At 36.0% G+C, this 107,133-nt stretch carries 88 protein-coding genes; 55 read left to right on the top strand and 33 right to left on the bottom strand.

Going from position 1 to position 107,133, the window contains the following annotated elements; all coding sequences use genetic code 11:
• Both ACSHWW_RS10900 and ACSHWW_RS10895 read right to left on the bottom strand, forming a co-directional pair.
• Positions 1-474, bottom strand: a 474-nt coding sequence (locus ACSHWW_RS10900; RefSeq protein ID WP_435682488.1) for a hypothetical protein, incomplete at its 3' end; no start/stop codon positions are given.
• 3 nt (positions 475-477) lie between these two features.
• Positions 478-1,695: a tyrosine-type recombinase/integrase gene (locus tag ACSHWW_RS10895; RefSeq protein ID WP_435682487.1), complete on the bottom strand. Its 1,218-nt coding sequence runs from the start codon at positions 1,693-1,695 to the stop codon at positions 478-480.
• Positions 1,696-2,076: 381 nt separating this feature from the next.
• Between ACSHWW_RS10895 and ACSHWW_RS10890 the strand changes: the two genes are divergently transcribed.
• Positions 2,077-2,616 (top strand): hypothetical protein, encoded by a 540-nt coding sequence (locus tag ACSHWW_RS10890; protein ID WP_435682486.1) that lies wholly within the window; start codon positions 2,077-2,079, stop codon positions 2,614-2,616.
• A 203-nt stretch (positions 2,617-2,819) separates the two neighbouring features.
• Here the strand turns inward: ACSHWW_RS10890 and ACSHWW_RS10885 are convergent, their stop codons facing one another.
• Positions 2,820-5,675, bottom strand: coding sequence for a gliding motility-associated C-terminal domain-containing protein (locus tag ACSHWW_RS10885; RefSeq protein ID WP_435682485.1), 2,856 nt, complete (start codon positions 5,673-5,675; stop codon positions 2,820-2,822).
• A 135-nt stretch (positions 5,676-5,810) separates the two neighbouring features.
• A complete protein-coding gene (locus ACSHWW_RS10880) occupies positions 5,811-9,959 on the bottom strand; it encodes a T9SS type B sorting domain-containing protein (protein ID WP_435682484.1) in 4,149 nt (1,382 codons plus the stop codon).
• A gap of 615 nt (positions 9,960-10,574) precedes the next feature.
• On the opposite strand from ACSHWW_RS10880, the gene ACSHWW_RS10875 reads away from it, so the two are divergent.
• Positions 10,575-11,045 carry a hypothetical protein gene (locus ACSHWW_RS10875; protein ID WP_435682483.1) on the top strand — a complete coding sequence of 157 codons (471 nt, stop codon included), beginning with the start codon at positions 10,575-10,577 and terminating at the stop codon, positions 11,043-11,045.
• A gap of 42 nt (positions 11,046-11,087) precedes the next feature.
• Positions 11,088-11,429: a hypothetical protein gene (locus tag ACSHWW_RS10870; RefSeq protein ID WP_435682482.1), complete on the top strand. Its 342-nt coding sequence runs from the start codon at positions 11,088-11,090 to the stop codon at positions 11,427-11,429.
• A 74-nt stretch (positions 11,430-11,503) separates the two neighbouring features.
• Here the strand turns inward: ACSHWW_RS10870 and ACSHWW_RS10865 are convergent, their stop codons facing one another.
• From ACSHWW_RS10865 to ACSHWW_RS10855, 3 genes are all read right to left on the bottom strand, one after another.
• On the bottom strand, positions 11,504-12,571 hold the full coding sequence (locus ACSHWW_RS10865) for a methyltransferase (protein WP_435682481.1): 1,068 nt from the start codon (positions 12,569-12,571) through the stop codon (positions 11,504-11,506).
• 300 nt (positions 12,572-12,871) lie between these two features.
• Positions 12,872-13,618 (bottom strand): hypothetical protein, encoded by a 747-nt coding sequence (locus ACSHWW_RS10860; protein ID WP_435682480.1) that lies wholly within the window; start codon positions 13,616-13,618, stop codon positions 12,872-12,874.
• 600 nt (positions 13,619-14,218) lie between these two features.
• Positions 14,219-14,965, bottom strand: a complete 747-nt coding sequence (locus ACSHWW_RS10855) for a hypothetical protein (RefSeq protein ID WP_435682479.1) — start codon at positions 14,963-14,965, stop codon at positions 14,219-14,221.
• Between the two features lie 470 nt (positions 14,966-15,435).
• Between ACSHWW_RS10855 and ACSHWW_RS10850 the strand changes: the two genes are divergently transcribed.
• The 4 genes from ACSHWW_RS10850 to ACSHWW_RS10835 all read left to right on the top strand — a co-directional run bounded on the left by ACSHWW_RS10850 (position 15,436) and on the right by ACSHWW_RS10835 (position 19,860).
• Complete coding sequence (locus ACSHWW_RS10850) at positions 15,436-15,951, top strand: RNA polymerase sigma factor (RefSeq protein WP_435682478.1); 516 nt, start codon at positions 15,436-15,438, stop codon at positions 15,949-15,951.
• Between the two features lie 166 nt (positions 15,952-16,117).
• Positions 16,118-17,029, top strand: coding sequence for a FecR family protein (locus ACSHWW_RS10845; RefSeq protein WP_435682477.1), 912 nt, complete (start codon positions 16,118-16,120; stop codon positions 17,027-17,029).
• An 80-nt stretch (positions 17,030-17,109) separates the two neighbouring features.
• Positions 17,110-19,290: a TonB-dependent receptor plug domain-containing protein gene (locus ACSHWW_RS10840; RefSeq protein WP_435682476.1), complete on the top strand. Its 2,181-nt coding sequence runs from the start codon at positions 17,110-17,112 to the stop codon at positions 19,288-19,290.
• A 39-nt stretch (positions 19,291-19,329) separates the two neighbouring features.
• Positions 19,330-19,860 carry a DUF4377 domain-containing protein gene (locus ACSHWW_RS10835; protein ID WP_435682475.1) on the top strand — a complete coding sequence of 177 codons (531 nt, stop codon included), beginning with the start codon at positions 19,330-19,332 and terminating at the stop codon, positions 19,858-19,860.
• A 112-nt stretch (positions 19,861-19,972) separates the two neighbouring features.
• Here the strand turns inward: ACSHWW_RS10835 and ACSHWW_RS10830 are convergent, their stop codons facing one another.
• The gene (locus ACSHWW_RS10830; protein WP_036580578.1) at positions 19,973-20,224 is read right to left on the bottom strand and encodes a type B 50S ribosomal protein L31; all 252 of its coding nucleotides are present in this window, start codon (positions 20,222-20,224) and stop codon (positions 19,973-19,975) included.
• Positions 20,225-20,368: 144 nt separating this feature from the next.
• Between ACSHWW_RS10830 and ACSHWW_RS10825 the strand changes: the two genes are divergently transcribed.
• The 9 genes from ACSHWW_RS10825 to ACSHWW_RS10785 all read left to right on the top strand — a co-directional run bounded on the left by ACSHWW_RS10825 (position 20,369) and on the right by ACSHWW_RS10785 (position 32,562).
• Positions 20,369-20,866, top strand: coding sequence for a DUF4199 domain-containing protein (locus ACSHWW_RS10825; protein WP_435682474.1), 498 nt, complete (start codon positions 20,369-20,371; stop codon positions 20,864-20,866).
• Positions 20,867-20,868: 2 nt separating this feature from the next.
• Positions 20,869-21,429: a DUF4199 domain-containing protein gene (locus tag ACSHWW_RS10820; RefSeq protein WP_435682473.1), complete on the top strand. Its 561-nt coding sequence runs from the start codon at positions 20,869-20,871 to the stop codon at positions 21,427-21,429.
• Positions 21,429-22,379 carry a glycosyltransferase family 2 protein gene (locus ACSHWW_RS10815; protein WP_435682472.1) on the top strand — a complete coding sequence of 317 codons (951 nt, stop codon included), beginning with the start codon at positions 21,429-21,431 and terminating at the stop codon, positions 22,377-22,379. The genes ACSHWW_RS10820 and ACSHWW_RS10815 overlap by 1 nt, the downstream gene beginning before the upstream one ends.
• 245 nt (positions 22,380-22,624) lie before the next feature.
• Positions 22,625-24,337 (top strand): phospho-sugar mutase, encoded by a 1,713-nt coding sequence (locus ACSHWW_RS10810; RefSeq protein WP_435682471.1) that lies wholly within the window; start codon positions 22,625-22,627, stop codon positions 24,335-24,337.
• A gap of 3 nt (positions 24,338-24,340) precedes the next feature.
• Positions 24,341-26,161, top strand: coding sequence for an ABC transporter ATP-binding protein (locus ACSHWW_RS10805; RefSeq protein WP_435682470.1), 1,821 nt, complete (start codon positions 24,341-24,343; stop codon positions 26,159-26,161).
• The gene (locus ACSHWW_RS10800; RefSeq protein WP_435682469.1) at positions 26,161-27,846 is read left to right on the top strand and encodes a pseudouridine synthase; all 1,686 of its coding nucleotides are present in this window, start codon (positions 26,161-26,163) and stop codon (positions 27,844-27,846) included. The genes ACSHWW_RS10805 and ACSHWW_RS10800 overlap by 1 nt, the downstream gene beginning before the upstream one ends.
• A 2-nt stretch (positions 27,847-27,848) precedes the next feature.
• Complete coding sequence (locus ACSHWW_RS10795) at positions 27,849-28,799, top strand: tRNA dihydrouridine synthase (protein WP_435682468.1); 951 nt, start codon at positions 27,849-27,851, stop codon at positions 28,797-28,799.
• Between the two features lie 64 nt (positions 28,800-28,863).
• Positions 28,864-31,056: a B12-binding domain-containing radical SAM protein gene (locus ACSHWW_RS10790; protein ID WP_435682467.1), complete on the top strand. Its 2,193-nt coding sequence runs from the start codon at positions 28,864-28,866 to the stop codon at positions 31,054-31,056.
• A gap of 69 nt (positions 31,057-31,125) precedes the next feature.
• The gene (locus ACSHWW_RS10785) at positions 31,126-32,562 is read left to right on the top strand and encodes a DUF6794 domain-containing protein (RefSeq protein ID WP_435682466.1); all 1,437 of its coding nucleotides are present in this window, start codon (positions 31,126-31,128) and stop codon (positions 32,560-32,562) included.
• A gap of 280 nt (positions 32,563-32,842) precedes the next feature.
• Here ACSHWW_RS10785 and ACSHWW_RS10780 read toward each other — a convergent pair whose 3' ends face one another.
• A complete protein-coding gene (locus tag ACSHWW_RS10780; RefSeq protein ID WP_435682465.1) occupies positions 32,843-33,919 on the bottom strand; it encodes a WD40/YVTN/BNR-like repeat-containing protein in 1,077 nt (358 codons plus the stop codon).
• 140 nt (positions 33,920-34,059) lie between these two features.
• Between ACSHWW_RS10780 and ACSHWW_RS10775 the strand changes: the two genes are divergently transcribed.
• Positions 34,060-35,268: an RsmB/NOP family class I SAM-dependent RNA methyltransferase gene (locus ACSHWW_RS10775; protein WP_435682464.1), complete on the top strand. Its 1,209-nt coding sequence runs from the start codon at positions 34,060-34,062 to the stop codon at positions 35,266-35,268.
• A gap of 56 nt (positions 35,269-35,324) precedes the next feature.
• The gene (locus ACSHWW_RS10770) at positions 35,325-37,346 is read left to right on the top strand and encodes an endonuclease (RefSeq protein WP_435682463.1); all 2,022 of its coding nucleotides are present in this window, start codon (positions 35,325-35,327) and stop codon (positions 37,344-37,346) included.
• A 132-nt stretch (positions 37,347-37,478) separates the two neighbouring features.
• Here the strand turns inward: ACSHWW_RS10770 and ACSHWW_RS10765 are convergent, their stop codons facing one another.
• Positions 37,479-38,480, bottom strand: a complete 1,002-nt coding sequence (locus ACSHWW_RS10765; protein WP_435682462.1) for a hypothetical protein — start codon at positions 38,478-38,480, stop codon at positions 37,479-37,481.
• A 171-nt stretch (positions 38,481-38,651) separates the two neighbouring features.
• Between ACSHWW_RS10765 and purL the strand changes: the two genes are divergently transcribed.
• Together purL and ACSHWW_RS10755 are read left to right on the top strand one after the other, a co-directional pair.
• Complete coding sequence (gene purL, locus ACSHWW_RS10760; RefSeq protein ID WP_435682461.1) at positions 38,652-42,329, top strand: phosphoribosylformylglycinamidine synthase; 3,678 nt, start codon at positions 38,652-38,654, stop codon at positions 42,327-42,329.
• Between the two features lie 6 nt (positions 42,330-42,335).
• Positions 42,336-42,875: a hypothetical protein gene (locus tag ACSHWW_RS10755; protein ID WP_435682460.1), complete on the top strand. Its 540-nt coding sequence runs from the start codon at positions 42,336-42,338 to the stop codon at positions 42,873-42,875.
• Positions 42,876-43,049: 174 nt separating this feature from the next.
• On the opposite strand, the gene ACSHWW_RS10750 is transcribed toward ACSHWW_RS10755, so the two are convergent.
• Both ACSHWW_RS10750 and ACSHWW_RS10745 read right to left on the bottom strand, forming a co-directional pair.
• On the bottom strand, positions 43,050-44,429 hold the full coding sequence (locus ACSHWW_RS10750) for an NAD-dependent succinate-semialdehyde dehydrogenase (protein WP_435682459.1): 1,380 nt from the start codon (positions 44,427-44,429) through the stop codon (positions 43,050-43,052).
• Positions 44,430-44,595: 166 nt separating this feature from the next.
• Entirely contained in the window at positions 44,596-45,465 is an 870-nt protein-coding gene (locus ACSHWW_RS10745) for a helix-turn-helix domain-containing protein (protein WP_435682458.1), read from the bottom strand.
• A 203-nt stretch (positions 45,466-45,668) separates the two neighbouring features.
• Between ACSHWW_RS10745 and ACSHWW_RS10740 the strand changes: the two genes are divergently transcribed.
• The 3 genes from ACSHWW_RS10740 (at position 45,669) to ACSHWW_RS10730 (ending at position 47,509) form a co-directional block, all read left to right on the top strand.
• Positions 45,669-46,229: a hypothetical protein gene (locus tag ACSHWW_RS10740; protein WP_435682457.1), complete on the top strand. Its 561-nt coding sequence runs from the start codon at positions 45,669-45,671 to the stop codon at positions 46,227-46,229.
• A gap of 98 nt (positions 46,230-46,327) precedes the next feature.
• A complete protein-coding gene (locus ACSHWW_RS10735; RefSeq protein WP_435682456.1) occupies positions 46,328-47,050 on the top strand; it encodes a phosphodiester glycosidase family protein in 723 nt (240 codons plus the stop codon).
• Positions 47,051-47,509, top strand: coding sequence for a hypothetical protein (locus tag ACSHWW_RS10730; RefSeq protein ID WP_435682455.1), 459 nt, complete (start codon positions 47,051-47,053; stop codon positions 47,507-47,509).
• On the opposite strand, the gene ACSHWW_RS10725 is transcribed toward ACSHWW_RS10730, so the two are convergent.
• Positions 47,506-48,258, bottom strand: coding sequence for a helix-turn-helix transcriptional regulator (locus ACSHWW_RS10725; protein WP_435682454.1), 753 nt, complete (start codon positions 48,256-48,258; stop codon positions 47,506-47,508). The two genes, ACSHWW_RS10730 and ACSHWW_RS10725, sit on opposite strands and share 4 nt — an antisense overlap.
• A 151-nt stretch (positions 48,259-48,409) precedes the next feature.
• Between ACSHWW_RS10725 and ACSHWW_RS10720 the strand changes: the two genes are divergently transcribed.
• The 10 genes from ACSHWW_RS10720 (at position 48,410) to ACSHWW_RS10675 (ending at position 59,504) form a co-directional block, all read left to right on the top strand.
• Positions 48,410-50,611 carry a RelA/SpoT family protein gene (locus ACSHWW_RS10720; RefSeq protein ID WP_435682453.1) on the top strand — a complete coding sequence of 734 codons (2,202 nt, stop codon included), beginning with the start codon at positions 48,410-48,412 and terminating at the stop codon, positions 50,609-50,611.
• A gap of 5 nt (positions 50,612-50,616) precedes the next feature.
• Entirely contained in the window at positions 50,617-51,084 is a 468-nt protein-coding gene (locus ACSHWW_RS10715) for a Fur family transcriptional regulator (protein ID WP_435682452.1), read from the top strand.
• A complete protein-coding gene (locus tag ACSHWW_RS10710) occupies positions 51,084-52,355 on the top strand; it encodes an adenylosuccinate synthase (protein ID WP_435682451.1) in 1,272 nt (423 codons plus the stop codon). The genes ACSHWW_RS10715 and ACSHWW_RS10710 overlap by 1 nt, the downstream gene beginning before the upstream one ends.
• Before the next feature lie 51 nt (positions 52,356-52,406).
• On the top strand, positions 52,407-53,360 hold the full coding sequence (locus tag ACSHWW_RS10705; protein ID WP_435682450.1) for a DUF368 domain-containing protein: 954 nt from the start codon (positions 52,407-52,409) through the stop codon (positions 53,358-53,360).
• The gene (locus tag ACSHWW_RS10700; RefSeq protein WP_435682449.1) at positions 53,360-54,379 is read left to right on the top strand and encodes a DUF368 domain-containing protein; all 1,020 of its coding nucleotides are present in this window, start codon (positions 53,360-53,362) and stop codon (positions 54,377-54,379) included. The genes ACSHWW_RS10705 and ACSHWW_RS10700 overlap by 1 nt, the downstream gene beginning before the upstream one ends.
• Positions 54,354-55,145 carry a shikimate dehydrogenase family protein gene (locus tag ACSHWW_RS10695; protein WP_435682448.1) on the top strand — a complete coding sequence of 264 codons (792 nt, stop codon included), beginning with the start codon at positions 54,354-54,356 and terminating at the stop codon, positions 55,143-55,145. Before ACSHWW_RS10700 ends, ACSHWW_RS10695 begins: the two co-directional genes overlap by 26 nt.
• 63 nt (positions 55,146-55,208) lie before the next feature.
• Positions 55,209-57,365 carry a DUF349 domain-containing protein gene (locus ACSHWW_RS10690; protein WP_435682447.1) on the top strand — a complete coding sequence of 719 codons (2,157 nt, stop codon included), beginning with the start codon at positions 55,209-55,211 and terminating at the stop codon, positions 57,363-57,365.
• Between the two features lie 183 nt (positions 57,366-57,548).
• A complete protein-coding gene (locus ACSHWW_RS10685; RefSeq protein ID WP_435682446.1) occupies positions 57,549-58,274 on the top strand; it encodes a hypothetical protein in 726 nt (241 codons plus the stop codon).
• A gap of 123 nt (positions 58,275-58,397) precedes the next feature.
• Positions 58,398-58,919, top strand: coding sequence for a CIA30 family protein (locus tag ACSHWW_RS10680; protein WP_435682445.1), 522 nt, complete (start codon positions 58,398-58,400; stop codon positions 58,917-58,919).
• Between the two features lie 42 nt (positions 58,920-58,961).
• Positions 58,962-59,504 carry a CIA30 family protein gene (locus ACSHWW_RS10675; RefSeq protein WP_435682444.1) on the top strand — a complete coding sequence of 181 codons (543 nt, stop codon included), beginning with the start codon at positions 58,962-58,964 and terminating at the stop codon, positions 59,502-59,504.
• Here ACSHWW_RS10675 and ACSHWW_RS10670 read toward each other — a convergent pair.
• The 3 genes from ACSHWW_RS10670 to pfkA form a co-directional block, all read right to left on the bottom strand.
• On the bottom strand, positions 59,501-60,358 hold the full coding sequence (locus ACSHWW_RS10670; protein ID WP_435682443.1) for a BadF/BadG/BcrA/BcrD ATPase family protein: 858 nt from the start codon (positions 60,356-60,358) through the stop codon (positions 59,501-59,503). The two genes, ACSHWW_RS10675 and ACSHWW_RS10670, sit on opposite strands and share 4 nt — an antisense overlap.
• A gap of 87 nt (positions 60,359-60,445) precedes the next feature.
• On the bottom strand, positions 60,446-61,450 hold the full coding sequence (gene gap, locus ACSHWW_RS10665) for a type I glyceraldehyde-3-phosphate dehydrogenase (RefSeq protein ID WP_435682442.1): 1,005 nt from the start codon (positions 61,448-61,450) through the stop codon (positions 60,446-60,448).
• A 78-nt stretch (positions 61,451-61,528) separates the two neighbouring features.
• Positions 61,529-62,515, bottom strand: a complete 987-nt coding sequence (gene pfkA, locus ACSHWW_RS10660) for a 6-phosphofructokinase (protein WP_435682489.1) — start codon at positions 62,513-62,515, stop codon at positions 61,529-61,531.
• A gap of 116 nt (positions 62,516-62,631) precedes the next feature.
• Here pfkA and ACSHWW_RS10655 point away from each other — a divergent pair, with 116 nt between their 5' ends.
• Positions 62,632-64,374: a sodium:solute symporter family protein gene (locus ACSHWW_RS10655; RefSeq protein WP_435682441.1), complete on the top strand. Its 1,743-nt coding sequence runs from the start codon at positions 62,632-62,634 to the stop codon at positions 64,372-64,374.
• A gap of 466 nt (positions 64,375-64,840) precedes the next feature.
• On the opposite strand, the gene ACSHWW_RS10650 is transcribed toward ACSHWW_RS10655, so the two are convergent.
• The gene (locus ACSHWW_RS10650; RefSeq protein WP_435682440.1) at positions 64,841-65,065 is read right to left on the bottom strand and encodes a hypothetical protein; all 225 of its coding nucleotides are present in this window, start codon (positions 65,063-65,065) and stop codon (positions 64,841-64,843) included.
• A 547-nt stretch (positions 65,066-65,612) separates the two neighbouring features.
• Here ACSHWW_RS10650 and ACSHWW_RS10645 point away from each other — a divergent pair.
• From ACSHWW_RS10645 to ACSHWW_RS10600, 10 genes are all read left to right on the top strand, one after another.
• Positions 65,613-66,059 carry a WapI family immunity protein gene (locus ACSHWW_RS10645; RefSeq protein ID WP_435682439.1) on the top strand — a complete coding sequence of 149 codons (447 nt, stop codon included), beginning with the start codon at positions 65,613-65,615 and terminating at the stop codon, positions 66,057-66,059.
• Positions 66,060-66,211: 152 nt separating this feature from the next.
• A complete protein-coding gene (locus ACSHWW_RS10640) occupies positions 66,212-66,781 on the top strand; it encodes a hypothetical protein (protein ID WP_435682438.1) in 570 nt (189 codons plus the stop codon).
• Positions 66,782-67,304: 523 nt separating this feature from the next.
• Complete coding sequence (locus ACSHWW_RS10635) at positions 67,305-68,027, top strand: DUF4062 domain-containing protein (protein WP_435682437.1); 723 nt, start codon at positions 67,305-67,307, stop codon at positions 68,025-68,027.
• Between the two features lie 220 nt (positions 68,028-68,247).
• Complete coding sequence (locus tag ACSHWW_RS10630; RefSeq protein ID WP_435682436.1) at positions 68,248-68,739, top strand: glycine-rich domain-containing protein; 492 nt, start codon at positions 68,248-68,250, stop codon at positions 68,737-68,739.
• A complete protein-coding gene (locus ACSHWW_RS10625) occupies positions 68,739-69,557 on the top strand; it encodes a hypothetical protein (RefSeq protein WP_435682435.1) in 819 nt (272 codons plus the stop codon). The genes ACSHWW_RS10630 and ACSHWW_RS10625 overlap by 1 nt, the downstream gene beginning before the upstream one ends.
• Positions 69,558-69,706: 149 nt before the next feature.
• Entirely contained in the window at positions 69,707-70,279 is a 573-nt protein-coding gene (locus ACSHWW_RS10620; RefSeq protein WP_435682434.1) for an RDD family protein, read from the top strand.
• A 79-nt stretch (positions 70,280-70,358) separates the two neighbouring features.
• Positions 70,359-70,760, top strand: a complete 402-nt coding sequence (locus ACSHWW_RS10615; protein ID WP_435682433.1) for a hypothetical protein — start codon at positions 70,359-70,361, stop codon at positions 70,758-70,760.
• Between the two features lie 150 nt (positions 70,761-70,910).
• Positions 70,911-71,471 carry a hypothetical protein gene (locus ACSHWW_RS10610; RefSeq protein WP_435682432.1) on the top strand — a complete coding sequence of 187 codons (561 nt, stop codon included), beginning with the start codon at positions 70,911-70,913 and terminating at the stop codon, positions 71,469-71,471.
• A gap of 214 nt (positions 71,472-71,685) precedes the next feature.
• A complete protein-coding gene (locus tag ACSHWW_RS10605) occupies positions 71,686-73,530 on the top strand; it encodes a cystathionine beta-synthase (protein ID WP_435682431.1) in 1,845 nt (614 codons plus the stop codon).
• A 42-nt stretch (positions 73,531-73,572) separates the two neighbouring features.
• Positions 73,573-74,841 (top strand): M20 metallopeptidase family protein, encoded by a 1,269-nt coding sequence (locus ACSHWW_RS10600; RefSeq protein WP_435682430.1) that lies wholly within the window; start codon positions 73,573-73,575, stop codon positions 74,839-74,841.
• A gap of 59 nt (positions 74,842-74,900) precedes the next feature.
• Here ACSHWW_RS10600 and ACSHWW_RS10595 read toward each other — a convergent pair whose 3' ends face one another.
• From ACSHWW_RS10595 to ACSHWW_RS10585, 3 genes are all read right to left on the bottom strand, one after another.
• Complete coding sequence (locus tag ACSHWW_RS10595) at positions 74,901-75,944, bottom strand: flavin-containing monooxygenase (protein WP_435682429.1); 1,044 nt, start codon at positions 75,942-75,944, stop codon at positions 74,901-74,903.
• 118 nt (positions 75,945-76,062) lie between these two features.
• Complete coding sequence (locus tag ACSHWW_RS10590) at positions 76,063-77,028, bottom strand: phosphoribosylaminoimidazolesuccinocarboxamide synthase (protein ID WP_435682428.1); 966 nt, start codon at positions 77,026-77,028, stop codon at positions 76,063-76,065.
• Between the two features lie 340 nt (positions 77,029-77,368).
• Positions 77,369-78,322, bottom strand: coding sequence for a PhoH family protein (locus ACSHWW_RS10585; RefSeq protein WP_435682427.1), 954 nt, complete (start codon positions 78,320-78,322; stop codon positions 77,369-77,371).
• A gap of 160 nt (positions 78,323-78,482) precedes the next feature.
• Here ACSHWW_RS10585 and ACSHWW_RS10580 point away from each other — a divergent pair, with 160 nt between their 5' ends.
• The 4 genes from ACSHWW_RS10580 to gldG are packed head-to-tail and all read left to right on the top strand — an operon-like array spanning position 78,483 to position 82,013.
• Positions 78,483-79,313: an SAM hydrolase/SAM-dependent halogenase family protein gene (locus ACSHWW_RS10580; RefSeq protein ID WP_435682426.1), complete on the top strand. Its 831-nt coding sequence runs from the start codon at positions 78,483-78,485 to the stop codon at positions 79,311-79,313.
• Positions 79,310-79,606 carry a putative quinol monooxygenase gene (locus ACSHWW_RS10575; protein WP_435682425.1) on the top strand — a complete coding sequence of 99 codons (297 nt, stop codon included), beginning with the start codon at positions 79,310-79,312 and terminating at the stop codon, positions 79,604-79,606. The genes ACSHWW_RS10580 and ACSHWW_RS10575 overlap by 4 nt, the downstream gene beginning before the upstream one ends.
• Complete coding sequence (gene gldF / locus ACSHWW_RS10570; RefSeq protein WP_435682424.1) at positions 79,603-80,328, top strand: gliding motility-associated ABC transporter permease subunit GldF; 726 nt, start codon at positions 79,603-79,605, stop codon at positions 80,326-80,328. Before ACSHWW_RS10575 ends, gldF begins: the two co-directional genes overlap by 4 nt.
• 2 nt (positions 80,329-80,330) lie before the next feature.
• The gene (gene gldG, locus ACSHWW_RS10565) at positions 80,331-82,013 is read left to right on the top strand and encodes a gliding motility-associated ABC transporter substrate-binding protein GldG (RefSeq protein ID WP_435682423.1); all 1,683 of its coding nucleotides are present in this window, start codon (positions 80,331-80,333) and stop codon (positions 82,011-82,013) included.
• Positions 82,014-82,236: 223 nt separating this feature from the next.
• Here gldG and ACSHWW_RS10560 read toward each other — a convergent pair whose 3' ends face one another.
• Entirely contained in the window at positions 82,237-82,839 is a 603-nt protein-coding gene (locus ACSHWW_RS10560) for a PhnA domain-containing protein (protein WP_435682422.1), read from the bottom strand.
• A 137-nt stretch (positions 82,840-82,976) separates the two neighbouring features.
• On the opposite strand from ACSHWW_RS10560, the gene ACSHWW_RS10555 reads away from it, so the two are divergent.
• On the top strand, positions 82,977-86,738 hold the full coding sequence (locus ACSHWW_RS10555; protein WP_435682421.1) for a transglutaminase domain-containing protein: 3,762 nt from the start codon (positions 82,977-82,979) through the stop codon (positions 86,736-86,738).
• 106 nt (positions 86,739-86,844) lie between these two features.
• Here the strand turns inward: ACSHWW_RS10555 and ACSHWW_RS10550 are convergent, their stop codons facing one another.
• The 8 genes from ACSHWW_RS10550 to aroC all read right to left on the bottom strand — a co-directional run bounded on the left by ACSHWW_RS10550 (position 86,845) and on the right by aroC (position 96,384).
• On the bottom strand, positions 86,845-88,191 hold the full coding sequence (locus tag ACSHWW_RS10550) for a hypothetical protein (RefSeq protein WP_435682420.1): 1,347 nt from the start codon (positions 88,189-88,191) through the stop codon (positions 86,845-86,847).
• Complete coding sequence (locus ACSHWW_RS10545) at positions 88,191-89,372, bottom strand: flavohemoglobin expression-modulating QEGLA motif protein (protein ID WP_435682419.1); 1,182 nt, start codon at positions 89,370-89,372, stop codon at positions 88,191-88,193. Before ACSHWW_RS10545 ends, ACSHWW_RS10550 begins: the two co-directional genes overlap by 1 nt.
• Positions 89,347-90,183 carry an N-formylglutamate amidohydrolase gene (locus ACSHWW_RS10540; RefSeq protein ID WP_435682418.1) on the bottom strand — a complete coding sequence of 279 codons (837 nt, stop codon included), beginning with the start codon at positions 90,181-90,183 and terminating at the stop codon, positions 89,347-89,349. The genes ACSHWW_RS10545 and ACSHWW_RS10540 overlap by 26 nt, the downstream gene beginning before the upstream one ends.
• Complete coding sequence (gene gshB, locus ACSHWW_RS10535; protein WP_435682417.1) at positions 90,176-91,207, bottom strand: glutathione synthase; 1,032 nt, start codon at positions 91,205-91,207, stop codon at positions 90,176-90,178. Before gshB ends, ACSHWW_RS10540 begins: the two co-directional genes overlap by 8 nt.
• Before the next feature lie 119 nt (positions 91,208-91,326).
• Positions 91,327-92,205, bottom strand: a complete 879-nt coding sequence (locus tag ACSHWW_RS10530; RefSeq protein ID WP_435682416.1) for a hypothetical protein — start codon at positions 92,203-92,205, stop codon at positions 91,327-91,329.
• 2 nt (positions 92,206-92,207) lie between these two features.
• Positions 92,208-93,734 carry a hypothetical protein gene (locus ACSHWW_RS10525; RefSeq protein ID WP_435682415.1) on the bottom strand — a complete coding sequence of 509 codons (1,527 nt, stop codon included), beginning with the start codon at positions 93,732-93,734 and terminating at the stop codon, positions 92,208-92,210.
• A 102-nt stretch (positions 93,735-93,836) separates the two neighbouring features.
• Entirely contained in the window at positions 93,837-95,288 is a 1,452-nt protein-coding gene (locus ACSHWW_RS10520) for a dicarboxylate/amino acid:cation symporter (protein WP_435682414.1), read from the bottom strand.
• A gap of 31 nt (positions 95,289-95,319) precedes the next feature.
• Positions 95,320-96,384, bottom strand: a complete 1,065-nt coding sequence (aroC, locus tag ACSHWW_RS10515; RefSeq protein ID WP_435682413.1) for a chorismate synthase — start codon at positions 96,382-96,384, stop codon at positions 95,320-95,322.
• A 51-nt stretch (positions 96,385-96,435) separates the two neighbouring features.
• On the opposite strand from aroC, the gene ACSHWW_RS10510 reads away from it, so the two are divergent.
• The 3 genes from ACSHWW_RS10510 to ACSHWW_RS10500 all read left to right on the top strand — a co-directional run bounded on the left by ACSHWW_RS10510 (position 96,436) and on the right by ACSHWW_RS10500 (position 98,734).
• On the top strand, positions 96,436-97,215 hold the full coding sequence (locus tag ACSHWW_RS10510; RefSeq protein ID WP_435682412.1) for an energy transducer TonB: 780 nt from the start codon (positions 96,436-96,438) through the stop codon (positions 97,213-97,215).
• A gap of 249 nt (positions 97,216-97,464) precedes the next feature.
• Complete coding sequence (locus ACSHWW_RS10505; protein WP_435682411.1) at positions 97,465-97,935, top strand: energy transducer TonB; 471 nt, start codon at positions 97,465-97,467, stop codon at positions 97,933-97,935.
• A 1-nt stretch (position 97,936) separates the two neighbouring features.
• Complete coding sequence (locus ACSHWW_RS10500; protein ID WP_435682410.1) at positions 97,937-98,734, top strand: chorismate synthase; 798 nt, start codon at positions 97,937-97,939, stop codon at positions 98,732-98,734.
• A gap of 105 nt (positions 98,735-98,839) precedes the next feature.
• On the opposite strand, the gene mtaB is transcribed toward ACSHWW_RS10500, so the two are convergent.
• Positions 98,840-100,159 carry a tRNA (N(6)-L-threonylcarbamoyladenosine(37)-C(2))-methylthiotransferase MtaB gene (mtaB, locus tag ACSHWW_RS10495; RefSeq protein ID WP_435682409.1) on the bottom strand — a complete coding sequence of 440 codons (1,320 nt, stop codon included), beginning with the start codon at positions 100,157-100,159 and terminating at the stop codon, positions 98,840-98,842.
• 479 nt (positions 100,160-100,638) lie between these two features.
• Between mtaB and ACSHWW_RS10490 the strand changes: the two genes are divergently transcribed.
• Positions 100,639-102,231: an ABC transporter substrate-binding protein gene (locus ACSHWW_RS10490; protein ID WP_435682408.1), complete on the top strand. Its 1,593-nt coding sequence runs from the start codon at positions 100,639-100,641 to the stop codon at positions 102,229-102,231.
• Between the two features lie 50 nt (positions 102,232-102,281).
• The gene (locus ACSHWW_RS10485) at positions 102,282-102,875 is read left to right on the top strand and encodes a hypothetical protein (RefSeq protein ID WP_435682407.1); all 594 of its coding nucleotides are present in this window, start codon (positions 102,282-102,284) and stop codon (positions 102,873-102,875) included.
• Between the two features lie 4 nt (positions 102,876-102,879).
• Here the strand turns inward: ACSHWW_RS10485 and ACSHWW_RS10480 are convergent, their stop codons facing one another.
• Positions 102,880-105,261, bottom strand: a complete 2,382-nt coding sequence (locus tag ACSHWW_RS10480; RefSeq protein WP_435682406.1) for a zinc-dependent metalloprotease — start codon at positions 105,259-105,261, stop codon at positions 102,880-102,882.
• A gap of 99 nt (positions 105,262-105,360) precedes the next feature.
• Here ACSHWW_RS10480 and ACSHWW_RS10475 point away from each other — a divergent pair, with 99 nt between their 5' ends.
• Complete coding sequence (locus tag ACSHWW_RS10475) at positions 105,361-105,762, top strand: lipocalin family protein (RefSeq protein ID WP_435682405.1); 402 nt, start codon at positions 105,361-105,363, stop codon at positions 105,760-105,762.
• On the opposite strand, the gene ACSHWW_RS10470 is transcribed toward ACSHWW_RS10475, so the two are convergent.
• Positions 105,759-106,928, bottom strand: a complete 1,170-nt coding sequence (locus ACSHWW_RS10470; protein WP_435682404.1) for a GlmU family protein — start codon at positions 106,926-106,928, stop codon at positions 105,759-105,761. The genes ACSHWW_RS10475 and ACSHWW_RS10470 overlap by 4 nt on opposite strands.
• Positions 106,925-107,133, bottom strand: a 209-nt coding sequence (locus ACSHWW_RS10465) for a hypothetical protein (RefSeq protein ID WP_435682403.1), incomplete at its 5' end; no start/stop codon positions are given. The genes ACSHWW_RS10470 and ACSHWW_RS10465, both read right to left, overlap by 4 nt.

Here is a 107,133-nt window from a genome sequence, read left to right as displayed (position 1 = left end):
ATCTGCAACAATCATATATTTGATAAAATCTCTAATACTATCATCATCAACTCCATAATATTGGTCATCTACAAGTAACTCCCAAAATGAATCTTCTTCTGCCTCTATGTCTGCAAGCGTTGTGAACTTGTTATTCAAAAGATTTTGGCATACTTCTACAAAGGTCGATGCTACATAGTTTCTAATGATACGCTCTCTGTATTGGTCTAAGCTTTCATCTTTAGTATCAAAGCTATTTGGATTGATATAAGCAGTGACATATCCTGCAATATTAGAAGGACATTTAGCTATTTTCTTTTGTTGCTTCTTAATTTCTTTTTTGGTCAACGCTTCTTTTTCAGCATCATTAAGACAAGATGCGTAGAGCATTCTGTCTTTATCTGCATTCTCTTCAATACCCATTAAGATTTGGGATTCTATTTGCTCGATACTCTTATCAAGTATTAGTAATTCTAATTTTGAAAATTCTTCCATAGCTTAATTAAGATATTGATCTACTGCTTTATCCAGTTCTGAGTTAATAATTTTTGCGTAAATCTGTGTGATACCAATATCACTATGGTCCATTAATTTTGAAACGTGCTCAATGCGCATCCCTTTATTTAATGCCCTGGTAGCAAATGTGTGTCTGCTTAAATGAAAAGTCAAATTAAATGGTAAGTCTATTTTGTTACCCATTGCTTTAAGATACTGACCTACGAGAGCTGTTTTTCTGCGTATCTGGTCTGCTCTATATTCTCTATCCTTAAAATACCTTTGTGTAATCTCTCCAAAAGGAAATACGGTGTCTTCTGGACTTGCATTTGCTGTATGATACTTTTCTAAAATATCAATCGCAGTACTACCTATTTTAAAGCTGTGCGGATTGTTAGTTTTACAAATGGTCTTAGATATGCGTTGCTCTTTTTTATTGTAGTGCTTCCATTTTAATTCTAATACATCACTAAACCTTAAACCACCTGCAAAGACTGAAAAGATAAACATATCTTTTACTAAAGGTGCTTGCGCTCTTTCTGATACTTCTAAATTGATTAAGGCTTGTAGCTGTTCTTCATTTAGATAACGCCTATTGGTCTTTTCTTTCTTAACCTTATACTTATCAAATGGAAATAGACTTCGTGGTATTAAATCCTCTTTCTGTGCGTTACGGAACATTAAGTTAAGTATGCGCAAAGAAAAATTTATAGTTGTATTGTTATTACCTAAAGTAGTACCGCAATAGCCTGCATAATCTTTTATCATCGTTACCGTAATATCCTCAAAAGCTACATCTGTATGGCCAATAAAAGTTTCAAATTTTTTGAGATAAGTAATGTAATTACGGTATGTGGAATATGACAAGGTGTTTTTCTGTTTCTCACATCTGCCATAAGAGTATTCAAAGAAATTTGTAACAGGTTTACCCTTTACAACTTCTTTTAACTTGCGAGCTGAAACACTTATGTTTCTGCGTTCTATATCTGCTATCTCTCCTTGTGCATCTGCAACTTTAGTTGCAAGATATGCGTTAAGCCTTGTTGAGCCTTTATGATTCTTTTTTACACGCTGTTTGGCTTCATCCCATTCATTTAATGCTACCTTTATACCTAATGATATAAATTTAGTTTTGCGGTTTTTGATGAGCCTAAGATAAATAGGTGCTTCTCCTGAAGCATCTACCTTTTGTTTCTTTAAAATAAGTTTTACTGAAGCCATAATGTACTCTGGTATAAGACTGTGCAAGCAAGTGCAATAGAGTACTAAGGTACAACAATTGGTACAACAAACACTGCATTTACGTGTTTTTATTTGCACTTTATTGCACTAATATTTGATGTAAAATGCCTATTTATAGGCTATTGAGAGTATAAGAGTGAAGATAGGTACAACAATTATACAACACTGTGTATAAAACATAGCTAATAAGTGCTAATCCGAAAGGTTTGTACTTATTCACAAAGACCGCCAAATTTTTAATTTGGCTTTAAAAGAGAAAAATTAAAACAAAATTTAAAAATTCGGCTTGTGTGTTATCCGAAAATTATCGCTTATTTTCAGCGCTACTTTTCATATACAAAACCGTTAGCACCAATTTGAATGAACCATAACGCACAGCTTAACGCAGTATTAATTTTCGAATACGCATTTAACTTATTGGAAGCGGAAATGAATAGAGGCTCAAAGAGTATTGGAGCACGTGAAAAAATTCTTGAAGTTATAAATGCTCTTCCGGAGAAATTGGAAAATCCTACTATAGAAAAACTATTAAGCCAAGTTCCAATCATTAAAAGTAATGACAAACTAATGGCAACTCAATTTATACCAGCAACAATGATAATATCATTTTGCAATGAACTTGCACTAAAAGCATTAATTCATCAGACAAATGGAGTCAACCAACGTGGACATAAATTAAGTGATCTAATATCACATTTGAGTGAAATAGAAAGGATTGGAATTAAACAAGAAATGACATCTGAATTGAACATTTCAGATTCGGAATATGATTCTTTGCTGAACACAAATGATGACGGATTTATAAAGTGGAGATATTTTTACGAAGGTGGACCAAGTGCCAATTTATTGTTTTTAAAATCTATGTTTAAAGCAGTGAAAAAGAGAATTACTTGGGATTAATACATCAATGTTTAAATTAAGCAAAACTAAAGTGAAAAACAACGCCGCTTCTTCATTAATTGAAGATACAATAATTCTAAACTCATAGATGCAATCGTTTGATTCTAGAGCTTTTTTCATAGAATTAGTTGAAGATAAAACTAAAAAAGTCCCATTGTGCATCAAATCACAATGGGACTTTTTAAGTAAAACAGAAGATCTATTTAATAGTTGATATAAACCCAACTCGCTGTATCTTCTTGACTAGGATCGTTATACTGAATGACATAAAAGTAAGTTCCTACTGGTAATAAACCATCACTTGCAAATAATCCTTTGTTAGGAATACCAGCAAACTCTACATAGTTTTCACTTCTAGTTTCATACAACTCTGCTCCTGCTCTGTTATAAATTTTAAGAACAAAATTAGGGAACTGAGCTTGTAGTCCAGGAATAGAAAAAGTATCATTTACTCCATCATTGTTAGGAGAAAAACCTTCTGGAAAAATGACTTCACAAGACTCAAAAATGATTTCAAATGAACTGACATCATAACATCCACCAGCATTATTTTCCAGTCTAGCATATAAGATACTAGAGTTTCCTGATGGATTAGGTATGGAATAAATGGAAGATAATGGATTCGTATTTGTATCAGCATCTGCTTGAGTGGCGTGGTAGGTTAATGTAAAATCACTCGTGTTATAACCATTATAAAGTTGATCATCTTGAACACTTAAGTCAAATGAATTTTGACCTACGGCTATGTTTTCATCACAAATATTAGTTATAGAAGTTGCTACTCCTATTACCGGTGTTTCTGATAATTGAATATCAAAACTACCTGTTCCAAAACAGTCATTACCGTTCACTCTTGTAAAGACAGTTGTAGTTCCTAAACCTACATTAATAGTAGTAATAGCATTAGTTCCAGCAGCTGCGTCTATGTTATTATCATAGTAGGTAACTACAAACGCTCCAGCAGCTTGACCATTGAGTACTTGAGTGTTAAATTGAGATAAATCTACATCTTCTGTTCCGTTTCCATCGTCATCACATAATACTTGAGTTGCAATGGTACCTACTACAGGCGTGTCGTTTACCACAACATTAAATTGTGAAACACCATCACAACCAGGTGCATTTAAATCGATCACTTTAATGAATATGGTTTGTGAATCAACTGCAGTGTTTGTAAAATCTGTAGGAGTTGAAATTGCATTTGCATCTGCAAAAGCATCTGCCTGAGAAGTGTAGTACGCAAAAGCAAAATCGGCTGGATTTCCACCATTTAAAATAGCTTCATAAACCGTAAGGTCAAAAGCGCTAAAACCATCATTATCTACATCGCATACTTCTATGTTAGTTTGAGCAGCATAAGTAGGTCTGTTTTTTACCACTACATCAAACGTAGAAGTTCCTACACATGCATTAGGTGCTGGATCTTTTGTAATACGTACATATAGTGTAGTTGTTCCCGTTGGAAAATTATATGGCATGGTAAGAGCCGCTTGATTAGCATCAGCATCTGCTTGTGAGAGATGATAGCTTATCAAATTATCAGCTGCTACTTGAGCGCCTAAAATAATACCATTTTCTACTACGGTAAGATCTCTAGATTCCATTCCGTCTTGATCATCATCACACAGGACTACAGTTGGAACCACATTTGCTACAGCAGAGTCTTCTATAGTGATTACTTGATCGTCAACTGTTGTGTATCCAAAAGCGGTAACCGTAAGTGTTACTGTATAAGATCCTGCAACACCATATGCATGTTGCGGACTAAAATCAGTACTCGTAGTTGAGTCTCCAAAATCCCAAAGGACATTTGATGTAGAACATAACTCTTCATATCCAGATTCAAATTGCACGTTAGTTCCTAAACAAAAAGTAGTTGCTTCATTTCCTAGACTAGATGTAAATCGATCACCATCAAAAGCGGTAACATCTAATTCAAAAAAGCTTGAAACAAAAGGTGGTAATCCTTCTCTCACCTGCATAGTTGCTGGTAATGTAACTCCATTGTGAACATAGTTTGCACCAGTACCTACTACATTAGGATCATTAACTACTCCTAAGTTTTGAGTAAAAGTTCTTGCATGATATATTTTCTCATCGATACCTAATTGCAAAGCTCCACGACCTTCACCAGTTTCAACAGAAATTTCCACTGGATTATTTTCCCAACCTGCTGCTCCAGCAGTATTGTATTGATACAATCTCTTAATATTATTAGTAACCGGTAAATTATTAATAGAATTGCTGTTATAATTTACATACACTAATTCACTGTTAGGAGAAAACTCGATCCCATAAGTATGAACAGATGCAATGTTAGGACCACCTAGTTTTACAGCATTTGTTGCCAGTCCTGTAGCAGTATCATAATCAAAAACAACGGCACCATTATCTAATCCTGTAAAACCAAATTTAGTTCCATCAGGACTTACTTTGATCTGACCTATAAAGTCGTCCATGTCTATACCTGGAACATTAGGAGATCGTACTCGATTTGCATTACCACCGCTTACCATTCCGTTAGTCGCTGGATAGGATTCGATTCTACCGTTTGATTTTGTTAAAATGATCCAGTAACCGTCACCAGCAGCATTTTTAACTGCCGCTATTTTTTCTTGAGTATTACCAGCTATGCTTATGTTTTTTTGGTTAGAGACCACATCACCTAATCCACCGTTAAGCGACATATCCACAACACTATATTTCACGTTTGTATATACGGTGATGATGATGTATAAATTGGAGTTTTGAAGATCTGGAATAATGATAGCACTTTGTGAAGCTGTGCTGTTTCCAGATAATCCTGTACCGTTAGGCATAGGATTTCCAGCATTATCCCATACTGTAGAACCATCACTATAAAATAATAAATTACCGCAAGAGTCAGATATGGTAGAACATCCTTCTATAGTACTTAAGGATCCTACTGGACCAGTAACTGGCGCCGCAGTATTGAAATCTAAACTGGCGTTTTCTCCAAAAAACCACCACGCAGCTTCTCCTTGAGCCATAGCCATAAGCGGCATGATAGCTATAATTAGTAATAAAAGTTTTTTCATAATTGGCTGTTTTGTTGTTTTGGTTATTGTTGTTTAATTAGATAACAGTTAAGGACGTCGTTTTCCTACTGTCGTTTGATTAATTTTTAAGTTTTTGTTGATCTCGCTTTCGCGAAAGCGGAATTACCAACACCATCATCGCTTTAAAGTAAAATGTCCTTTGAAATTTCTACCGTCAGCCAGTTCAACGAGGTACCAGTAATCACTTGAAGGCATGGGCTGATCATTATAAGTTCCGTCCCAACCTATACCCGTCGGGCTAATTTGTTTCAATAATTTACCGTAACGGTCAAAAATGTAAATGTTTGCATCTGGGATTTCATCACCGGCATACACTTGCCAGAAGTCATGAAATCCATCTTCATTAGGAGTAAAATATGGTGGCGCACCTAAGATAACTACGCGTCGTTCTACCGTAGCACATCCATTGCGATCCCTAACATAAACGGTATAAACTCCAGGTAATAAATTATCAAATGACCTACTATCTTGATAATCAATATTATCTAAGGAATATTGGAAATTTTCAGGATTATTAATCATTACTAAAATGCTATTAGTGTTGATCTCAAATTCATTAACGATGATATCGTTTATGACTGGCAAGTCTCCTTCTAGTACGGTAAACATTACTGTATTTTCACAACCTTGGGCATTTCTTACCGTTACCGTATAAGTACCTGCAGTATCGACCGTTATTGTTTGAGTAGTCTCGCTAGTACTCCAATCGTAAGATGTAAATCCAGCGCCAGCGTCCAGTACCTCATCTATACCTGCACAAATAGTTACTGTACTAGGTGCAGCAACATCAGGTTTTGCAAACACCTCAATATTAAACATACTGATGTCAAAACAATCTGAATTATCATTATTAGTAAGTCTTACATATATAGTTTGTGGACTAGAGGTATTGTTATAATTAGCATTTAAAGAACTCGTATTATTTGCTGCATCATTGAATGTAGCATGATAACTCACCGTAAAATCTGCTGCATTTAAACCATTAAGCGCCACATTATTTTGTACCGATAAATCAAATAGCTCCGTACCATCATTACTCATATCATCACAGGTATCTAAATCTGTTAATGCTCCTACAGTAGGTTGTACACTTACTATAAGATCAAACGAAACCATGTCAAAACACTGACTATTAGTATTTGATTCTATTCTAGCTGTTATAGTTTGAGTGCTTGTGGTGTTAGAAAATGGAGAAGTTAAGTCGCCAGTATCATTCATCGCATCATTTTGCGTTAAGTGATAGGTGATTGTAAAATCTGCTGGGTTTTGAGTACCTAGAACTTCAGCATCGGCCATGGTGAGGTCAAATAGTTCTGTGCCATCATTTGAATCATCATCACAGGTCACCATATTTTGAACTGGATTTGCAGTTGGTGTAGGGCTAATAACAAATTGGAATGTGGTAGTGTCATAACAATCTCCGTTTAATCCATTATCTATTCTTGCAAACAAACTAGGTGTAGCGCTACTTACAGTATATGGACTTGACAACGCATTGGCATCTGCATCAGCATCGGCCTGGCTGGAGTGGTAAGAAACTATAAAGTTTGCATTAGTCTGTCCATCTAAAATTGCTGTGTTAAATTGAGATAAATCTACATCTTCTACACCATCATTTGAAGTATCATCACAAACCACAATATCTGCTGGAGTACCAGCTAATGGTAAAGCATCAACTATTAAATCAAACGATGTTGTATCATAACAAGCTGTATTTGAATTACTTTCTATTCTTGCGTATAATGTCTGTCCTGTACTGCTATAAGGAGAAGTAACTGGAACCGCACCACCGGTAGTTCCTAAATCAGCATCTGCCTGCGAGGTGAAAAAGTTTATGGTAAAGTCAGCACTATTTTGTATTCCTAATAGGGCTGTCGCTGCTGGATTTAGATCAAAGTCTTCTGTACCATCATTAGAAACATCATCACACAGTCTTATATCTCCTACCGGATTTGCTACTGCCTGACTGCTCAAGGAAAGCATAAACGATGTGGTATCATAACAATCTTCACTTTGAATACTATGTATTCTCACATACAAGGTAACATCAGTCGTTAATGTATAAGGTGAAGCAACAGGATTTGTATTAGAATCAGCATCTGCTTGGTTTGCAAAATATAGAACTGAAAAGTCTGTCGCACTTTGTGTTCCCAGAACGTCGCTATCTAGAGTTGTTAAGTCTATATCTTCAGTACCATCATTAGACACATCATCACATAATTCTTGTGCTGCAATAGTATTTGCCGTAGGTGTATCTACTACGACGATATCAAATTGTGTTTCGCCATCACAGTTAGGACTTGCTGTATTCTCAACGGTTACAAAAATAGTTTGTCTATTAATAGTTGTATTTGGGAATGGGTTAGTAACCAGAATAGGATTCGTTTGAGCAGCAGCGTCTGCAGCGGTATTATAATAGGTGAACGTATAACCAGCAGGATTTCCACCATGAATATCGTTCTCTATAGTTGTAAGGTCAAATGTGGAGAAACCGTCATTATTATCATCACAATTTACAAGATCATTAGGCGCCGTAATCGTTCCACCACTACCTACGATAATATCAAAACTGGTAGTGTTAGGACAAGTGGTAAGTGCGTTATTCACAATTCTTGCAAAAACGGTTGTTGTTCCTACGTTGAAAGTAGCAGGCATGGTTAATGGATTTGTTCCACTATCAGCATCGGCTTGAGAGCTGTGATATGTAATAGTATAGTTTGCGGCAGTTTGTGTGCCCAGCACTTGAGGATCTTCAATAACCGTGAGATCTCTAATTTCACTACCATTACCATCTGTATCACATATACTTACATTATTAACTGGATTTGCTGTTGCACCAGTAATGATAATATCATTAGTAGATGTAAAAGTTTGTCCACCAAATGTGAGATCCAGAGTCACCGTATAAGTGCCAGTAGCAGTATATTGATGCGTAGGACTTAAAACCGTACTCGTGTTTCCATCTCCAAAATCCCAAATCACTGTGGTAGAAGGACATAAATCGTAAGCTGTAGCGGTAAATTTAATTGTGTCAGTGATACAAAATGTCGTTTGGTTAGGCGCATTAAGTCCTAAACTAGCATCTGTTGCATAAAAGTCATTTCTAAAAAAGGAAGCTACAAATTGTGGTAATCCTTCTTTACTAGCACTTGTTCCTCCTAGCGCAAATCCATCATGTACATAGTTACATCCAGTTCCTACTACGTCTGGATTATTAATAACGGCAAGGAATTGCTCACATGTTCGATTGGCATAAATTTTTCCATCTCTAGCAATTTGTAAATGACCACGATTAAAATCATTAGGATTATCATAAATAGTGGTTACCGCATTATTAACATTAGGAGCTGTTAAGTCATATTGAGCAAACGCTCTATGATTACTATTTCCACAACTATTTCCAGAACCAGCGCTACTCAAGTTTGCGTAAAGAAGTTGGCTATTAGGAGAAAATTCTATTCCATAAAAGTTTTTTGCGCTGTTTACGGGAGATTGTAATCTTACTTCATTAGAAATAACACCTGTTGCGTCGTTGAAATCTGCAACAACACATTTATTATTTCCATTAGAAGAATTTGCAATGCGAGTACCATCTGGCGAGATTTTAAGCAAACCATACGAACCATATATATTGAAGTTGGCTAGGTTAGTAACCACCGGAGCTCCTACTCCATTAACATCTACAGGAAAGGCATAATAAACATCTCTATCATAAGTAACTACCCAGTGACCAGATCGATCTGAAAAGAGCGTTGCCGCAACTTTCTCATGTCTAGTATCTAAGAGATACACGTTTTTTTGACCAGGCACAACATCACCTAATCCACCATTTAAACTCATATCTACCACCGAATAGTGTAATCCACGATCAGAACCAGTTCCGTGATGAAAAATATAATATTTACCAGGTATAAAAACATCTGGAACGATAAGAGATTGAGAGCGAGATAAATCTGAGTCACCTTCTAGATTATTCCCATTAGGCATTACATTATTTGCATTGTTCCATACTTTTCTTCCATTTGTGTAAAAAAGTAAGTTCCCACATTTATCAGATACCGTTGCGGTACCTTCATAGTAAGTACATGGACTTGTACCTGCATTTACCGGTGCTCCACTATTAAAATCAACAACAGGACCTGTGGCGCCAGGAAATTGATTCACCTCTCCACCAAAATGCCACCATGCCGATTCTCCTTGCGCTTGTATTTGAAAACTAAAAAGAAATAGCAACGAGAAAATGAATATCTTTCTTAAAATCATGAATTAGGGCTGTTTACAATTGTTTTACTTCGTACCCAATCCAATGTTTTACACCTTAGAAATGATGGAATCAATTCTAAGTCTCGTTTAAAACTTGAGTAGCTTTTCTCCTGGGCTGCAAGAAAAAAAGCATACCGCTGTCAATTTTAAAATCTGCTATAATATTATAGACTGTTAGTACATGGCTAATTTAAATTTAACATATATATAAGAAGTCTGTTAAACGTCAACAGAGGTGTGAAATACGTCATAAGCAATAATTAAATCGATAAAGAGCTGGTTTTACTCGCTTTCGCGAAAGCGTAGAGTTAAAATTCATTTCAAGCTATTGAGAAAAGTAAGCTAGATCATCGATGAACAACACCTTGTTATGAAAAACCGAATGGACCAAAAAGACATCATTTTACTTTATTACAGACCAACTACATCTTACTAATTGGTTCAAATATTCAATTCTGATGCATTTGTTATTTTAGTATTTTTAGAAGATTAAGTTTAAAAGAATGGCTTGTGTTAATCTGAAAAATGATCGCTTATTTTTAGGACAACTTTTTACATTATAAGTGATAGCCGCACATTTTAGAAACATCGAGATTGAATAAAAATTGACAGATTATGGGAATGGCTACAAGAATATATGGGTGTATAACCGAATGGGATCATGGATTAATAAATTCTGAAATACAAAACGGAATCAATACACACAACCAAAATATAATTGAAAATTTACCATTACAATCTGAATGGCCACCTCTCGTTAGAAAAATGTTTGCCATAACTGATAATTCTGATTTTAATCATGAAGGGCCAAATTTCGCCTATGGTGGTAGGTTAATTCATTTTGGAGCAAATTTAAAATCTGTGGAATATGAATGGAAAGAATGGAAAGTTAAGTTTGAAAAGCTTTTATCAGAATTAATATGGTCGCACGCTGAAGTTCATTTTGTAACTGAATATACTGAAGTTCAAACATTTCAATGGTGTATAAATTCTAGTAAATTACTAAAAGAAAATAAGAGAGAAATTACAAATCCAATTGAGAGAAAATTTTGGGATTACGAAGGAATTAAAACTTGGGATGAATAAACAATCCTATCTCAATTAATTTAACGAAGTCTTCAACTTACAATGAAAATCATCAAAACCATCCTAACCTACTTAGCCTGGATCTTACTCTGCTTGTGTTGTGGATTTCTTTACATGCGCATTATTCTGGGTAAAGAACCTGAGCCTGCCACTGGTGTGTTGAGTATGTTTAATTGGCTACATGAGTATGTATTATTCTATGTAGGTGCGATTATAGGTTCTATTATAGCATTTATATATGTGGTTGTTGATTTAAGTTATTTAAAAAGTAAACTAAAATTTCAACCTTATAAATTCTTAAAGAGAATAGGCGTGATTCTTTTAATTTCCGTTATAGTAGGTGTCACTCATTACATGCTGGAAAAAGTAATAGACGTTATTTAAATCTAGCAGAATAGAAAAAGCTCAAAGATTTCAGTTATTGAAGTCTTTGAGCTTTTTAATTTTTTGTAATGATTCTATTTATGAGTCAGCACCCATAATTCAACTTCTTCACTGGATCTCCAGGTTTGTTCTCTTGTCGTTTTATCTGAGGCTGTTTTTACACGCTTTTTAAAGCATCGTTCTAATTCAAATCTATCGTGATGCGCGATTTCATTTTCTACAGGATGCTCGTTTGTTACGTCTGTAATCTTGGCTAGATTTGAAAAGATAATTAAAAGTTTACCGTCTGGTGCTAGTCTCGTTTTCGCAGCAGCGAAAAAATCAGGAAATAATTGCTCTGGATAATAAATGGCCTCATCTGTACGGTCATCGTCACTAGAAATAGGCAACCACGGCGGATTAAACACAATCAACTCTGTTTCTTTTTCCATACTACCGAATAACGGCGCACATTCAAGATCTATCTTTCGGGATAACTTTGTGTCTCCCATAAATTCTTGTAATCCTATAATCGCGTTAGGATTAATGTCTGTTCCATGAACTTTTTGAAATCCATGAGAAACCATTTGGAAAGACAGTATACCACTACCTATCCCTACGTCTATTGCAGATTTTTTAGGTCCTTCATAACGCTTTAAAAAATTATCAAAAACGGTTAAGTGATCAAATCGAGTCGGGAAATAAACGCCGTAGTAAGGATGAATTTTATTCCTTAGTGTAGGTACTGAAATACCGTTCACATACCACTGCCAGGAACTGTTGAGTCCTTGAACTTGTGGAAATGTGAGTAAGAAATTTTGGTTTCCATCATATAATTTCTCGAGCCAGCCTATACTGGGTGCTTTTTTTACATCAATTTGATAATTAATGATTTCAAGTAACACTAGATTGGACAGTTTGTGATAAGCTGAGCGATATTCTCGCTGCTCTTTAAATGTCTTGTTAGGCATTTTACTCTTTAAATACTGCTGTAATTCTTTAAGCAGCACTGCTCCATTACTATAATCACCTGCGATGAGAACCGGTTTTCCCGCTTCTAGAGCTTGGATTGTTTTCTTAGGTTCTGTAGAGAGATCAAAGATTTCTAATCGTTTTCCTGTTACAAATGGTGCTGGTTTAAGAGCCGTGATGTCTTTATTCATGTGTGGAGTTTGAATGGAAACCTTTTGCACATGAACGTCGTGAGCAAAAAACAACTATTATAATTATTTAATTATTAAGTAGTTGACAATGCTCGTTAAAAAATCCTCCTTGCGAGGAACTTAGAAAAGAAAAGAGAAAACTATGTGGTAAAGATACTTTTTAATAGCTGATTATTGAGAAGGAAACACGTTTCAAAAAATGGAAACCACTAAAAAGCCCAAGGAAATGAATCCTTGGGCTTTACACCTAATTTAATAAACCAAATATCCCTTAGGTGAGTTTTTAAAATTGCTCTGTGATTATGGACAAGCAACTAAGTCGTACAATGCATTTACTAGAGTAGTATTACCAGTTGCACTATCATCAAATCTTACATAAGTACTTTCTTGTGCTCCTAATGTTAAGCTATCCATAGAAGATACTGGATTAACTTGTGCAAGTGCATCTGCCTCAGTATCGTAGTATGCAACAGTTTCTGTAGAAGAAAGGTTCCAAGCAAAGATGTCATCTAGGTCGATATCTTCTACTCCATCATTATTTGTATCACATACAGAGAATGTAAAGTCTCCACCAGCTGGAACGTTAGATCCACCACCAGAATTTCCACCACTCATCCCGAAACATGCTGTAAACGCAATCTCAAGTTCTGTGAAAAGCTCTGTATCACTATTTACTGTTACTAATCCTGCAGTAGTACTCAATGATAATGGGTAACCAAATGCGATAGAGTCTGTCGCATTAACAGTTCCAAAGAATGTATCTAATTCCTGATCATTATTTACAGTAACTGTAGAGATAGCCTGACCGCTCGCATCAAACGATGATACAGTGAATGGATACACAAAATCTACACACACCGCACTCGATGCTACTGATGTAGTACTTACTAAATTCTTAACCTGATTTACAAGTGGAGAATCTACAGAGATTGTCGCTTCTTGACCTAGGTCTTGATCGTTGTTGTCTTTTTCACAAGACGTTAATGTGAACGCTGCTACTAAAAGTAGTAACATCATTTTTACTAGGGCTGTTTTGTTAGTCTTCATAATAATATAAGTTTAAATTGTTTCTATACTTATATAACAACCTATACTTTAAAAGTCCTACCCTAGATTGTGATTATTTTTAAAAATTAATTTAATAAGCTCAAACCAACTGCTATCATTGGCATTAGGTGAAATCTATTATTTTAAAAATGGACTGTTCTATTAAATATTTTAAATAAAACTTTACAATAAATGGGAATAGCATAAAATTGAACCTCTTTAATATTGCTGTGCTTTTAATAATGGCTCGTGGGCTTTCGTTCCTTGCTTTCGCGAAAGCGAATTATAAATAGATCCAGGACAGAACTTATATAGTTTTAAAACAGAGATTCATAACAGTTATGTAAACCAGTAAGAATTAATATCAATAAGCGTATGATTCATCTCGTAGAATTATTAAAACCATACCCTTAATTAATGGTTGCGTTTTTAGGGTGAAAAAAGCTACCATTGTTGAATACATAGCATAAAAATCGGGTGCTTGAATAATAATTGATTAGAAAATATGGACTATAAAAAAAAGCTCGAAGAAATGAATCTTCGAGCTTGCTGTCCAAATAGACCTGTGTATTTCAAGGGGAAATTTGCGGTCTTAATAAATTATGGACATGGAACTAAATCGTACAATGCATTAACTAATGTCATATTACCTGTTGCACTATCATCAAATCTTACATAAGTACTTTTTTGAGTTCCTAAAGTTAATGTGTACATAGATGTTACTGGATTAACTTGTGCGAGAGCATCGGCCTCTGTATCATAATACACTACTGTTTCAGTAGATGAGAGATTCCACGCAAAGATGTCATCTAAGTCTATGTCTTCTACACCATCATTATTCACATCACATACTGAGAATACAAAGTCGCCGCCTACTGGTCCACCGCCAGAGCCACCACCAGAACCGCCACCAGTTCCAAAACATGCTGTGAATGCGATTTCTAACTCTGTGGCCAATTCCACATCATCGTTTACAACTACTAATCCTGCTGTGGTCGATAATGTTAGTGGATAACCAAATGCGATATAGTCTGTATTACTAAGTGTACTAAAAAACGCATCTAATTCTTGATCATTATTTACAGTCACTGTTGCAATCACCTGATTTGTTGAATCATAAGATGACACAGAAAACGGATATACAAAATCTACACACACCGCACTTGATACTACTGATGATGTACTTACTAAATTCTTAACCTGATTTACAAGCGGAGAATCTACAGAGAGAGATTCTTCTGCACTTGTATCTTGTGAACTTCCATCCTTTTCACATGATGTTACTGTAAATGCTGCTACTAAAAGTAGTAACATCATTTTTACTAGTGTCGTTTTATTGGTTTTCATAATCTTAAAGTATTAAGTGGTTCTATACCTATATAACAACCCAAACTTAAAAAGTCCTACCCTAGTTTTAATCTTTTTTTCAAAAAACTTTATGTAAATTCTAATAATCCACATTATTGCTGGGTTCAGCGCTCATTTCAATATATAAAAAAAGCCCAAGGAATTTAATCCTTGGGCTTACTACCTATCTTAGCGAACCAAAAATTTAGGGCTATCTATGGTTCAACGTTAGTTTATGGACAGGTAAGTAAATCATATAATTGTCTTGAAATTGATGCTCACAACAGTTTTATATTTTATAAATAGGATACAATTACCACTACGAGTAAGTTTATAAAAGGCTAATTCTTTCAACTTAAGGATATCGTAGTTTAAATGGTTTCTATATGGATATAACAACCTAACTTTAAAAACTCCTACCCTATGAATTAATTTTATTTAGATTTGGCTCTAGAATTAAATCATCATAAATGAATAAATCTAAAGATGACGATGTGTGCAACGAGATCGTCTATCAAAAAATATTTTTTAAACATTCTGAAGAACTGTTCAAGTTTTACAGCTATAAGTACATGAACACTCATGGAATAGAAGATATTATCCAGGACGCTTACATTAAGTTATGGGACAACTGTGCTAAAGTTGAAATAGATAAGGCAAGAGCCTACTTATATAAAGTAGTTAATAACGCCATATTAAATGAAAAGAAACATTTAAAAGTGGTACATAATTATGAGAATCAGCATACCTCATCAGAGGATAACATAACTCCTAGCCACGTTCTAGAAGAAAAAGAATTTAGTGTCAGGTTACAATCTGCTCTAGATGATTTAAGTGAACCTCAACGAGTTGCTTTTTTAATGAACCGTATCGATGGTAAGAAACATCAGGAAATTGCAGATGAATTAGGCATCTCAAAAAAGGCAGTAGAAAAGCGTATTTACGGAGCTCTAAATAACTTAAGAAAAACTATTAAAGAACTATAGGTAGGACTTTTAGCTTTTAAGTTGTTATACTCATGTAAAGGAGTATTAAAATTGAAGATTAAAAGAATGAATACAATACAACTATGGAAATTCAAAACACCTTTTATAGAGCTATTTTGAATCTTAAGTAGGAGTTTGAACTTCTTAGTTGTTATACATATATATTATGAAAGAAGAACCACATATTGAACGGTTGATTTCAAAATGGCTTGATAATGAGATATCTGAGTCTGAGATGTCATTACTTAAAGAACATAAAGATTATCAGGCCTTTGAAAAAATCAAAACGGCCTCATCTAACTTGAAACTAGGTGAATATGATAAAAATAAAGAGTTTGAACGTTTACAAAGTCGCTTGAACGCGTCTAAAAAATCCAAGAGTACACCATTCCTAAAATGGATTGCTGCTGCGATCCTTATAGGAATAGTAGCTGGTGGTTTATACACGACGCAACTCTTCAGTGATCAAATGGTAGAAACGCAGCTTTCTTCACTTTATCATTCATTACCAGATCAGTCCTCTGTACATTTAAACAAAAACTCTTCTATTTCTTATAATGAGAGTGATTATAGTGACGAGAGAATCATTGAGCTTAAAGGTGAAGCTTTCTTTGAAGTAAATAAAGGAAAGCGATTTGTTGTGAAAACGGCATCTGGTAACATAGAAGTTTTAGGAACAAAATTTAATGTCATATCCTTAGGAAATACACTTACCGTTTCCTGTTTTGAAGGTCGTGTAAAAGTAACTTCTGAAGGAAAAGAATATATCCTTAATCCTAAAGATGAAATTTTCATTGATGAGCAAGGAGCCGTTAAGGAAAATGTAAACTACACAAACACTCCTAGCTGGATTACTGGAGAGTACGTTTATGATAATCAACCGCTGCGACATGTTTTAAAAGACCTTTCAGATAATTACAATATAAAAATTGAAGCCACTAAAGATGTTGCTCAATTAAAATTCTCTGGAGGATTTGATAAAAACAATTTTGACCAGGCGTTGCAAAGTATCGCTCTACCGTTAGGTCTAGAACATAATGAAGTAGGTGACAAAATCCTTTTCAGTAAAAAAGATTAAAAATTATTAGGGGCTTTCTTTTCATATTAATTATTGCTTTCCCTTCCATTCTAGTTGCTCAAAATAACACCAATGATATCGTGTTAACCGAGCAACTAGAATTTTTAGAGAAAGAATACAACGTGATTTTCAACTATAGTAAAGCACTTATGGATACCTATATGGTATCCAGTCTTACCCAAGAAAATTTAGACGCTTACATTTACCAAATCAGAACTGAAACAGGTCTTACCATTTCTAAATTCTCTGACCATAAATTCATCGTTTATAAAAAGGTTGTTGCAAAAGAGAAACATCAAGAACTCTCTGAAATCTTACTAGTAGGCTATATCAACAAAGGAGTGAATCAATTCAAAGATGGAAGTTTCTCTCTGGATATGGGAAGTTCTCATCTTTTTCCAGGTCTATCATCGCCAGACGCGTTCCATTCCATCCAGTCTTTACCAGGAATACAGAGCATTGATGAAACTATTTCAAATATCAACATAAGAGGCGCCAGTAATGATCAGAATCTTGTGCTCTGGAACGATATTCAAATCTATCAAACCGGACATTTCTTTGGATTAATAAGCGCTTTTAATACTTATCCACCACATAAAGTAAAGGTTTCAAAAAACCTCAATGATTCTAGATATACAGGCGCAGTCGCTGGAGTTATTAATATGGATTACCTCTTAGGTGATCAAAAGAAAACAGAATTTGGCGCTGGAGTAGATTTTATGGCAGCACATGCTTACGGGAATTGGGTAGTAAATGATAACATCGCATTACAACTATCTATAAGAAAATCTATAACCGAGTTTGCCGATACTCCTAGTTATGAAGCCTACAAAAGAAGAATTCTACAAGCCACTCAATTAGATTCGTCTGCAAAAATGGACTTTGATTTCATCGATGCTTCTTTTGGAATAGATATCAAACTTTCTGATAATGATGACTTCCAGCTCTACGGAATGTTATTTGAAAACAACCTAGACTATGAAAAGAACTCGACTCAAACCACTACCAGTGACATCAGTCAGAATCATTACTCAGTAGGTTACAAATACCTCAAAGAAATAAATCCAGATCTAATCCTGGAGCACAAGTCTTACTTCACCATGTACGGTTTACGTTCCTTACTTGTGAATCAAAACGCTGGAAGTAGTTTATTTCAAGAGAATGATGTGAAAGATTTTGGGACTTCTCTAAGTGCCACGCTTAAAGTAAACGATTACTTAAGTTTAAATGCAGGACTTGAAACGAGCCAAGTAAGCGTGTTTGACGATGAGATTGTACGAGAACCTGATTTTACCAGTAAAAAAATAACGGCGGCTTCAAATCATGAATTTTACATTCAGTCCGATTATTCAAATAAATCCAAAACTCTAGACCTTTCTACCGGAATGCGCTGGAGCTACCTTCCATTCTATAATAAACTCCTATGGGAACCTAGAATGAACGCATCCTATAAATTGAATAAGACGTATCAATTAATAGGAAACATACAGCAGGCTAACCAGAACATCTTTCAAGTCATAGATGAGGCTGCAGATTTTCAAGGACTTGAGAAAAGAAGATGGCGATTAAGTGATAATGATCGATATCCTATCATACAAGCTCAGCAAGCCAGTATAGCACTGCAAAGAAATGAGAATGATCTATTGCTCGGTATTGAAGCTTACGCGAAAACTACGGACAACACACTTTCTGGTTCTCAAAACTTTAGTGGTGTATTTAAAGATCGTAATGCGGTAGGTAAAACAACATCATTTGGAGTGGAGTTTATTGCAAATAAGAAGATAAAAAGTTGGAGCACCTGGTTCAGCTATCACTTCAATGATAGTTACTCAAGGTTTCAAGCACTCAATAATAATGAACGCTTCCCTAATTCGTTTAACATTAGACACCATTTCAATTTATCGACTTCTTACAGCTATAAGAAATGGGAACTAGCCGCAAGCACAAATTTTCATAATGGAGTACGATACACGCCCGTAAAAGATTTGGATCAAAGTGTGGTTGTAAATGATGAAATAGAATATGAACGTATTAATTCCAGCACACTACCTTTATACTTACGTACAGATGTTTCTATTAATCGCAGTTTCAAATTTAAAAAGACCAAGCTACTTCTCGCGGCAAGTCTTTGGAACGTCTTCAATAGAAAGAACAAATTGAACACCTATTATCAAGTAGGAGAAAATAATGACATTCAACCAGTGGTACAAGAATCTTTAGGAACTGTGCTCAATATGTCGGCTCGGGTGATTTTTAAGTAGATAATACTTAAATTAGCTTGTAACAAAATAACTACTCGATTGAAAAAAATTTTCCTATTCACTTTAATATTTACTACTATATCTTGTAGTACTGATGATTCAACAAACTCACGCATAATATTTAATCATCACTATGAAACAGGATTTGGTTTCCATCCTAGATTAATATTTCTCACTCAAGAAGGTTCTCAATTAGACACGGACGACTGGAGTTATTTTTACGATGGCATTGAAGGCTTTACTTATGAGCCAGGATATATCTATGATTTATCAATCAATAAGTCTCCAATCAATAATCCTCTGGCAGATCAAGGCTCTGTAAAATATCGACTAAATAGAATTTTTTCAAAAGTAAAAGTTGACGACGACATCACCTTTCAAATGAAACTCAAATTTGATGGGTTTAATTTTGTAGAAAACAATACTGGCTACACCATACTCAATCAAATTGATATCAACTGCAATAATCTTTGCAATGAATTAGACAATCGACTGTTGAATCAAGCTGATGTCATAGGAATTTTTCAACATGGCGCAGATGGTTCTATTGAACTTTTGGGTTTTCAGTAATAATTATATAAGATTAAGTAAAGATTTCAAATCGTTAACGGAATTGATTCAACAACTAAAAAAAGCCTCGCAAATTGCGAGGCTTTTTAATATGGTTAAAACTCTAAGAAGATTACTTCTTGAATTTTGCGTACTTCGTTTTGAACTTGTCTATACGACCAGCTGTATCGAGAAGCTTAGTTTCTCCAGTATAAAATGGGTGAGAAGTACGAGAGATTTCCAACTTGATAAGTGGATACTCGTTTCCTTCAAACTCAATAGTTTCTTTAGTAGGAGCTGTTGATTTTGTTAAAAATATTTGCTCGTTAGACATGTCTTTAAAAGCTACTAGTCTATAATCTTCTGGGTGAATTCCTTTTTGCATGATCTTAATCTATTCTTTTGCGGCTGCAAATTTAATCATTATAATTAAATCTACAAATAGTTTTCTTAAATATATCTGTGCAATTTATAGCTTTCCTACGTACCGCAAACCATTATATTTGTATTTCTTAAAAAAAAGAACATTTTGGATCAAATAGTAAAGAAGAATTCATTTATCGTCGGACTCATAGGAGCTCTATTTAATCTTGCCCTAGTCATCTACGTATGGAAGACTGAAGCTTATGCTGACGTGACATCGGGTATCATCATGCTTTTACTACCTATTCCATTTGGAATAGCAGCACAATGGTGGAGTAAAAAAAGTCTCAACGGTTATATGTCTCTCAAGCAAGGAGTTCTTGCCTTCTTTCTCTGTATGCTTGTAATATTTCTGATAGATTTCATTGTGAACTACCTCATCTACGTCCATGTTGATCCATCTGCTCAAGCCGCAGCCGAAAAAGCTACAGAATCCTTTGCTCAAAAAAATGAAAACGCACTAGCTAGTCAGGACGTTTTTAAAAAACCAGTCTATAGTCTAGGTAGTTATTTCACAGGCTTTCTTTCTAAGCTATTAATTTATACCATTCCTGGAATTCTCTCAGCTCTTATTTTTAGAAAAGACATACCTCAAAACTCATAATCATGAATAAACTACTCCTCAACATAGGATTGAAATACGGTGTTATAGGCTTTTTGCTATACGCGATTGTTTACATCGTAGCGTGGAAAGTAGATTTGAGCCTATTTTTAAATCCGCTAGTGAGTTACCCTACGGCCTTACTTATTTTTGTATTAGGTGTTCTAGCACAACTTGAAGCTCGTAAAAAACTAGGTGGTTATATAGAATTCGGTCATGCCTTATTGGTCTTTGTGATTGTACTAGCCATCGCTCTTTTAGGAGCATTAATAGTAAATTATCTCATTTTTAACGTGTTTGATCCAGCTGCCAAAGAGCAACTCCTTGAACTAACCATTCAAGAATCTCTCGCGATGATGGATAAAATGGGAGAAATGTTTGGCATACAAGAGCAAATGGGTGAAGCCATGAATGAAGACATACTGCGAGAAGCGATGGAGCAACAAAACATCATGGGATTAGGAACTCTTATTTTTACTTACATCAGCAATTTAGTAATGTTTACCATAGGTGGACTCATCTCTGCGGCTATCATAAAACGTAAAGCACCTATCCAGTTCGATTAATGAATTTATCCATTGTCATACCATTATTAAACGAGGAAGAATCGCTTCCAGAATTACACGCTTGGATCCTACGCGTCATGGAAACCATGGACATTACCTATGAGATTATTTTTATAGATGATGGTAGTACTGATGGTAGTTGGGATGTTTTGAATACGCTTTCGCGAAAGCATGAAAACACGCACACTATAAAATTTTTAAGCAATTACGGGAAATCACAAGCCTTACATGCCGGTTTTCATAAAGCAAAAGGTGAAGTAGTCATCACCATGGATGCAGATTTACAAGACTCTCCAGACGAGATTCCTGAACTGTACTGCATGATTGCTCAAGATGGTCATGATCTGGTAAGTGGCTGGAAGAAAAAACGTTACGATAGCGTTATTTCAAAAAACCTACCTAGTAAATTATTCAACTGGGCAGCTCGCAAAACCAGTGGCGTGCAACTCGATGACTTCAATTGTGGTCTCAAGTCCTACAACGCTGCAGTCATTAAAAATATAGACGTGCACGGCGAGATGCATCGCTATATACCAGTGCTTGCAAAAAACGCTGGATTCAAAAAAATCACACAAAAAGAAGTCATTCATCAGGCTCGTAAGTATGGAACAACTAAATTTGGCTATGAACGATTCATCAACGGATTCTTAGATTTGATTACCATCGCATTTATATCAAAATATGGAAAACGACCAATGCACCTTTTCGGCGCACTAGGTGTAATTATGTTTGTTTTAGGTTTTATAATGGCAGGCTACGTAGGTTTCTCAAAACTTTACAAAATGTCTTATGACCTACCCTATGGCTTAGTGACAGACAATCCATGGTTCTACATCGCTCTTACCAGCATGATTCTGGGAACACTTTTCTTTATAGCAGGTTTCTTAGGTGAGTTGATCCTTAGAAATGGGAATCAGGCTAATCGTTATCATATTGAGAAGGAGATATAAATTTTAAGTAGGCAGTAGGCAGGTTAATTTTAGTGACGCTACGCTTACTAAAATATAGTAGGCAGTTATTTTAAAAGATAATTTTATAATTATTATAATCACAACTGCCTACTACATTTGTGCACGTAGCAAAGCGAAGTAAACAAATAAAACCTGCCTACTGCCTACTGAACCACGAACTGCCTACTTAATAAATCCGCCTACTAATTTCTCTTATCTTTGTACTTCATTCATAACTCACAAAAATGAATAAAGAAGCTATTCTTAAAAATGCTCAATCGTGGACTCAAGCGCCATTTGATACAGATACTATCACTAGAACACTTGCTTTAATAAGTGCCGACAATGAAGAATTTCAAGAGTCTTTTTATAAAGATCTTGAATTTGGAACTGGCGGAATGCGTGGTATCATGGGTGTAGGAACTAATCGTATCAATAAATATACGCTAGGTAAAAACACTCAAGGACTTTCTCAATACTTAAACGAGCAGTTTCCAAACGAGCAAGTAAAAGTAGCTATAGCTTACGACTGCCGCCGTAATTCTAAAGAACTCGCACAAACAGTTGCCGATGTTTTTAGTGCAAACGGTATTCATGTATATCTGTTTGATGAACTGCGTCCTACTCCACTGCTTTCCTATACGGTTAAGGCAAAAGGTTGTCACGCAGGAATCGTGCTTACGGCTAGTCATAATCCGCCAGAGTATAATGGATATAAAGTGTACTGGCAAGATGGTGGACAGTTAGTGCCACCGCAGGATAAAGCTATTTTGGACCTTATTAATTCGCTAGATTTTAAGGATATTAATTTCAATGGTAATGCAGATTTAGTAGAACTTCTCACTGAAGCTGATGATAATACCTTTATAGAGGACAGCATTAAAGCAGGGAAAATTTCAGGAGATGTAGATCGTTCTAGACTTAAAATAGTCTTTACAAGTTTACATGGAACCAGCATCACACTACTACCAGAAACCTTAAAACGTGCTGGATATTCAGACTTGCATGTGGTTAAAGAACAAGCCTTTCCCGACGGAGAATTCCCAACGGTAGTGTCTCCTAATCCCGAAGAACCCGAAGCACTTAAAATGGCGGTGGATCTCGCAAATAAAATCAATGCCGACATCGTCATAGGAACAGATCCAGACAGTGATCGTCTAGGTGTTGCCGTGCGTGATAATGATGGGAATATGGTATTGCTTAACGGAAATCAGACCATGATTGCCATGACCGATTTTCTTTTAAAACAAACCGATTTAAAAGGAACCAAAAACCCATTTATAGGTTCCACGATAGTCTCAACTCCTATGATGCACGACCTCGCAACGGCTCATCATGTGGAATGTAAAGAAGGACTGACCGGTTTCAAATGGATTGCAAAGATGATCAAAGACCATCCACAGCAGGATTTTATCGGTGGTGGCGAGGAAAGTTTTGGTTATATGGTGGGAGATTTTGTACGTGATAAAGATGCGGTTACCGCTGCCTTATTAGCTTGTGAGATGTACGCTTTCGCGAAAGCGAACTCATCAACAACCTATCAAGAATTATTAAAACTCTACGTACAACACGGCTTGTATCAAGAAAAGCTCGTATCACTCGTTAAAAAAGGAATCTCAGGCGCTCAAGAAATCAAGCAAATGATGATAGACTTGCGTGAAAACACACCAAAACAAATCGCTGGTCAAGACATAGTTATCGTTGAAGATTATGCGGCGAGCACTAGAGAAAATAAACATCTTCATAAAACCGAAACACTAGATATACCTAAGGCAAACGTGCTTATTTTTTATCTAGCCGACGGTTCTAAAATTGCTGCGAGACCTAGCGGAACAGAACCTAAGATTAAGTTCTATATAAGTGTAAAGGCTCCACTAGATGATGTTGCAAACTATGCCGTAGTTCAAGCACAACTCAATAAAAAAATAGACGGCATTCTTGCCAGTTTTGAAATTTAATTAATGAATTATTTTAAAGAGATTCTTAAGTATGCTAAGCCTTACAAGAAATGGGCTGTACTTAACATAATAAGTAATGTGTTTTTTGCATTCTTCAGTACACTTTCCTTTGTGTCTTTAATGCCTGTATTGCAGGTATTATTTAAAGAAACCGAAGAAGTATATACAAGACCTGAGTGGATTGATGTTACTAAAACCAAGGAATACGTAGAAGGTTATGTGAATTTCTACGTGTCTGAGGTGGCACAAAATGACCAAGAAAAAGCTTTAATTTTAATGATTACGCTTGTGGTAAGTTTATTCTTTTTGAAGAATGTTTTTGGATACTTAGGTATGTATTTTTTGACCTTTTTCAGAACTGGAATAATGAAGGATTTACGAGATGATTTGTATAAGAAAATTGTGAATTTACCGGTTTCTTATTTTTCTGAGAAACGTAAAGGAGATGTTATTTCTCGCGCTACTACTGATGTTATTGAAGTCCAGAGTAGTTTTCTTTCTATTCTAGAGCTCATCGTAAAGGAGCCATTGAACATCATATTTGCTCTGGCAGCGATGCTTGTATTTAGTATTAAGCTTACTTTATTTGTATTAATTTTTATTCCGATTAGTGGTTATATCATCTCTATGATTGGTAAACGATTAAAAAGTAAATCGGAACGGGTACAGCAAGAACAAGGAGCTGTTTTATCACAACTTGAAGAAACATTAAGTGGTCTTAAGGTTATTAAAGGTTTTAATGCTGAGGAACGCATGCAAAACAGTTTTGAAAAAACTACGGGAAGATTCCGTAGGTATATGAACAGCCTTGAGAAGCGTAAAAGTTTTGCCACACCAGTAAGTGAAGTTTTAGGTATTGCAGTGATAGGTGTTTTATTATGGTTTGGTGGACGCATGGTTCTTGTGGACGGAACTATTGAAGGTTCTACATTTATCACGTTTATGGGATTGGCTTATGCGATTCTCACTCCTGCCAAAGCACTTTCTAAAGCCAGTTACGGTGTCAAGAAAGGTAATGCAGCTGCTGCAAGAGTTCTAGAAATTCTTCATACAGAAAATACCATTGTTGATGTTCCTAATCCAGTAGAAGTAACTGACTTTAATAACGGAATTGATATCAAAAATGTCACTTTTGCTTATGAAGAAGAAAACGTATTAAAAAACTTCTCCCTACACATTCCTAAAGGGAAAAGTGTTGCTCTCGTTGGGCAAAGTGGTTCAGGAAAAAGTACGATTGCAAATCTACTGACTCGTTTTTATGATGTTCAAGAAGGAACTATTGCTATAGATGGTCATGATATTAAAGATGTAAGTCTTAAAAGTTTGCGTGATCAAATGGCGCTAGTAACGCAAGATTCTATCTTATTTAATGATACCATTGCTGTAAACGTAGCACTATCAAACAAAAATGCAAGTGATGAAGAGATCATCAATGCGCTGCAAATTGCCAACGCGTGGGAATTTGTAAAAGACTTACCAGATGGTATTCATACGAACATAGGTGATAGTGGTGGAAAACTAAGTGGTGGACAGAAACAAAGACTTTCCATTGCTCGTGCCGTTCTTAAAAACGCTCCTATCCTTGTACTTGATGAAGCAACCAGTGCACTGGATACTGAAAGTGAACGACTTGTTCAAGATGCACTTGAAAAAGTGATGAAAAACAGAACTTCCATAGTCATTGCTCACCGACTTTCTACCATTCAGAATGCTGATAACATCGTAGTGATGAATAAAGGAGAAATCGCCGAACAAGGAACTCATGCAGAACTTATCGCCATGAATGGATTGTATAACGGTCTAGTAGGAATGCAGAGTTTATAATGGCAATTACTGATTTGTGCTTCACTCCTTTTAAAACAGACGTTTCTGGAATCTCTATTCCTGAGAAGTTTACGTTTCCTATTTTCTATGAACCACATGAGTTGTCATTAATCGCAACTCGTGAGCTCCAAGATTTTCTTGAGCAACCTCAGGACTGGCAACATAATTTTTGGAATGAGAAAACAGGCGCTGGTGAAGCGGCTGGTAAAATGTTTGGCGTTCTCGTCGTTCAAAATCAAAAAGGTGAATTAGGATATCTATCGGCATTTAGTGGTCAGATTGATGGAACTATGGATATTGCACCATTTGTTCCTGCGGCGTATGTTCCCGATTTTGATAAGAACTATTGCGATGGTCAGTTTAAAGAATTCACAAAACTCAGTAATCAGGTTGCAGCACTAGAACAAACCGAGGAATACACCACAGCTCTAAAAAAACTTGAAGAACTTCAAGGAAAAGCCACTCAATTACTGGATGCACAGCGCAAAAAGCATAAAAAACAATCTCGCGAGCTCAAAGCTCAATTAAAAACTAGCGCAACAACCCTTAACGATTCAGAGCTTCAAAAACTAAAAGCCTTACAACACCAGCAACATCTCAACCAGAAGTTTCTCTATCGTGAATATGAGTTGTATTTTCTGGAAAAACAGCGTCCTTTTCAAGATATCGTAAACAGTTATCAAACTCAAATGGAAACGCTCACGCAACAGCGCAGGCAACAGTCATTAGATCTACAAGATTGGATTTTTAAACAGTATGATTTACTCAATGCCAACGGTGAGCGCAAAAATGTATTGGAGATTTTCAACGAATTAAATCTAGGTGCGCCACCAGCATCTACAGGAGATTGTGCAGCACCTAAGTTGTTGCAATACGCATTTGCGCAAGCATTAAAACCCATAGCTCTAGCAGAATTCTGGTGGGGAAAATCATCTAAATCGCAAATTAGAAAACACAAACAATTCTATCCAGCATGCCGCAGTAAATGTGAGCCTATCCTGGGACACATGTTGCAAGGATTAGATGTTGAAGACAATCCACTGTTAATCAATCCTGGAATAGGAAAAACGATGGAAGTAATCTATGAAGATGACGCCATCATCATCGTAAACAAGCCCGAAGAATTTCTCTCTGTAGAAGGAAAAACCATAAAAGACAGCGTTCACAGCAGGCTCAAAGAAATGTATCCAGACGCTACTGGACCTATTCTCGTGCATCGTTTAGATATGTCTACTTCTGGGATATTGGTAGCTACAAAGAATCTAGATTACTATCATTTTATACAAGAGCAGTTTGTAAATCGTACCATTTCAAAACGTTACGTAGCACTTCTCGATGGCGTTTTAGAACACGACACAGGAATGATTGAATTGCCATTGCGCGTGGATCTCGATAATAGACCTACACAATTAGTATGTCATGAATACGGGAAATCTGCTCGTACGAAATATCAAGTACTGGAACGTCGAGAAAAAGCAACGTTAGTCCACTTCTACCCAATTACCGGTCGCACGCACCAGTTAAGAGTTCACGCAGCGCATGCAAGCGGTTTAAATGCACCAATAGTAGGCGACGATTTATACGGAACAGCTACAAATCGGCTACATTTACATGCTGAGTTTATAAAATTTATTCATCCTATAACTGGTAAATCGGTATCATTTAAAATTCCGGCGCCTTTTTAAATATGTCTTTCACCCTACTATCATCGCCACTGCAAGGCTTTACAGAATACCGTTTTAGAAATGCGGTGCATAAATATTTTGGTGGGATCGACACTTTTTATGCACCTTATATAAGGTTCAATAACAAGCCTGAAATCAGTGCCAAATACCAGCGTGATTTACAACTGGAAAACAATCATGTCCCAGATTTGATACCACAAGTGATGACTAACAGTGCCGACGAGTTTATCACTGCAGTGAAGTACATCAGATCATTAGGTTATAAAGAACTCAACTGGAACCTAGGCTGTCCTTATCCTATGGTGACTAAGAAAGGAATGGGAAGTGGTTTGATTTGTGAGCCATCTAAGATTGATGCGATACTAGATCGAGTGCATAATGAAACAGATGTGGTCGTTTCTATGAAAATGAGAATGGGTTACCTTGAGCCTACCGAGATTCTCGACACCTTTCCTATTTTAGAAAAACATCCCATTAAAAGCATAGCCATTCATGCTCGTATAGGCAAGCAATTGTACAAAGGTGGCGTGGATTTAGAATCGTTTCAGCGCTGTCTGGACGCTTCTAAAACTAAACTCTATTACAACGGCGACATTACTACAGTTGCTGGTTTTAGAAAAATGCAAGAACAATTCCCAACCATAGACCACTGGATGCTCGGTCGTGGTCTTATTGCAGATCCTTTTCTGCCCAGTATGATTAAAGCAGACACAGAGATCTATCCCGAGAACCGCTGGGAAATCTTCCGTGAATTTCATGATACCATCTACCAAGAATATGACGCTTTCCTGCAAGGTCCTACACCTATCAAAATGAAAATGCAAGGTTTCTGGGAATACTGGTCACAGACTTTTCCTAATCCGCAAAAGGCTTTTAAGGCTATTAAAAAAGCAAATAATCCACGAGCTTACAATCAGGCGGTGAATGATATCCTCAAAACGGTTAAGAAATAGAATTCTTTAAATACACGCTTTCGCGAAAGCGAATCCTTAAACACCTATTTTTGTAACCGACTTTATGGAACAAAGGGATTTATTACTCATCACGCCACCGTTTACCCAACTGAATACACCGTATCCAGCGACGGCTTATATTAAAGGTTTCTTGAATACCAAAGGAATGAGCGCGTTCCAAATGGATTTAGGGATAGAAGTAATTCTAGCTTTATTTTCTAAAAACGGAATGGAATCGATGTTTGAAAAAGCATTTGATAATGAGCGTATTACATCTCAAAACAGCCAGCGTATTTATGCATTACAAGAACAGTATTTACAAGTACTTGAGCCTGTAATTTCCTTTTTACAAGGTCATAATGACACGCTTGCTCGCCAAATTTGCACTCATAATTACCTACCTAGAGCTTCTCGATTTGAGCAACTGGACGATATGGAATGGGCTTTTGGGAACATGGGAATGCAGGATAAGGCCAAGCATCTCGCAACTCTGTACTTAGAAGACCTATCAGATTTTATCAAGGAATGTGTGGATGATAACTTCGGCTTTAGTCGTTATGCGGAACGTTTAGGAATGAGTGCCAATAGTTTTGATGAAATCTATGATCACTTACAAAGTGACCTCACTACTATTGATGAAATCACCCTAGAAATTCTTGAGAAAAGGATTCAAGAAGTACAACCTAAGTTGGTTTGTTTATCGGTTCCGTTTCCCGGGAATTTATACAGTTCCTTGAGATGTGGTCAGTATCTTAAAAAGAAGCATCCACATATTAAAATTTCCTTCGGTGGTGGATTTGCAAATACAGAATTGCGCTCTATCACTGATGTGCGTGTGTTTGAATTTATAGATTACATAGCTCTCGATGATGGAGAATTACCGCTGGAGTTGATTGCAAATGATGTGATGAATCAGAATGAAGAACGCGTATTTAAACGCACATTCTTTCTTGTAAATAATGAAGTCGTTTATAAAAACAACAGCACAGCCAGCGATTATAAACAGAGCCAAATAGGAACACCAGACTACAGCGATTTGCTGCTGGATCAATACATATCTGTCATAGAAATCGCAAATCCTATGCATAGTCTATGGAGCGATGGACGCTGGAATAAGCTGACTATGGCGCATGGATGTTATTGGGGAAAATGTACGTTTTGTGATATTTCCTTAGACTACATCAAACTCTATGAACCAGTTGCGGCTGGAATTCTAGTGGACCGCATGGAAGAGCTGATTGCTCAAACGGGAGAAAGTGGTTTTCATTTCGTAGATGAAGCGGCACCACCAGCATTAATGCGAGCTGTGGCTTTGGAAATCTTAAAAAGAAAACTATCGGTGACATGGTGGACTAATATCAGATTTGAAAAGAACTTCACTCAAGATTTATGTCACTTATTAAAAGCCAGTGGTTGCATAGCTGTTTCTGGTGGATTAGAAGTAGCGTCAGATCGTTTATTGAAATTAATTGATAAAGGAGTTACCGTTTCTCAAGTAGCTCAAGTCACCAGAAACTTAACCGAATCTGGAATCATGGTGCATGCTTACTTGATGTATGGTTATCCTACACAAACCGTTCAAGAAACGGTAGACAGTCTGGAAATGGTAAGACAGCTGTTTGAATTAGGCATTATACAATCGGGATTTTGGCATCAGTTTGCTTTAACAGCACACAGTCCTGTGGGAATGAATCCAGATGAATTTGGGATCACACCACTACTCCAGCCTATCACCTTTGCAAATAATGATGTGCAGTTTACGGATCCTACTGGAGTAGATCATGAGCAGTTCAGTTATGGTTTAAAAAAATCATTATTCAACTACATGCACGGCATCGGTTTTGAACTCGATTTACAAGAATGGTTTGAGTTTGCAATCCCTCAAACGGTGATTGATACATTTTATATCCAAGAATGTTTAAGCGAAGAAACGTATCGAGTACCTAAGTCTAACCACAAACTCGTCTGGCTAGGCAATGAACCACTTATTGCAGGTTCTACAATTCATAGAAAAGGAAATGAAATACCTACCTTAAAATTACAATTTCATAATGCCGCAACTTGGTTTGAAATAGAACTCGAGGAAGATAAAGCTGACTGGTTGATGAAGCAATTGCAACAGGTAGTTCCTCAAGAAAAACCGATGACTTACGGAGCGATGAAATCGAGTTTTGAAGAACACTGGAATCATTTTGACACCTTTTGGTTTTCAAATCCGATGGAAGAACTTAAGGAAAATGGGTTTTTAATCTTATAAATCGGTCATTTCAAAGTTTTGCACCTATAATCAGTTGACATCGATATAGTTTTATGCTATTTTGTAGGCATGAAAAGAAATGTAACCTACAAGTGCCTTCTAGCGCTTGTGTTATTGTTGGTAGGGACAACAATAGCGACGGCACAGGACGGCTTTAATAGCATTCCAGTGTCTGAAACGCAATCTGAAAACGGTGCGTATAGAATTAAATCAATCGCGTTTAATAACACGCCAGGTAATATAGACGGAGTTTCTTACGTCTATCAAGGTGAGCAATTGCTGTATCAAATACCGCGCTCCTTTGATATATTACTAGATAACAGCACACGAACTGTTATTTCTAACGATGGTACGATTGTCATTTATTACAACAATAAAAAATACCGACCAGAGAAAGAATTTGACAACGTAGTGGTTTACAAAGAAGGTGTTTTAGTAGGCAGCTTTACCACAGCTCAATACGCAGATTGTGGCGAAAAAGAAAACAATTGCACCGTTCTTTATAATAATTATGACTCTGTAATTGATTACAAAAGAAGTGATTACGGTAAGTCAGATTATAAGAAAGTGCTGCGCAGCATGGACGAGGACGAAGAATGGTTGCATCACAAATCTCTTGTTCTTAAAGACAACATTATTTATACCGTAAGCGGTCAGAAAAAAATCAGTGTACTTCACATTAACGATCAAGTTCTAGAAAAGAATGTAGATTTTGAAAAATTACATCCTTTTATTAAATCTTTTAAAAGTCCCAAAACTGAAATTTTAAATGTTCCCAAAACCAGAATGACCATTGATCAATTTGTAGAACAATCCTCTGGAGAGACATTGAACAGATTACTGGAACGTAAATTCAATCTTAAATCTGTTTCTAAAAACGATAAAAAAGCAGCACAGGAATTTCAACTTTATAATGTTGCGATGACTGGTTATATGACTCGCTTTGGCTTTTTTGAAATATCAACTATTGATCTAGATTCTAAATTTGATAAAAAAGATCTCATTAAGTACATAGATGAAATTCAATTTGAGCCATCTACTATCGACAATGTTTTGCCTAAACAATACTTTAGTTATTACGGTACGGCATATCGCAATGCAAATGACAACGTATCTCGTGATGAAAAAATCGCATATGATAAGGCCGCAATTGCAAAACGTATCAATCGTCAACAATTAGATACTATTAACGGCATTTATATTCCTAGAAATATGGAAGAAGCGTTCATAACTCTAGACAAGGTAATGCCGCCTAAGGAAAGACAGTTATTAGTAAAATTAGAAAACCAGCCCGAAAAATACAACTCAGACGCCGGTGGTTTAGGAATATGGATCCGTGTGAACTGGGGAATTATAGAAGGTTCTAGATTAGAAGTATATTTCAACGAGCGTGACTTAACCAAACCTAAAGAGGTTTCAAATACTCTTGTTACTCAGTATATAAAATACTTGAAAAAAGAACCGCAAGTAGCTAGAAACTGGGAACGTACACATCCCAGAATTTAGGACAAAAAAAAAGAGAGGACTTCTCCTCTCTTTCTAAGCGATCTCCACCGCTTTATTTTAATAAACAACGTTTTATATTTTCAAAGACTTTGCTTATTTACTTAAACCGTGTCAAATATACAGCGAGGTTCAAACATACCGCAGTTAATCCTTGTTTTTTATCGAGTATAACATCGTTAAAACGTTAAATGGTTGTTTTACAATTAATTATAATTTGTAAAAAGATGCATTTCGTCGATAATCTATTTTGTGACTTATAAATAATTTGATTATTTATCCTCTATTTTCTTGATATTGTAAAGCTAGATATGCGATTATTACCTGCAAGATAACCGGTTGAGGAATCAATCATTCTTACCGTATAGAAACCTTCTTCACTCATTTTTTTCCAAGTTGCTCCTTGATCTTTACTCCACCATATTCCTGGTGTTCCCACAGCGAGCAATTCTTTTCCACCAGTATCTGGAATAAAGATGATGTCACTACAATATCCAGGTCCATCACCATTTGATATTAAGTTCCATGATTTCCCACCATTACGTGTGATTGCTTTATTATAGGTATTATCTTCTTTCTTATTCCAGTCTCCACCTATAATTACTCCTAAGTCCTTGTCATAAAAATCAACCGCATAAATTCCAGTCATTTCACCACCAGCAATAAATGGCGTATTAAAAATTTGCCAGTTAGAACCGCGATTATCACTATAAAGAATACGCGCCATTGCGCCTCCAGTAACTAACCACACTTGATCACCTAAAATCTTAATATTTGAATTACTCGCAGCAAAAGCCGCTTCACCAGGAACATAGTCTGGCATTTCAGTACACTGTAGCTTTCCCCATGTTTTACCACCATCATAAGTCTTAATAACTGAAAAACAACCACCCATAGGATCGCCCATCGCGATTCCTTCTTCATCGTTCCAGAATTTCATAGAATCATAAAAAACTCGATCTTCAACCTCTGTATAAACGTGTTCCACACTTCCATCCTTCTGTGTAATCTTGTAAACTAATGCAGGATTTCCAGCCGTAAGTATATATGTATAATTAGGAGTAGTCGCTATGGATCTAAACTCAACTTCCTCATCTTCATTTAACTTTATAACACCACGAGTTGCGCTTCCTGTTGCCGCATCTATACTACCATAACTACCTTTACTACCAGCATACCAGTAATTACCATTTCCATAATCTAGAGCACGCACACTTATAGAATCGGTAAGTACAGGAGTGATTTCTATAGAAGCATCAGTGAATTCTTGAGCTGCTTTTTCTGTTATAGCAGTCTTATTATCAGACTCTTTACAGGATAATACAGATAATATTACGAGGATAAATAGTAGTTTTTTCATGTTGCAAAAATAATGACCTTTTTAATGATACGAGTTATTATGGATACGCTTTCGCGAAAGCGTGCCCAACATCATCCCTACTGCTTAAAAAACGCCATCCAATTTTTACATAAACGCAGCAATAAACGTACTTTTGCAAAATGAGATTTCATCATAATTTAGTTCAGGCTACCGTAGACGCATTGCATAACACATTTAACGATGGTAAATATGCAGATCAAGCGATTCAAAAAATATTAAAACGCGATACCCGTTGGGGTTCTCGCGATAGAGGCTTTATTGCAGAAACTACTTATGACATAGTACGTTATAAGCGATTGTATGCAGAGATTGCCAATGTACGTGAACCATTCAAACCAGTAGATTTATGGCGCATGACTGCGGTGTGGATTGTATTAAAAGGACATTCTGTTCCAGCGTGGGAAGAATATTATAATACTCCAGAACGTAGGATTAAAGGCCGTTTTGACGAACTGAGTAAAAAACGTGTGTTCAGAGAATCACTCCCAGACTGGATGGATGAACTGGCTCTTAAGGAGTTAGGCGGAATATGGGAAAAAGAAGCTGCTGCGCTTAATAAACAAGCAAGCGTAGTTTTAAGGGCAAATAGCTTAAAAACTACTCCTAAAGAACTTAAAGAGAAATTACTTGCTGAGGAGATCGGTGTGGAGCAACAAGAACGATTTGGTGATGCACTCATCTTAAAAGAACGTTCAAATGTGTTTTTAACTCAAGCGTTTAAGGACGGATTATTTGAAGTTCAAGATGCTGGCTCACAACTTATTGCACCATTCTTGCAGGTAGAACCTGGAATGCGTGTCATGGATGCATGTGCTGGTGCTGGTGGAAAGTCATTACACCTTGCGGCTTTAATGGAAAATAAAGGTCAGGTGATCGCTACCGATATTTATCAAAGCAAACTCAATGAATTAAAACGTCGTGCACGTCGTGCTGGCGCTCATAACATTGAGACACGACTGATTGATTCTACTAAGGTCATCAAGAAACTTGCTGGTAAAATAGATCGCTTATTAATAGATGCTCCATGTAGTGGATTAGGTGTTCTACGTCGCAATCCAGATGCTAAGTGGAAAATGCAACCAGAGTTTATTGAAGAAATTAAAGAAACGCAACAGGATATTTTACAGCGTTACAGTACCGTTGTAAAACCAGACGGAATGATGGTTTATGCAACTTGTTCTATTCTTCCATCAGAAAATGAGAATCAAGTGCAAACTTTCTTGAGTTCTGAGGCTGGTGCAACTTTTGAACTTGTTGAGGAACAATCATTGCTATCGCATAGAGACGGATTTGACGGTTTCTATATGGCATTAATGAAGAAAAAGTAGTTTTTACGACTATTTAATAAATATACCGCTACTGTAAAAGCGAAATAATATACTCTATGAAAAACATCGTACTTTTTATACTTTTCATAAGCTCTATAGCTTTAGGGCAAATCCCTGCTGGATATTACAACTCAGCAAATGGTTTAACGGGTTATCCTCTTAAAACAGAACTGAGTAACATTATAACAAATGGTTATAGCGCTCAGAGCTACAACTCGTTAATTACTCTTTATAATACCTCAGACAATGATGAGTATTATGATAATGGTACTCAAACCAATACATTAATAGATATGTATTCTGAAAATCCTACTGGAGCAGATCCGTACAACTGGATTATCGGGACGAGTTCAAATTGTGGAAACTATAATAGTGAAGCAGATTGTTATAATAGAGAACATATATTCCCGCAAGGATTTTTCAGTCAGAATGAACCTATGCGTAGCGATGCACATCATGTGATTCCTACAGATGGTTTTGTGAATGGTGGACGTGGTAGTTTACCATTCGGTAATGTGAATCCTAATGGTGCTTCTATAACTACTTATATGAATGGTAGCAGACGTGGTCCTTCTATCACTACTGGTTTTAACGGGACTGTATTTGAACCTATAGATGAATTTAAAGGTGATATCGCCCGCATGCTTTTATATTTTGCTACTCGATATGAATCTAATATCAATGATTCTGGTTGGGATGCTGCAAATGCTAGTGCTAACAATCCTCGAGATGGTTCCAGTGATCAATTTTATGAGCAATGGTACGTTGATTTATTACTAGACTGGCACGCTCAAGATCCAGTAAGTCAAAAAGAAATAGACCGTAATAACGATATTTATGTACATCAAAATAATCGTAATCCTTACATAGATAATCCATCTTATGTAACCATGATATGGACTGCTTCTACTAATACTGGAAACGGCAGCCTATTCCCTACGCTTTCAGGAAATTATATAGATATTAATACCAATAGTTTAGTAGATGCTGGAGATGAAATTCAATACACTTATAGCATCGCAAACATCGGTACTACAACTATGTATAACTTGAGAGCAACATCTCCTTTAGGATCTTTTAATCCTGGAAATCAATTAGCAAGTCTTGCTGCTGGACAGACTGTAAATAATCCATTTGGAACATTTACGTATGTGCTCACTGCTGCTGATGCAAGTAATGGATGTGGTTGTATTACTAATCAATTATTACTTGCCGCAGATTATAATGCTGCGGGAACAACTGGAACTTTAAATGTTGCCAGTGATGATCCTAATAACTTTACAAATAATGATTCTGATGGTGATAATCTACCTGATGATTTTACAATTGTAACTTATCCTAACGGTGGATCTGGTGCCGCAGGTGATTTGTTTATATCTGAATACATTGAAGGAAGCGGAACTAATAAAGCAATCGAAATAGCAAACTTTACAGGTGCTCCTGTAGATTTATCTAATTACACTCTAGAAATAAGCCAAAACGGTAGTGGATCATGGACTCTTCCACTTAGCTTATCTGGTACGCTTGCAGATCAAGACGTTTACGTATTGGCACGTGGAAATGCAAACTCGGCTATACTGGCTCAGGCAGATCTTCTAGTAGGTAATGGTGGACCATTAGATTTTAATGGTAACGACGCAGTAGGTCTTTTCAGAGCTGGTACCTTATTAGATATAGTCGGTGACAATAACAGTAGTAACACCTTTGCTGCAAATGAAACTCTAGTGCGTAAATCAAGTGTCACTTCTCCAAATGTTGTTTTTGACAAGGTCGGAGAATGGGATGTTTTTGCACAAGATGATTCTAGTGATTTAGGCATGCACACCTTTGGTGGTACTGCGAGTATCGAGGATAATATGTTACTGAACTTAAGTGTATATCCTAATCCATCAAGTGGCCGATTTGATTTCAACAATGATTATTTAGTAGAAGAAGTACGCGTTTATGACGTTGCAGGAAGACAAATCCAAAGCAACTATACACACAATGAAGGTTTAGTAATAGATCGTCCAGGAGTTTATTTTATAAATGTTTCCTATCAAGGTCAGAGCAAGACTTTTAAAGTGTTTGTTCAATAAACCACGACTCTATAAATTATAAAAAAGAGCCTCGATGGAGGCTCTTTTGATATAGATTTTAATAAACTGTTCTCGACCTGTCTTTGCTGGCAGGTAGGCTGCTCTCGAACTGCCATTTGACTTCTTTAAAATTTAAAAACTCCTCACTCGATACCATCCTTTTTGATCACTATGAATGATAATTGCGGTACTATCCGGACTTTTAAATAGGTCAAACTCTGTATCAAAGGCTTTAAAGGTTGCCTTTTCCCCATCTACGTCGAGATTGAGGTAGTCATAAGTTACTGGGGAAAAACCAAAAGCATAATGATTACCAGAGCTTTTATTTTCTATAATCGCTTGATCAAAAACAGTTAGAAAATCATCTGTTCTGTACTGGTAAGTGCTTAGTTTTTCAACATCAGGTAAGTTTGAGACTTCTTCAAAATGTGACAACCAATCTATTCTATTGCCAAATTTAGTATTCCAAGTGTAAGCCTGTATTTTCTTAGGCATGTAATATTCAACATCTGAATATATAAGGATTGTACCACCAGGATGGCTGTATGAACCGGTCATGTAGTAATCATTATCGATGACTTTATAAGCAAGAAGATTGGGAAGGACTTTTGATTCTATCTGATCATAATTTAATTGTGCTGCGACTCTTGCAATAGAATCTTCAAATTTTTGAGTTGATTTATCAAATGTTTTAAAGTCATATCCAGGAGCTAACTCAGCAAGCTTGGACTCATAAAAATCCTCTTTAAAAAACGGATGCAAATCTAAATCTATCGATTTTTTGGTTTTATAATGCACCTTAACCATCACATCATTTTCCTTCTTGTAATAAATAAAACCATTTGGAGAAACGTAGTAATACTCTGTGATTTGGACAGAATCTCTTTTATTAAATCCTTGATCCATGGTTACCGCATAGATTTCTTTTTCATTAAATGAGATTCCTAATAAATCCTTCTCAAATAAATATACTTCATCAAAATTGATATGATACTTCTCTAACTCTATTCCATCGCCATCTACAGCTGGAAACTCAGCCATATCAGGATATTTATCATCTTCTGTTTCACTATAACCACAGCTTGTGATGAGCAAAAACGATAGTAATAAAAGTATAATCTTGATGAAATTCATGAGTGAAATTTAGCTCAAAGATATTCTATTGATATAAATGTATAATTATGTTTAAAGTTGGTTAATAATTCTGCTTTCGCGAAAGCGGAAACCACCAATTTAAATACCTAAAAAAGTATCTTTGTAAATCTCAAAAAAATTGAGTTTATAAGCCCACAAAAGCGCTCACAAATGATTCATTTCTACGGTAATCCATCTAAGTCACTATATGCAGTTCAAACCCAAGCACCTATTTCTGAGGAAGATCATCAGAAATTACAATGGCTTTTTGCCGGTGCAGAAAAACTAGATTCACAATCAGTTACTGGGTTTTTCACAGGACCGCGCGCTACTACGATAACTCCATGGTCCACAAATGCGGTGGAAATCACCCAAAACATGGAAATTAATGGAATCCAGCGTATTGAAGAATTCCATAAGTGTGAAGAGAACTCTCAGTATGATAAAATGTTATTGCAAAAATTTGATGGATTGGATCAATCACAATTTGACATTAATGTAGAGGCTGCAGGCGTGCTGGAAATAGATGATATTCCTGCTTATAACATGCAGGAAGGTCTTTCCTTAAGTGATGATGAAATCGATTATCTCGTTGCACTTTCTGAAAAATTAGGGCGTAAATTAACTGATAGTGAGGTTTTTGGATTCTCTCAAGTGAATTCTGAGCACTGCCGTCACAAGATATTTAATGGAACTTTTATCATCGATGGTGAAGAAATGCCTTCTTCCCTATTCAAGCTGATTAAAGAAACGAGTAAGCAAAATCCTAACGGAATAGTAAGCGCTTACAGCGATAACGTAGCATTTGTAGAAGGTCCACAAGCCGAGCAATTTGCTCCTAAAACAGCAAACAAACCAGACGTTTATCAAACGAGCTTATTTGATTCGGTAATATCATTGAAAGCCGAAACTCACAATTTCCCAACAACCGTAGAGCCATTTAATGGTGCTGCAACAGGTTCTGGTGGAGAAATACGTGATCGATTAGCTGGTGGACAAGGTTCTCTACCGCTTTCAGGTACAGCAGTTTACATGACCAGTTATTCTAGATTGAATGATGAACGTCCATGGGAAAAAGGATTTGAAGCTCGTAAATGGCTCTATCAAACGCCTATGGATATTTTGATAAAAGCCTCAAACGGTGCGAGCGATTTCGGGAACAAGTTTGGACAGCCATTAATTAATGGTTCTGTATTAACTTTTGAACACGACGAGCACAGCGATGTCGCCCTGAGCGCAGTCGAAGGGTCTCATCCTCGTTATTTAGGTTTTGATAAAGTCATCATGCAAGCCGGCGGAATAGGTTATGGTAAAAAAGAACAAGCTTTAAAGAAAACTCCAGACGCTGGCGATGACATCATCGTTATGGGTGGAGATAATTATAGAATAGGAATGGGTGGCGCTGCCGTGAGTAGCGCAGACACTGGCGCACTAGATTCTGGACTGGAATTAAATGCCGTGCAACGTTCTAATCCAGAAATGCAAAAACGTGCTGCAAACGCAATACGTGGACTGGTTGAAAGCAACAACAATCCTATCAAATCCATTCACGATCACGGTGCTGGTGGACACTTGAATTGCCTGTCTGAACTCGTAGAAGAAACTGGTGGAATTATAGATACCGACAAACTTCCCGTAGGAGATCCTACACTATCTCGTAAAGAATTGATAGGAAACGAATCTCAAGAACGTATGGGATTAGTCATGGATCCTAGCGACACGCCACAATTAGAAGAAATTGCCGCTCGTGAGCGCGCACCTTTATATAAAGTAGGTAAAGTAACTGGAGATAATAAATTTACTTTTAGTGAAAAAGATGGTCGCAGTCCTATGGATTTGGCACTAGAAGATATGTTCGGTTCTAGTCCTAAAACCATCATGGATGATAAAACGATCGACCGTAAGTATGCACCAGTAGCTTATGACGGTAAAGATTTTAAACTCTATTTATATAACGTTTTACAATTAGAAGCCGTTGCTTGTAAAGACTGGTTGACTAATAAAGTAGATCGCTGTGTAACAGGTCGTGTTGCAAAACAGCAAACATGTGGTGAGCTACAATTACCATTAAATAACGTAGGCGTTATGGCGATGGATTATAACGGTAAAAACGGTGTGGCCACTACGCTAGGTCACGCACCAGTTGCCGCATTAATCGATCCTGCTGCTGGTTCTCGCAACGCGATTGCAGAGTCACTGACTAATCTGGTTTTTGCACCTTTAGAAAAAGGTCTCAAAGGCGTGAGTTTAAGTGCTAACTGGATGTGGCCTTGTAACAATCCTGGTGAAGATGCTCGCTTATACAGCGCTGTTAAAGCCGTGAGCGAGTTTGCCATCGAACTAGGAATCAACGTTCCTACTGGTAAGGATAGTTTATCCATGAAACAAAAATATCCAGACATGGATGTGCTTGCTCCAGGAACCGTAATCATCAGTACTGTAGGTGCTTGCGATGATATTTCTAACGTTGTCGAACCTGTTTTACAACGTAATTATGACGCGCCTATTTACTACATAAATATGAGTGGCGATGACCATAAATTAGGTGGTTCAAGCTTTGCTCAAACTCAAAATAAGATAGGTAGTGAGTGCCCTACTATTGTTGATAGTAACGCTTTCGCGAAAGCGTTTACCACGATCCAATCGTTCATAAAACAAGGTAAAGTACTTGCAGGACATGACGTTGCCAGTGGTGGACTCATCACCACATTGCTAGAAATGTGTTTCCCATCACAACAGGTAGGAATGGAACTGGACTTTGCTCAGGTAGGTCACGATATGGTAAAAGTATTATTTGCAGAAAATGCTGGAATCGTACTCCAAGTTACCGACGAAAGCGTGGAAGAAGAATTATCTAAAACTGGCGTACCGTTCTTTAAAATAGGAAAAGCTATAGATGAAGCTGTTCTGGACATTAACGAATTCATCATAGACGTAGATGACATGCGTGATGTGTGGTATGAAACATCACACTTATTAGACAGACAACAGTCATTTAATGGCACCGCAGATGAACGCGCACTGAACTATGTAAACCAACCACTAGAATTTAAATTTCCATCACATTTCACTGGAAAACTGCCAGAATTACCTCAAAAACGAGTAAAAGCAGCCGTAATACGTGAAAAAGGAAGTAATTCTGAACGTGAAATGGCACGAGCGATGTACCTCGCTGGATTTGAAGTCATAGACGTTCACATGACCGATTTAATTGCTGGTCGTGAAACACTAGAAGACGTACAATTCATAGCCGCAGTCGGTGGTTTCTCAAACAGTGATGTTCTAGGAAGTGCCAAAGGTTGGGCTGGAGCATTCTTATATAATGAGAAAGCAAACACAGCATTGAAAAACTTTTTTGCAAGACCTGACACTATGAGTATAGGTGTTTGTAATGGTTGTCAGCTTTTTGTAGAGCTAGGATTGATCAATCCAGATCACGACGAAAAACCTAAGATGTTGCACAACGATTCTGGAAAGTTTGAGTGTAATTTCACCAGTGTAGAAATTGCGACAAACAACTCTATCATGCTTCAATCGCTTGAAGGAAGCAAACTAGGAATATGGGCCGCACACGGAGAAGGAAAGTTCCATTTCCCTAAAGACCGCAGTGCTTATCAAATCCCAGCAACCTATGGCTATGACAACTATCCAGCAAATCCTAATGGATCTGATTTTAACGCGGCTATGCTCAACAGTGAAGATGGACGTCACTTAGTGATGATGCCACACCTAGAACGCTCTACATTCTCATGGAATTGGGCGCACTACCCTAACGATCGCAAGAATGATGAAGTGACTCCTTGGGTTGAGGCGTTTGTGAATGCCCGAGTTTGGTTGGGAAATAAATAAAATATTTTGGAATTAATAATCAAAACGACCACCGCTAGAGAAAATGAATTGGAATCCTTTCAGGTCTTCAAAAAGATGGTTTATAAACCACATCTTTTACATTTAGGCATTCTAGTTATTGGTGGTTTGGTTTTTTGTGTTATCGGTCTAGTTCCATTAATCAATGACTTTAGCAAAAGAAATGATTCATTTCCGATGATATTCTTAGGCTTAGCACTACTAGCAGCTGCCTTTTTTAATTATAGATTTCTAAGAGGAATTATTAAGTCTACAGAAAAGTTACGTCAAGAATTTGCGTTTATTTTAGGTAAAAAGTCTCAAACTACAGAATATAGAATCAATGAAGATGGCATTTCATTTACTTCCGATGTCCAAAATTTTTCAGTTTCATGGAATTTAGTGAGTTCGTTTACAGAAAATAAAGGCTTTTTATTTCTATTCTTAAGAAATCCAGCAGGTTCAATTAACTTCTCTACAAAGTCTTTAACGGTTGAGGAGAAAAAGGAATTACATCAACTTCTACTTAAAAAGGTGAAGAAGATTTAGGTTACTAAATTCAATAAAATAGCTCCTTTCAGATCCCTGATAATTTGATATCGCAAATTTATGGGAGAGAAAAGGTTGACATACATAGGTTGTGATACATTTCTTAATCTATACATACATAAACAAGAAAACCACCGCTCACACGGTGGTTTTTAAATACTAAGACCTAGAAATCTACTTCAAAATATTAATTGCCTTAGCATTTACAAATTCTTTAATTCCAAAGCCACCGTGTTCTCTACCATATCCAGAGTCTTTTACTCCACCAAAAGGCATATCTACTTGAGCAGTCCCAAAAGAATTGATAAATACCATTCCTGTGTCAAAATGCTTTTGCGCTAACTCAATGGCTTTATCTTCATCTTTAGAAAATATTCCACCACCTAAACCAAATCTGCTATCGTTTGCTATGCGCATCGCATCATCTTGATCTTTGGCTTTAATTAATGATGCTACTGGCCCAAATAATTCTTCATCATAAGCCGGTTGTCCTGGTTTTACATTACTTAAAACCGTTGATGGATAATAGAATCCGTCACCATCGGGTAACTTACCACCGCATAGAACCTCAGCTCCTTTTTTCACACTTTTTTCAACTTGTTCGTGAATCTTTTCTCTTAAATCTTTACGAGCCATAGGTCCCAGTTGTGAGTTCTCATCTGTAGGATCGCCTAGTTTTATGCTAGACATACGTTCTACAAATCCTTTTTTAAATTCCTCATAAACGGCATCTACCACTATAAAGCGTTTTGCAGCTACGCAGGTTTCACCATTATTGTAGATACGTCCACGTACACAAGTTTTTATGGCCATTTCAACATCTGCATCTTCTAGGACTATATATGCATCATTACTTCCTAACTCGAGAACGGTCTTTTTTAAGTTTTTACCTGCTTGCTCTCCTATCTTGCTTCCTGCGCCTGCACTTCCTGTAAAAGTGACTCCACGCACAAGATCGTGTTCAATAACTTTTTCACTGACGTCATGATTTATAATTAGTACCGTAAATAAGTCTTTAGGTAATCCAGCATCTTCATAAATCTCCTTTAATTTCAAGGCACTTCCAGTGACATTTTCAGCGTGTTTTAAAATAATACCATTTCCAGCCATTAAATTGACTATGGAATAACGTACCACTTGATAGGCAGGGAAATTCCATGGTTGGATTCCATAAATAATCCCAAGTGGTGAATAGGTTACAATTCCCTTTCCGCCATTTGCTAATTCTTTTTCTTCATCTGCTAATTCATTTGCACCAGTTTTGGCTGTGTACTCACAAATTGCAGCACATTGATCTATTTCTTGATTGGAATGCTTCAATAATTTACCCATTTCTTGGGTCATTAGTAAAGCAAACTCTTCCTTATGTTCCTTAAATTTCTTTGCTATGTTAGCTATGATTTCACCTCTTTCATCAATGGACAAAGACTTCCATTCTAAAAATGCTTTATTACATTTTTCTACAGCTTCCATTGCTTTAGTTTCAGTCATGAACTCATAGCTATTGATCTCTTTCCCTGTAGCTGGATTTATAGTAGTAATTGTATTGCTCATAATTTTTATTTTAAATTTATGAGTATAATCACAACACAGGCGTTAATTAAATAAGAATTAATTGACGCTAGGCTATTATTTAACTATACATTTTAAGCCTATTAACATAAACGAGAAGAAATGTTAATTTGAAAAATTGAGACAACAATAATTACAAGAAGTATTATTAACTCAATATCTGTTTCAATGCAGCACGATACTTACTTGCACTTTTTCCTGTAATCTCATTAAAGACTTTATTGAAATGAGAGAAGTTATTGAAACCACATTCAAAACAAACGTCTGCGATGCTCATGGTACTTTCTGAGAGTAATTTTGTGGCGTGAACGACTCTGTATTCATTTACAATCTTAGTAAATGTTTTACCAGAAGTCTTTTTAAAGTAGCGACAAAATGCCGGTATGGTCATACTTACCTCGTTAGCAATAGTTTCTAAATCAATTTGATCTTGAAAATTCTGATTGATAAATTTATAAATGGTTTCAATTCTAGAGTTGTCCTGTAATTCTGTTTCAAAAGTAAAGTGCTCGGCATTGAGAATTTCGTAATCGTCTGTTGTGGCGAGATCATGTAGAATTTGAAGTAACAAGATCGTTCTATTAAATCCATTTACATTATTTAATTCATGAATTTTTGCACCTAGCCTATTTTTAGTTTCTTTTTTGAAAAGCAAACCATTCTTAGCTCTTTCAAAGAGTTGTTTTATGGGTGCCATTTCTGGCACATCTAAGAATGATATCCCTAAAAAGTCTGGTAAAAATTGTACAAGCAATTCAGATCCATGATTAGGTCGGTCTGTATAACCTATATGAGGTAAATTAGAACCTATGAGCAATAATTGACTGTGATTGTAATAAGACATATGATTCCCTATGTGTCGCTTTCCTTTTCCTTCATCCACATAAACTAGTTCAATCTCTGGATGAAAGTGCCAGAAAGGTTTCATCTCGCTGCGCTCTGCAGTACTTTTTTGTACAAAAACAGAATTCCCAAAAACAGGATTTACTTTTTTAAGAGTTGGGTTTTTATGAAACATAAATGAAATTTTAAGCATGACAAAGGTCGGTTTAATTTTCTTAATTATATGTTATATTCATACGAAACCGTTATAGTAAGCTCTTTAAAATCAATTTAGCATATAAACAGATGAATTCTGTTGTTTCGTATGCACCCATAGTGCTTTAATTTTGTCCTGTAAATTAATATAAATAACTATTAAAAATGAAAACAATGAACACTATGAAAAATATAATCCTTATAGCCTTAATGTTAACCACGTTAACAAGCTACGCAACTAAATTAACCACTACTAGTCCAGGTGAAAACGTTACCACTGTAGAATTCACTAACGTTAAGAAAGGTCACTTACTATCTATTAAAGACGCGTCTGACATTACTCTTTATAGCGAGCAAGTTGCATCTAGCGGAACTTATACTCAGTACTTTGATTTAACATCTTTAGATAATGGAAATTATAATATCGAACTGAACAAAGACAGTGAGATTTTAATTAAATCATTTCAAGTTCAAAACAGCGTAGTTACTTTCTTTAGTGAAGAGACTTTTTTCAAACCTGTTGCTGCTTTAAGATCCAATCAGCTTTTTGTATCTCAACTAACAACAAGTGAGGAAACTCTAGAAATATCTATTTACTATAACAATGAATTAATTCATGAAGAGCAATTGTCAAGTAATAGAGTGTTAAATCGCATCTTTCAATTATCTCAAGATAAAAAAGGTGATTATGTAGCTATTATGAAAACTGGAGACAGAACTTTTTATAAAAGCTTCTCTATCTAAGAAATTGATTAGAAACTTACCTAGAAAGAGGCTGCTTTTATAAAGTAGCCTCTTTTTGGTTATAATCTTAAGCTTATGTTTTTCTGTTATATTTAGACATGAAATCATTTCAATTGCTTCTTTCCTGCGCCTGCATATTGTTGATGTGCCATTCATGTGCTCAAGAAAGTCCTCAAATTATAGACGATCGCTTTCATATTAAGGTCGTGGATCTAGAAAATGAAACACTCCAGTTCTACTGGAAAAACGATGATGATGCTGTTATAGGAACTTTTAATCAACTTCAAGAACATGTAAAAGAAAATGGTCACCAGTTGACTTATGCCATGAATGGCGGAATGTACTTGAAGGATCAAAGTCCGCAGGGATTGTATATTGAAAACGGAATTATTTTAAAGCAAATAGATACCGTTCAACAAGCTTTTGGGAATTTCTATCTTCAACCTAATGGCGTTTTTGGAATTACAAAAGATAGTAAGGCAGTCGTAAAAACCAGTACTGACGTTTCCATATCAAACTTACAATTTGCTACTCAATCAGGACCTATGCTCGTAATAGAAGGAGAACTTCATCCAGCTCTTAATAAAGGTTCTAAAAATATACACCTACGTAATGCCGTCGGTATTTTACCAGATGGTAATGTACTTTTAGTCCTGTCCAAAGAGAAAATCAATTTTTATGATCTGGCTACTTTCTTTAAAGATCAAGGTTGTAAAAACGCCTTGTATCTGGACGGATTTGTTCCTAGAATTTATGATTCTGAACAAGGAGTTGAGCAAATGGATGGTAACTTTGGAGTGATATTAGGAATAACAAAATAGATGAAACTACTTAAAACTATAGATTTAGTACTGGCGAGATTTGGTAATATAAGAGCCATGGAACGTACACATGTTGATGATTTTACTGAAAATCTCATCGATGAAATCACAGGTTACCTTATAGCCGACTGTGATCAAGGAGAACTCTTTGCAGATTTTCAAGAACTCGTAGGTTATGAGTTCCTCAACTTATCAGTACTGTCTAGTTTCCCGATAAAGACTATCAAAGGAGCAACACTAGATTACCATAAGAATAACAAGACTATTCATCTTATCAAATCAGACACTAAAGAAATTGAATCTGATTATTCAAATGTCTCTAATCGATATATTACTAAAATCGATTTTATCCTTTCAAAGGAAGAAAAAGAATTTATCTATAATCCTGGTGAGGTAAAAGTAGATTTACTGTTTAAAAAACAGCGCATTACATTTACTACTTTTAAAATAAAAAACTAGTTATTACTAAAATAGCTCATTAACTCAGATAGCTTATTGATATCTAGCTTTTTATAAATATTCTTAATATGTGTTTTCACGGTATGAGGTGAAACAAATTCAAGTTCGGCGATTTGATCTTTAGTCTTACCGCTTAACATATGATCTACAATTTTCTTCTCAGTTTTAGTAAGCACATAAGATGAATAGTGAATGGTCTGATCAAAGATTGTTTCCTGGCTAGCTTCTCTATTCACTCTTACTAAACCTCGCACTCCATTAATGTCAAAAATGGACTCATAACATATCCCTGTAGAAACACCTGGATTGCCATTCTTATCAAAGTTTGCGTAGGAACTATATTCTACCACAGGCGTAACTTTACCAGTCTCATTATTAACCATGTGATAATGAATTTCAAAAACAACCGCTTGCCTATCTTCTAGAGAAAGGTCTTCAATTGAGGCATTCATAGAAGGAAAAAGGTTGTTACTTAGAGCTTTTAAATCTTTGGGCAACATAATATCTGCAAGGATGTCAATTCCTTTATCATAAAAATGATGTGTTTCTAAACCCGTAAAAGACTGACATACAGAACTTATAAAATCATATTTCATAGTTTGTAAATTCAGCACATAGTAAATAGAATTAGAATTTATTCCATTATTTGCGAGCTTTTCAAAATTCTCTAAAAACGCTTGAAGATCCTGTTCTACAATGGAGCTTGTCGCTCTCAATTCATTTTTATGTAACTCTATTGATGATTTCATAATTCCTTTTCCCTAATCGATAGTAAAACTATTAAAATAATTTGTTCCTACAAGTTAAACTTTGAATACGCTTTCGCGAAAGCGAGATAAAAACCTCACAAACTACCTTTAAAATATTGCCTATTTAAAAGAGAATTGTAACTTTACTTATATGACTGAAGTGGAAATTCTAGACGAGAATAAACGGATTGCACAAGGCTATAAGGATCTTCTTAAAATAAGCTATCAAGCGCTTACTGACGAAGATAAAAAGCTCATACGCAAGGCGTTTGATATAGCCGTAGAGGCTCATGCACCGCAACGCCGTAAATCTGGTGAGGCTTATATTTTCCATCCTATTGCCGTTGCAAAAATAGTTGCAAAACAAATAGGACTAGACGCCAGTGCCATTGCTGCCGCACTACTTCATGACGTTGTAGAAGATACAGAATACACGCTAGCAGACATAGAAAGACTCTTTGGTGAGACCATTGCAAAAATTGTAGATGGACTTACTAAAATCGCACACCTTAAAAAAGATGCCGATATCTCTCAACAGGCTGAGAATTTCCGTAAGATGCTGTTGACTCTTAATGATGATATAAGAGTGATCATTATTAAAATTGCAGACCGCTTGCATAATATGCAAACCATGGACAGCATGCCTGATTATAAACAGGTGAAAATTGCTAGTGAGACTTTATACATCTATGCTCCTATCGCACATAGATTAGGATTGTATAATATTAAAACTGAACTAGAAGATCTAGGTCTCAAATACACTGAGCCTGAGGTTTTTAATGACATACAGCAATCTATTAAGGAGTCTAAGGAAGAACAAGATTTATTCATAAAAGATTTTGCCGCTGTTATAGACGACTCTTTAAAAAAAGAAGGTCTCGAGTATGATATAAAAGGAAGACCTAAGTCTGTTTTCTCCATACGTCGCAAGATGTTGAAGCAAGGCGTGACCTTTGATGAAGTGTATGATAAGTTTGCGGTACGTATCGTTTATCGTAGTGATAGAGCAAACGAGAAATTCCTAGCTTGGAAAATCTACTCGATTGTAACAGACCACTTTAGACCTAATCCTGTACGACTACGTGACTGGATAAGCAGTCCTAAATCTACCGGTTATGAAGCACTACACATCACGGTTATGGGACCTGATGGTCGCTGGGTAGAAGTGCAAATACGTAGTGAGCGCATGCATGAAATTGCAGAGAAAGGTTATGCGGCACATTATAAGTATAAACAAGGTAATCAAGAAGATGGTCTTGATGTATGGCTAGATCGCTTGCAAGATGCCCTAGAAAATGCAGACTCAAATGCAGTGGACTTTGTAGAAGAGTTTAAATTGAACCTTTACAGTAAAGAGATTTTTGTTTTCACACCTAATGGTGAATTAAAATCTTTGCCTAAAGGCGCTACTCCACTTGATTTTGCCTTCAGTATTCACACTGAAGTAGGTTTAAAAACCAGAGGTGCTCGTGTAAATAGTAAACTAGTTCCATTATCCCACGAACTTAAAAGTGGTGATCAAGTAGATATCATCACCTCTGAGAATCAAAAACCTACTAAGAACTGGCTGGATTATGCCACAACTGCTCGCGCGCGACAAAAAATAAAATCGGCACTGCGAGATGATCAAAAAGATATTGCACTCGAAGGAAAAGCGGTATTAACTAGAAAACTACGTTCTCTTAAAATACCACTGGATGAGAATTCAGTCAATCAAATGGTTAGTTTTTTTAAGTTAAAAACGAGTCATGACTTATTCTATCGAGTAGGATTAGGAACTATAGATAATAAAATGATTAAAGAATATGCAAACAGTCGTAGTAATGCGCTGTATTCTTTTATCAAAAATAAAATACGTAAGCCTAAGGAGAATCCAGACATACATAAAGAAGAAGTCACTGAGAATTATGATCAGTTAGTTTTTGGTAAAGACCAGCAACAACTCGATTATACGTTTTCTAAATGCTGTAGTCCACTGCCAGGTGATTCTGTTTTTGGGTTTACCACTGTAAGTGAAGGAATTAAAGTTCATAAAAATAATTGTCCTAATGCGATAAGTATGCAGAGTAAGTTTGCATACCGTATAATGAGTGCCAAATGGATTGATTCTACACAGCGAGAATATCGAGCAGATATACTTCTTACAGGAATAGACCGCATGGGAATGGTTCAAGATGTGACGCATGTCATTTCTGAAAACATGCATGTAAACATTAGAAATATAAGCTTTACAAGTAACGATGGGATTTTTAAAGGAAATATCACAGTGGTAGTTCCTCATAAAAATCTTCTCACGCAATTAATGCAAAATTTAAATAAGCTCAATGGGATTGATAAAGTCACCAGAGTATAAACAATATGGAGAAAATTATTAACAGTTTAGAAAACGAACAGGAAATAGTGAAGAATGTATTCACCCAATTCCTAACCGATAATAAGCACCGCAAGACTCCAGAACGATACGCTATTTTAAAAGAAATTTATGCTAGTGAAGACCATTTTGATATAGAGTCTTTATACATAAAAATGAAGAACCAAAACTACCGTGTAAGTCGCGCCACGCTTTATAATACTATAGAATTATTATTATCAAGTGGACTGGTGAGAAAACATCAATTTGGACAAAATCAATCGCATTACGAGAAGTCATTTTTTGATAAACAACACGACCATGTTATTCTTACAGATACTGGTGAAGTTATCGAATTTTGCGACCCTAGAATAGAGTCAATAAAAAAGACAATTGAAGAGGTTTTTGATGTAAAGATTACCAATCATTCTTTATATTTTTATGGCCTTAAAAACACAACCGAAAAACAAGACTAATGTCAGTAGATTTATTGCTCGGCCTTCAATGGGGCGATGAGGGAAAAGGAAAAATTGTAGATGTATTAACTGCAGACTATGATATCATCGCAAGATTTCAAGGTGGACCCAATGCTGGGCACACACTAGAATTTGATGGCATAAAACACGTTCTTAGGACTATACCTTCTGGGATATTCCATGATAAGGCGATTAATGTTATAGGAAATGGAGTCGTAATCGATCCTGTAGTTTTTGTTCAAGAACTAGATGGACTGGAGCAATTCAAAATCGATTATAAGGCTAAACTGATTATTTCCAGAAAAGCTCATATCATTTTACCTACGCACCGTTTACTAGACGCAGCGTCTGAAACGTCTAAAGGAAAAGCAAAAATAGGTTCTACCTTAAAAGGAATAGGTCCTACTTATATGGATAAAACCGGTCGTAACGGTTTACGTATAGGAGATTTAGAACTAGACAACTGGAAAGATAAATATCGCAGTCTTGCAAATAAGCACGAGGCACTGATAGGTTTTCACGATGTACAAATTCAGTATGATCTAGACGAATTAGAAAGAGAATTCTTTATAGCTGTAGAACGTTTAAAAGAACTGACTTTCATAGATTCTGAAGAATATTTACAAAACGCTCAACGCAATGGAAAAACCATCCTTGCTGAAGGTGCTCAAGGATCCTTACTAGATATCGACTTTGGAACTTATCCATTTGTAACTTCTTCAAACACTACTGCTGCTGGTGCTTGTACAGGATTAGGAGTTGCTCCTAACCAGATAGGTGAAGTTTATGGAATCTTTAAAGCTTACAAGACTCGTGTAGGAAGTGGACCTTTCCCAACGGAACTGTTTGATGAAGTAGGTGCCGAAATGGCTAAAATAGGTCGTGAATTAGGAGCCGTAACTGGTCGTCCACGTCGTTGTGGATGGTTAGATCTAGTCGCTCTTAAATATACTTGTCAAATTAATGGTGTGACCCAATTAATGATGATGAAAGGCGATGTGCTTTCTGGATTTGATAAATTGAAAGTTTGTACCGCTTATAAGCATAAAGGAGAAACGATTCAGCATTTACCATATAATATTGAACCAGAGAATGTAATGCCTGTGTACACAGAGTTTGCTTGCTGGAAAGAAGACCTGACTAAAATGACTAACCCATCTCAATTCCCTAAAGAATTGAATGCATACATAGACTTTTTAGAAAAGGAACTTGAAATTCCTATTAAAGTAGTAAGTGTAGGACCAGATAGAACACAAACGATTCATAGATAATTAAAAAGCCTCATTGAGGCTTTTTTTTGATACCATTCAAAATTAAATTCATTGAAAAAAAACATAACTACCGCATTTAAAGGAATCCTCATGGGAGCTGCAGATGTGGTCCCAGGAGTTTCTGGAGGAACGATTGCTTTTATCACAGGAATCTATGAGGAACTTATAAAAACCATTGATGGACTAGATTTAGGCGTGCTTAAATCATTCTTTAAAAATGGAATTGCAGCTACTTTCATTAAATACAACTTAGGGTTTTTACTTTCTTTAATTATAGGTATCGCGATAAGCATTTTAAGCTTATCTAAATTAATAACTTACTTACTTAAAGTACATCCTATTTTAGTTTGGTCCTTTTTCTTTGGGTTAGTTCTCGCTAGTATTCTATTTATTGCAAAGCAAATCACGAGATGGAACATTGCAGCTATTTTAATAATGATCATAGGTGCCGTTCTATCCTATTGGATTACTATTGCAGAGCCACTCGCCTCACCTGAAAGCTGGTGGTATTTAATTTTTTCGGGATTCATAGCCATAATTGCGATGATCTTACCAGGTGTTTCTGGAGCATTTTTATTACTATTATTGGGTAGCTATGAAACAGTACTAGGTTCTATAACCGGTTTTATGGAAGCCGTTCTTGCTGGTGAATGGTCGACCGCTTGGGATTATTTATCTAATTTATTGCTGGTTGCAATAGGTGCTATTTTAGGAATTAAACTATTCTCAAGAGCACTGACTTGGCTCTTTGAAAATCATAAAAACCTCACACTTGCATTACTCACTGGGTTTATGATAGGATCACTTAACAAGCTCTGGCCATGGAAACTAGTGCTTAAAACTAGAATGAATTCGCATGGTGAGGAAGTTACTTTTTTAGATAAAAGCATCTTACCACAAAATTTTGATGGTGATGCACTTATTTTATATGCAGTTCTACTTATGGTTATAGGATTTATGCTTATACTTATACTAGAAAAAGTAGCTCATAAAAAACCCGATTAGTGCAACAACCTACACGTACTCTAAGTGATAAATTCTATTTAGTAATTAAAGGAATTGCTATGGGAACTGCAAATAAAGTTCCTGGAGTAAGTGGTGGCGTTGTGGCATATGTTGCAGGTTTTTATGAAGAATTTATTCAGTCCTTGCAGCGGCTCAATCTTAAAGCTCTCAAGCTCCTTTTTGGCGGGAGATTTAAGTCCTTTTATGAATACATCAACGGGAAATTTCTAGTTCTTATATTATTAGGTGAAGTTCTCAGTTACTTTACCGTCAGTAAAGTATTTGATGTGCTCATAAAAAATCACCCTATTCTAGTTTGGGGCGCGTTTTTTGGGATGATTCTAGGTTCAATTTACTACATATCAAGAGATTATGACGCATGGACACGCAAGAACATCATGATTCTCGCTTTAGGAACAGCCATAGGAATAGGCACCTCTTTACTTGATCCAGCGACTGATAATACAAATCTGTTTTTTGTATTCTTTTGCGGTATGGTCAGTATATCAGGCATGACATTACCAGGTCTGAGTGGTAGTTTTATATTGATTTTATTGGGCAATTATGTGTTACTGTTAGTAGATAGTATTAATGCGTTTTTTGACACTATGGTTGCAGTGGTTCAGTGGGATTTCTCGTGGTGGAATGATCCGGTACACATGGATTTATTAGTGATTCTTGCTGTCTTTTTACTGGGTTCCATTGTTGGACTCGTGAGCTTATCGCATTTACTAGGCTGGACTTTTAAGCACTATCGCAATGAGACTAATGCCATGATTATAGGTTTTATAACCGGTTCTCTAGGAGTAGTATGGCCATGGAAAAAGGAAATTTTCTCCATGAATACGGCAGGAGAATTATTGCAAGATGCTCAGGGAAATTACATCCTAGAAAACTACAGCCGCTACTGGCCAGACTTCACACTAGGTCATACATGGATTACCATAAGCCTTGCAGTAATAGGCTTTTTAATCGTTTACCTCATAGATAAATATGGACAGCAAGCAAATCCCGCGTAGCATTTTTGGCCTTTTAGGACAGCGACTTGATTACAGTTTTTCAAAAGCTTATTTTACTGAAAAGTTTGAAAAGCAAGGTCTTGAAGATCATGAATACCGCAATTTTGAAATTGAGCAGGAAGAAGATTTATTACGCTTTCGCGAAAGCGTAACCTACAACCCTACTACTCAAACCACAAATGGGAAAAGTGAAATCCTACGTGGTCTCAACGTGACGATACCGTACAAAGAATCCATGCTCAAGATTTGTGATCACTTAACGCCCGAAGCTGAGGCGATAGGAGCTGTAAATACAATTGTGATAGAAGATAACGTGTGGACAGGACACAATACCGATGTTTATGGTTTTGCAAAAAGTCTGGAGCCTTTCTTACCTATCGCACAAAATGCCCTTATACTAGGAACTGGTGGCGCTTCTAAGGCTATTGCATATACTCTTGAAGCACTCAAAGTTCCATTTTTATTTGTCTCAAGAACACCACAAGGTGAATACTGTATTCCTTACGAGCAAATCGATAGTGAAGTGATTAAAATCATTACATTAATTATCAATTCTACACCAGTAGGCACCTTTCCAGATGTGGAGGAAAAGCCAGCACTACCCTATGAACACTTGACTAAAAGTCATATTCTTTACGACCTTGTTTATAATCCTAGCAATACTATGTTCATGAAAATGGGAAAAGTTAAAGGTGCTCGTGTGACAAATGGCTACCAAATGCTCGTCCATCAAGCCGAGAAGTCATGGGAACTCTGGAACGAGTAAATAGCTATAATCATTGCGGTATCTAGTGATTCTATTTATCTTGCAGACCTTAAAAATTACCAAATGGATACGAATGACAACCTGCCTAAAGAAGCAGACGGAAATTTAGAAAACGTGAATAACACTGACCAGAACCAACAAGACATGCCTCAAAAAGACATGAATACCGAACCTACTGCACCAGTAGAAGAAACAAAAGCAACTCCTGAAGAAACTGAAACAGCAGCAGATTCAGCGACTGAAATTGCTGAAGAAACTGCACCCGAAGCAACAGAAGTTGTAGAAGAAGCAAAAGAGCCTCTTGTGGAAACACCTACAGAAACAGAAGCTCTTGCTGCCAAAACAGACAATGATGATGAGGACGACCATGCCGAAGATGTAGAAGCACAAACTTTACCTGATACAGATTATAATACTCTTGAGATGCCTGCACTTGTAGCATCTCTAAGACAATTGATTCAGGATTTCCCTATCAACACGATTAAAACACACGTGGATGATATCAAGAAATCATTTGAATCTAAAGATGAAGAGGCTGAAAAGGAAGCTCGTGAAGAGTTTAAAAAAGCAAATCCAGTAAGTGAAGATCCAGAGGCGCCAGTAGCTGATTTTGTATATGATAATGAACTTACTAAGGAGTTTCATCAACTGCATAGTTTGTACCGCAAACAACGTGGTGAGTTCCAGCGTCAACAACGTAAGGAACAGGAAGATAACCTTGAGAAAAGAAAACAAATCATCGAGTCTATTAAGAACTTGATTGATGAAGAAGAAAATATAGGAACGACTTTTAAGAAGTTCAACAATTTACAGCAAGAGTGGAAAAACACAGGTAAAATACCTCATGATGCATATAACATAGTGTGGAATGATTACCGCTTGCACACTCAGAATTTCTATGATTACATAGACTTGAGTAAAGAATTACGTGATAAAGATTTTGAGCGCAACTTAGATTTTCATAATAAAATCATTGCCCGTGCTGAGGAATTAGGTAACGAACCAGATATCCATAAAGCACTGCGTGAATTACAGGAACTGCACCGCATGTGGAAAGAAGATGCTGGACCAGTTGCAAAAGAACACAGAGATCCGATCTGGGATAAATTTAGCGCAGCGACTAAGGTGATTCATGATAAGCGACAGTCTTATTATGAAGAGCGCGATAAAATGGCAGAGAAAAATGAAATGATCAAGCAAAATATTATTGCTGAGATTCAAAAAATCACTGCTGCTGGAGCAAAAAATCACAAAGGATGGCAAGACCGTCTAGAGGAAATTAATGCATTGAAAGAATTATTTACACAAACTGGACCTGCTACAAGGTCTAATAATAACAGCTTGTGGGAACAATTCAGAGTGGTAGGTCGTGAGTTTAACCAGGCCAAGAATGCATTCTATAAAGATCTTAAAAAGGACCAACAAGATAATCTAGATAAGAAAATGAAACTTATCGAGATCGCAGAACAGCACTTAGAAAGCGATGACTTTAACGGCTCATTGCCAGTAATGAAACGTATTCAAAGTGAGTGGAAAGAAATAGGTCACGTACCTAGAAAGGTGAGTGATAAGATCTGGAAGAGATTCCAGGCAGCTTGTAATGGATTCTTTGATAAGAAAAACGCTCAGAAAAAAGAAGAAAACGCTGAGGAGACAGCAAACTTTGACGCTAAGATGAAAGTCTATGATGCATTAAAAGAAATGTTACCTCAAGATGATCAAGAAGCTATGAAAGCCGATGTGCAGAAACACATGGCTGACTGGGCTCAAATAGGTCGTGTGCCATATTCTAAGCGTCACATTCAGGACAAGTTTGATAAATTACTAGAAGCTAAGTTAAAAGCTGCAGGTATGAGCGCCGTTGCCGCAGAGATGATGAAGTATCAATCGAAGCTTTCTAGTTTAGAATCTGGTGATGAGCGTGATTTCAAAAACGAACGTTTCTATTTAAGAAAAAGACGTGATGAAATTCAGGATGAATTAAGACAGCTAGAAAATAACATGCAATTTATCAATGCTAAGGATGATAAAAACCCATTTGTGGTGCAGTTGAAGAAAAATACTGCTGCATTAAATAAAGAGCTAGATGTTATTAAAGAGAAACAGAAGCAACTTAATGTTTTAGAACGTCAAATTAACAAAGCAGCTGAAGAAGAGGAAGCAGCAAACGCTCTCGAAGCTGAAAACGCTGAAGAAGAATCTTCTGAGCCTACAGAGTAGTCATTCTCAAATATTAGTATAACTTTAAAGCACCAGATTGATCTGGTGCTTTTTTATGCTTAAGAATGAAGACCTAATGAACTTTACAGATTGATAGTTTGATTAATAGCAAGTAGTCCCTATTGATTCTTAAAGCGTTTACTATATTCGTGAGGTTACTATTAAATCATTAAACTAAAAAAAATGATACTCAAATTTTTGAAACGATTATTTGAAACTCCATCTGGTGAATACGGTTCATTAATGGATAGCAGAGACCCTAAGGTTGAATTTTCAAAATCTACGATAGATCAAGTTGTAGCTGCTCTCAAACCTATAATTCTTCCAGCTCATTCATTACAATTAGTTTCACAATCGACTACTGAATTTCCTCAATTAACTAATAATATGAATTGGCCAGTGAATCGTCGGGAAATACCACTACACTATTATGGCACCGTGAAAAGCGAAAATTTCCAAATCGCTATTTTTCAAAATCCAGATGGAATTAAAAAAGATGACACTAATGTGCAATTAGTTTATACACCTAAAAACCAATGGAGTCAACTTAAGGAACTTCAACCTACAGATCCTCTATACATATCTAAATCACGATATGTAAAAACACCCATTAAATCATTACCTATTTATGAGGAAATCATTCATAGATATCCAGACATTCATAAGTTAATTATAAAACTATCACCTAAACATCCATGGACACTTTATAAAAAAGCTAAAGTAGAATTATGCGGTGCTCAAATCACAGAACAATTAGGTGGATATCCGCAATGGATTATTAATGATATAGATTACAGAAAAATTAACAAAAGCGATTTATTAATCCAAATTAAAGAACAAAGTGATCATAAAATTATCTTCTTATTTACAGATAGCAAAGAGTTAACTACAATGAAACAAAGCATTTAAATAACAATTTTGTTCAATATTTTTATTATTTAGTAAGATATAAGTTGCTCAATTAATTATCATTAGTTAAATTTGTTGGTACAATAGTTGTACATCTTAATCACACTTCAAAATCCCCTTGAAATGAGATACAATATCCCTGCTGTACTACCAGAAGTAATTAACTTCGGTAGTGAAGATTATGAATACTCCTGGAAAATATTCGGAGACGAAGCATTAGGTGGAAAATCTAAAGCTCAAATTACCCAAAATGATCATACCCTTAAAATAAGTGGTAACATCGTTAATATCAATAATACTGCTTTTGCTTGTCTGAGGTCAGAAAGTCTTGAACACGATCTGTCTGATGTTAAATTTATAGACGTTGAGATGAGAAGCGACGGTAGACCTTATGCTTTTGAACTAGAATATAATCACGGCTGGCATGAGGATAAACTAGGTTATATGATATATGATGGTAGTCAAGAATGGCAAACGGTTAGAATTCCAATGTCTGCATTTAGCAAAATCAGATTTAAGCAAATAGTTGATTCAAATTACAATCCTGATGTTCTTAAAAATATATACCGTTTTGGATTCTACGTATCTGATGGTATAGAAGGTCCATTTGAATTTGAACTCAAATCGATTTCTTTTATTTATTAGAATCTCAAGCAAGCTTATACTATAAATATCGACTTACACTTTATGTGCAAGTCGATATTTACATTTATAGCAATAATGGTTATGGCTACTCCTGATTATTTAATAGATTTTGGATCAAATGGTAACAGCTTAAACTGGCAAATTGTCAACGATGGCGTCATGGGCGGCTTATCGCAAAGCACTGCTATTCCTTATGAGGATTACATTTTATTCTCTGGAACGACCTCGCTAAAAAACAATGGTGGTTTTGCCAGTTATCGCAGTCCATATGGAACGTATGATCTTAGCAAATATTACAGCGTTGAAATTAAATTTAAAAGCTCTGGTAGGTCTTTCTTTATACAGTTAGACGCCTATAAAGCCTGGTGGTATCCTAATTACAAACATGAATTCTCTAGTTCTATTAATGAATGGACAACCGTAACATTACCTCTAAAAGACTTTAAAGAATACAGAATAGGAAAAGAAACGGGTAAAAAAATATCCCAATCGCAACAAGATGATATCCTGCGATTGGGAATTATATTATTAGATAAAAAAGAAGGTCCGTTTGAATTACAAATAGACTACATCAAGTTTATTTAAGCTTTTAACTTATTGCGGTGGTACTCTACGAGCCCATCGATAGGTCTTCTTACTATGTTACCAACTTCATAACCGTACTCTGCTGCGACTTGCTTGATGCGTTTCTCAGCAAAATGGGCAATACTACCTACAAAGTGCACTTCATGAGATTTAATCTCTTCCTTGAATTGAAGAATCATGTTGCGAGAGAACTTGCGCAATCCTTTTCTCAACAATTTTTTAATGTAACGCTCATCTAGATTTTGGAAAATAAATTCTGCGTGATGCGCGAGATAAGCGTTAGGATTAGGTTGCTTGTATAAATTGAATTTGATATAATCAGGATCCATGTTATAAGAGTCAGCAAACTTAGTTCTTAAGTCCTCTGGCATATTTTTAAAACCGTAATCTCTTAGTAAGTTCTTACCATACCAGTTTCCACTAGCCTCATCCATAAGCGTATAACCTAGGGAAACGACACGTTGTTCTATGTTTTCTCCATCAGAGAAACAACAGTTAGATCCAGTACCTAATATACAAACCACACCAGGCTCATCACCTACTGCTGCATAAACTGCTGCTGCTGTATCTTCTTTAACTACAACTGTACTGTTAGAAAAATAACTAGCTAGCAATTGTTCTAGGCTCAATCTAGGCTGCTCAGTTCCACAACCAGCGCCATAAAAGAAAACCTCAGTTACATCTGCTTTATGCTTTACTAATTCTTCACTTTCTAGAATACGTTCTTGTAATTCCTCAACAGTAAGAATAGCAGGATTCATACCACGTGTGCGTGCTTTAAATAACTGATTTCCATCATTATCAAGAGCAATCCAGTCACATTTAGTTGAACCACTATCTGTAAGTAATATCATAATTGATTTTTTAATGAAACTTACTTTATGAAAAGTAAGTATTGAAAAAAGGCTACTTATTTATAACAATAAGTAGCCTTTTAAAAATTATAGAGAGTTTACCTTTTCTGCAAGGTCTACTAACTTATTTGAATAACCGAACTCGTTATCATACCAGCTCACTAACTTGAAGAACGTAGAGTTCAATTCAATAGCTGCACCAGCATCATAGATACTTGTTCTAGCATCACTTACAAAATCTTGAGAAACAACTGGCTCATCAGTATAACCTACCACTCCAGCCATAGCTCCAGTAGAAGCATCTTTAAACGCTTTGTTAATCTCAGCAAGAGAAGTTTCTTTGCTCAATTTTACCGTTAAATCTACCACAGATACATCAACCGTAGGAACACGGAAAGCCATACCTGTTAATTTTCCAGCAAGTGAAGGAATTACTTTAGTAACTGCAACTGCAGCACCAGTAGTAGCTGGAATAATGTTATTTAAAGAACTACGTCCTAAACGGTAGTTTTTCTTACTTGGTCCATCCACAGTTGCTTGTGTAGCTGTTGCTGCGTGAACAGTAGTCATTAAAGCCTCTGCAATACCGAAGTTATCATCAAGTATTTTTGCCATAGGCGCAAGACAGTTAGTCGTACAAGATGCGTTTGAAACGATCTTATGATCTGCTGTAAGTTCATTATCATTTACACCCATTACAAACATAGGTGCTGTTTTAGATGGTGCAGAGATCACTACTTTCTTTGCTCCTGCATCGATATGTGCTTGAGCTGTATCAAGATCTGTAAAGATTCCTGTACAGTCTGCTACTACATCTACTCCTACTTCATCCCACTTTAAGTTCTTAGGATCACGCTCAGCTGTTACACGTACGTGAACACCATCGATGATTAAGTTTCCATCTTTCACTTCAATAGAACCGCCATAACGTCCATGAACTGAATCATATTCTAGTAAGTAAGCCAGTTGGTTTACATCTACTAAGTCATTAATTGCTACTACTTCTACGTTATCACGTTCAAGAGTTGCTCTAAATACAATACGTCCTATGCGACCAAATCCGTTGATTGCTAATTTCAGTTTTTTACTCATCTTATCTATTATTTATTCTCGTTAATTGTTAGAAATACGCTTTCGCGAAAGCGTATAAAAAATTCATTTATATTATAATTAAACCGTCATGATATCAGACACTCGTAAAAGCTCTGTATCAATCTCAGTTTTTCCTTTAACAGCCTTATCCAGCGGACATAGCTCTATCTTATTATTATTAATCCCTACCATGTAGTTGGTTTTGCCTTCCAGCAAACTTTCCACGGCTTTTACGCCCATGCGGCTCGCCAGTACACGATCCCAACATGATGGAGAACCACCACGCTGCATGTGACCTAGAACCGAAACTCGCACCTCATACTCTGGCATGTTTTCCTCTACGTAGTTCTTGAGATCAAATACGTTTTCGCCGGTTTTATCACCTTCGGCCACGACCACGATACTGGAAGATTTTCCAGACTCACGACTGCGCTTTAAACTTTCTACAAGACGTTCTTTTCCCATATCTTCTTCAGGAATAAGAATCTCCTCTGCTCCAGCACCTACTCCAGCGTTTAGGGCGATGTGACCTACATCACGTCCCATTACTTCTACAAAGAATAATCTGTTATGTGAACTGGCTGTATCTCTAATCTTATCGATACATTCTACTACCGTATTTAAAGCTGTGTCAAATCCTAGCGTAGAAGTCGTTCCATAAATATCATTATCTATAGTTCCAGGAATTCCCATCACTGGAAAGCCAAATTCTTCATTAAAAACCATTCCACCTGTAAAGCTACCATCTCCACCTATCACTACAAGAGCGTCCATTCCAGATGCTTTTACGTGATCATAAGCTTTCTTCCTTCCTTCTACGGTGCGGAATTCCTTAGATCGGGCACTTTTAAGAATCGTTCCTCCTTTATTAATAATGTTATTCACGCTACGTGCGTCCATTACTTTAAAGTCACCTTCTATTAATCCTTGATAACCACGATAGATTCCTAAACATTCTACACCGTGAAAAGCACAGGTGCGCACTACAGATCTCAAAGCAGCATTCATACCTGGAGAATCACCTCCAGATGTCATCACTCCTATTTTTTTAATCTCTTGATTCATTGTGTTTTTCATAAAATCCATGCTAATCTAGCAAAGAATACTTAATGAAACTCATGTTTTATTCTATATTTAACCAATTCTAATAATTCAAACGTTATCGTTAATAACTTTTCCCTATGGCTCTAGAAATCATTGACTTTATAATCATCATTTCCTTCTTTATCGTCTCACTAGCGATAGGTTTGCTGGTCGCAAAAAAGAGTTCTAAAGACAGTTCTTCCTTTTTCCTATCGGGTCGTAATATGCCATGGTGGTTGCTAGGTGTTTCTATGGTCGCAACCACATTTGCAGCAGACACGCCTAATCTAGTCGCCGGACTGGTACGTACTGATGGTGTTGCGGGAAATTGGGTCTGGTGGGCTTATTTACTGACTGGAATGTTAACGGTGTTCTTTTATGCACGATTATGGAGACGCAGCGGTATCACTACAGACCTTGAATTTTATGAATTGCGTTACAGTGGTAAAAGTGCTGCGTTCCTGCGTGGTTTTAGAGCGATATATTTAGGAGTAGTCTTCAATATTATCATCATGGCAACCGTTTGTCTCGCAGCAATTAAGATAGGACACGTGATGTTTGGTTTTAGCGCAGGAACTACGCTAGCTTATGCCTGTGCGGTTACTTTAATATATTCACTCATAGGTGGATTAAAAGGAGTTCTCATTACAGACTTCGTACAGTTTTTTATTGCCATGGTAGGATCCATTTGGGCAACATGGTATATACTAGACATGCCCGAAATCAACGGTATGGCAAACCTGATCACACATCCTAATGTTCAAGATAAGCTGAATCTCCTACCCGACTTTTCAAATACTGATTTACTCATGGGAATATTCATTATCCCTATAGCCGTGCAATGGTGGAGCACCTGGTATCCTGGAGCTGAACCTGGTGGTGGTGGCTATATTGCACAACGCATGCTAGCCGCTAAGGATGAAAAAAACGCCACATGGGCAGTTCTCTTTTTTAACCTTGCACATTATGCACTACGTCCATGGCCGTGGATCATCATAGGTCTCGCATCACTTATTATATATCCTAATCTTGAATCACTGGCAACAGCCTTTCCTAATCTCGATCCTAGTTTTATAAAAGACGATTTGAGTTACCCAGCGATGCTCACCTTTTTACCAGCAGGATTATTAGGTCTCGTGGTCACATCACTCGTTGCCGCGTTTATGAGTACGATTTCTACGCACTTAAATTGGGGTTCCAGTTATGTGGTAAACGATTTTTATGCGCGATTTGTCAATCAAGACGCTACTGAAACTCAAAAAGTAATCATAGGTAGAGTTTCCATGGTAGCGATGATGGCTGTAGCTGCCGCATTATCATTTGTACTGGAAGAAGCAAAATTTGCCTTTGACTTAATTATACAAATAGGTGCCGGATCTGGATTGTTATTTATACTGCGATGGTTCTGGTACCGTATCAATCCATGGTCTGAGATTACTGCCATGGTCGTTTCATTTACCGTTGCCGTGTTGTTCTTTCTCAATTCTAGCGAAGATCTAGGAATGCAACATGAATTATTTGGCGTCTTAATAGGTTGGGAAATGATATGTATCAATGTATTAGTAACCAGCATTGCATGGCTCGCTGCAACATTCCTCACAGAAAAAAGCGACCAAAACACGATTGATAACTTCCACGCAGCGATTTTTGGGACCGAATCTAAGTTCCACAATTTCCCTGTAAAAATCCTAGGTTTCCTCATGGGCGTGATGGGCGTTTACAGCTTGCTCTTCTCCATAGGGAAATTTTTGTATAACGACATCGCCATGGGCTGGAGCCTTATGGGATTATTTGTGATATGTGTTTTTGGATTAATTTCCTTGAGAAAAAAGCTGTTTTAAGTTAATAAACTATAAAGCTTTTTAAATACTTGATTTTCCGCACATGCCTGTGCTGAGTTTATCGAAGTAATGCGGAAACTGCTTATTTTACCACTATCCTCATTAATTTCCCGCTTGCGCGAAAAGGTAATTTTCAAACGTCACTGCGAGGAGCGATAGCGACGCGGCAATATGCGTTGTTACAAACGAAAGGCATTTTGCATAATGTATTGCAGACATTCCTTCAAAGGAAAAATTACAGTAATACTATTTAAAAGATCTTTTATGAGTTCCAACCGCTGCAGAGTGGTTTCCATAAAAACAGCTCTAACAGCCTACATTAAACATTTGATTTAAAAAAGTTCGCTTATACAACCAAAAACGCAATATACGACACACTCACAAAAAGTTCTCATATACGACCTTTACGTAGGGCAAATCGATAATTATTTACTAAATTGCTCATATACACTAGTTGTAGAGAATGCTACTGTTTGTATTTAGGTTGGTCACAGCTTGCACATTGCATATTTATGCCATCTAAGTAATTATCGCAAGCACTCTCTACAACAACGTGTAAAGAAAATGCTTCCAATAGTTCTATTAAATCAATTTCAGTATAAAGGTTGTCATACATCCAATAATCTTTTCCGTCTCTACGGTCTTGTACTGCTTCTATATTTTGGTCGTTCAACCATTTTTGTATATCCATAATATTTTTTTAATTAATTCGCACTTTCCTTACACAATACGTTAGCCACTATTAGCGGAAACTCATTCTGGCGGAAAAATCTCAATTAGAAAATATTGTTTTTTACCAATCAAAAACGCTGAAAAACTTACTCGAAATCCGAATTAACTCTTGCGGAATTTGAGCCAGTTTGCGGATTGAATTGCGGAATAAAAAAACCTGTTTTAATCGCGAATTTTTTTTTAGAATTTTAAGAAAGTATAAACGAAAAACTGTGTTGCGGAATTTTTACTCAAACGGAATTACAAACTGACTGAATTAATTGCGGAATGAATACTGTTGCGTTGAATTTCACTCAAGCGGAATTGAATTGCGTGCGGAAAAAATAGCAACCGAAAATATAACAGTGGCTAACATCGTATAAAAATAATGCGTAGTTTAGTGCTTAAACAAAGAACAGTGCATTTTTGCTACATCTGATTTTCCTTCGGAAAATCCTCGCACACAAAACCGCACTATTCTTATACGTAACCGTTGTACACAAGCTGAACAAACCAATCGCAATTGAATGAAATTTAACGGAATTAACAACCAAAGTGTTGAATTTAAAATAACTAATTACGAGTTTCCGAAAATAACGGATTGTGAATACGACTCGAATTGGTTACTGATTTATTTAGATGTGAAAAGTGATTGTGGAAATTGGAAAACTTCTCATCCTTCACTTCTGACTCGAGACGTGAAAAGAATAATTGAATGGTTTAACGAGCTTTCTGAAAATATTCGAACTGAAAATTCATTGGATTTTCTTGAACCGAATATTGCATTTGAATTGTTGGAATTTAGAGCTGATAAAAAACTAATTAGAATTTTATTCGACTTGGAATCTCGACCACAAAATGCAGATGATGAAAAAGAATATTTTGTAGATTTTGAAATGGATAATAACACTCTGAAAAAAGTTTCGACTGAATTAATAAAAGAAGCGGAACCTTTTCCAGAACGTGCAATCTGAAAAGAAAAGCCAGTGTACAACAACGTGTATAATTCATGCTTACATTTGAACTTCAATTAAATGTTATATATTTAAACAACTGATTTGATTCAACTGAAAATCCTACGGATTATCAATCGCACAAATCATACACGAACACGTTGGGTACAATTATGATAAACAGCATTTTCCATAATAAAGAGTTTGAGTTAAACGGAATTTCTGTGCCTGAATTTGAATTAAAAAGCGGAAAACTAATCCGACTTTATATTCCGAGTGTGAGGATTATCGGATTTGACCTAACAATCGAATTGATAAAGCGTTTTCAAAAAATGAATACAGATTTACCTTGGGCGAAAAATTACTCTCAAAATGCTATTTTGGAAAAACTATTTCCTCTTACAGTTGAGAAGTATTTGATTAAGAAAAAGAAAATTGACAAGCAAAACGCAATAAGAATTGCTGACGAAATCGGTATTAAATTAAATGACAAGTTTGAGGAAATAGGTTTTATTAACCGAAAAGCGTTAATCATAAAAGCTCTGTTCGAAAAGAATAGTTCTATACTTATCGATTATTATGGTGTTGATGCTATTGGAATAAAAAAATTGGAACGAATTGTAAATACTGAAATTGAGAAAGGCAAAACTGGAATTGCATTTGACCTATTGGAATACGTTGAAGAAAAAGAACCTTTTGAAAATATTGAACGAATAAAAATAACTGTACCCAACAATGTATAACCGCAATTACGGCGGATTCGACTACGTCCGAATCCACTCGGAATTGCTAATGTCGGTGCCTAACCGAAAATTAACGCATATTAACCCGTAACTGACGGTTACACGAGACCGTTCCAGCCAATTGCCTGCGGCCGTAGGTCTTCGCTTTTGTAATTTATAATTACTGTTAAGGAGACTAAAATCATAGAACTGCAATTACATCGCAAAGGATCAACCAGCTATAGCAATTATAAATTACAAGTCTCCCAACCTACTCAATTGGCTGGAACGGCAAAGGTGTAAAACCTCTTGATCTTTAGTCTTCTTGTACTTGTTCAAGTAACGCCAGCCGCTAGGAAACTTGCAAGAACATCGCATAAAGCGAATAAGACGTTTTAAAGGCTTAATGCGAGGCTGTGATTTATCCAAAATTTCATAACTTCACTACATCTATTTATAAATCAAAAGGACAAAGCGTACTGGCTAAAAAGCCTCACTCGCCTTATATCTTTGCCGTTGTGCTTAATTAAACCAACCAGAAATTTTGAGTAAAAAAGTTAAATATCAAGTTTTTATATCTTCAACTTATCTAGATTTAAAAGAAGAACGCCAAAATATAGTTAAGGCAGTTTTAAGTTCTGCAAATATACCTGCTGGTATGGAATTGTTTTCGGCTGGGAATACTACGCAGTGGGAATTGATTACAAAATGGATTGATGAATCAGATATGTATGTACTTCTATTGGGTGGTAGATATGGAAGTATAGAACCAAACTCTAAATTATCATATACTGAACTTGAGTATGATTATGCAGTAGTGAAAAAGAAAAATCTATTCGCATTAGTTTTGGATGATGAATATTTAAAAACAAAACAGAAATCTACAGATACAGTAATACTAGAAAGTGATAATATTGAGAAATTTAACCAATTTAAAAAAAAAGTGCTTTCTAATATATCTGCATTTTGTACAAATAGAGACCAAATTGAAGTTGAAACTCTTAAATCAATTTTACAATTTCAGGAAAATAGTCCCCATAATATGAAAGGTTGGATTCCTGCGGATGGAGAAAAAGTAAATAAAAACATTGATTTTTTACAAGCTTATATTGATGCTAGAGATGGTAATAATGAAACTAAAATAAAGACATTCGATAGTTTGAATGATGCAAAAAAAGAATTAGGTTCTGGTCAAGAGTTTTACTATTCTCAAGCAAACCTTGATGGAGTTCCCTCACCTGGTGGTAAAACTATTCATAGAACTTGAAAAAAAACTAAGCACAACAAGGGCTATAATTAATACTTATTTTAGTGCTTAACCCAAAGCTTGGAGCTTTAAACTAAGTCCGCCAAATCATTTTGATTTGGCTTTATAAAGAAAAAGATAAAACAAAATAAAAAGTTTTTGGCTAAGTGCTTAATAGAAAGTTCGTTACTTTTAATTCCCGTACTAACCATTGCCGAGCCGTTACCACCAATTACCAAAAATGACTGAACAACAAAATGAAATATGGTGGAAAATTCAAAACTTTGAAATTGACGACATAGATTCTTCTTTCAGTTTTACAGATAGATTATCAAGAGAAAATGATTGGTCAATAGAATATTCGCTGAGAACAATATTGGAATACAAAAAGTTTATTTTTCTGATTGCAATTTCAGATTTCCCTCAAACACCTTCAGACCAAATTGACCAAGTCTGGCATCTTCATTTACTTTACACGGAATCATATTGGATTGAACTTTGTAAAAACACAATAAATAAAAATATTCATCATGGTCCAACAAAAGGCTCAGAGGAAAGAAATTTATTTAAAGAACAGTATTCAAAAACACTTGACTTTTACGAGTCAATATTTAATGAAAAACCACCAAATGACATTTGGGTTGATATTGATACTAGATTTAACGAAATTCACTTTACAAGAGTTAATAGAAAGAGAAATTGGATAATACCTAAACTACGATTTAAAAAGTAATGAAAATACTATCTGAAATAACACCTGCAGAAACAATGCTAATTAAAGATTGTAACTCAGTACAATTGAAAGATTTAATGAAGTTTACTTTTATGGATTTACTTTTAAAAAAAGTAATTGAAATTAAAGAAATAGATAAAAAATCTCATCCTAGAGACAACTACATTAGAACTTATACATACGTTATTTCAGGTAAAAACTTTAATAAATACCAGCCAAAAAATCACGAATTAATTTATTTGAGTCCATTTATTAAAAGTCCTTCAATTCAAATACTATTTAAGAATTTTATAAAAATGGCTTACGATACTTCAAACGGAAGCTGGAATTTTAAAAAATCAACAAGAAGCAATCGAGAAATCAACCCTTATTTTAAACAATCATTCTTATTAAATTTATTTAGGTTAAATAAACTAACCGACAACGGAAACAAACTTAGGAGAGAAATATCAAACTATTTAAATGAGATTGATAAAAGTATAGACCATCTGCTTCATAATGATAAGAAGAAAGGATTAGAGTTATTATTGAGAATTGGAGGAAACATTTTCTTATTAAAAAACTTAGATTTTCAACTTTTAAAAACAATCGATAAAGAATTACTAAATCAACAGAAAGTTTTACATATTGATACTTATGATTCTGACAGTGATTGGTGGTTATATGTTGACTTTTTTGAAGACGATTATATGTTTGATTCATATTTTGATAGTTTTGATGACACTTTAGATTCATTTGATTCTGAATTTGACGCATCTGGTTGCTCTTCTTGTGATAGTGGATGTAGTAGTTGCGGTGGTTGTGGCGGATGTGATTAAAAACTGGTGGTAAAACCGTGAATAATTCATTGCTGCGCAAGCTGATCAAGTGGACCATCTAGATAATATTCGTATTTTTAGTTGAGCGGGAAATCATAACTGATTTCCCGCAAGAAAACATACACGAACAGGTTGTTGGCAAACATTTGATGAACGAAACTGAATACAAAGGAATTTTACACAAAGAGGTTAATAAACTTGCTGAAATCAACCTAAGATTTCATAGGATTTCAAGTATGTTATTGGATCATATAATTATGACTATCGTTATCGTTCCGCCAATGATTGTTCTAATGATTTTAGCTACAAACGGATTATTGAAAATCGGAAATGGAACTTTTTCTGTGGTTTTCTTTTTTATGATGTTCGTTTATATCAACAAAGATTTTTTTAATGCTAAAAGTCCTGCGAAACGAATTTTGGGTTATCAAGTTATCAATCGAAAAACTGAAAAACCTGCATCTGAATTGCAATGCTTTGTTCGGAATTTGACAATTGCTATTGCTTGGCCATTAGAAGTTATTGTTGGCCTAATTAATCCAGAAAGACGAATTGGAGATTTTTTAGCGAATACGAAAGTTGTCGTTTCTGAAAAGGAAAAATTAAAAACAATTTGGACTGACTTTAAATACAAAATTTTGAAATTAAACTTAATCGGAATTATAATTATTGGAGTAATTTACTTTTATGGATTGAGTTTATTAATGCCGAATATGAATTAAAAAACGTTTGCTAAATTAGTTGCTAAAACTCGCTACAACATATATACAAACACGTTAGCTTTAATTTTGAAATCTGGATATGAGAAATATATTAAAATGGATTATTGGAATAATTTTCATTACCAACCTATCAAGTTGCTCTTCGGAAATTGAATTTGATAAAATTGTAGATTCCGAATCGTCTTTCATACTGACTAAATATAACGAAAATCGATTGGATTCTCAAGGAGTTTTTGAAATCGACACCTTGAAAGTTGGCTCTAAAAAACATGAAAAACTACTAAAATTCCTTATGAATAATTCAAAAAAATGGAATAAATCTCATGCGTCATTTATTGGTGATATTTCAATTCGACAAGGAAAAATGAATTTAACAAGAATAAAAAACGGATTAGTACTAAATTTTACTGATAAAAAAAATGAATCTAATCAATTGACAAAAACAATAGATACGCGTGAACTTGAATTTTTAAAAAAATAAAACACGAAAGTACAAGACTATGAATAATTAATTGCTTGTTCACTGCCTACTTACGAAAATCCTCGAGGATTTTCTATTCGGTTTGTATTTACTAAATTAGGTACATAAGATATGTAACAAACCATATACAAACACGATGGCAAACATTTGATGAAACGCATATTTATAATAATCGGAATACTTTTAATCGTAGTTTTTGCTTTGGTATATTTTTTTTCCAATTATATAGCAGGACCTTTAGCTGCTTGGAATTCTCAACAAGTATGGAAAGAATATGAAGAAGAGCATTTGGAAACTCAATCAATCAATATTGAAATAATTGGAGTTTACGAATATCAATCCGAAAATAAGGAAGAAAATCACTCTATTTTCATTGACATAGTTGATAACAAATTAGTTGGATTCTATTTCGGAACTGAAGACGGAAGTGGACACGGAATTTTTCATTACGGAAATCCACTCCTGAATTTTAAGCTGACTGAAAACGAAATTGCGTTTGAAATTGGAAAAAGAGAATTATTTGAAACAACACGAAATAAAGTTTACGAAGTGGACGAAAATCCGAAAAAAGAAATCGCTATTGGAATCTCTAAAAGTCCTTTAAAATATTCTGGAGAATTGACCGAATTCGGATTTAAGTTAAATTGCGAATCTGAATTTAAAGTTTGTTGGGAGAATAAAATGGAATTTAAAAAAGTTTACGATTTATAAAAAACGATTTACCTAACAAAGATCTGCAGTAAATACAAGTGAATTTCACTTAATTTCTTACAAGTACACTTCTATATTCATTATCATAAAATAGTCCTGATTTTGCGATTGCAAAGGCTTGTTTCAGGAGTTTGTTTGCACTTGTTAAACATCTCCATAAATCCATTCAATACCTTTTAAAAACCCATATTTTTGCAACTGGAAAACAGGACTCATGGAAAGTAACAACGTACGCAATTATATAAAAGAAATCATCGCAAATCATCCCACAGACTGGTTAGGTCTTACCACTCATAGACTGGATATTTATAATGAGGAACTTGCCAAAACTCAATTTCTGGATCAGCTGGAAACGCTTTATAAAAAGCACAACGCTACTACTGGTGCACTTGCAGTATTGCCTACCTCTTATGATTATATACGTTTAGGACATCCATTATCTTGTGTACTGGAATGGGGAATTGCTCAAACTCATGGATTAAGAGCAGAAAACGTGATCAGTTTTTCTTCTCAAACTATTCCTGTACTGGCGGTATTGCGCACCAACTTATTGCTAAATAAAAAAACACAAATTAACTATACGGGTTCCTTACCAGAGATTTTTAATAGCGATATTCTCCATAAAGTTTATGGTTACAATTTTGAAGTAAACCAAGTTGAAAACCCTACAGAGATCACTGCTTTTGACGGCAGCAACATCTTTATTTCTGAGGAAAAAATCATAGGTGCGGTAGCATTACATTCAAAAATTGATTTTGCGATTAGTTTGCATGGAATATTAGGAAGTATCCTAGTCATCAATGGAGAACAGAACGAAGATTACGTTTCTGATATACAACATGTGCGTAGAAGAGAAACCATCGCCATGACTCCAGCTGATTCACTTGTAGCACTAGAATCATTTGTGAACCAAGCTCCTTTTGTTACTCCACAAAACAACTTAGTAGCCGATAAACAAAATGTCCTCAACTCCATTAAAGAAATTACAGGAACTCAACTAGAACCTTTAGTGGCTTCAAGTGGTTTGTCTATTCAGTATGCTATCATGATGGGATTGATCCATGATGCGATAGAGAATCATCCTGGAAAAGCCATTAAATTCATCGTGCCGCCTAACTGTTACGGTGGAACTAATGATCAAGCAAGACGTGTTGCGGCTTGCTTAAGTAATGTTGACATCGTTGATTTACCAGTTGATGGTGATAATGACATGGTGCAAAGCATTGATACCGTATTAACTCAAATCGCACAACAAGACGCTGTTCCTTATATCATTGCAGAGATTCCAACTAATCCGAGAGTAGAGGTTCCAGATTTAGAACAATTGAAAGTCGTGTTAAGCCAAGAACGTAAAACGGCAAACGGTTCAACCGCTATTGATCCTGTTTTTATTCTCGATCAAACTTTTTGTCCAAACGTGCACTTTTTAGGAGATGGAAAAATGCTTTCTTCTATGAGAACCATCGCTTATGCTAGTGGTTCCAAATTCCCTAGCGGTGGGAAAGTAACAGCTGGTTACTGTGTAGGAAACAATAAAACCAGCGCCTTAATGGAAAAAATTGACATGCACCTCAACCTTTGCGATAATGAAGCTACCATTTTTCAATATGAAATCCTCGCTACACAATTACCATCCATGACCCAACGCATCGCAGATGCTTATGTGAATACTCGTGAATTTGTCACGTTTATTGAAAACACTTTGCCTGATGTAAAAATCAACTTCGTTTCTGAAGAACTAGCTCAAGAAGGTTTTACGCCATCGGTTTTTTCACTCGATCTACCTACTAAAGGAAGTAATGATGAAGAAAGAGAAAGCTATAAAAGAGCTTTAAACCTCAAACTCATCAACTTGATGATTACTGAGATCTCACAAGAAAGTAAGTTTTGTGTGAGTTATGGTCAGTTAAAAGGTTGCTACTGGACCATTCCAGCAACATCTACTCAAGGAACGACTAAGGAAGGCGATAAGGATTACATCGTGCGTGCTTCTCTTTCTCCAAATTTGGATTTAGAGAAACATAAACAAGTGTTTCAAGATTTTGTAGATTCTATTTAATTTTAAGTAGCTTACCTACAGTCTTTACTTAAATCTCGATAAATGTTTAGAATTTCTATCAGTGTTCTCTTAGTATGTTTATTAGCTTCTTGTGATCAAGAATTGGACAGCTCACAAGTAGAACAGCATAGTAATTCCATTTTTCAAGAGCTCGTTTCCATAAGAAGAGATATTCATAAAAACCCAGAATTATCTGGAAATGAGAAACGTACTGCCCAGATAGTGAGTGATTATTTAGAGCAGTTAGGCATGGAAGTACATTCCGATTTTTCAGGACATGGAGTTATAGGAATATTAAATGGTCATAAAAAGGGTCCTAAAATAGCCTGGAGATCAGACATGGATGCTATTCCTTATAATAACACAGATACAGAGTTTTTCAAATCTGTCAACGATTCTATAGGTCATATGTGCGGCCATGATTTACACACTACTATAGGTTTAGGAATTGCAAGTACTTTATCTCAGTTTAAAGATGATATCGATGGAACTATTTATTTTATTTTTCAACCTAGTGAAGAAACTTTTACTGGTGCAAGAAATATGGTAAATGATGGGTTGTTTGAATTAATTCAACCCGATGAAATTTATGGCTTACATGTTTTCCCTACCCAAACAGGTACTATTTCCACTAAAGCCGATGAACTCTTTGCGTATGAGAGAACTATAGAGATAAAAATGTCTAAAGACATTAATCAAATCGACTTTAAAAATGAATTTGAAGACTTTTTTAAAGGTTTTGAACGACAAGATTCTAGAAGCAGTCCTAGAAGTTTGGAACATATCGTTAGTGAGGAATATGGAGTTGCCGCTGAGCAATCCATATACAATGATTTTTTCTTCTCAATACCTGGAATGAACATTAAAGAAAATGAGAATTCGATTTCATTCACAAAAACCTTTTTTGAAACAGATGTGAAGCTATTAGAATTCATTAAAAATCAGAACAAAGATTTTATTGAAAATAGTGATTATAGCAATCATCTTTTATCAATCGCATATTCCAGAGCTAACCCTACAGTTCTGAACGATACAAAACTAACGGAGCACCTTTTATCAAGCTTTAAAGATGCTCGAGGAAATCCATTAATAAATCCATTATACGGTCAGGTTCCTTACTTCAATGAAGATTTTATCTACTTTCAAGAACATGTTCCAGGAGTTCTATTTTTCTTAGGAGCATCAAACGAGGAGAAAGGAATCACTGCGATGCCGCACAGTCCAGACTTTAAAGCCGATGAAGATGCTATTAAATATGGAGTGGCTCAATTTTCCAAGTTACTTATCGATAGAGCAAATAATATTCAATAAACTATAGATTCAATATGCCCATTGAGAAACGGCATTTTGATACTTAAATTGAAGAGTCACTATTTACGCTTTTTAAGAATATTTGCTATGTAACTTGCGTCTTTTGCAACACCACCGAGCGTAGCAGATCCACGTGTGAACATCCATGGCAAGCCTATGAAATAGAGTCCTTTCATATTGCTCACACCACGATAATTTTTAGGATAATGGTTTGCGTCGAGCTCGAGTCCTTCAATCCAAGTGAAATTAGGACGATAACCTGTTGCCCAAATGATATTTTTAATAGTAGATACTTTTCTCGATTCAAAAGTTATTTTTTTATCGAGAGCATCTTTAGTTCTTCCTACGGAAATTACGTTTTCTCTGGCCAAAATTCCTTTGACATCAGTTCCTATCACCGGTTGTTTTGCAGTATTTATTTTCTTTCCTATCCAGCTGTACTTGCTATAATTTAAAAATCCAGTAACCGTAAACCACCACCATAGCGTTTTTCCTAAAAATTGCTGTGGTAAAGACTTTACAGTCGTGTCACCAGAGAAATAAACTGTTCTTGAAGTATCATTTGAAATCTCATTAAGAATCTGATAACCAGAATCTCCAGCACCTACTACAAGAGTATCTCCATCTTGTAATTGAGTAGGATTTTTATAATAATTACTATGAATTTGCAGGATCTCGTCTGCCGCTTTTTTATGGCAAGGTGGCGTGTATGGAATATGAAACGGTCCTGTGGCAACGATTACGTTTTTTGCCTCAATTTCTCCATCTTTATGAGATATTGAAAAACTCTTTTTATGACGACGTACAGAAGTTACTAAAGTGTTGAGCTGAACAGGAATTTTAAACTTTTCTACATAAGCTTTGAAATAGTTAGCTACTTCATATTTAGTAGGATAATGATTTTTAGGAGCTTCAAACTTAAAAGAAGGCAAATGATTATAAGCTGTAGGAGTAAAAAGCTTGAGGGAATCCCATCTATTCAACCACGAAGCACCTATTTCACTTTCACTATCAAGAACCACAAACTTTTTATCCATTTGTGTTAAGTGATAAGCCATAGATAAACCTGCCTGCGCACCACCTATTACTACATAATCTAACATTCCATCAACTATTATCGTTCTCTGTAAAAGTAGTTACAACCTAAGGATTAAGTAGACTTAATCCAGATTCATTATGGTAAAAGCTATAGCATTAAACTCTTGAAAAAGATTCTATGTACTACATGAAGTTTGCCTCGAGCCAGTCTTGAACGCTAGTCTCAATGCGTTTTTTGATATCGCTCGTATCTGCTTTTTCAAACTCTTCACCAGTGATTTGTTCATAGAGTTCTATGTATCGCTCACTTACAGAGTTGATGTAAGCGTCATCCATATCTGGTAGCGTTTGACCTTCTAGACCTTGAAAATCGTGTGATATCAACCACTGGCGCACAAATTCTTTACTTAGTTGTTTCTGTGGTTGGTTATTATCTTGACGTTCTTGGTAACCTTCGGCATGGATATATCTTGAGGAATCTGGTGTGTGGATTTCATCAATCAAGACTATTTTTCCATCTTTAGTTTTACCAAATTCATACTTAGTATCTACGAGAAGTAATCCACGTTTTTTTGCGATATGTCTTCCTCTACGGTATAGATCGCGTGTGTATTTTTCTAGAATTTCATAATCGTGCTCACTTACTATTCCACGAGAAATAATTTCTTCTCTTGAAATATCCTCATCGTGTTCACCCATTTCGGCCTTAGTGGCTGGTGTGATGATGGCTTCAGGAAACTTATCGTTTTCTTTCATTCCGTCTGGCATAGGAACACCACAGAGCGTTCTACGACCAGCTTTATATTCACGTGCTGCGTGACCACTCAAGTAACCACGTATCACCATTTCTACTTTTAATGGCTCACAATTATAACCTATAGCAACGTTAGGATCTGGTGTAGCCAGCAGCCAGTTAGGAACTAGATCTTCAGTCGCCTGCATCATTTGTGTGGCGATTTGATTTAGTATTTGTCCTTTATAAGGAATTCCGCGTGGCATCACTACGTCAAATGCGCTCAAGCGATCACTCGCTACCATCACGAGTAAATCATCATTAATACCATAGACCTGGCGTACTTTTCCTTTATAGACACTCGTCTGGTTAGGGAAATTAAAATCTATGTCGGTAATCGTATTGGGTAAACTCATAATTTATAACTGTGATTTACAAATTTGAATGTTTCTACTTAAAAATAGAATAAACATGGATGGATGTTTTCAAAAAGTTATTGACTATTCATAAACGACTCTTAAAGACAAAAAACCGCTTTCATCTTTGACTCAAAATGATAGAATTATTTGGATCTCAAGAATATCTTAGATTGCTACAAATCCTTTTTTTCTTCGGGAAAGTTCAATTGTTGAGTAATTTCATTGCTACCATGGATTGCACTCATAGCACTATAGTTAATTGAAATCACGCTTTCGCGAAAGCGTAATACCAACAACTCTCCATTCCTAGAACAGCAAACTGAAGATTGAATTAAAATTAATTTGCGTTCTCTATGCTTTTATAAGCAGCAATCACCTTTTTAACAAGTCTGTGACGTACTACATCACTGTCATCAAGGTACATCATCCCTACTCCATCCACGTCTTTGAGAATTAACAAAGCTTCTTTAAGACCTGAGATCACGCGGCGTGGTAAATCTACCTGACCTGGATCACCAGTGATAAAAAACTTAGCGTCTTTTCCCATACGAGTCAGGAACATCTTCATTTGTGCGTGAGTGGTGTTTTGAGCCTCATCAAGGATTACAAATGCGCCATCCAGCGTTCTACCTCTCATAAATGCGAGTGGTGCGATTTGTATCACGCCTTTTTCTATATAAGTAGCAAGTCGCTCTGCAGGAATCATGTCGCGCAGTGCGTCATAGATAGGTTGCATGTATGGATCTAGTTTTTCTTTTAAATCTCCTGGTAAAAAGCCGAGATTCTCACCAGCCTCAACCGCTGGTCGCGTCATGATAATGCGCTTTACTTGTTTTTCTTTAAGCGCTCTTACTGCCATGGCAACGCCCATATAGGTTTTACCAGTTCCTGCCGGTCCTATGGCAAAAACCATATCGTTTTTCTTAGTAAGCTCCACGAGTTTGCGCTGGTTAGGAGTTTTGGCCTTAATGATTTTACCACTTACTCCATGGACGAGCGTGTCGCCACTGCCTTTTACACTATCATAATCTTCAGTACTATCACTCATAAGAACTCGTTCCATAATATCTTCATTCATGGTATTATACTTCCCATAGTGTTCCAGCATCATCTGGATGCGTTTATCAAACTCCATGAGCTGTTCCTCATCGCCATAAACCTTCATGATGCTACCACGAGCGACTATTTTAAGCTTAGGGTAATGCTTTTTAAGAAAAGTTAGATTTTTATTTTTAATCCCAAAAAACTCACTAGGATTAGATTCTGAAAGGTCAATGATAAGTTCGTTCAAATGCTTAAAATTATATGAATGATTGCGTTTATTATTTTATAATTTTGCTAGAGCATGAATGCTTTGCAAAACCTGTAACAATTTAGAGAATTCATTTCCTAAAATAGCGATTGTAACAAAAATTTAATGCTTATTTAATTAACAACTTGCCAGTACCTTTATGCCTATCATAACATTGACGACAGATTTTGGTTTGAAAGATCCCTATGTAGGCGCGGTTAAAGGAGCTATTTATAGTGAACTAGCAGATATTAACATTGTTGATATTTCTCATTTAGTCTCACCTTTTCATATTGCTGAGGCTGCTTATATAATTAAAAACGCTTATTACACGTTTCCTAAAGGTACGATTCACATTATAGGTGTAGATGCAGAGCACACACCAGATAATAAACATGTTGCCGTTTTTATGGATGGCCATTATTTCATTTGTGCAGATAATGGAATTATGTGCCTTCTCACCGCAAAGTTCAATCCTGATAAAATTGTCCAAATCAACATTCACGATCGCATAACTTCAAACTTTACGGTAATGGACGCTTTTGTTCAAACAGCGTGTCACATCGCACGTGGTGGAACGCTAGAAGTGATAGGTAAACCTATTGAGCAATTAAAAAACATCTCTGGAATGCAACCTGCAGCTTCCAGTAATTCCATAAATGGTCAAATTATTTATATAGATAATTATGGAAATGCGGTGTCTAATATTTCAAAGGAACTATTTAAAGCCACAGGAAAAGGTCGTGGTTTTGTACTTACAGCACGTAGCGAAACGCACAAGAAAATCTATGACCACTATTCTGGATTTATAGATTTTACCAAAGAAGATTTTAAAAGAGATATCGATGGGCAAGCGATTGCCATCTTTAATAGTAGTGACTATATAGAATTAGCAACTTATAAATCAAATCCATTAACTATAGGTAGTGCGAGCAGTCTTTTTGGACTCAAGAATAATACTCCTATAAGCATTAAATTTAACGAGACATGATTGTACGTATAGTAAGAATGCACTTTAGAGAAGATGCTGTCGCGGCATTTGAAGAATTATTTGATAAAAATAAAGAACAAATACGTGCCCAAGATGGTTGTAGTACACTAGAACTTTATCAAGATAAGGATGATCACTGTAGTTTTTATACTTACAGCTATTGGGAAAATGAAGAAGCACTTAATAATTACAGACATTCTGCGTTATTCAGTGAAGTATGGCCAGCGACCAAAGCACTTTTTGACCAGAAACCTACAGCTAACTCATTGAATAAGATACATAGTCTTTTATGAAAGCCATTTATTTAAAAGAATTAAGAAGTTATTTTTCAAGCATTACAGGCTATCTCGTCATAGGGATATTCTTAATGGTAACGAGTTTGTTCCTGTTTGTTTTTGATGGTGAATTCAACATCCTCAATTATGGATTTGCAGACTTGTCTCCATTCTTTTTACTCGTTCCATGGTTGTTCATATTTCTTATCCCAGCAGTCACCATGCGCAGTTTTACGAGCGAGCGCAATCTAGGAACCCTAGAAATGATTTTTACACGACCTATTTCTTATCGCAGCATTATCTCAGGGAAATACTTTGCAAGTGTCACTCTTATCATCATCGCATTAATACCTACGTTGCTTTACGTATTCACGATAGGTCAACTGGGAGAAACGACTAATAACCTAGATCTGGGCAGTACGCTAGGCAGTTATATAGGCGTACTTCTTTTAGTTTTGTGCTATGTGGCGATTGGTATTTTTTGCTCGTCTGTGACTTCTAATCAGATCATTGCCTTTTTACTGGCAGCCGTTTTGTGTTTTATCATGTACTTCGGTTTTGAAGGTTTTTCAACAGTCATTGAGAATGATGGACTTGCGTTTCTTGGTTTGAAATATCATTATGAAAGCATGGCACGAGGCGTTATAGACACTAGAGATATAATCTACTTCCTGAGTGTTGCGGTATTGTTTTTCGCTTTAAGCGAATTGAGCCTTAAAATAATCACTGAGAAGCAATAAAAATGAAGAAAATAGCTATTTCCCTTATCGTTCTTGTTGCTGCACTAGTTCTTATCAATTATGGAGCTAGTAAATGGCACGAGCGTTTTGACCTCACTGCAGACCAGCGATACACACTTTCACCTGTAGCGACCCAACTAGCAGAAAGTGCCGAGAGTACCATGCTCGTAGATGTTTTTCTAGATGGAGAACTACCGGCAGAGTTCCGCAAATTGCGATCAGAAACAGAGCAATTACTAGAAGAATATGCAGCGGTAAATAAAAATATTAAATACAATTTCATCAATCCTACCGAAGATGAAAATCCTCAAGCTGTCGAGCAAATCACTCAACAACTTGCGCAATATGGAATAAAACCTGCCATGGCAACCATTATGGAAGGTGGAAAAAGTACTAAAGTCGTCGTATTTCCATGGGCAATAATGGTCTATCAAGGAAAAACGACAGCCATTCCATTATTAAAAACCTTTGCCAGAGCGACTATGGAAGAACGAGTGAATTCTTCCATACAGCAACTAGAATACCAGTTTGCAGATGGGATGAGTAAAGTCATTAATGAAAAAACTCAAACTATTGCAGTCTTGCGCGACAGCGGCGAGCTGGCAGATTTACAAATCCGTGATTATATCAAATCATTACAGGAATATTATCGTGTGGCGCCATTTGGAATTGAGTTTGTAAAAAATAATGATAGCGTATCACCTGCTGATGTTCTGGCGCAACTCAACAAATTTGACCTCATCATTGAGCCTAAACCTACGGTGGCTTTTAGTGAAACTAAGAATTACATCATCGATCAGTATTTAATGAATGGTGGAAAAATGTTACTCGCTGCAGATCCTATTATTTTTGAGAACGATAGTCTGGCAAATCCACAATCTATAGGTTATGGAATGCCTCGAGATTTAAATCTAGATAATTTACTGTTTAAATATGGTTTACGCCTAAACACTGGAATCGTTAAAGACGAGCGCGCCGGTGGACTTGCACTAGCCAGCGGACAAGGACGTAATACACAGTATGAGGCATTTGACTGGCCGTATTACCCTATTTCAAAATCAGACAGCGATCACCCGATTACTAAGAATCTTGAAGAAGTAAAGTTTGAATACACGGGAACTATTGATACACTTAAAAACGGTATTAAAAAGACCATACTATTAAGTACTTCACCAGACACACAAATTAAGATCTTACCAGCAGCTATTTCTTTGTCTGAACTAGATCAACCTATCGATCCACTAGCGACTAAAGTAGGTCAAAAACCTCTTGCCGTTCTTGCTGAAGGAAACTTTACCAGTGCTTATAAAAACCGTGTGAAACCATTTGAGTTAGCAAATTCTATTGATGAAGGATCAAATAGCGCCATAGTCCTCATCGCCGATGGTGATGTGATGAAAAACGATATTACTGGTGGAAAAGCGCAGGAACTAGGTTATGATTATAAGACTGGTGCGATGTACGGTAATAAGGAGTTCTTAATGAATACGGTTAATTACCTCATGGATGATACTGGCCTGATACAATTGCGTAGCAAAAACATCGCTGTTCCATTTTTAGATATCAAACGCAGTTATGAAGAACGTACAAAATGGCAAATCGTCAATGTGGTACTGCCGTTAATCGCTGTAGGTGTTTTTGGGTTGTTATTTAATTATTTGAGGAAAAGGAAGTACTCGGTGTAAATATAAAATCCTTTCCTCAGCCACTTTGATAGGCGCAGTATAACGCTTATAAGGTGATATTTTTTTGAACACAGAGAAGAAGTTGCAATAAATCTCAGCTTAAATTATAATTATAGATTGAGGTTGCTACAGCAGTTTCCGCATCAAGTGCGGAAATTCAATTTCTTTAAAATATTATGTATTATAGACTGCAAACTGTGGACTAAGGACTGCGGACTAAAACCTATTCGTCCCCAGAAGTTTTCTTAACAAACTGTGTTAAAAGTACCACTTGCGTAGGTCCTACTTTACCTTCGATTTGATCTGCATTATCATGGACTAACGAGATATTGCGTACCGCAGTACCACGTTTTGCAATAAGACTTGATCCCTTTACTTGAAGATCTTTAATAATAACTATGCTGTCTCCACGCTGCAAAATGTTACCATTTACATCTCTATGAATTATTTTAGGACCACGCTGGATTCCTTCCTCAGCCCAATTTTTTGTATCGTCTTCTAAGTACATCATATCTAGAAGATCATTAGGCCAGCCTTCATTTTTTAATTGGTCTAGCATTCTATAAACGACCACTTGAACAACAGGCACTGTACTCCACATAGAGTCATTTAAAGCGCGCCAGTGATTTGGGTCCACTTTACTTTCATCTTCTAATTGTTCTCTACAAGTATTACAGGCAAGAATACTAATGTCTTTTACATTCTTAGGAGATTCTGGAACCTCATAAACGGCCAGTCCTACTTTTTGCTCGAGTGAATCTGTTGCAGCACAAAGTTCGCAAGCATTATTGGATCGGTCTTGTAATTGTTTAAGTAAATCTGACATGTTTATTTTTTAGGAATTGCAAAGGTAGAAAACCTGAACAAGTTCCATGATATTTTGTAAAAAACTTCTTGCGAGTGCTTTCACACATTAATAGTATGGATTATATTGTACTCTTTATAAATCCTTAATATATTTTCATGCAGGGAAAGAAAATTGTAATGCTCAAATCCTTAATAATCCTATTAATTTTAGGATTTTCAACTCAGGTAAGTGCTCAAAAATCGGAGAAAGTCATTGACTTACTTCTACAGAACAAGCGAGCGGAAGCTCTCAAACTATCTGAGAAATTAGATGAAAGCGATGTAGAAAATTATTACTTAAAACAAATCGTCCTCAAAGAGAATGGTGATATTGCAAATGGCTTTAATTACTTAGAAGGTTTATTGACAAAGCCCAATTTTGAGCCTTATCTATTTGCTTCTTGGCATGAGACATTTTTATTCTCAGAATATGAAAGTCAAGGTTTTTCACCTTTAGATTTAAGAAGGTTTAAGGAAATTAAAACTCCAGAATTTAAAGACAGCAGTTTAGAAAGTGCTTATACCTACATGAAAAGTATTCATGCTGAGGCTGTAAGAGATTTTGATGGCCAAAAAGAACTAGTAGCTTCCATTAAAAACATTAATAATTGGGAACACGTAGGTCCATTTGAAAACTTAAATGACAGTGGATTAAATATTACTTATGCTCCTGAAAATGAAGCAACGACAAGTACTGGTTTTGATACTAATGGAAATGGTATCGTAAACTGGTATGTGGCGCCTAAGAATTCTATGAGTCCTTATAAGGATTTTTCTAACCATGATGAATATGGAAATAAAATCAATTATGCACAAACCTTTATCCAGTCCGACAAAGAACAACGTGCTGTATTGCATTTAGGTCGTGGTGGTATCATTAAGGTTTTTCTTAATGACGTCGAGATTCTAGAAGATAAAGAAGACGTGCGTGCAGAGTTAGATGCACACCAGATTGAAGTTACTTTAAACGCTGGAACAAATAGACTTTTAATTAAAAGTGCCTCAAGCGGTTCTCCATATTACATCGCAAGATTTATGGATACTGATGGTAAATTACTATCGCTAGGTAATGACCTCAATAATAAATCCTATAAAAAAGGAACTGAATCCAGTGTAAACACGGTAACGCGCGTGCACCCGATGGAAGCGTTTTTCAAGAACAAATTGAAAAGCAATCCTAATGACTTTTTAAGTTTCTATGGTTTGTACCATAGTTTACATCATAATGCTCGTTATAAAGAAACCATTCCTATGGTTAAAGAACAACTGAAAAAATATCCTCAAAGTTCTTTATTGAATACCATGTTAATGAATGCTTACTCAGAAAGTGATCAAAGTGATGAGGCCGTTAAAGTCATGGAAAACATGATGAAAAATGATCCAGATTATTATCAATCGCTCATCCTAGAATTTGCAGACACTGAAAAGCTCATGAAACTGGATCAAACAGAATTCAGAAAGAAAATTGCTGAAATACAAGCTGCAACAAACATGAACACCATTAAAGAAGTGTGTAATTTATTTGTAGCACTGCGTAATGAAGAAGAAAAAGAAGCTGAGAAAATTCTAGATCGTTTAATTAAAGATGAAAGAACGACTGTAAAAGGATTAGCGACTTATGCTGGATTTTATAATTCTATTTTAAATGATGAGAAACGCTACGAGCAAATCTTAACTGAAGCAAATGAGAAGTACTTCTCCTGGTACATCGTAAACAAATTATCAGGTATTTATAGTCGTGAAAACCGTAAAGAAGAATGGGAAGCTATCCTCAAATCCAACCTATTGAGATATGACTTTTTCAACAGCTATTTACAAAGAATGGTTTACGTCTATAATGAGAATAAGAAATACGAGAAATCACTAGAACTTATCAATCAAGGATTAAAGAACTATCCAGATGCATTAAGACTGCGTACCTTAATGGGTGATACTTATTTAAAACTAGAAAACAAGAAAGAAGCTATCAAGTGGTATGAGGAAAAGTTAGACCGTAGTCTATCTGATTTATCGTTGCGTCGCAAGGTTTATGATTTAAAAGGAATCACAGATCCTATGGAAAAAATCAAGACTAAGGATCACTATAAATACATAGAAAAGTCTCGTAATAGCGGTATGGAAAACGACTACGGACTTAATATACTTCTTGAAGAAAATAATCTAATGCTTTACAGACGTGGTGGAGTACGTTACCATGGTACTATGATTTATGAAGTCACTACTTTAAATGGAATTGAATCCATTAAAGAATATGACTTAGGTCTAGGTGGAAACTACGTAGTGACTAAATCTGAAATTGTAAAGAAAGACAACAGTATTGAACCTGCAGAACGCAGCGGTTCAAGCATGGTGTTCAACAATCTAGAAATAGGCGATGTTGTTTATCTGGATTATGAAACAGAATATTATACTTATGGTAGGTTCTATAAAGATTATGATAATGTTTATAATGTAAGAGGTTATCATCCTATTAAGCAATATAACCTACGAGTAATTACTGAAAGTGATAAACCTCTATATCACGAAGTGGTAAATGGAGATATTCCGGTTAAGAAGTATAAAACAGACGGCATGCAAACTTATGAATGGAGCATGAAAAATGTAAATGCTATAGAACTGGCCGAGGATTACATGAAAAACTTGGTAGATCAATCAGAGCACATTCATATAAGCACTTTACAAGACTGGAAAGTAATCTCAGAATGGTATTCAGACCTGGTACGTAGTCAGATAGAAATAGAAGATGAAGTTAAGGAAGCTTATAAAACTATCTTCCCTAATGGTCATCAAGGAAAATCAGACGATCAAAAAGCCAAAGCCATTTACGATTACATCACAGACGAGTTTACTTATAGTTACGTGAGTTTCAAGCAAAGTGGATATGTTCCTCAAAAACCATCTAAAACAATCAAGTCTAAACTAGGCGATTGTAAGGACTTCTCTACTCTATTTGTGACACTTGCATCTATGAGTGATCTAGAAGCAAACCTAGTGCTTATACTTACCTCAGACTATGGTGAGAACGCATTAAAACTACCATCGAGAGATTTTAATCACTGTATCGTTAAGACTAAAATTGATGGAAAAGACCAATTCCTTGAATTAACAGACAAGTATTTACCTTATAAATCTATTCCAGGATCATTGAACCACGCCATAGGTTTAGAAATTCCTTATGAGAATAAGGATAAAGTCACAAATGACCTTTTTATACTTGAAAATGCTTCAACTGCCTTGAGTCAATACAATACTACAGCTCATATCACTATTAATAATGATGATTTTAAAGCAAAACTTAATACAGATTTAAAAGGAAGTACCGCTGCATACTTGCGCAGCCTGGCTGACGAAGAAAATGAAGAACTTAAAAAAGACAACCTTAAGTCCTTTCTAGAAAATCGTTCTACAGCAACTTTTGATGTAGATAAGATTGTAAACGCCACTTACAATCACACTGCCGACGGTATTGTTGTAGAAACTGAGTTGAACTTGTTATCTAAACCAGGTTCTATAGGGAAAATGAAAACCTTCCAGTTACCTCTATTCTCAGTGCCTTACACGCAAGGGATTATTGAAGAGGACAATCGCCAGCACGACATTCTTTACAGAGATTATGAAGACACAAATTCTTATACAGAGCACATCACCATCGAGTTAGAAGAAGGGAAAAAATTCATAGAAGTACCTGAAAGCAAGCAACTGAATTATAAGAAACACCGTTACAGTATTAACTATAAAGAACTTGCACCTAATAAGATTGAAGTAATCATAGTTTCTAAACCTAGTCTAGAAGACATTAAAGCTTCAGAATATGCTGAATTTAAAGCATTTGTACAATCAGTAATTGAAACTAGAGAACAGTACTTAGCATACAAATAAACTCTGTTATCTATTCTTAATAAAGAGGTCATGATTTACGTGGCCTCTTTTTTTTATACGCTTTCGCGAAAGCTACCCTAAAAAAAGTATTCTTACTGATAGAAATCTAATAAGCACCTAACTGAGGTTTCCAAGGTATTGCAGAAGGAAATGGACTTAGCATATTTGAAGTCTTAAATGAGTGCTTTACATTGAAATCATGGATATTCCAGTCTTCATCTACCTCAACAATGAATGGTCCGTAAGCTAAACCTAAATTATAAATAAACTTTCTAGATTGTTTGCTTGTAGTACGTAAATGAGAACCTGCAATCTGAGAGGTTAAGAAAAAATCTTTAAAGACTGATATACTTTGATCAATGTCTAGACCTATCGTAATGAATCGAGAGCCATTACCTTTGTTATTTACATAAAACTGATTCCACTTTAAGAAATTCTCATCCAGATTTTTGTCTTTTGCGGTATAAATAAACAAATACGCACCTCTACCTATTGCCTTTTCTAAGTCAATTTCTTTTTCAAAAAAATCGGTAACCTTAGGAATAGGAAATTCATCTCCTACAGATAATCTTTTTCTCTTATTAAATACATTTTTTGCTTCTTGATAATGATGAGGAGAATAAGAAAATCGCTCAACAAGTTTCATGTAAACTTCACTGCGCTCATCTCTTTTAAGCACAAGATCTTGAAAGACATCTCGTAAACACCATCGCATAGATTTAGAGTCTATTTTCTTGAATGCATCTCTCATTTCTTCATAGGTATTCAGCTGTGAAATTTTATTGAAATAATAAGCAACACCTAAATCTAAATATCTTTTATAATTAAAATGATCTTCTTCTATATCATAATCTAACTCTGGAAAATCACTTAAACTCACGGTGCTATAATCTAAGTCAGCGGATCGTAGTTGCTTGTGAAACACCTGATGATAAGCGGTATAGTAGTCCCAAAACTTATTTTCATCCTCTAAAAAACGTTCTGATAAAGAAAGTGCTTTAACTACATTCAATAAACTGTCTTTCTTTTGAAGAATAAGCACCTGAGCTTTTTCTTGACTTGCTTGAATAAAAGTGGAGTCAGCTTCTAAGGAATTTAATTCTCTATGACGGCTTAGTAAATAATTATTTTTAATGGCGCCTTTTTCACCGGTATAATAATATTCATATTCGTTAAAGTTCTTTCCTAGAACGGTAATAAAAGAATCTCCTTCTTCTAGGTGAATAGGAGCTTTATAATCATACCACTGTACATATTGAAAACCATTAAAAGGAAGATAACCTTCTTCCAAGGATTCAAGAGTAGTAGGAACTTCTAATCCTAATGGCCCTATACCGATATCTTCATAGTAAGTCAATTCATCATTATACTCAAAGGTTAAATCAACCTCAATCCTATCTTGAGCGTTTAAAATAAATACACTCAATAAAGCACTCCATATAAAATACCTCATTACTTTAAATTCTTTAAGATAAAATCAACTGTTGGGTTTACTTCACTTTCCAACTTTAAAGAATGTGAAGTGTACTTAGAACTAGTAGCTAGACCTTGAGCAAGTAATTCTTGAACTATAGGAGTATATTCTATAGAACATTTACCCATCATAATTGGATCAAACGATGTTCCATTACTATATAAATCATAAACTTTTTTAAGTCCCGATAAATAAAGTGCATCTTTAGTAAAACCACCGCCACGATGCACACGTAAGGTGATGTTAAAGGCTTTTTCTTTATTTAATTTATACTGCCCGTGAATAAGGTCAAAGGTGTCTGCAAATGAATAGCCTTTATTTAACGAGTCTACTGCTATGACGCGATAAGCAAGCTCTCTTAAACGGGTAATGGTTAAATTCCCACTTAAATATTCTGACATTACGGCTAGTCCTTCTTGAGTTTCTACGTTGTTAGGAAATCCATTGCTAAAAACTTTAAGTGGTTGTTCTATAGCATTAAAAGTAGTGACCAGATGTACTCCTACCTCATGGTGCGCTAGGAGTTCTAGTTCATGTTGAGAAAACTTGTGATTCTTTTTTAAATACAGCGTTTGCTCATTATTTGAAACCATAGCCGCTGCACTCATGGCTGTACTTAACTTTATGGAGAAATCAAATCCGTATTGAGATTTAAAGTTTGTAAAGTAGTCTATCGCATCTTGTGTAGTGAGTGACTTTTTAAAAAGCTCTTTCTCACTATCAGGAACTTGATGATGTAAAATGAACTTAGCATTTTCCACCATTTTTTCTGTAGGTGTCCCAAAAAACCTTAAACTATTGAAATAAAACTTATTGCTAGGTTCTTTTATGGTTTCTATGCACTGTACTAAACCGCTATAGGTATAAATCACATCTTTGTAAAGACTTTGAATAGACTCATCCTCAATACGTTCTAATCGTTGAGAAAAGAATAAACGATGCAGTTTATAAGGCTTAAATTTTACTTTACGATAGTTAAATACTGGTTCATAATTGAACTTTTCCTTAAAGAATAATTTGCGTTCTTGAGCAATATTAAGAGGATTGATATAAGCCAGCAACTCAATATTGCGCACCAGTCTATGTACGTTTGCATCGATATCATGTATCGCAGCATGACTGGGATTTAAACTGTTATGCAATACGTTGATGTCTTTCATAAAATCTATGTGCGTGAGCTTGGATATAATATTTGAATTGGTCTTTTACTGCATGCACTACTTCGGGATAAACCACGCCTGTATATTCATCACAGTAAATTTTTGAGATCTCAGTTGCTAGGACTAGTGTGTTTAGCGAGTTTGCCGTGACATATTTTAAAAAATAACCATTTCCTTGAAACACATCGTTTACTCCACAAGTTACTTTTTGTTCTATAGGCAATTCTATTTTATCTAGAATTTCTTGCCATTGATTGATATCGTGTATGTACTTTTCCTGATTCACATTCTTAGTGCCTATGTTAAAGACTGGTACTTCTCTTTCCCATCGCTTCCAGTTGTAAGAATGCATGTCATAAAATACCGTGGTACCAAACATTTCTTCAAGCTTAACCATCAATGAGAGTACAACTCTATAAAAATTATGATGTTTCTCTAGAGCTTGTTCTTTATGCTTTCGCGAAAGCGGTTCCTTCCACAACTTCTTGCCCCATGCCGTTTCATAAATAGCATCCTTAGGATCGCGGTTCAAGTCGTATTCAAATCGAGAATCGTGTGCTATTAAAGTTATAGGCAATCCAGAAATCATGTCGCCCGTGCATGGATCTTCTTCATACCAACGGTCATGCTCGGTATGCCAACAGTTTTCCCAAAGCTCCTTATTAAAATGGTGTCCATCATGCACCGCGGCGCATACATAAGGCACGTAAGTATCTATTTTAATAGAAAATGAGTAATCGCTAGATACCGCATGAAATCGCTCTTCACGCTCGATTTTATCCAGCATTTGTTGAATACTTAGTTTAAGCATTTCTAATAGAAGTTTTTAATTTATCACGTCGCTCTACAGCATGGATTTTTTCTACCACAATTTCTTCAAAAAAGTCCACCACTTTTATCTGCAACTTTACTTTTGATACTTTATTAATGTAAGTGATGCCGCCTGGAGACATCACGTTTACTTCAACCAGCATTCCGTTTATAACATCTATCCCTACAAAGTAAAGTCCATCTTTTACGAGCTTGGGACCTATTTTTTTACAAAGATTTTTTTCGGCCTTAGTGAGTTGGTGTCTTTGAAAAGATCCACCAGCACTTATGTTAGAGCGATGATCTTCAGTTCCTGGCACTCGTTTTACAGCACCTATAGGTTCTCCATTTAATAATAAAATACGAGTATCTCCTTGGTCTGCTCCTTCTATATAATCCTGAAGAATGACATAATTAGTCGTTCCATCTTTGTTATCGATATAAAAATCGAGTAACGAGTTCACGTTATGCATGGCATTTTTTTCAATCATAATCACTCCACTACCACCGAAACCATTCAGTGGTTTCATTATCATGCGATCTTTAGGATTATCTCTTATGACACTCTTGAGATACTTTTTATTCTTAGATACGTGTGTAGCTGGTATGATCTCATTATTAGGATCTTCAAAACAAGCTGTGTAGAGCTTATTATTTGCCTCACGTAGTCCTTCAATATCGTTTACTATAAAAACATCATCTTTAACAGAGTCGAGAAAATTCAACGCAATAGGATCCAGTGGCGGATTTGCCCTCATCATGATCACGTCAAAACCTGCGAGAGGCAACATTTTCTCAGTAAGCTCGGCTTGTTTATAAAACGATTTGAACATAGCAGGCACTTTATCCATTTTCTTAATCACGCTAGAAAAAGCATAAGCAATACTGTCTCTTATGGTAAGGTTAGCTGGAGTTGCAACAGCGACTTTATGTCCACGTTTTACACATTCATGAATGATGGCTAGTGTAGAATCGTGTTCTGGTTGTATCTCTTCCCAAGGATACATGATAAAACAAATGTTCATGTTTTAGTTTTTAGTTGGTAAAGTTTAAAACTAAGAAGAAAAAGTGAGAAAGGAATTGATGAATAAAGATTTATCTCACTACTCATGAGAGTATTTATTGAAATGATAAATCTTAGGCGCTATATACCAGTAACTATAATATTATCAATATAAAGGAACTCATCACTTGCCCAGTTCTGTAAAGTAATCCTAATTGATAAGGAACTACCGTTTAATCCTGACTGCGTCACCGTTTCATTTGGAAAAAAAGGTGCCGTTCCAGAACCTGCAGCAGCATAATGAGCTACAAGTGTATGATGAATGGTTCCATTGCCGTTAAAATCAGCTATAATAGTGAATGGTGCTCCATCTATAGAATATTCTACGTTAATATAATCGTTAAGTACATTTGTGGCGTCTGTAGAATGGAGACTAGTGTCATATTCTAGTGGTCCAGCACCGCTTAAATCAACACTAAAAGATATGGCTGTATAACCAGAAATATTGATGAGTTGTGTTTCAAGTTGAATAGGACCGTTAGTATCATTTGCCTCTAACAATCCAGATTGAGTGTAAGCATGGTCACCACTTGAAATTGTATTATTTAAGTCGGTAAGTGTCCATTTAGATACGCCAGCAGGATAATCTCCAGAATTACCAGAACCATCGATTCCAGTGCCGCTAGAATAGCTATTAAAATCTTCAGAGTATAAAGTTGTAGGACCTACAGTAGAACATCTAATTTGTTGCCAATCCATGTTTAAGGCATCATATATTTCTAAACAACTGCTCGTGCCATAGTTCACATAGATCATAATTCCATCACTAGTAGAGCTAACAGGAATTTGAGCTTTTTGTGCAGCGTTAACCACAGGCAATTTTAGTCCTCCATAATTCATAGTCATTTGTGAATTGATATCTAATGCAGCTGCGGCATCAGGTAAACTTTCATTCACACCAACTTGGGCATTAACCAACAGTGATAAAAACAATAATAACAATGAAAAGGATTTATTCATAATTACGGATTACCATATATTTCCACATTATCTATCACCCATAACTCATCTGCCGAATTATTTTCAATTAAAAAGCCTACCACCAAATTATTACTATTTGGTATACCTGTAATTTCAATATCAGAATATCCAGCTCCCAAAGTTGGTGTTGTTACAGAAACTCCTACATTATCTCCATCATATACAAGAGAATATCCAGTGGTCACACCTAAATCATATCTAGCATTGCTATTTCCTGATATATCTAACTCATAGGAGAAAGTTGCTCCACCATCTGTACTTATATAAATAGCTATGTAATCCGCAGCATCGGCACCATTACCTGTAGTATAAGAATATGATCCTAATTGAAATTGTAACGTTGCTGTTGTGTAAGCTGAGGCATCTACTGGACCTAAATCTAAATCTACTAAATCATTATTACAACCATAACTTCTTGCTCCTATAAACGTATCTTGATTTGCCGCAGTTCCTCTAGCAGTTCCTGTTTGATAGGCACCTGCATTATTAATAGTCAAAGGTAGTGTAGGTGATGCTGGAGTTACCTCAAAGTCTTGTATAGCTAATAATACTGGTACACCATCATCATCATTAATCTGTAAGGTGTCTGTATTAGTTACTCCTATTGTTGTTGTTCCCGTCCCGCCAGAAATTGCTGTGATCGTAAAAGTAATGTTTGCAGTTCCGTCAATCGCTGCATTGTCATTTACATTAAAAGGCGCAACAGTTGTTGTGTAAGGAGATGTTGCATTTGCAGGAATAATGACCGTTGCCGATGTTGTCTCATCTAATCGTGAATAATCATTTGCTGTAATGGTGAGTGTAATAGAACTATAACTTGTATTACTCAAAGAAAACGAAAGTTGAACATCATCATTTGCCGCATTTTCAGTAATGACTTGACTCTGTTGATTAAAATTAACTTCAACGTCTTTATAGCTCACTAAATTGAATGTACTTAAAACTGGTAATCCATTAATTGAACCTGTAGCGGCGATAGGTGTTACTTCATAAGCGATATAAAAACCAGCATCGGCAGGTAATAAGGTATAAGTATTACTGGTTTCACCAGCTATAGGAGTTAGATTAGTTCCAGCGGCATCATCGGCGCGATACCATTGAAAAGTTGATGTAGCTTCTAGATCATTTTCAACATCTGAATAAGTGTAGGTACCAGTTAGGTTCTCCTCAACTTCAAAAGCACCAGTTATAGCCACTGATGATGCTTCGGGTACATTATTCATACAATAAAAATTCATCCACGAACTACTATTGCCATCATAAATCTGTACGCAACGTGTAGATCCATCTACAACATAAAGCATGAGACCATCAGGAATAGGTGTTGCAATTGTAGAGCGTTGCGCTAGTGATACCGTAGGCAACTTCAAGCCGCCATAAACACCAGTACTGATTTCAGAATTAACATCAAGAACAGCCGCAGGATCTGGTGTGTCAGTTCCTATTCCTACCTGAGCACTCATAAGACCAGAGAAAAGGAGGAACAGAAAAAAACGTAAAACGCTCATTGATTGAAATTTAAGGGAATCAAAACTATCACATTATTGTGATTAAATTGACGATTACAACCTGAAATTCGACCAACTACCTAACATATTATTAACATAACCTTAAGAAGTTACATCGTCAAGGTTATCATCCCAGTTCTCCACATGAGGTTTACCAAATTTCCCTAAAGATTTAGCTACAATTGACGCTACTGTAGCATCACCAGTTACATTTACCGTAGTACGTAGCATATCAAGCGGTCGATCTACCGCAAATATGAGTGCTAGTGCAACAGGCAACAACTCGCTCGGGAAATCAATAGATTCTAGAACAATCACAAGCATTACCATTCCAGCGCCTGGCACTGCAGCACTACCTATTGAGGCGAGCAAAGCGGTTAAAACTATCGTTAATTGAGCACTTAAATCTAGTGGAATTCCTAATGCTTGACAAACAAACACAGCCGCAACGGCTTGATATAAGCTCGTTCCATCCATATTTATAGTTGCTCCTACTGGCAGTACAAAACTAGAGACCTCTTTCTCTACGCCCATATGTTCTTCAACACGTTCCATAGTTACTGGCAATGTTGCTGCACTTGAACTCGTTGAAAAAGCAAGTAATTGTGCAGGTGCAATTTTTTGTAAAAACCAGAAAGGTGATTTCTTCACATACAGCGCAAAAATCAAACAGTATATCACAATCATAATTAATAATCCAGCGACTACCGTTAGAGCATAATAAAGTAACGCGAGTAAAACCTCAGGATCATCGGCACTCACGACTACGTTTGCTAAAAGTGCAAATACTGCATAAGGTGCAAAAAGCATGATTAAATCTACCATTTTAAGAACTACGTCATTCAAACTATCAAAGAATTTCTTCAACGCTTTAGCCTTCTTCTCTCCTATTAACAACATAGAAATACCTAAGAAAATAGCAAAGAAAATAACCTGTAACATTAAACTATTATTAGCCATAGCTTCTACCGCATTACTAGGCACCATATCTACCAGCGCTTGTAATGGACCTGCGTCTTTGGTTTGTGCTGCGGTGGCAAGTTTTCCAGCTATATTAGAATTGCCTTCATAAGTAGAACTCAATTTTGCAATCGTTTCTTTGGAAATTCCTTCTCCAGGAGCAAATAGATTCACTAATCCTAATCCTACTGTAATTGCTATTACAGTTGTAGCGATATAAATTACAATGGTGCGTATTCCCATATTTCGGAATTTTGCAATGTCCTTTAAATCAGAAATTCCTTTAATTAAAGAAGCAAGTATCAACGGTACCGCAATCAATTTCAATAAGTTGACAAAAATGGTCCCAAAAGGTTCAATCCATCGACTTATAAAATGCTTAGCTCGAGTGATGTAAACTTTCTTTTCTTGAGTTATATCATTAACAGCAACTAACTCTCCATTCACTTCTTTATGAATAACTTGAGAAGTTTCCTTTATCGTTTTAAGTAGAACCTCTTCTTGTCCCCATTCGATTTGAGTCATTAAAACTCCAAAACCGATTCCCAGAACCATTCCAATTAATATTTGCCAGTGTAATGCTAGTTTTTTCATGTAATATTTTAAATATGCTGTAATATAATATTTATAATCTTGTCGTTCTTGCTCTTAAAAAATGATCTGCCATAACGAGTGCCGCCATTGCTTCTACAATAGGCACTGCGCGTGGCACCACACACGGATCATGTCTTCCTTTACCTTGCATAATGACTTTCTCTCCAGCGCTATTAATGGTTTCTTGATCTTGAATTAAGGTCGCCACTGGTTTGAAGGCTACTCTAAAGTAAATATCCATTCCGTTTGAAATTCCACCTTGAATACCACCACTCAAGTTAGTGTGCGTGCTGCCATCTTCATTATATAGATCGTTGTGCTCACTACCTTTCATCTTTGCACCGCAAAAACCACTACCATATTCAAATCCTTTTACAGCGTTAATAGATAGCATCGCTTTAGCAAGATCTGCATGGAGTTTATCAAATACCGGTTCTCCCAGACCGCTTGGAACATTCTGGATCACGCAGGTAATCGTGCCGCCTATGGTATCTCCTGCTTTTCTTACTTGCATTATTTTTTCTTCACACGCTTTCGCGAAAGCGGAATCAGCACATCTTACAGGATTATTTTCAATCTCGTTAAAATCAAGATCCTGGTAGGGTTTATGTAGAAATAAATCACCAACACTACTGGTAAAAGCCGTGATTTTAAAAGAAGACAACAATTGTTTTGCAATGGCTCCAGCCAATACTCTACAAGCGGTTTCTCGAGCACTGCTGCGTCCACCACCGCGGTAATCACGTATGCCGTACTTGTCATCATACACTTTGTCTGCGTGACTAGGTCTATAGGTATCCTTAATGTGTGAATAATCTTTTGATTTCTGATTCTCGTTGATGATTTGAAAACCTATAGGAGTACCAGTAGTTACACCTTCAAAGATTCCAGATAGAAATTGAACCGTATCTGATTCTTTGCGTTGTGTAACTATTTTGCTCTGTCCAGGTTTGCGCCTGTCGAGCTCTTTTTGAATCGCATCCATATCCAGCTGCAATCCTGCTGGACAACCATCTATAACGCCACCTATTGCAATGCCGTGAGATTCACCATAAGTAGTGAGTCTAAATAAAGTCCCAAATGTATTTCCTGCCATATCCACAAATATAGTTAGACATATTCATAACTTTGACTTCAAATTAGAACAATGAAAAAAACGATACTCTTTACATTCTTAGTTTGCCTTTTTATATCCTGTGGCACTCAAAAATCTACGATTTCTAAACGCGCTAAAAAATCAGAACCTACTGAATATGAGCAAAAAGCATCTCTTCTAGAAGATGTACATCAACTCCTAGGGAATAGAAATTACCCAAGTGCACTTCTCAATCTAGATAGAATGATTGCACTTAATGTAAACGACGGCGACTATACTGCTCAACGTTATAGAGGAATGGTTCTTCAAGTCATGGGCGAAAAAGACGAAGCAAATGAGATGTACCAATCCATTATTAATGCAACCAATTCCAGTGCTAAGGAAAAACGTCGCGCTGAGCAATTAATGACCATTAATAATGAAATCAAAAAACCTATCAATAGAGAAACAGAAATAGTAAAAGATTCTGTTGAGTTTAAAGACGCTATTAAAGTCATAGAAAACGTGCCTGTATTTCCTGGATGTGAGTCCATAGCAAAAGAAGCTCAGACTAAATGTATGTCTCAAGGTGTTGCTCGTCATATTATGAGGACCATAGATGTTGAAATTGCCAAAGTCACTAATTACACAGGATTTATAAGATCTTATGTAAACTATAAAATAGATGAAGACGGAAATATCAGCGAGATCAATGCTACTGGTAAAAACAAATTTCTAAATTTAGAAGCACATCGCGTGATGGCACAATTACCTAAGGTTATACCAGGAAGTCAAGATGGAAAAAATGTGAGTGTTCCTTACACTGTTCCTATCAGATTTGCAGTGAATTAAATAAGAGTCAAAATATGCATTTATAAAGCTCATTACATAATTACTATAAAGCTATAAATGATTCCATTTTCATTAATAGATTTGATGGTATGATTTATGCTCCATGTGACTTGAATTTAAAAACTCAATCCACCTGAACATAAACGTTTACCGATTATTTCAAGCTGTTAATCTTAAAAATAATCACAGTATTGTATTTATAAATGAATGCTTTAAAAAAAACTTACCTTTATACTTTAAATAAAACCCATGAAAAATATATTTTTATTAAGTGCTTTATTTGTTGCAACATTTGCAATGGCACAGAACAATCCCGCTATGGTAGATCAAGAAATTGGATTTACTCAAGTTGATAACGCACCTACTTACCCAGGATGTGATAATCATGATAAGGATTGCTTTACTCAAAGTGTTTCTAAAGCTGTTACTGACAATTTAAAAACGAGTAGCCTAGGAAACATAACTACGCGTCAAAAAGTAGTTGTAACTTTCACAATTAGTGCTGACGGTAACATAGAAAATGTAATTGCAAATAGCACAAATAAAATGTTAGAAGCTGAGGCAACTAGATTAATATCTGAATTACCTCAAATGTCTCCTGGAACTCTTAAAGATGGAAAAAAAGTTGCCGTGACTTACACGCTACCTATTGTTTATGCTCCAACTGTTAAGAAAAGTGCAATAGGGATCATTCAACCTTCATCTTCTCAAAATAATTAATATGTTCAAGAAAATATCTCTAGCCTTTATTGCTATAATTGCCTTAACAGCTTGTAGTACTGACACTGATGATGGCGGTAATGGTGGAGGCAACAACTTCAGCTATCTTCCATTAACTACAAATAATTCTTGGGATTATGATGTGGTAACAGGAACAACAGTGACAAACGATAACTTAACGGTAAGTTCTGTATCTGGTTCAAATTATACTCTTACAGCAAATCCTGCAGTGCCTAATGGATTAATGACAGGCGTACTATCTAGTGGTGAATTAACTGCTGCAAACGGTCAACTTATAGGAAATGGTACTTTAGGATTTGATTTTCAAGGTGTAGGTGACTTTTCCATAGATATCGTTGATGGTGTATTATATGATCAAAATGCAAGTAATGGTAGTGAATTATATTCCACATCAGGAACGTTCACAGAAACTATAGACAGCTATGATTTAGATATTAATTATGTAGCAACTACTGTTCAAAAGGCAAACGTTGCGACCATGACTGTTCCTTCTGGCACCTATTCAAATGTGTTGCACTCGCAATTGATAATTAATGTAAGCATAAGCACTGAAATTTCTATAGGTCCTATCACACAAACAATTAATCTTTTACAACCACAGAATCAAGACGTTATCGTAGTAGATAATTACTGGGCACAGGACGTAGGATTGATTAAGTCTGACAATCAATTAGATTATTCACTAGCAGATTTCTCTGCACTAGGTGTTAACTTACCAGTACCGCAAAGCGCAAGTGTTTTAACAACTCAAGAACTAACTGCTTTTACGATTAATTAATCGCAAAGTGTTCTTTATAAAAAAGCCCTTTTCTGTTATAGAAAAGGGCTTTTTTATATGCTTTCGCGAAAGCTGCCTGAATACAAAGGCATTGCTAAAAACATTTTATACAATTCTCACCAGTCCATCTTCATCGATCGACTCCAGAGTGACTTGTTGCAATTCATTCACTAATTCTGGATTCCAGTAGGTTTTTACTTTTACGTAATTCTCAGTAAAGCCATGAATAAAACCTTCTCGGTTTTCTGCTTCCCATAGAACGGTTTTAGTTTTCCCTAATTGGCTTTCATAAAACGCACGTCGTTTTTTAACAGACAGACCGCGTAGCATTTTGGAACGTTTAGCGCGTACTTTTTTGGGTACCACGCCTTCCATAGTTGCTGCCTCAGTATTATCACGTTCTGAATAAGTAAACACGTGCAAATAAGAAATATCAAGACTGCTCAAGAAATTATAAGTGTCTAGAAAATGATCATCAGTCTCTCCTGGAAAACCTACAATCACGTCCACACCTATACAACAGTCGGGCATTACTTCTTTTATTTTAGAAACACGGTCTGAGTACAACTCACGATTATAACGTCGTTTCATTTTACCGAGCAACTCATTATTACCAGCTTGCAACGGAATATGAAAATGAGGCACAAAAGCATTTGCTCCTGAAACAAATTCAATAGTTTCGTTCTTTAATAAGTTAGGCTCAATAGAAGAAATGCGAAGTCGCTCGATTCCTTTAACCGTATCCAGTGCATGAACTAAATCTAAAAAGGTATGCTCGTGACGTTTGTTACCAAATTCGCCCTTACCGTAATCTCCTATATTCACACCAGTAAGCACAATCTCCTTAATTCCTTGCTCTGATATCAATCGAGCATTTTCCATCACATTTTCTAGCGTATCACTACGTGAAATACCTCTTGCTAATGGAATCGTGCAATAGGTACATTTATAATCGCAGCCGTCTTGAACTTTTAGAAAAGCACGAGTACGATCTCCTATGGAATAGGAACCTACATAAAAATCGGCTTCATCGATTTCACAGGAATGAATTTGAGTAGGTGCTTCTTTACTCAGCTGATTGAGATAATCGGTGATTTTAAACTTTTCTGTTGCTCCTAGAACTAGGTCTACTCCATCAACAGCAGCCAGTTCTTCGGGCTTTAATTGTGCATAACAACCTACGGCTATGGTAAACGCATCTTCATTCACTTGTTGCGCTTTCTTAACGATGGATTTAAAACGCTTGTCAGCATTTTCAGTAACACTGCAAGTATTAATCACATAGATGTCTGCACGTTTTTCAAAATCTACACGTTCAAAACCTTCTTGCTCAAAATTACGAGCAATAGTACTGGTTTCACTAAAGTTGAGTTTACAACCTAGTGTATAAAATGCAACCGATTTTGTAGCCGTTTCTGTAGACATTTATCTCTTTAAAAATAGTTTGCAAAGATAATAACTATATGTGAGTCGTTGAGTCTTTGAGCTATGAGTTTGTGAGTCGGTGAGTTTGTGAGCTATGAGTTGGTGAGCGGTGAATTTGTAAGTTGTCAAATAATTTAATGGCTTATGCGGAATTCATTCCGCATAAAGAAACAACGCTACAGGCGACAAACGACATTCCAAGCGGCGGAATTCATTCCGCCAGAAAAGATCGACAAATGGATCTACAGTAAATTAAAACACCGAAACCATTTCCCTAACCCTAAAGGGTAGGTTTCTTCATTAGAATAAAATATATTTTATAATTATTACTTTGGTAAAGGACTAAGAATAAGGATAGGTTTCCACGACTGGCAGATGCTGAAACGTCGTTCAGCATGACAAGTAAAATAATCATACGTTTACATGAATTGAAGATTTCGCTTCAAGTGCCTAATTAAGGATTACTTTATATTTACATCATGATAAAATACGGTTACCTTATTATCTTAATTCTACTCGCATCTAGTTGCCGTAATGATGATTTGGTCATCGACGATAGTACCGTTTTTAGATATAACGAGCATGCAAATATTACCACACTAGATCCTGCATTTGCAAAAGATCAGCGTAATATCTGGGCTTGTAATTTGATTTATAATGGGTTGGTCAAGCTGGATAAAAATCTTGAAGTAGTTCCTGATTTGGCAAGTTCTTGGAACGTTTCTGAAGATGCTCTGATTTATACTTTTAAGCTTAAAGAAGATGTTTATTTTCATGAGAACAACTCTATTGCAAAAGCGAGAAAAGTAACCGCAACAGATTTTAAATATTCCTTAGAACGTTTAAGTGATCCTTCCGTAGCCTCAAATGGCGCTTGGGTCATGACGCATGTGAAAGAAATACAGGCAACAGATGCTGAAACTCTTATCATACATTTAAAACAACCTTTCCCAGCATTTCTTGGATTGCTCACGATGAAATATTGTAGTGTAGTGATGCCTGAAGCTGTGGAACATTTTGGAAATGAATTCCGTTCTAATCCTGTGGGAACTGGTCCTTTTTATCTCAAACGCTGGGAAGAAAATGTAAAAATGGTATTGCGTAGAAATGCTAACTATCACGAAAAAGATGATGCTGGAAACGCCTTACCTTATCTGGAAGCGGTTGCCATTACTTTTAAAAGTGATAAGCAAAGTGAATTCCTAGAATATGCTCAAGGAAATTTAGATTTTATAAATGCCATCGATCCCAGTTATAAAGACGAGTTACTGACTACAACTGGCGAACTCAAGCCTAAATATGAATCCACTACCAACCTCATTAAAGCACCGTTTCTCAATACGGAATACTTAGGATTATACCTCGATAGCAACACACCAGAATTACAAAGTAAATTACTGAGACAAGCTATAAACAAAGGTTTTGACCGAGTAAAAATGATCAAATACCTACGCAACAACATAGGAATCCCTGCCACCAGCGGACTCATTCCGGCAGGATTACCAGCAGGTGGCGTGGTAAAAGGTTATGAATATAACATTAATGAAGCGCAACGATTAGTAAAACAATACATCACAGAAACTGGAGATACCAATCCTGAAATTACGATCACCACAGGTGCCAACTATCTCGATTTGTGTGAATTCATCCAGAAAGAACTTGAGAAAATAGGAATCACCACGAGTGTAGAAGTCATGCCACCTTCTACCCTACGCCAAAACCGTAGTGAAGGAAAACTCGATATCTTCCGCTCCAGCTGGATCGCCGATTATCCCGATGCGGAGAATTATTTATCGCTAGGATATTCTAAGAACTTCTCACCTAACGGTCCTAACTACACACATTTTAAAAACGAAACCTACGACCAGCTTTATGAACAAGCTTTAAGTTTACCCAACGCCGAAGATCGCAAAGCACTCTATATTCAAATGGACTCCATCATCATTAATGAAGCGCCTATCGTACCGCTTTACTATGATGAAAGCGTGCGTTTTATAAGTAAGAAAGTCACCGGACTAGAAACTAATGCAGTGAATATGTTGGATTTGGCTAGAGTTAGGAAGAGTGAGTGATTTCAATCAGCTTTACTTTTACTGCGAATTATATTGCTCAAATTAAAACAATGAATCGATTCCAAGATAAAAATTTTAGACTTAATCATTTTGAAAATGAAATTCTAGTCGAATGCCCTAAATGTCAAAATAGAGCATTTGTTTCTAAAGATATTCATGTGAGTAGTTACTCTCAGAGAACTTTAAAATGCCCAAGTTGTTTTCATTCACAAAAAGGTAGAAAAGAATCTTACGAAGTCCTCATAAATCAAAATTGTCCAAATTGCGCGTTTGAACTGAACGTATTTATACCTAATGTGAATAGGAAAAAGGAATCCATGTCAATTAAATGTACCAATTGTGGTGCAACTGAGAATTATTCACCACGAAATGTAAGTCTTGAATGGATATTTGAAAGCAATGGTAAACCTTCAGATAATTATTTTGGTTTGCCATTATGGCTAGCTGCTAATTTTAAAGGAAATAAGTTTTGGGCATATAATTATGACCATTTAGAATACTTAAAGCAATATATTTCTGCAGATATAAGAGAAAAAAATGGTAGAACAGGATGGACAATGATTGAAAAATTACCACACTGGATGAAATCTGGAAAAAATAGAGTTAAACTTATAAAATTGATTTACGAATTAGAACGTAAATAACTTCCTATTCACCACAACCAATAGGACTTCCATCGGGTAAACTAGGTAAGGTCACTACTTTAAAATCTTTAGGATTCTCAAAATAATTTTCAATTTGAGCACGCAATTCAGCCGCTTGTGGTGTTTTTAATTTCTTAAGCTTTTTATCAATAGTGATAAGTTGTGTTCTTATAATTCCTTTGGCAGCCATATTAGTGCTTGAACTCACATGAGCGTTTATTAATTGCATGACTAATCGTTCTTGTACGCGTTGCTCAATGGCTGTTGCATAACTAGATGTCCCAACAGATTTAAATACTCGATTTGTAACTGAATTCAATACTTCTTCTAAACCTAAATTTTCAGGTTGCAAAGCTTTAATTTGCACTAATCGATTCACACGCTGCGGATGTAATAAGAAACTCAAAGTCATATCGGCACTACTGGCAGCAGCATGTAACGGATCAAAAGCTACTCCTACCTCGCTTTTAAAGCTTTCTCTGCCTCTACCATATCCATAAGCTCTAGGTGGAAATGTTTCTAACAATGATTGAGGTATTGCAAGATGTTGAGCTTCTAGTGTTTTTAAAAGACTTTGTAGTGCACGATTTTGTTCTTGTTTAGATAAATACCTCATCTCAACAGGATCACCTTTTGTGGCATAATTGTATTCCATTCCAGCAATCCACTTTACTGTTGCTTCTACTTGATAGCGATGTCCGTAATAAACCGGTACAAACACATCTTCCAGAACACTTAATGGCTCGTCAGTTTTTATATTATGAATACTAAATTGTTTCATAGCTACTTGACGCATTTCCAGCATGCGATCGAGTTCTACTCCAGGTTCCCTACCATTATCCCATAAATGAGCTTGCGCATGAGCACCACCAGCTGCTCGAGAATCACTATCTGATATGAATCTTAAATTTTGAGAACTTGCTTTATCAATAATACTTTCTAAATATTGGGATTCGGTTTGCGTTGTGGTTGGGTTTCCATAAGAATACTGCACCGTTAAATCATCCCAAGCGCCCATTCCTACAGCATAAGCATTTTCAAAAGAGATATTACCATCTACCATCTCAAACTGTGGATGTGGATAATCCATTACGCTAGCTCTATTTGAAGTACTTGCTGCAAAGTTGTGGGCAAACCCTAGAGTATGACCAACTTCATGTGCACCTAACTGTCTGATGCGTGCGAGCGCCATTTCCATCATTAATTGATGGTTTTGATCGTCATTCTTAAAGGGTTCTTTCATCATGCCTTGAGCAATCATAAAATCCTGACGTATTCTCAAACTTCCTAAACTCACGTGTCCTTTAATAATCTCTCCAGTACGAGGATCTGTAATGCTCGCACCATAACTCCAGCCACGAGTACTGCGGTGTACCCATTGAATCACGTTATATCTCAAATCCATAGGATCTGCTCCATCGGGTAACATTTTTACTTGAAACGCATTTTTATATCCTGCACTTTCAAATGCCGTGTTCCACCAGCTGGCTCCATCGAGTAACGCACTGCGCACTGGCTCTGGCGTTCCAGGATCTAAGTAATAAATAATAGGCTCTACTGGTTCACTTAAGGCAGCGTCAGGATTCTTTTTCTCTAGTCTGTGTCTGGTAATAAATCGTTTTTGTATAGGTTCATAAACTGGTGTGCTGTAATCCATATAACTTACATAAAACGAACCGCTACGAGGATGAAATGGTCTTGGTTCATAACCAGCATCTGGCAACTCTAAAAAACTGTGATGTTGTATAACGGTTATAGAACTGGCGTCTGGTGCGACGCTTCTTAGGTTACGTCCTGTAGGTGTTCCTTTAAAAGTAAGCATGGCTTCAAACTCACTGTTCTTAGGAAAAGATTTTGTGTTTTCCATCCACAAGGCACTGCGAGATTTATCTAGTTTATAAGTACCTTCTTTTTTACGTTTGAGCGTTTGCGCAACGCCATGTGCATCTTCCATTAAAAATGAGGTGATATCTATGATGTAGGCATCATTTTTCTTTTCCTTAATCTCAAAACCATACAACACAGACTTTGCAAATGCCTGATTGATAGAAGCGCGTTCCTTCTCATTATCACTACTTGCTCGGTATTTTAAGTTGGGCTGCAGGAGCAATAATTTATTACCGCTTTTCACCCATTTTACGACAACTCCATCGCCTAATTGTCCACGATCTAATCCTATATCGTTGGATCCCAATCCTGTAGTTAATGAGTGAACGTAGAGGAATTCTTTATCTAACTCTTTAACTTCTAGCAGTATACTGGCTTTATCCTCGCTGTATGTGAAATTATAGTAGCCTTTAAATTCTTGTTGAGATGGTGTGGATTGCGCTTTCGCGAAAGCGGAATGAAACAACACCAATGCACATATATAAATAATTCTTTTCATGATCTTCTATTGAAGCCACAAGTTAAGAAACTGAACGAAGTTTGTTACTAGTTGAAAAGCAACTATTTTTGAAGTCGTGCATCTATTAGAAAAACAGCTATGAAATATTTTATCTTTTTTGTCTTTACGTCGCTATTAATAAGTTGTAACACGAGTGATGATCCTGGGAATATTCTCGATTATGATCTGGAAGGAACCTGGAAACTTACCGAAGTTCTAGCAGATCCTGGTGATGGTAGCGGTACGTTTCAAACAGTAACTAGTAGTAAAACCATTACATTTGACGCTAACGGTGGATTTACTTCAAACGGTACTGTTTGTGATTTATCCATTACATCTACATCCAACACAAGTGGCACCTATAATGCTGTAGACCAAACTATTAATGGTAATTGTGGAACAACTAATTTACCTATAACTTATGATATTATAGGCAGTGCTCTAGAAATAACTTATCCTTGTTTTGAGCCTTGTATGACTCGATATAGAAAAATCAACTAGTCCTTTCTGTAAGCAGCTGTCTTTTCAAAAACCGCATCAAGAATATCGATATCTATTTGTTCCAGAGATAAACCACGTCGTTTCATAACCACATCTGCTACTTCATAAGCCTTATTAGTCTTATAAGTCATGTTTCCTTGTGGTCCGCCCCAATTGAAGGAAGGAAGGAAATTACGAGGATATCCAGCACCATAAATATTTGCACTTACACCTACTACTGTTCCTGTATTGAACATGGTGTTAATTCCACATTTAGAATGATCGCCTAGCATGAGACCGCAAAACTGTAAACCTGTTTTTGCAAATCGGCCAGTTTCATAGTTCCATAGTTTTACCTCAGCATAATTGTTTTTGAGGTTACTGGTATTAGAATCTGCTCCTATGTTGCACCACTCGCCTAGCACGCTGTTTCCTAAGAAACCTTCGTGACCTTTATTTGAATATCCAAAAATCACTGAGTTATTCAACTCACCACCTACTTTAGAATGTGGTCCTACCGTTGTCGGTCCATAAATTTTAGTTCCTAACTTAGTTGCACTGTGTTCTAGCAAAGCAAATCCACCACGGATAATACTGCCTTCCATGACCTCAGCATCTTTACCTATATAGATAGAACCGCTACTCGCGTTAAGAATCGCAAAGTTTAAAACGGCGCCTTCTTCAATAAAAATACGTTCCGGATTTATAGTTTGAACATTATCTGGAATAGGCTGGCTTGTTCTTCCTTTAGTAACAAGTTCAAAATCTGCTTCTAGAGCTTTTCCATTTTTTGAAAATATATCCCAAGTGTTATCAATTCCATCACAATCACCTTCAAAAAGAACTTGTTCTAATTCAATAGTTGGTGTATGAACTGCAGCAGCGCGATAAGCGATGATCTGATCGTTATAAACCAACTTCTGGCCTAGATTTAAAGCGTTAATTGCTTGACAAAGTTCATCTGTAGCAAAAAGATGACCTGCGATAACTACATTATCATCAGTCTCTTGCAAAGGATATTTGGTTTGTAAATAGTCCTCAGTCAAGAAACTCACTTTGGAATCCAGTCGTTGTTCCCATTTCTCTTTTAATGTCAGTATTCCACAGCGTATAAGACTTGTTGGTCTAGTATAAGTAAAAGGTAACAGCGCTTTGTGTTTATTAAAGTCGGCTAGAATGTAGTTCATGGGACGTAATGTTTTGCGGTTGCAAAGGTAGAGATTTTGGATTGTTTAGGTAGTTTAGGTTGTTGGGTTTTTGGGTTGTTAGGTTTTGGGTTGTTGGGTTTTTGGGTTGTTAGGTTTTGGGTTGCTGGGTTGGTGAGTTGGTGAGTTGGTGAGTTGGTGAGTTGGTGAGTTGGTGAGTTGGTGAGTTGGTGAGTTGGTGAGTTGG

The sequence above is a fragment of the Nonlabens sp. genome (assembly GCF_051251825.1).
GTDB lineage: Bacteria > Bacteroidota > Bacteroidia > Flavobacteriales > Flavobacteriaceae > Nonlabens.
The sequence above is the reverse complement of the archived record's forward strand: the minus strand, read 5'-3'. Positions and strand labels throughout refer to the sequence as shown.

What these genes read in the sequence shown, in the direction of transcription:
- ACSHWW_RS10615 (WP_435682433.1), top strand. Translation starts at nt 70,359, where the DNA reads ATGAGAAATATATTAAAATGGATTATTGGAATAATTTTCATTACCAAC.
- ACSHWW_RS10690 (WP_435682447.1), top strand. Translation starts at nt 55,209, where the DNA reads ATGGATACGAATGACAACCTGCCTAAAGAAGCAGACGGAAATTTAGAA.
- ACSHWW_RS10785 (WP_435682466.1), top strand. Translation starts at nt 31,126, where the DNA reads ATGAAAAGAAATGTAACCTACAAGTGCCTTCTAGCGCTTGTGTTATTG.
- ACSHWW_RS10560 (WP_435682422.1), bottom strand. Translation starts at nt 82,839, where the DNA reads ATGTCAGATTTACTTAAACAATTACAAGACCGATCCAATAATGCTTGC.
- ACSHWW_RS10745 (WP_435682458.1), bottom strand. Translation starts at nt 45,465, where the DNA reads ATGTTTCATAAAAACCCAACTCTTAAAAAAGTAAATCCTGTTTTTGGG.
- ACSHWW_RS10780 (WP_435682465.1), bottom strand. Translation starts at nt 33,919, where the DNA reads ATGAAAAAACTACTATTTATCCTCGTAATATTATCTGTATTATCCTGT.
- purL (WP_435682461.1), top strand. Translation starts at nt 38,652, where the DNA reads ATGATTCATTTCTACGGTAATCCATCTAAGTCACTATATGCAGTTCAA.
- gldG (WP_435682423.1), top strand. Translation starts at nt 80,331, where the DNA reads ATGAAGAAAATAGCTATTTCCCTTATCGTTCTTGTTGCTGCACTAGTT.
- ACSHWW_RS10500 (WP_435682410.1), top strand. Translation starts at nt 97,937, where the DNA reads ATGTTCAAGAAAATATCTCTAGCCTTTATTGCTATAATTGCCTTAACA.
- ACSHWW_RS10475 (WP_435682405.1), top strand. Translation starts at nt 105,361, where the DNA reads ATGAAATATTTTATCTTTTTTGTCTTTACGTCGCTATTAATAAGTTGT.
- ACSHWW_RS10770 (WP_435682463.1), top strand. Translation starts at nt 35,325, where the DNA reads ATGAAAAACATCGTACTTTTTATACTTTTCATAAGCTCTATAGCTTTA.
- ACSHWW_RS10685 (WP_435682446.1), top strand. Translation starts at nt 57,549, where the DNA reads ATGATACTCAAATTTTTGAAACGATTATTTGAAACTCCATCTGGTGAA.
- gshB (WP_435682417.1), bottom strand. Translation starts at nt 91,207, where the DNA reads ATGAACATTTGTTTTATCATGTATCCTTGGGAAGAGATACAACCAGAA.
- ACSHWW_RS10740 (WP_435682457.1), top strand. Translation starts at nt 45,669, where the DNA reads ATGAAAAATATAATCCTTATAGCCTTAATGTTAACCACGTTAACAAGC.
- ACSHWW_RS10865 (WP_435682481.1), bottom strand. Translation starts at nt 12,571, where the DNA reads ATGAATAAAGACATCACGGCTCTTAAACCAGCACCATTTGTAACAGGA.
- ACSHWW_RS10880 (WP_435682484.1), bottom strand. Translation starts at nt 9,959, where the DNA reads ATGATTTTAAGAAAGATATTCATTTTCTCGTTGCTATTTCTTTTTAGT.
- ACSHWW_RS10765 (WP_435682462.1), bottom strand. Translation starts at nt 38,480, where the DNA reads ATGAATTTCATCAAGATTATACTTTTATTACTATCGTTTTTGCTCATC.
- ACSHWW_RS10695 (WP_435682448.1), top strand. Translation starts at nt 54,354, where the DNA reads ATGGACAGCAAGCAAATCCCGCGTAGCATTTTTGGCCTTTTAGGACAG.
- ACSHWW_RS10710 (WP_435682451.1), top strand. Translation starts at nt 51,084, where the DNA reads ATGTCAGTAGATTTATTGCTCGGCCTTCAATGGGGCGATGAGGGAAAA.
- ACSHWW_RS10470 (WP_435682404.1), bottom strand. Translation starts at nt 106,928, where the DNA reads ATGAACTACATTCTAGCCGACTTTAATAAACACAAAGCGCTGTTACCT.
- ACSHWW_RS10625 (WP_435682435.1), top strand. Translation starts at nt 68,739, where the DNA reads ATGAAAATACTATCTGAAATAACACCTGCAGAAACAATGCTAATTAAA.
- ACSHWW_RS10855 (WP_435682479.1), bottom strand. Translation starts at nt 14,965, where the DNA reads ATGAAAACCAATAAAACGACACTAGTAAAAATGATGTTACTACTTTTA.
- ACSHWW_RS10830 (WP_036580578.1), bottom strand. Translation starts at nt 20,224, where the DNA reads ATGCAAAAAGGAATTCACCCAGAAGATTATAGACTAGTAGCTTTTAAA.
- ACSHWW_RS10505 (WP_435682411.1), top strand. Translation starts at nt 97,465, where the DNA reads ATGAAAAATATATTTTTATTAAGTGCTTTATTTGTTGCAACATTTGCA.
- ACSHWW_RS10820 (WP_435682473.1), top strand. Translation starts at nt 20,869, where the DNA reads ATGAATAAACTACTCCTCAACATAGGATTGAAATACGGTGTTATAGGC.
- ACSHWW_RS10605 (WP_435682431.1), top strand. Translation starts at nt 71,686, where the DNA reads ATGGAAAGTAACAACGTACGCAATTATATAAAAGAAATCATCGCAAAT.
- gldF (WP_435682424.1), top strand. Translation starts at nt 79,603, where the DNA reads ATGAAAGCCATTTATTTAAAAGAATTAAGAAGTTATTTTTCAAGCATT.
- ACSHWW_RS10545 (WP_435682419.1), bottom strand. Translation starts at nt 89,372, where the DNA reads ATGAAAGACATCAACGTATTGCATAACAGTTTAAATCCCAGTCATGCT.
- ACSHWW_RS10600 (WP_435682430.1), top strand. Translation starts at nt 73,573, where the DNA reads ATGTTTAGAATTTCTATCAGTGTTCTCTTAGTATGTTTATTAGCTTCT.
- ACSHWW_RS10790 (WP_435682467.1), top strand. Translation starts at nt 28,864, where the DNA reads ATGGAACAAAGGGATTTATTACTCATCACGCCACCGTTTACCCAACTG.
- ACSHWW_RS10630 (WP_435682436.1), top strand. Translation starts at nt 68,248, where the DNA reads ATGACTGAACAACAAAATGAAATATGGTGGAAAATTCAAAACTTTGAA.
- ACSHWW_RS10540 (WP_435682418.1), bottom strand. Translation starts at nt 90,183, where the DNA reads ATGCTTAAACTAAGTATTCAACAAATGCTGGATAAAATCGAGCGTGAA.
- ACSHWW_RS10590 (WP_435682428.1), bottom strand. Translation starts at nt 77,028, where the DNA reads ATGAGTTTACCCAATACGATTACCGACATAGATTTTAATTTCCCTAAC.
- ACSHWW_RS10730 (WP_435682455.1), top strand. Translation starts at nt 47,051, where the DNA reads ATGAAACTACTTAAAACTATAGATTTAGTACTGGCGAGATTTGGTAAT.
- mtaB (WP_435682409.1), bottom strand. Translation starts at nt 100,159, where the DNA reads ATGTCTACAGAAACGGCTACAAAATCGGTTGCATTTTATACACTAGGT.
- ACSHWW_RS10595 (WP_435682429.1), bottom strand. Translation starts at nt 75,944, where the DNA reads ATGTTAGATTATGTAGTAATAGGTGGTGCGCAGGCAGGTTTATCTATG.
- ACSHWW_RS10520 (WP_435682414.1), bottom strand. Translation starts at nt 95,288, where the DNA reads ATGAAAAAACTAGCATTACACTGGCAAATATTAATTGGAATGGTTCTG.
- ACSHWW_RS10795 (WP_435682468.1), top strand. Translation starts at nt 27,849, where the DNA reads ATGTCTTTCACCCTACTATCATCGCCACTGCAAGGCTTTACAGAATAC.
- ACSHWW_RS10845 (WP_435682477.1), top strand. Translation starts at nt 16,118, where the DNA reads ATGAAAGAAGAACCACATATTGAACGGTTGATTTCAAAATGGCTTGAT.
- ACSHWW_RS10480 (WP_435682406.1), bottom strand. Translation starts at nt 105,261, where the DNA reads ATGAAAAGAATTATTTATATATGTGCATTGGTGTTGTTTCATTCCGCT.
- aroC (WP_435682413.1), bottom strand. Translation starts at nt 96,384, where the DNA reads ATGGCAGGAAATACATTTGGGACTTTATTTAGACTCACTACTTATGGT.
- ACSHWW_RS10735 (WP_435682456.1), top strand. Translation starts at nt 46,328, where the DNA reads ATGAAATCATTTCAATTGCTTCTTTCCTGCGCCTGCATATTGTTGATG.
- ACSHWW_RS10620 (WP_435682434.1), top strand. Translation starts at nt 69,707, where the DNA reads ATGAACGAAACTGAATACAAAGGAATTTTACACAAAGAGGTTAATAAA.
- ACSHWW_RS10890 (WP_435682486.1), top strand. Translation starts at nt 2,077, where the DNA reads ATGAACCATAACGCACAGCTTAACGCAGTATTAATTTTCGAATACGCA.
- ACSHWW_RS10580 (WP_435682426.1), top strand. Translation starts at nt 78,483, where the DNA reads ATGCCTATCATAACATTGACGACAGATTTTGGTTTGAAAGATCCCTAT.
- ACSHWW_RS10655 (WP_435682441.1), top strand. Translation starts at nt 62,632, where the DNA reads ATGGCTCTAGAAATCATTGACTTTATAATCATCATTTCCTTCTTTATC.
- ACSHWW_RS10810 (WP_435682471.1), top strand. Translation starts at nt 22,625, where the DNA reads ATGAATAAAGAAGCTATTCTTAAAAATGCTCAATCGTGGACTCAAGCG.
- ACSHWW_RS10870 (WP_435682482.1), top strand. Translation starts at nt 11,088, where the DNA reads ATGAAAATCATCAAAACCATCCTAACCTACTTAGCCTGGATCTTACTC.
- ACSHWW_RS10550 (WP_435682420.1), bottom strand. Translation starts at nt 88,191, where the DNA reads ATGAGGTATTTTATATGGAGTGCTTTATTGAGTGTATTTATTTTAAAC.
- ACSHWW_RS10555 (WP_435682421.1), top strand. Translation starts at nt 82,977, where the DNA reads ATGCAGGGAAAGAAAATTGTAATGCTCAAATCCTTAATAATCCTATTA.
- ACSHWW_RS10610 (WP_435682432.1), top strand. Translation starts at nt 70,911, where the DNA reads ATGAAACGCATATTTATAATAATCGGAATACTTTTAATCGTAGTTTTT.
- ACSHWW_RS10675 (WP_435682444.1), top strand. Translation starts at nt 58,962, where the DNA reads ATGTGCAAGTCGATATTTACATTTATAGCAATAATGGTTATGGCTACT.
- ACSHWW_RS10490 (WP_435682408.1), top strand. Translation starts at nt 100,639, where the DNA reads ATGATAAAATACGGTTACCTTATTATCTTAATTCTACTCGCATCTAGT.
- ACSHWW_RS10720 (WP_435682453.1), top strand. Translation starts at nt 48,410, where the DNA reads ATGACTGAAGTGGAAATTCTAGACGAGAATAAACGGATTGCACAAGGC.
- ACSHWW_RS10715 (WP_435682452.1), top strand. Translation starts at nt 50,617, where the DNA reads ATGGAGAAAATTATTAACAGTTTAGAAAACGAACAGGAAATAGTGAAG.
- ACSHWW_RS10815 (WP_435682472.1), top strand. Translation starts at nt 21,429, where the DNA reads ATGAATTTATCCATTGTCATACCATTATTAAACGAGGAAGAATCGCTT.
- ACSHWW_RS10805 (WP_435682470.1), top strand. Translation starts at nt 24,341, where the DNA reads ATGAATTATTTTAAAGAGATTCTTAAGTATGCTAAGCCTTACAAGAAA.
- ACSHWW_RS10775 (WP_435682464.1), top strand. Translation starts at nt 34,060, where the DNA reads ATGAGATTTCATCATAATTTAGTTCAGGCTACCGTAGACGCATTGCAT.
- ACSHWW_RS10485 (WP_435682407.1), top strand. Translation starts at nt 102,282, where the DNA reads ATGAATCGATTCCAAGATAAAAATTTTAGACTTAATCATTTTGAAAAT.
- ACSHWW_RS10800 (WP_435682469.1), top strand. Translation starts at nt 26,161, where the DNA reads ATGGCAATTACTGATTTGTGCTTCACTCCTTTTAAAACAGACGTTTCT.
- ACSHWW_RS10530 (WP_435682416.1), bottom strand. Translation starts at nt 92,205, where the DNA reads ATGAATAAATCCTTTTCATTGTTATTATTGTTTTTATCACTGTTGGTT.
- ACSHWW_RS10525 (WP_435682415.1), bottom strand. Translation starts at nt 93,734, where the DNA reads ATGAGCGTTTTACGTTTTTTTCTGTTCCTCCTTTTCTCTGGTCTTATG.
- ACSHWW_RS10750 (WP_435682459.1), bottom strand. Translation starts at nt 44,429, where the DNA reads ATGAGCAATACAATTACTACTATAAATCCAGCTACAGGGAAAGAGATC.
- ACSHWW_RS10645 (WP_435682439.1), top strand. Translation starts at nt 65,613, where the DNA reads ATGAAATTTAACGGAATTAACAACCAAAGTGTTGAATTTAAAATAACT.
- ACSHWW_RS10640 (WP_435682438.1), top strand. Translation starts at nt 66,212, where the DNA reads ATGATAAACAGCATTTTCCATAATAAAGAGTTTGAGTTAAACGGAATT.
- ACSHWW_RS10650 (WP_435682440.1), bottom strand. Translation starts at nt 65,065, where the DNA reads ATGGATATACAAAAATGGTTGAACGACCAAAATATAGAAGCAGTACAA.
- ACSHWW_RS10885 (WP_435682485.1), bottom strand. Translation starts at nt 5,675, where the DNA reads ATGAAAAAACTTTTATTACTAATTATAGCTATCATGCCGCTTATGGCT.
- ACSHWW_RS10670 (WP_435682443.1), bottom strand. Translation starts at nt 60,358, where the DNA reads ATGATATTACTTACAGATAGTGGTTCAACTAAATGTGACTGGATTGCT.
- ACSHWW_RS10895 (WP_435682487.1), bottom strand. Translation starts at nt 1,695, where the DNA reads ATGGCTTCAGTAAAACTTATTTTAAAGAAACAAAAGGTAGATGCTTCA.
- ACSHWW_RS10510 (WP_435682412.1), top strand. Translation starts at nt 96,436, where the DNA reads ATGAAAAAAACGATACTCTTTACATTCTTAGTTTGCCTTTTTATATCC.
- gap (WP_435682442.1), bottom strand. Translation starts at nt 61,450, where the DNA reads ATGAGTAAAAAACTGAAATTAGCAATCAACGGATTTGGTCGCATAGGA.
- ACSHWW_RS10850 (WP_435682478.1), top strand. Translation starts at nt 15,436, where the DNA reads ATGAATAAATCTAAAGATGACGATGTGTGCAACGAGATCGTCTATCAA.
- ACSHWW_RS10860 (WP_435682480.1), bottom strand. Translation starts at nt 13,618, where the DNA reads ATGAAGACTAACAAAACAGCCCTAGTAAAAATGATGTTACTACTTTTA.
- ACSHWW_RS10875 (WP_435682483.1), top strand. Translation starts at nt 10,575, where the DNA reads ATGGGAATGGCTACAAGAATATATGGGTGTATAACCGAATGGGATCAT.
- ACSHWW_RS10725 (WP_435682454.1), bottom strand. Translation starts at nt 48,258, where the DNA reads ATGAAATCATCAATAGAGTTACATAAAAATGAATTGAGAGCGACAAGC.
- ACSHWW_RS10575 (WP_435682425.1), top strand. Translation starts at nt 79,310, where the DNA reads ATGATTGTACGTATAGTAAGAATGCACTTTAGAGAAGATGCTGTCGCG.
- ACSHWW_RS10680 (WP_435682445.1), top strand. Translation starts at nt 58,398, where the DNA reads ATGAGATACAATATCCCTGCTGTACTACCAGAAGTAATTAACTTCGGT.
- pfkA (WP_435682489.1), bottom strand. Translation starts at nt 62,515, where the DNA reads ATGAATCAAGAGATTAAAAAAATAGGAGTGATGACATCTGGAGGTGAT.